This window comes from Pseudochrobactrum sp. Wa41.01b-1 (assembly GCF_019464455.1).
Lineage (GTDB): Bacteria > Pseudomonadota > Alphaproteobacteria > Rhizobiales > Rhizobiaceae > Pseudochrobactrum > Pseudochrobactrum saccharolyticum.
This window is the reverse complement of the sequence record NZ_CP080493.1, coordinates 2,177,322-2,292,664: the sequence shown is the minus strand read 5'-3', so window position 1 is coordinate 2,292,664 and position 115,343 is coordinate 2,177,322. Positions and strand designations below refer to the sequence as shown.

The window sequence follows — 115,343 nt, the reverse complement described above, 5'->3', positions numbered from 1 at the left end:
GCTCAGCCTCAGCCGCATCCATCATCCGGCCGGTCAGCACCATATCCATAGCTTTGGCTTTACCGACAAAACGCGCCAGACGCTGGGTGCCCCCCATTCCCGGAATGATTCCAAGCGTAATTTCCGGCTGGCCGAACTTGGCATTATCCGCAGCCATGATGAAATCACACATCATCGCCAGTTCGCAGCCGCCGCCCAGCGTATAGCCGCTGACCGCAGCAATTACCGGCTTACGAATGGCATTGATCCCTTCCCAGTCGCTGAGAAAATCCTGCCCGTAGGCATCGGCAAAACTGAGATTCTGCATTTCCTTAATATCGGCACCGGCAGCAAAAGCCTTCTCGGAACCGGTCAGGACAATCGCACCGATCGCATCATCCCGGTCGAATGCCTGCAACGCATCTGTCAGTTCGGTAATCAGCTGTGTGTTCAGTGCATTCAACGCCTGCGGACGGTTGAGCCGGATCAGACCGGTTTTGCCGCGTGTTTCTGCAAGAATCGTTTCATAGGCCATCAAGATACTCCCCCAAGGCAGTGATTATTTATGAACGGAAAAGAGATCAGGCGCTGCAGGCAGCGCAAAAGAAAGTTGAGCGTCCGTTCTGCACAATGCGCTGTATCGTTGCGCCACAACGCCGACATGGCTCATCCTCGCGGTCATAGACCGCAAAACTATGCTGGAAATAACCCAGAGTGCCATCAGCCTGACGATGATCACGCAGACTGGAGCCACCTGCCACAATGGCTTCGGCAATCACCTCGCGGACAGAAGTCGCCAGCGATTCTGCCAGTTGCGGATCCTGCGCGACATCTCCGGCAGCGCGCAGTGGTGAAAGACCGGAGCGCCACAAAGCTTCGCAGACATAAATATTGCCAAGACCGGCAATCAGCCGCTGATCCAGCAGAGCCGCCTTTAAAGTGATTTTCTTGTTGCGGAATAAATCTGAAAGTACCACGCCTGACAGGCTGTTACCTGTCGGCTCAATGCCAAGATCTTTCAGGGACGGATGCGTTTCCAGCTCTCCTGCACCGCATAACAGCAAAAACCCGAAACGACGCGGATCATTATAGATCACCTGACGCTGCCCGTAATTCTCTGTCTGCAAATGAAAAACCACATGATCATGGGCTGTATTCTTAGAACGCGGATAATGAAAATTATCAGCCAAGCGGTGTCCGGATGAAGAACGCAGATCAGGTTCAATCCTGTACGAGCCGGACATACCCAGATGGCTGATGAGACTGGCACCGCCTTCAAATTCGATCAGCAGATATTTGGCGCGCCGCCCCAGCGAGATGATTTTTTGCCCCTGCAGACGCTCACTCAGCTTTTCAGGAAAAGGAAAACGCAGGTCAGGACGGTTTAAAACCAGCCCTTCAACAGTTGCACCTTCCATAACCGGCTGCAAACCGCGACGGACCGTTTCCACCTCCGGTAATTCAGGCATCACTCTCTCCGCTGCGCTCTGACTGCCGATAGCCGGTATAAGCCGTAAGAAAATCTTCACCGGCAAGATCATTTTTCAACCCCAGATAGGCGGCTACAGATTTACCAATATCCGCAAAACTGTTGCGCATACCGATTGTGCCGCTCCCAGCACCAGCGATCAATACAGGCACACATTCACGGGTATGGTCACTCCCCTGCCAACCCGGATCACAACCATGATCTGCGGTCAGAATTAGCACATCACCCTCGCGCATTTTGCCGAGAATTTCCGGCAGGCGCTTATCAAACGCCTCCAGTGCGGCGGCATAACCGGCAATATCGCGCCTGTGACCGTAAAGCATATCGAAATCCACCAGATTGGTAAAAATCAGATCGCCATCACCGGCCTCATTCATTGCCTCCAGCGTGGCATCAACCAAGGCCTGATTGCCATGCGCTTTGCGCAATTGCGTCACGCCTGACCCGGCAAAAATATCACTGATTTTACCAACCGCATAAACATCATGTCCGGATGCTTCGACAATATTCAGCAATGTGGGCTCCGGTGGCGGTACGGCAAAATCGCGCCGGTTGCCGGTGCGTTCAAAGCTCTCCCGCGCATCCCCGGTAAATGGCCGCGCAATCACACGTCCGATATTCAGCGGATCCACCAGCAGGCGCAAAGCTGCACAAAGATCATAAAGCCGTTGCAAGCCGAAATGTGCTTCATGAGCAGCCACCTGCAACACGGAATCTGACGATGTATAGAAAATCGGTTTTCCGGTTCGGATATGTTCCTCACCATATTGCGCAATAATTTCAGTGCCCGAGGCATGGCAATTGCCCAATATTCCGTTCAAACCTTCCTGACGGATGATGGTATCCGTCAGGTCCTCTGGGAAAGCCGGAATGCTATACGGGAAATAACCCCAGTCAAAAGGTACCGGCAGACCTGCAATTTCCCAATGACCGGAAGGTGTATCCTTGCCTTTCGAGACTTCACTCGCCGCGCCCCACAGGCCATGAGGCAGCGAGGCTGCATTGATACCGGCAGGGAAAGCGCCGCTCGCACATTGCGCGGCACGCCCTAATCCCAGTTCCAGCATATGCGGAATATGTAATGGTGTCTGTTTATCCGCACAAAAGCAGGCAATTGTTCCGAGCGTATTGGCTCCCTGATCGCCAAAGGCGGACGCATCCGGTGCGCCGCCAATGCCGAAAGAATCAAGGACAATAAGGATAACCCGTCGCATGAGAATAATGCCTTCAGACCGCTTCACCGAGTATTTCATGAAAGGCATATCATGAAAACTACCTCAAGCGTCAAGCAAGGAAATCATCAGCACTGAGGGCAAGGAATAGTATCTGAATAGCGCGGACTGATAAAATAGGTCTCTTCCATGTCGATGTTCGGCAGAAGAAAAGAAAGCAACGGAGTGTAAGTATATTGCGTTTCAACACGAATATAATTCATCGGCTCCTGACGCAGTTTTTCTGGAAGATAAACGCGCCTTGCCTCCTGTTCTTTTACAGTCCCTTTCTCAATGAACTTGGATGTTGTCCGTGACCAGTCCAGCCGGACAATCAATGTATTACTATTGTTTACTTTTTCTACTCTGAGAAACGAAATCCTGATTTGCGGTGCGGTTAAAGACGGTACCATAATCGTCGAGCCGATAATAAAAACATCATCAAGTTGTGTCGGCAACACACTGATCTGCCGGCTCACCAGATCTCCGACAACACTGGAAACCCGGTTCACTTTGCGGTTTGCATCCACACCACGTGAAACATCGGCCACACCTGCATAGATCAAAATCAGAACCGGCAAAAGAAGCGCAAACTCCACGGCAGATACACCGCGTTCGTCTTTGCTAAACTTTCTTAAAAGTGCAAATTTATTCGCACCAAATTTTCGCAAGCTATCAGCTAAAGCCAACCGTGCTCCGTTTGTTTTAAAATGAAACCCGATCATGAAAACGGCTCGTTCTGCCAGGTCACTGTTGTAAAAAGAGGCAGCACCCTGTCTTCATTTTTTACTTTCGGATTTAAATAATAAAAAATATTGGTCAGCACCGGCCAGCGATATAATACATTAATCTGATTAATCGTTGATGGTCCGCCCAGATTAATCTGGGACTGAAGTCCAAGCTTCCCCTCACTTGTTACAAGATTTTTAACAGGAACTGCCGAAAAAGTACTGTAATTATCCAAATTGATATCAAGATTGTTGCAATTAACGACAGGCATAAATTGTATTTTCTGGCAAATACGATCTTTCACCGCTTTCGGTGTTGTATTTTCTTTCGTATCTTGTCCTGTATAAAATCGCCGGCTCACATCTTCTGTCGCATGAGCCAGCATTTGCTGCACTGTAAAACTCAGTCCCAGTTCGATAATCGCAAAAATTAAAAACAAAAACGGAAAAACGACCAGCGCAAACTCAACTGCCGTAACACCTCGTTCATCCCGCCGGAACGAGCGAAGGGACTTTACAAAGTGTCGAGCAGAGTTTTTCTCAGGTCGGTTATTCATGATCACTTAAATTTTCCTGCAGTAGGACAGAAAACTGAACGCCCGTAACACAATCAGGATCTTGGCGGAGTAGCAACTTTAGGCTCACAAATCGGCGTGCAGGATAAAATGCTCATTTTGGACCCCCGAAAGACACGGGTCGTTGCCAGATCATTTTGACCGACCATAACCTTCTCGTCCAGCAATGTATCGCCATTCTGATCCATCACAACCAGATTAGTAACGCCATTATTACGTCCGGTCAGAACAATGGTTTTGGCATCCTGCATAACGGCATCTGCAATCGCGTCATTACCAATTATGACGGATTTAACCGGCTTATCCAGACGCAAAATATGAGCCTGATCCGTCTGAACCTGTATTGCCTGAATTTCTGTTGCTGCGACCGGATAGGTTAAAACACCACCGCCCAGCATAACTGCCAATATCAGTTTTCTCAGATCTGTCATCTTCTTATCAGCCATAAAATAAGCCCCGTAGCTTACCGCACTATGCGCAACAGGGATGAAAGAACAATTAATAGCTATATTTCAATTTTCGGCGGCCTGTATGCTCTCAACAAAATGCCCGAATATCCGGCAGTATTAACCCGAAGGTAAAAGGCTTAAAGTATCTCTGGTATCAACAGAATGATAATCCAACAATTCCTTTGCAAAACTCAGGCTGCTTATGCTCGCTTTTCTCACTGCTCTGATTTTTTGCGGCACTATGATTTATGCTGCAATTTCGGATCTTCTGTTTATGAAGATACACAATATTGCCTGCCTGTTTTTAGCCGCAGCATTTCTTGTTCTGGCACCGCTTTACGGACTTCCTACAAAAGATATCTTTCTTCACATTGCAGCGGGCGCTATTGCCCTCGCCATCTGTTTTGCTTTGTTTTTCATCAATGCCATGGGTGGCGGAGATGCCAAACTAATCAGTGCCACAGCTCTCTGGACCGGATTTTCAGTCAGTCTTGCAGATTATTTACTGATAAGCGCAATTACAGGCGGTATTTTAACACTATGTATTCTCTTACTGCGCAAGCTTATCGAACGAAGTAAAATTGAACATATCGCTTTTCTTTACCGTCTGAGTGACCCCAAAAAAGGTATTCCCTATGGTATAGCTTTGGCCATTGCCGGTTTATGGATATATCCCGATCTTGCTTTGGTTAGGGCCTGAAAACAGGCGGAAAAAATCTTTTTCCTCCCAAAATCATCAATAACTGTTTTAATAAAATCAATAATAATAGTTCGTTAACCATAATTATACGATTCTTGCTGCATTTAGAGTATGTGCCAAAATCACACGCTCAATGCGGGGATAAAAAATGAACACTTCACGCCTGATCATTCTGGCTGTTGCCGTGCTTGCCGCCGGTGCCGCAGGCTATATTGCGCTGACCATGACAGATGCCCCGCCGCAGGTCATTGAAGTCAGCGCGCCTGCCCCGGCCCTGCCTGTGAAAGATGTTCTGACCGTTTCTTCCAACCTGCCTGTAGGCGCGTCATTATCCGGTCAGTTGCAATGGCAGTCCTGGCCGGAAAATTCTGTGACTGCAGATTATATCACCCGTGATTCACAGCCGGACGCACTGGATGTCATGCAAAAATCCAGCCTGCGTCTTCCCGTTCTCGCCGGAGAGCCTATCCGCAAAGTCAAACTGATCGGTGAAGGTGAACAATTCATGTCATCTTTGCTACCACAAGGTATGCGGGCTATTGCGACCAATATTGCCGCGGAAAGTTCAGCAGGCGGTTTCATTCTTCCCGGTGATCGTGTCGACGTGATTATTACCCGCGCGACCCGGAATGCAGCCAATGCGACCATTCCGTTTTTAACGGAAACCATATTGGAAAATGTACGCGTCTTGGCCATCGATCAGACAATCAAAGAAGATGATGAAGGCAAAAAAGATATTATCGGCCGTACCGCAACGCTGGAAGTCACCCATGAACAGGCTGAGATCATGGCTGTCGCCCAATCAGTGGCGGACCGGATCAGCCTGACATTACGTTCTGTTCGCGATGCAAAACCGGAACCGTCCAGCTCATCAGATTATCTTGTTGTGTCACCTTCTAAAAACGGGCCGGTCAAAATGATTAAATCTGGCAATCTTACTGAAGTCGGGATCAACTAATGACACGTCCATCTTTTTCCCAAATTCGCGGCAGTTCACAGTTGAAAACCCTGTTTCTCTCAGCAGCTCTGATTATGCCGGTTCTCTGCTCCTATTCTGCACAGGCACAGGACGTTCAGATTTCCAGTGCAGGTCGCTCACAACCGGTCAATCTCGGACTGGGAAAGTCAATCGTCGTTGATCTGCCGCAAGACGCCTATGATATTCTGGTTGCCAATCCGGCAACAGCTGATGCTGTCACCCGTACAGCGCGGCGCATTTACCTGTTCGGCAAATCCGTTGGACAAACCAATATTATTGTCTTCGGCAAAGACGGCGAACAGATAGCCAGTCTAGACCTGAAAATCGAGCGTGATGTCAGCAGCCTGTCTTCTTCATTGCGGAAATATATTCCGGGCTCTGATATTAAAATCGAACTCATCAATGACAATATTGTTCTAACCGGTTCTGTTCAAACACCACAAGATGCTGCACAGGCTGCAAAGCTTGCCGAATTACTTGTTTCAGGTGGTGAAGCAACAACAGGTCAGTATAACGACTCTTCCACCACATCCTCCGGTGACGGCAATAATATTACGATCACAAGTGGACTTGGTCAGGAGCGCCGCCGCTCCAGTAAAATCATCAATCTGATTACCATTGCCGGTGAAGATCAGGTAACACTTAAAGTAACTGTTGCTGAAGTCAGCCGCTCTGTGATGAAACAGCTCGGCGTTAATATGATGGGCAGCGCAAGCAGCAATGGTGTAACCTTTACCGGTGTGTCGGATCGTCTTTCCGGAGCAATCGGACAGACCCTCTCAAATACAGGTTTCGGGTTACAGACCAAAAATTTCCGCGGCTACCTGCAGGCTATGGAAACAGCGGGCGCAATGAAAACGCTGGCTGAACCAACACTCACAGCTATTTCCGGTGAAAAAGCTGCTTTCAGAGTTGGCGGTGAATATAATGTTCTCAACAGCGTCACCACCGATGATGACGGTAAACGCACAGCCGAACTTGCCAAGATTGAATATGGTATCGGTCTTGAATTTATGCCGACTGTTCTGGGACCGGGACGTATCTCGCTGAAAGTCCGTACATCCGTTTCCGAACCAACAACCGAAGGTTCAGGCTCGCAAAATTCTGACGGTGTCGGTGCGAGCATTCTCTCTCTGCGTAAACGCGTGGCCGATACGACGGTTGAGATGCCTTCCGGCGGCTCCATGATGATCGGCGGCTTGATCCGCGATGAAACCCGTCAGTCGATTAACGGCACGCCCGGCCTGTCCAAGATTCCGGTACTCGGAGCTTTGTTCCGCAGCCGTGATTTTCTGCGCAATGAATCCGAACTGGTCGTAATTGTTACCCCTTATCTGGTACGCCCGACAGCCAGAACAGAACTGGCACGTCCAGATGATAATCTGGCTCCGCCAAGTGATGCAGCCGGCTTTGTATTGGGCAAGGTCAATCGTGTTTACGGCTCTGCAAAAACCAACCTGCCAAACGGCCGCTATAACGGCGTTGTCGGCTTCATCTACAAATAAGAGGGCAGGCATTATGAGAAAAATTACCGTTCCCCACTCCCGTTCAGCCCTCATTGGCAGCAGCCTTTTTGTTACTCTGCTGCTGGCAGGATGTGCCAATACTCATCATGTGACAGTCGGCGCCACGCCGGATGATTATCGCACCAATCATCCGATCACGATTCAGGAGCGTGAGAAAACAGCTGATATTCCTGTTAGCCGGAATGATCGCAAACTCAGCATTACACAGCGCAGCATTGTGCAGAATGCCGTTGACGGGTATCGCCGCCAAGGTTCTGGCATGGTGTTCATACTTTTACCTGAGGGCAGCGCCAATCAATCCGCCGCATACCGGATCAGTATGGATATTGCCAAAGTCTTAAGGCAAGGCGGTGTTCTGGCCAGCAATATTGCAACCCAGAGCTATCAGGTGAATAATCCGCAAATCTCCGCACCTGTCCGTATCAGCTATTATGCGATGACAGCAGGGACAGGTCCTTGCGGAAGATGGCCTGCTGATATGTTGAGTACGGCTGAAAACAAGCATTATGCTAATTTTGGCTGTGCATCACAGGCGAATCTGGCCGCTCAGGTAGCAAATCCGGCTGATTTCCTCGGGCCTCGGGCCACATCGCCACTGAAAGGTACGCGTAATGATCGCATTATCAGCGGCGAAGAAGGATATGAGGCTATGTCACCGACCGCAACAGGAGTTTGGCAGGATCCTCGCAGTCTAACAGCACAGTATTAAAGACGCATAATTTCTGCCGCCGGATCCAAAAACATCATCCGGCGCGTATCATCGAAATTTTGCTTTAAACGAATAAAAAAGGTCGTGATCGTGGAAGACAGTGTCACATCAACAACTATGTTGCAGGATGCAGGTACGGATATAACCCATATCCGCCCGCTGCCGCGCCTGAATATTGATGCGTTCTGTGAAACAGAAGCCGGCCTGTCTGTTTTGCAGGCCTGCTCTCAAGACAGACGCCTGACGCGCACCCGCTGGCATATTCGCTCCGGTGGAGTCGATGTGGCACTGGAAGCCTATCAGAGCACTTCCACACCGCATCTTATTATTCTTGAAAGTGCTGCAGGACAGGATCAGCTGCTTGCAGATATTATGCAACTTGCCGAAGTCTGCGACAGCGGAACCCGCGTTCTGATTATCGGCCGCAGTAACGAAGTGCGCCTATATCGTGAATTGATCCGCAATGGCGTTTCCGATTACCTTGTTTCTCCTGCAAGCCTGACGGAAGTTATATCCGTACTGGATACATTATTCACGGATCCGGCAACTGCACCATCCGGCAGAAATGTTGCCGTTATTGGTGCAAAAGGTGGTGTTGGTTCATCAACACTGGCCCATAATATCAGCTGGAGTCTCGCCAACCAGTTCAAACATGAAGTTGTATTGGCGGATATGGATTTGCCATTCGGCACGGTCAATATTAATTTTGATCAGGATCCGACACTTGGTATCGCTGACGCAGTCTATGCACCGGAACGGGTGGATGAAGTCTATCTTGATCGCCTTCTGGCAGAGAGTTCGGAACATTTATCGCTGCTGGCGGCGCCGTCCACACTCGAAAAAACCTATGATTTTGACACGGAATCCTTTGTTTCCGTGATCGATGCTGCTCTGCGTACCACACAATTGCTGGTACTCGACATACCACATAGCTGGAACAGCTGGACACGTACAACCCTGATGCGGGCCGATGAGATTGTCATTGTTGCCACACCGGATTTAGCCAGTTTGCGTAACACTAAGAATTTGCTGGATACGCTGATCCTGCTGCGACCGAATGACAAGCCGGCATATCTCATTCTGAACCAGACCGGCGTACCGAAACGTCCTGAAATTTCTGCTGCGGATTTCTGCTCACCACTGAATATTAAACCTTTGGCTGTGATTGAATTTGATCCGCAGTTTTTCGGTACGGCGGCCAATAATGCTCATATGCTCGCAGAGGCCGATCCGAACCACAAGATTTCACAAAAAATCACTGAGATCGCACGCGAACTGCTTGGCAAACATGATGTACCTGAACAAGGCAAAAAAGCTAAACCGCTGGCCGGACTTCTCAGTAAGCTTAAACGCAAAAAATCTGCCTGACGGACAAGGATAAACAACAGCCATGTTTGGAAAAAGAGGTGCAGCCTCCCCAACCACCGGTACTGTAAAACCTGCTGCTGCGACAGCCGGTCAGACAGCGAATTTGACTCCGCCGTCACAGATCAACACGGCTGTATCTGCATCGGAAAAGCCTGCTGTGAAAGCACCAGCAGCACCGGTCGTCCGTGAAAAATCGCAGGCATATTACGATACAAAATCCCAGATATTTGCAGCGCTGATTGATACAATCGACCTGTCGCAATTATCAAGAATGGATGCAGACGCCGCCCGTGATGATATCCGCGAGATCGTCAATGATATTATCTCGATCAAGAATTTCGTTATGTCGATTGCCGAGCAGGAAGAACTGCTTGATGATATTTGCAACGATGTTCTGGGTTATGGTCCGTTAGAGCCACTGCTGGCGCGTGATGATATTGCCGATATCATGGTCAATAGTGCGCGCAAAACTTATATTGAAGTTAATGGCCGTGTGCAGGAAACCAATGTCCGGTTCCGCGATAATCAGCAATTGCTGAATATCTGCCAGCGTATTGTTTCTCAGGTCGGCCGCCGTGTTGATGAATCCAGCCCGATCTGTGACGCCCGTCTTCCGGACGGCTCCCGTGTGAACGTTATCACTTCTCCGCTCGCCATTGACGGCACAGCCCTGACCATCCGTAAATTTAAAAAAGACAAGCTTACACTGGATCAACTGGTTCGTTTCGGCAGTATTTCGCAAATGGGTTCGGAGCTGCTGCAAATTATCGGCCGCGTGCGCTGTAATATCATTATTTCAGGTGGCACAGGTTCCGGTAAAACCACGCTCCTTAACTGTCTGACACGCTATATTGATGAAACCGAGCGTATCATTACATGCGAAGACTCGGCGGAACTGCAATTGCAGCAGCCCCATGTCGTTCGTCTGGAAACCCGCCCGCCCAATCTTGAAGGCGAAGGCGAAATTACCATGCGCGATCTGGTTAAAAACTGTCTGCGTATGCGTCCTGAGAGAATTATCGTCGGTGAAGTCCGTGGTCCTGAAGTTTTCGACCTGCTTCAGGCCATGAATACCGGCCATGACGGCTCAATGGGCACAATCCACTCCAACAGCCCTCGCGAATGTCTGAACCGTATGGAAGCCATGATTGCCATGGGCGGCTACACATTGCCGCAACGTACCGTGCGTGAAATTATTGTCGGCTCCGTTGACGTGATTATTCAGGCGACACGTCTGCGCGATGGTACGCGCCGGATTACCCACATCACAGAAGTGGTGGGAATGGAAGGTGATATCATCATCACGCAGGATCTGATGAATTTTGAGTTCCTCGGTGAAGATATTAACGGCAATATTATCGGCCGGCATGTATCGAGCGGCATCGGCCGACCGGCCTTCTGGGAACGGGCGCGCTATTACAATGAAGATCAGCGACTGGCGACCATTCTGGACACGATGGAGGTCGCCGGCAGTCCTCAGATATAGAGCTGTCAGAGTGATTTTACTTTAAAACAAACTCAGTTTCTTTGTTGGATACGATACCGAACGAACCGAAGCAGGCACTGAAAGGGCACTTCAATGAACGGCACAACAATTATGCTTGTTGTCCTGGCTGCAATTGCGGTCGGTGCCCTGCTCTATGCAATTTTTTTCGACCGGATCACAGCTGAGAAAACCGGTCAAAAACGCCTTGATGCGATTAAAAGGACGACCACCAGCCGTGCTGTTATGCGCTCAGAGCGTGAAAAAGCCAGCGAAGCACAAAAGCGTCGCCGGACATTGCAGGATAATCTGGACGAGCTTGACCGTCGCAACAAAACACAAAACAAAACTCAAAAAAACCCGCCGCTACGTATATTATTGGCTCAGGCAGGTCTGAGCTGGAGTGTCCGGCAGTTTTATCTCATCAGCACGGCGAGCGCCTTTATCTGTTTTCTGCTCGGGCTGATGGCTGGCATTCCTTTGATTATGGCGCCGCTGATTGCCCTGATTGGTTTTTTCGGGGTGCCTCGCTGGATCGTCATGCATTTTCGCAAGAAGCGAATGAAAGCTTTCTTGAATGATTTTCCGAATGCGCTGGATGTCATCACCCGCTCCTTGCGCTCCGGCCTTCCTTTGAATGACAGTCTGCGCTTGCTGGCAAATGATGCGCCTTCTCCGGTCAAGGAGGAATTTCGCCGGATTGTTGAGGCGCAGCAAATGGGACTAACAATACCGGAAGCTGTCGCCAAAATGCCGGAAAACATGCCCTGCCCTGAAACAAACTTCTTTTCAATTGTGATACAAATTCAGTCGCAGGCCGGCGGCAATCTGTCTGAAGCATTGGGTAATTTGTCGCGTGTTTTGCGTGACCGTAAAAAAATGGCAGCCAAAGTCCAGGCCATGTCACAGGAAGCCAAAGCATCAGCTGCGATTATCGGCGCATTGCCATTTTTTGTTGCCGGAGCAATTTCTTTGATGAGTCCAGACTATATAACGCTATTGTTCACAACCTTCCCAGGAAATATACTATTAGTAATTGCTCTAATTATGTATTCACTCGGAATTTTTGTGATGAAAATCATGATTAATTTCAAAATGTAAGCGGGGCTGGTGATGCAGAATTTTTTTGAAACCACGCTCTTCCAGCGGCAAACGCTCATCAGCATTTTCATCATGTTTGCGATGTTCGCAACCATAATGACGCTTCTTCTGCCCTACTTTCAGCGTAACCCGCTGAAAAACCGTATGAAATCCGTAGCACTAGAGCGTGAGGCTCTTCGTGCCCGCGAAAGAGCGCGGATGGCTAATGATAAAGAACGCGGCATCAGTCTGCGCCATCAGCAAAAAGCCGGAATTCGTGACTTTGTTGAAAAACTAGATCTGCGCCGCGCTCTAGCAGATGAGAAGACCGTCGCATCATTGCGACAGGCAGGGTTTCGCGGACAAAATCCGCTCAATGTTTTTCTTTTCATGCGGTTTATTCTGCCCTTCGCATTTCTCGGTTTAGCAATATTCTGGATATTCGGTTTGGGTATGCTGGAACAGCAAAGTGCTTTTATGCGCTTTCTGATTTGCATTATTGCCGCTTATGCCGGTTTCTATGCACCCAATCTCTATGTCAGTAATATTGCAGCCAAGCGCCGTGAATCCATCACACTGGCCTGGCCTGATGCCCTCGACCTGATGCTGATTTGCGTCGAATCCGGCATGTCCACAGAAGCAGCCTTTCGCCGTGTTGCCGACGAAATCGGTATTCAGTCGGTGGATCTGGCTGAAGAGCTAATGCTGACCAATGCTGAACTGGCCTTTTTGCCGGAGCGCCGTCAGGCCTATGAGAACCTTGCCAACCGCACCGGTATGGAAGCCATTAAATCCATGACACAGGCGCTTATTCAGGCGGAACGTTATGGTACGCCGGTTGCAACCGCCATGCGTACACTCTCGCAGGAAAGTCGTGATATGCGCTTGCTGGCAGCTGAAAAGAAAGCCGCAGGGCTGCCGCCGAAACTCACGGTTCCGATGATCGTCTTTTTCCTGCCGGTCTTGTTCATGGTTATTCTCGGTCCCGCGATGATCCAGATTTTTGGTGCAGGTGGTATCGCCGGAAACTAAAACAAAAACGCCTGCCTGAATATTCTCTTCAAGCAGGCGTTTTGTTTATAAGCTTTACAGAGATTTACGCCTGTTTTTTAACGCCCTGCTTTGCCAGCATTGAGCGCAAATAATCGGTATTGGCTTTTGCCTGTTCCGGTGACAATTCGCGGGAGGCAATTGTTTCCGCCTCCTGAAAGCGCCCCTGAAGGCCGACGACCAGCGCCAGATTTTGACGGACACGGCTGTCACTGCCATTTGCGGTTGCTGCCTGACGCAGATATTTCTCAGCTGTTGGCAGATCGCCACTTAAGACATAAGACATTGCAAGATTGGAGAGGATTGAAGCCTCACCCGGTTTGATCTGCAGCGCTTTCTGATAGATTGCACGGGCATCTGCGGAATTGCCCTGCTGGTCGAGAATAGCCCCTTCAGCAGACAGCAAACGCCAGTCCGGATAATCCGGTGTCTGCGCACGGCGTACTGCATCCAGTGCCGCATCCAGCTCACCTGCGCCAGCCAGAGCTTTGCCATAGGCTGCGAGAACTTGCTTATCCTTCGGCAGTTGAATGGCGATTGCCCGCATCACAGCCAGCGACTGATCGCTGCGGCCTGCCATACTCAGCACAGTCGCATAATTCAGTGCAGCCACTTTGCTGGTCGGGTTCTTCTGATAATGCGCGCCATAGGTTTGAGCGGCCTGTGCGAGTTGCTGCGCATTCATCTGCTCAATGGAACGCTCAGCCTTGGTGCCGGTGCCTTTAGCAACCGAGCCGGTTGTGGTGCGATCCACGCTGTTGCAACCGGCGAGTGCCAGTCCAGTGATGAAAAGAGCAGTGGTGAGTGTCAGAAAACGGCTTTTCCCGTAACGCAGGCCACGGCATGATTTATCCGATTGTTCAAAAGCCAGCGCATTTTTCTGCATCAAACTGTCTCCATAAAATACGGTCGTTGAAAGCGCCTTAAATCAGTCCTCTGCATTAACCCGCGCTTCACCTGAATATGATAAAATCAATATTCCATTAACCCTAATAGAGAGTTAATTATTGAGCCGACATCGGCGACTCATGCCGCTCTCCTGAAAATAAATACCGGAAATCAATATGACCTCTCTGCCTCTTTCTGCGAACCGTGCTGCTCTTCTCGATCAACAGGCTGCGGACAGCCGCCCGATATGGCTGGTCACACCAGAGACACTGGCGAATGGTCAGTTCCCGCAAACTGTCCTCAACTGGGCGAAAGCCAATGCTTATAAAGGCAAAGCCGGACAATTACTGACACTGGCCAATGAACAAGGACAGATCAGCGGCGCTTTATTCGGCATTGAACCGGCGGACAAAGACAAGAGCGGCGAAGGCCGTCTGATCGGTGGCAAACTTGCCCGCCTCTTGCCTGCAGGTAACTGGCATATTGAAGGTAAAGCTGACCATGCGGAATTATTCGCGGTCAGCTTCCTGCTCGGCGGCTATCAGTTCAACCGCTATAAAAAAGACACTTCTGCAGAAGACCAGAACAGCGTTTCGCTTTATATTTCCGACCTGTCTGATCTGGATGAAACCCGCCGTCTGGCCGATGCCAGCGCAATGACCCGCGATCTGATCAACACACCGACCAGCGATATGGGACCGGATGCCCTTGAACAGGCAGCACGTAACCTCGCAGACACCTATGGTGCGAAATTCACTGCTGTTGTCGGCGATGATCTGCTGAAGCAAAACTTTCCGATGATCCATGCAGTCGGCCGCGCCAGCGACAAAGCTCCGCGCCTGATTGATTTCACTTGGGGCAAAGACAGCGACCCGAAAGTCACGTTGGTTGGCAAGGGCGTATGCTTTGATACCGGCGGTCTCGACATCAAGCCTGCCAGCGGCATGTTGCTGATGAAGAAAGATATGGGCGGCGCAGCCAATGTACTGGGTCTGGCGCGTATGATTATGGATGCCAAATTACCGGTGCGCCTGCGCGTATTGATCCCTGCTGTCGAAAACTCCATTTCCGGCAATGCGTTCCGCCCGAGCGATATTCTGACCTCCCGCGAGGGACAGACTGTTGAAATTGGCAATACTGATGCGGAAGGCCGTCTGGTTCTTGCCGATGCACTAACCTTAGCCGACGAAGAAAATCCGGATCTCATCATCGACATGGCAACCCTGACCGGCGCTGCCCGCGTGGCACTGGGACCTGACCTGCCGCCATTCTACAGCCATGATGAGGCTTTTGCCGTTGAAGTGACAGAACAGGCGGCAGCACAATCCGACCCGCTCTGGCGTATGCCGCTCTGGGCACCTTATGAGGCCAAACTCGCCTCGAAGGTTGCGGACATTAACAATGTGACTACCGACGGTTTTGCCGGTTCTGTCACAGCGGCACTGTTTCTCTCGCGCTTTGTCAAAAATGCCAAGGTTTGGGGGCACTTCGATATTTACGGCTGGACACCGGTTGAGAAATCCGCAGCCACTGTCGGCGGTGCTGCACAGGGTATACGAGCGCTTTATCAGGTTATCAAACAGCGCTATATTTAAGTCTCTTGCAGGCTCCGCTTAAAAGCGGTTCTATAAGCAAAACAGCCTGCCTGTTACTAACGGGCAGGCCTCTCTATCAGGTAAGCGGTATTCATGGCTGTCGAGTTAAAACCACTACAGGCGCTGACGCTGTTACAGACCGTTTCCCTGTCGCAGGTGCGTGACGAAACCCATGATCTGACATGGCGGCAAATGGCCATATTGCTGACAATCTATCTTGAAACACCGCCCCATACGGTACGCGCGCTGGCCGCGCGTCTTGGTGTGACTAAACCTGTTATTACCCGTGCGCTGGATACAATGGGCACGATGGGGCTGGTTAGCCGCCATCGCGATCCGCAGGATCTGCGTAATGTCCTGATCAAACGAACAGTCAGCGGCGCGCTCTATGTTGAAAGACTGGGCGACCGCGTTATTGCAAAATCCAGGGAATTGCCTTTATGACCCAGCCTGACCGTCGTCTCCATGCCTATCGTCCTGATCTGGCGGATAGTGCTTTACGCGGAAAAGTCGATGCCGCCGCCTTTGCAGAAGGCAAGCGCAAACGTGTACTCGTTCCCGTCAGCGATCTGCGCAGCAAGCCTGAACTGACCAGCGGCCCGCAGAGCCAGATTCTCTATGGCGATGAAGTCACCGTTTTCGAGCAGGCGAATGGCTGGAGCTGGGTGCAAGCTGTACGCGACGGCTATGTTGGCTATATGCCCGATAACGAACTGGGTGAAATTAGCAATAAACCAACCCATCGTATCTGCGTACCGCGCACTTTCATCTATTCCGGAGCTGATCTGCGCTTCCGTCATACCAGTGCTCTGTCTCTCTGCTCAGTCGTTGAGATCACCGAATTCGTTGAAAACCGTGGCAGCCGTTACGGCATGCTGCCGGATGGTACAGCGATTTTCGCCAAGCATCTGCGGGCGATCAACGAGACTGTTGCCGATTATGTCACCACAGCCGAAAGCCTGATTAACACGCCTTATCTGTGGGGCGGTACGTCCGGCTTCGGTATTGACTGTTCCGGTCTGGTGCAGCTTGCCATGCTGAATGCAGGGCGCGATGTGTTGCGCGATTCCGATATGCAGGGCGATCATCTGGGTAATGTGATTGATGCCGGTAAGGATTATGCCAATCTGCAGCGCGGCGATCTGGTGTTCTGGCCCGGTCATGTGGCGATTATGGCCAGTGCCGACATGATGATCCATGCCAATGGCCACACCATGACCGTGGCCTATGAGCCGCTGCGTGAAGCGATTGAGCGAATTGCGTATCTTTACGATTTACCTTCTCACTTCCGCCGCCCATAAAATAAAAAAGCCGCCGGAATTTCCGGCGGCTTTTCTGTAAACTCAATATTTCAAACCTTTGGCGGCAATACGCGGTCCGGTGTGCGATGACCGTCCCAGAAGGCGCGGATATTGACGATCACTTTATCGCCCATATCAATACGCCCTTCCAAAGTGGCAGAGCCCATATGCGGCAGCATAACTACTTTGCCCTCAGAGGCCAGTTTCAGCAGGCGCGGATCAACCGCCGGATGTTGTTCAAACACATCAAGACCGGCACCGGCGAGCTTGCCCTGCTCAATCTGATGGATCAGCGCATTTTCATCAACAATCTCACCGCGGGACGTATTCACCAGATAAGCATTGGGCTGCATCAATTCGATGCGGCGCGCTGAAAGCAGATGAAATGTTGCCGGTGTCGAAGGGCAATTGACAGAAATAATATCCATCCGCGCCAGCATCTGGTCGAGGCTGTCCCAATAAGTCGCTTCCAGCTCTTCCTCAACTGCCGCATGAACCCGCTTGCGATTGTGGTAATGGATAGCAAGGCCAAAGGCTTTGGCACGACGTGCAACAGCAGTGCCGATACGCCCCATGCCGACAATACCGAGGCGCTTGCCCCAGATACGCCGGCCAAGCATCCATGTCGGCGACCAGCCCGGCCATTCGCCGGAAGTGGAAAACACATTGGCTCCCTGCACAAGACGGCGCGGCACAGACAGAATCAGCCCCATCGCCATATCGGCGGTATCTTCTGTCAGAACATTCGGGGTATTGGTCACGGCGATGCCGCGCTTGGCAGCAGCGGTTACATCCACATTGTCCACGCCATTGCCGAAATTGGCGATCAGTTTCAGATTGGGGCCTGCCTGTTCAATCAGCTCCGCATCAATCACATCACGAATCGTCGGTACCAGCACATCGGCCTCGCGCATGGCTGCAGCCAGTTCCTCACGCGACATTTTATGATCATCAATATTCAGGCGCGCATCAAACAATTCGCGCATGCGCGTTTCAACAGGATCCGGTAATTTCCGGGTAATGACGACCAATGGTTTCTTTTTGCCCGACATTTCTACCCCTTTGATGTGTCGCGTTGAGACCTCCTTAACCAAGAAGGTGCAGAGTGCGGCATTGTCATGGTTCATACACTGTCTAGCAAGGCAGGCGAACAAAGACAAAGAAAAAGCGCCGGTTCTGGTCTCCTAACGTCATATTGATCTTACAGACCAATCTTGCAAACCGTCGGGATGACTATACCAGAATATAAGCCGGTCAGGACTGCGAATGAAACAGCATATGCATAAAACAGAAAAATCAAATTTTTGTCTGTTACTGGCTATAGGCCTGCTTTCCTGCCTGTTTCTGCTGTCCCCTTTATCCGGCTCGCATCATGCCTATGCACAGGACGCTTCCGAAGGTGCAGAACCATCTTCCGCGGAAGAAGGTCCATCCGGTGAAGATGCACCGAGCAAAGAAGCAGCCTCATCTGCCAATCTGGGGCCAAGCGGCCTGCCGATCCCGCGTTTTGTCAGCCTAAAGCCTGCCCGTGTGAATATCCGTGTGGGTCCGGGGCGCGATTATGCGGTGTCATGGCTTTATACCAAATCGGGACTGCCGGTTGAGATCATTCAGGAATATGACAACTGGCGCCGTATCCGTGATGCTGACGGCACGGAAGGCTGGGTCTATCAGTCACTTCTGGCCGGCAAGCGCACCGCTATCGTTGCTCCATGGGAGCGCGGCAAGGCGGATAATGTGATTGATCTTTACGCCAGCGCCAGCGACACATCCCGCGTTGTTGCCCGTGCTGAAGCAGGTGTCATCGCCAATATCCGTGAATGCACCGGCCAGTGGTGTCAGCTCGAAACACAGGGCACACGCGGCTGGATCCGTCAGGGAAAAATCTGGGGTGCCTATCCGGATGAGGTTTTTGACTAGAGCATAATTTTAAAATGTTAGAGCGACCTTTGTGTGCCAAGCTGGCACACGGCGCTCTAACCGGAGCATTGATCCGCTTTTAGAATATCTGGTCTTTCATGGTGTTTTGCGCGCATCTGTCCCCTTCTCAAGCTAAGGGAAAAGCGGTAAAAGCCGCGCCATGAAGGATCAAACAGCACCCAACCCGCATCATTCGGCCTCTGACACTCCGTTAACTGTCACTGCCTCCGATAATAATCTGGCCAATACCCGTAAGGTTTTTGTCAAAACCTATGGCTGCCAGATGAATGTCTATGACAGCCAGCGCATGGCCGACAGTCTGGCCGCAGAAGGTTATGTCACGACCGACAGTGCTGATGACGCGGATATGGTGCTGATTAATACCTGTCACATCCGTGAAAAGGCTTCCGAAAAACTTTATTCCGCGCTGGGTCGCCTGCGCAATATGAAGAATAAGCGTCAGGCTGACGGCAAAGATCTGATTATCGGCGTTGCCGGTTGTGTGGCACAGGCGGAAGGCGATGAAATTCTGCGCCGTTCCCCGACTGTTGACCTCGTGGTTGGCCCGCAGACCTATCACCGTTTACCGCAGGCGCTTGCTCAGGTGCGTGAAGGTCGTCAGGTCGTCGATACCGAATATGCAGTTGAAGATAAGTTTGAACATCTGCCGCTTGCCAGCCGCGAACAGGTACGCAAGCGTGGTGTTTCCGCATTTCTGACTGTGCAGGAAGGTTGTGATAAATTCTGCACCTTCTGCGTTGTGCCTTACACACGCGGTTCAGAGGTTTCGCGCTCCGTTGCCCAGATCATCAATGAAGCAACCAAGCTGGTTCAGGCCGGTGTGCGTGAGCTGACCCTGCTCGGCCAGAATGTCAACGGCTGGCACGGCCTTGGCGATGACGGTCGTGAATGGGGCTTGGGAGAACTGCTCTATCGTTTGGCGGAAATTCCGGGCATTGCCCGTTTGCGTTATACGACCAGCCATCCGCGCGACATGGATGATGCGCTGATCAATGCTCATCGCGATCTCGATATTCTGATGCCTTATCTGCATCTGCCGGTGCAAGCCGGTTCCGACCGCATTCTCAAAGCGATGAACCGCAAACATAAAGGCGAAGATTATATCCGCCTGATTGAGCGTATCCGTTCCGTGCGTCCTGATCTGGCACTGTCCGGTGACTTCATTGTCGGCTTCCCTGGTGAAACTGACGAGGATTTTGAAGACACAATGCGGCTGGTGCGCGAAGTGGGGTATGCGCAGGCCTATTCGTTCAAATATTCATCCCGTCCGGGTACACCCGGTGCCGATCTGCCCGATCATGTGGAAGAATCCGTGAAGGACGAACGTCTGCAGCGCTTGCAGGCGCTGCTCAGCGAACAGCAATATGCATTTCAGAATAGTCTTGTCGGCACGGAAATGGATGTGCTGCTTGAAAAGCCGGGACGCTTTGAAGGCCAGATGATCGGCCGCTCGCCATGGCTCATTCCGGTAATCATTGAAAATAATCCGGGTGAAGTCGGTGATATGATCCGCGTACGTGTCAATTCCACCGGCACCAACAGCCTTGTCGCCGAAAAATTAGCTTAAAGCATTTCCAGTAAAAGTGCGAAGCGCCTCTGTGGGGAAATCAGTTCGCCGGACTGATTTCTTTTCCCGCTTCGATGCGCAGGACAATGCGTAAAAATAAAAAATTTAGAGCGGTTTCAAACGTCAATTTTAACTGAACCCGCTCTAAATAACGTTCGCCTTGAACCGGCTCTGCTTTCCCGCGTGACAGTGTCATTAATCTGTACCATAATCGTGTCAGATATGATCCGTCACGGCGGATCAGCGCCGCTTAACAGCTAAACCGCAATCAAGGAGAGCCGGTTGAACGTCACCACGGGCAAACAGGTTAGCAAAGAACTGAAAAAACCCGCCACCACAATCCCTGCCCTGCAGGATGGCGCTTCTGATATGGCTCATATAGTCCTCGATTTTGACAGCAACCGGCTGGCGAGTGCGCTGTTTGGCCAATTCGACGAGAATCTCGCTTATATTGAGCAAAAACTTGGTGTTGATGTCCGCTCCAAAGGCAATCAGCTGATCCTCCGCGGTGAAGCAACTGCCACAGCACAGGCACGGATGGCACTGGATCACCTCTATTCGCTTTTGCAAAAAGGTCACGATCTCAGCAAATCCGATGTCGATGGTGCCTTGCGCATGGCTGCAACTGCAACGCCGGTGCGTGATGACCAGCTGAGCCTGCCGACGCTTGAAACCAAAACCCGCCTTTCTGCGGCACAAATCTCCACACGCAAAAAGACCATCTTTGCCCGCACGCCGACGCAGGATGCCTATATGCGCGCGATGGAGCGCTCGGAACTGGTTTTCGGCACCGGCCCTGCCGGTACCGGTAAAACCTATCTCGCTGTTGCCCATGCGGCCATGCTGCTGGAGCGCGGACTGGTTGAGCGGATTGTGTTATCCCGCCCTGCGGTTGAAGCCGGTGAACGGCTCGGCTTTTTGCCGGGCGACATGAAAGAGAAGGTCGATCCTTATCTGCGACCGCTCTATGATGCGCTTTATGACATGATCCCTGCGGATAAAGTCGAGCGGGCACTGGCCGCCGGTGTGATTGAAATTGCACCTCTGGCCTTCATGCGCGGTCGTACACTGGCACATGCGGCTGTTATTCTTGACGAGGCGCAAAACACCACATCCATGCAGATGAAAATGTTCCTGACCCGTCTGGGTGAAGGTTCGCGCATGATCGTCACCGGTGATCCGAGCCAGATCGATCTGCCCGCCGGTCAGAAATCCGGCCTTGTGGAAGCGCTGGAGATTTTGGGCGATGTTGAAAACATTGTCACCGTGCGCTTCAGCGACAAAGATGTGGTGCGCCACCCGATGGTTGCAGCTATTGTCCGCGCCTATGAAAAACGTGGGGCGGCCAAAACGCTGAAACATCATAAAGTTAGTGTGACTGAGGGTGAAAACACGCCTTCGGAAACCTAAATAGGTTTTTAGATTACAAACTGACTTTTATAACAGCCCGTCTCTTTGCAGGCGGGCTGTTGTCTTAACAATAAACCGGTTCACGAAACAAAAATGATTACAATCGACATTCTCATTGAAAGTTCTCTTTGGGAAACCCCGTCGTGGGACGACAATGAAACCTATGAAACACTTGCCCGATCCTGTGTCGATGCCGTCTGGGCGCGGCTTGCACTGCCGCAGCAAGAGACCGAGCTCAGCCTTGTTCTGACCGACGATGCCTCGATCCGCACCATTAATGCGCAATGGCGCAATAAAGACAAAGCCACCAATGTGCTATCTTTTCCGGCCTTTGACATCGCGCCGGGCGATGCTCCGGGGCCGATGCTCGGCGATATTATTATTGCGCGGGAAACTGTCGAACGTGAAGCTCTTGAAGAAAACAAAAGCTTTAATCAGCACCTGCATCACATGATCGTGCATGGCCTGCTGCATCTGCTGGGTTACGATCATGAAGATGATGAGGAAGCAGAAGAAATGGAGGGACTGGAGCGCGAAATTCTTCATGCTCTTGCCATACCTGATCCTTATATTGTACATTCAACCGATAATGAAAACGATTGACCATGGCTGATCAGACTAATCACAATTCTTCAACGGGCGCTGTTCACAGCGACGCCGTTTCTCCGAACGATCCGGAAGCGCAGAGTACGGGGCAAAATCCTGCACGAGCGGCAGGATCTGAAAAACGCTCACTCCTTTCCGGATTATTTCCGTTTCTCCGTTCGCGCCAGACCAGCTCGATCCGCGAAGATTTGACGGATGCGCTGTCCGATGATGCGAACAGCGACACAGCTTTTTCTGCCGAAGAAAAGGCAATGCTCAACAATATTCTGCGCCTGCGGGAACTTCGCGTCGATGACGTGATGATCAGCCGCGCTGATATTGAAGCTATCGAATATTCAACCCCGCTGGGTGAGCTGCTGGAACTGTTTGAGTCCTCCGGCCATTCCCGTATGCCGGTTTATGTTGAGACGCTCGATGATGCGCGCGGCATGATCCATATCCGCGATGTTCTCAACTACATCACCCGCATGAGCAGGCAACAGCCTGCCGGTTCGGAACAGCCCGCCGCTGCCAAGCGCTATGATCTGTCCAAAATTGATCTCACAACACCGATCAATGAACTGAATCTGATGCGCAAGGTACTGTTTGTGCCTTCCTCTATGCTGGCCAGCAGCCTGATGGCACGTATGCAGGCAAGCCATATTCAGATGGCGCTGGTGATCGACGAATATGGCGGCACAGACGGCCTCGTCTCGCTGGAAGACATTGTTGAAATGGTTGTCGGTGATATTGAAGACGAGCATGACGATGAAGAACTGTCCCTGATCCGCAATCCGGACGGCTCCTATACCGTCGATGCCCGTGCGGAACTGGAAGAGCTGGAACAGCTGATCGGCGCAGGCTTTACGCAGGGCGAAGACAGTGAAGATGTGGATACGCTCGGCGGTCTCATCATCTCGGCTCTGGATCATATTCCGGAAACCGGCGCAATCATTGATGTGTTGCCTGCTTACGAGCTGGAAGTGCTGGAAGCCGATTCACGACGCATCCATAAAGTGCGCATCACACCGCGAAACGGGGATTATTTCCAAGGTTAAAGCGCCGAGCGCCCCATTGGCGCACAAACTCGCTTTGACACTTTAAAATTATGCTCTAACAGCATCACAATCTATTAAAACACCGCCGCAACCGGCGGTGTTTTTTATCGTTGTATTCTCTTCTCAGTTTTTCTTAATCTTCGGCTCATAAACTAAGTGAATGCCTTATCCCCATTGAGAGACCGAATATAGTGAGCAGCCTTTATCTCCGCCTGACTGAAAACCTCACCGGCTGGCGTAAAGCGCTCATGACCATTCTCGCCGGTGCAAGTGTCACGCTGGCATTGCCGCCCTTTGATTTTTTGCCCGCAGGATTTATCGGTTTTCCGCTGCTGGTGCTGTTGATTGACAGTTCGGGAACAGCAACCGCAACCGGATGGAGGCGCCTGCTCCCCGCTTTTCGCACCGGCTGGTTGTTTGGTTTCGGTTATTTTCTCACCGGTCTCTGGTGGATCGGCATGGCATTGCTGGTGGATGCCGAAAATTTCGCCTGGGCATTACCATTAGCTATTCTCGGCCTGCCTGCCTTTCTGGCGTTTTTCTTCGCTTTTGCTGCGGCATTTGCACGGATATTCTGGGGCGCCGGTCTCATTCGTATTCTGGTGCTGGCCATCGCACTCGGCGTTACAGAATGGCTGCGCGCTTTCATTCTCACCGGTTTTCCTTGGAATGCGCTCGGCTATATGCTGATGCCGACACCACTGCTGATGCAGTCGGTCACTATTACCGGCCTCTATGGCATGAATATTCTTGCTGTGGTGATTTTCGCCATGCCCGCTCTATTGTTTGGCGACAAGCGACAGCGCTATAGCTGGCGCAGCGGATTAATTACAGCCTGTGCCCTGTTGATTGCCCATGCCGGTTATGGCGCATGGCGCTTACAGCAGGCTCCCGCCTTGTCAGAGCAAGGCGCTGATGCACCTGTTATCCGCTTGGTTCAGGCCTCCATTGCACAGGATGCCAAATGGGATAATCAGTTGCGCCGCGCGATTTTCGACAAGCATCTTGATCTCAGCACCCGCCCGCCTGCCAATGGCCAGCTGGTGCCTGATGTGATTATCTGGCCGGAAACCTCCGTCCCCTATGTGCTGCCACAAGTCGAAGAAGTCTTGAGCGCCATCGGCAAGGCACTTCAGCCGAATCAAATGCTGCTGGCCGGTGCCGTGCGCGGTGAGGGAGAGGATCTCTCCGCCTATTATAACAGTATTTTCGCGGTGAATGCCGCCGGTCATGTGACCGCAACTGCCGACAAAGTGCATCTTGTACCATTCGGTGAATATCTGCCGCTGGAAGGTCTGCTGCGCTCTGTCGGTATGCAGGAAGTGGTGGAATTACCCGGCGGCTTTACCGCAGCACCGGCGCGCCATGCCCTCAATGTCAGCCCGAGCCTGACCCTGCTGCCTTTAATCTGCTATGAGGCGATTTTCCCGTCCGAGCTTGGCTATCAGGGTAAAAGCGTTGATGCGATCATCAATATTACCAATGACGCATGGTACGGCAATACACCGGGGCCTTATCAGCATTTCCGACAGGCGCAATTGCGCGCCGTAGAACAGGGACTGCCTTTGCTGCGCGCAGCTAATAACGGTATTTCAGCAATTACCGATTCTTACGGTCGAATCACCAAACATCTCAACCTGAATGAAGTCGGATTTATTGATGGCCGTCTGCCACCAAAAGCGACAGGCTTCTGGCGCAAACCGGCAGGAGAAACACAGTTCTTCACACTTCTGTTCATCTTGCTCGTAATTTCATGTGGTTTACATGCCATCCGTACCGAGCGTTTCGGTTGACATCATATTTTTGATGTTATGATATACACATGAAACTGATGAAATTTCAGATGAACCCTATAATTCTCCGAAAAATATGCTGATTTAAGCAAACCATTTTTCATCAAGGAAAGCTCGCATAAGCGAGGAGCATTTGTGAATGACTGAGAATAAAAAGAAACCCAATCCCATTGATGTTCATGTGGGCAGCCGCATCCGGTTGCGCCGGAACATGCTTGGCCTCAGTCAGGAAAAACTCGGTGAAAATCTCGGTATTACCTTCCAGCAGATTCAAAAATATGAAAAAGGCACCAACCGCGTCGGTGCCAGCCGCCTGCAAGCCATTTCATCCATTTTGAGTGTACCGGTTGCCTTCTTTTTTGAAGATGCACCGGAGCAGGCAGGACAGCAGAACGGCGGTTTTGCGGAAGATAATGAAACAACCTATGTTGTTGATTTTCTTCAGACAAATGAAGGCGTGCAGCTGACACGTTATTTTACAAAAATCACTGATCCGAAAGTGCGTCGTAAAATCATTGATCTGGTAAAAACCCTTGCCAATGATGATGATTAATCTCTGAAGCGCCAGAGGCGCGAATTCGGTAAAAACAGAATCCCTGAAACTGCCCTATCCTATTGTTTTGTCGCATTATAGCAGGCGCTTAATGCGACAATTTGGCAGCTTCTTGCGTTAAATCTCGCACATAAACACATGCAGATAGTTGTATATCTTGTCATTTCGTGCTGATTATACGCGCAAATAACGTCTGATTTCTTTATAGAGCGATTGCTTCACTTTCATTCCGTAGCAGACAGGCTTTTCTGAAAGCGGCCTGAAACGGTTTGAAAACGGCGCGCAATGAATTATCAGCAGTTCGTGCGCAGAAATGCACAATGCTGAAAGCAACTGTTTCTCCGGAGAGTCCAATGCTCCGCAGATTTTCAAGAGGGGTTTCCCGTGTCACGCAGTTCATATCTTTTCACCAGTGAATCGGTATCCGAAGGTCATCCGGATAAGGTTTGCGATCGTATTTCCGATGAAATCGTAGACATGATCTACAAGGAAGCACGTAAAACCGGTGTTGATCCGTGGTCTGTACGTATTGCCTGTGAAACCCTTGCCACCACCAACCGCGTCGTGATTGCGGGTGAAGTGCGTGTGCCGGACACATTCCTGAAAAAAGACAAAGCCGGTGAAATTCTGCTTGATGCCAAAGGCCATAAGCAGATCAACCCTTCCCGCTTCCGTTCCGCTGCCCGCAAAGCCATCCGTGAAATCGGCTATGAACAGGAAGGCTTCAACTGGCGCAATGTGAAAATCGACGTGCTGCTGCATCCGCAATCCGCGGATATTGCGCAGGGTGTCGATAATGCTGCCGACCGTCAGGGTGAAGAAGGTGCGGGCGACCAGGGCATTATGTTCGGTTATGCCTGCCGCGAAACACCGGATCTGATGCCGGCACCAATCTATTATGCCCATAAAATTCTTGAGCTGCTTTCTGCTGCCCGCCACAAAGGCGAAGGCGACTATGGCAAGCTCGGCCCTGATGCCAAAAGTCAGGTCACAGTGCGCTATGCCGATGGCAAGCCTGCGGAAGTCACCCAGATTGTGTTGTCGACCCAGCATCTGGATGCTTCATGGGATTCCGCGAAAGTCCGTCAGGTCGTTGAGCCGGTGATCCGTGAAGCCCTCGGCGATCTGCCGATTGCTGCAAATTGCAACTGGTACATCAATCCGACCGGTAAATTCGTCATCGGCGGACCGGACGGTGATGCCGGTCTGACCGGACGTAAGATCATTGTTGATACTTACGGTGGTGCAGCTCCGCATGGCGGCGGCGCATTCTCCGGCAAGGACACGACCAAGGTTGACCGCTCCGCAGCCTATGCCGCGCGTTATCTGGCCAAGAATGTGATTGCTGCCGGTCTTGCCGACCGCTGCACCATTCAGCTGTCCTATGCGATCGGTGTTGCCCAGCCGCTCTCGGTCTATGTTGACCTGCACGGCACCGGCAAAGTTGCCGAGAGCGATGTGGAAACAGCCCTGCGTCAGGTCATGGATCTGTCGCCAACCGGTATCCGCAAACATCTCGACCTTAACAAACCGATCTATGCCAAGACCGCATCCTATGGCCATTTCGGCCGCAAAGCTGGTCGCGACGGCTCTTTCTCATGGGAAAAGACAGATCTGGTCAAAGCACTGAAAGCTGCGCTTAAGGTCTGATTTCATTCTCCATATTCCGGATTTCAGGGCACCATGTTTCTCTCATGGTGCCCTGTTTCTTTAACAGCCACACAAAAAATCAGTAGACTTTCCGTCGCTGATTATGTGTAAAGCGGCTTATTCCGATTATCTGAACCATAAAGAAACGTGCCGATGTCTGATACTGAACGCAACTGTGACCTCAAGGATGAAGCCATGAGCGCAGAGTCCTCTGAACAACAGCCACGCGGCTCACGTGCGACGGAAGCTTTTTATGGCCGCCGTAACGGCAAACCTTTGCGCCCGCATCAGCGTTTTCTGCGCGAAGATCTGCTGCCGCAGCTCAAACTCGATCTCCTTAGCCCTGCGCCGCAGGATCTGCGCACGCTGTTTATGGCCGATGTTTCCAAAGTGCGTATGGAAATCGGTTTCGGCGGTGGTGAACATCTGGTGCATGAAGCCACCCGCAAACCGGAAGCCGGTTTTATCGGCGTTGAGCCTTTCGTCAACGGTATGGCGAAAATGCTTGGCGCACAGGATGCCAATCCGCTGCCGAACCTGCGTCTTTATGATGACGATGCCACACTGGTGCTGGACTGGCTGCCGGATGCATCGCTCGACGGCATTGATCTGTTTTATCCTGATCCGTGGCCGAAAAAGAAACATTGGAAACGCCGTTTTGTCAGCCAGAAAAACCTCAGCCGTTTCGCCCGCGTGCTGAAACCCGGCGCTTTGTTCCGTTTTGCCTCCGACATTGATACTTATGTCAACTGGACACTGCAGCATTGCCACGACCATGGTGCGTTTGAATGGCAGGCACAAAGTGCTGCCGACTGGCACACACCTTATGAAGCATGGCCGGGCACACGCTATGAAGCCAAAGCTTTCCGTGAAGGCCGTCAGGCTGCTTACCTTACCTTTATCAGGCGATAATTCGTCCTCAAGGACAAGGCTTGTCACAGGCGGCTTTTTTCTGTATAGTTGCCTCAAATTCTTGGTCGGTAGAACAAGAGTGGGTCCCACCGGTCCCGCTCTTTTTTGTTTGGTACACACTGAAAACTGCGCAGACTGCCGCCGGAAATCCTATTGCACGTATTTTAAGGAATACAGGGTGAACGAACAAACACAACAGGACCAGATCATTACAGCGCTTGACGCGACACAGGATGAACCACGCATTATCCGTGAAACGGGTATTGATGCAAAAGTGGCATCGCTGATCGAACCTGCGATTAATGCTGCGGGTTTCCGTCTTGTGCGCGTGCGTCTTTCCGGCCTTAACGGCCTCACCCTGCAGATTATGGCTGAGCGTCCGGACGGCACCATGACCGTTGAAGATTGCGAAATTGTCAGCCGCACCGTTTCTCCGGTTCTTGATGTTGAAGATCCGATTGACGGCAAATATCACCTTGAAATTTCTTCACCGGGCATTGACCGTCCGATGGTGCGCAAATCTGACTTTTCCAACTGGCAGGGTCATATTGCTAAACTCGAAACCTCGATGCTGCATGATAACCGCAAGAAATTCCGCGGCCGCATCATCAAGGTTGAAGATGAAACTGTCACTCTCGAAGCCGATCAGGCCACTTACGGCGCGGAAGCTCAGACCACAATTCCTTTTGAGCTGATCGCTGATGCAAGACTGATCCTGACCGATGATCTGATCCGTGATGCGCTGCGCAAAGACAAAGCTCTGCGCGAAGGCCGTATTCCGGGCGACGAATTGAGTGATGAATTCAATCTGGACAGCGGCAATGCCGATGCTCCGGAGAACGATAAAGACAACTAAGCATTTCACAGGCGAATGACTTCATTTGCTTGTCATGATAATGCGACAAAACAAAAAAGCTTTCGCACCCAGAAGCAAAAAACGGGTGCTGCACCAAGGAGAGACCAATGGCAGTCAGTGCAAACAGGCTAGAGCTTCTTCAGATCGCTGATGCGGTTGCGCGCGAAAAATCCATTGACCGCGAGATCGTGATTGCAGCGATGGCCGATGCCATTCAGAAAGCTGCCCGCTCCCGTTATGGTCTGGAAACCAATATCCGCGCGGACATCAATTCCAAGAGCGGTGAAATCAAGCTGCAGCGTTTGCTTGAAGTGGTTGAAACTGTAGAAGATTACGCCACACAGATCGCTCTGGAATCCGCACGTGAACGTAATCCGGATGCACAAGTAGGCGACTTCCTTGCCGACCAGCTGCCACCAATGGATTTCGGCCGTATTGCTGCGCAGTCCGCCAAACAGGTTATCGTGCAGAAAGTGCGCGAAGCTGAGCGTGACCGCCAGTATGACGAATTCAAAGACCGTCTGGGTGAAATCATCAACGGTACTGTCAAGCGTGTTGAATATGGTAACGTAGTTGTTGATCTCGGCCGCGGTGAAGCCATTGTCCGCCGTGACGAACTGATCCCGCGTGAAGCATTCCGCTACGGCGACCGTATCCGCGCTTATGTCTATGATGTTCGTCGCGAACAGCGCGGCCCGCAGGTTTTCCTGTCGCGTACCCATCCGCAGTTCATGGCGAAACTCTTCACCATGGAAGTGCCGGAAATCTATGACGGCATTATCGAAATTAAATCGGTTGCCCGTGATCCGGGTTCACGCGCCAAAATGGCCGTTGTGTCCCGTGACAGCTCGATTGATCCTGTCGGCGCCTGCGTTGGTATGCGCGGTTCCCGCGTTCAGGCCGTTGTCGGCGAATTGCAGGGCGAAAAGATCGACATTATTCCTTGGTCGCCGGATGCAGCGACTTTCATCGTCAACGCCTTGCAGCCTGCGGAAGTGGCCAAGGTCGTTCTGGATGAAGATGCAGAACGTATCGAAGTTGTTGTGCCTGATGATCAGCTGTCGCTGGCCATCGGCCGCCGCGGTCAGAATGTGCGCCTTGCCTCGCAGCTGACCGGCTGGGACATCGATATTATGACGGAAAACGAAGAATCCGAACGCCGCCAGAAAGAATTCACAGAACGCTCTGCTTTGTTCATGGAAGCGCTGAATGTGGATGAAATGGTTGGTCAGGTTCTGGCTTCCGAAGGTTTCGGTTCGGTTGAAGAAATCGCCTATGTTGAAAGCGACGAAATCGCTTCGATCGATGGTTTCGATGCTGATACTGCTGCTGAAATTCAGGATCGTGCGAAAGAATATCTGGATCGCCTCGAAAGCGATCTGAATGACCGTCGCCTCGAACTGGGCGTCAGCGACGAACTGCGCGATGTACCGGGTCTGACCAGTGCAATGCTTGTTGCAGTCGGTGAAGACGGCGTGAAGACCATGGATGATTTTGCCGGTTATGCGGTAGATGATCTCGTGGGCTGGCGCGAGCGTAAAGACGGTGAAACTGTTACTCATGCCGGTGTTCTGACACCGTTTGAAGTTTCCCGCACAGACGCAGAGCAGATGGTTCTCGCAGCCCGCCTTAAAGCAGGCTGGATTACAGAAGATCAGCTGGAAGAAGCTGCCAATGAGCTGGCTTCGACAGGCGATGATGAAGAGCAGGCAGATGCTTAATCAGCATCTTGCAACTGCCGTTCGCGCGGGCGGATTTTGATGTCCGCGCATCGGCTCTCTACCGGAACGAACGCCTGTATCGGCATTTTTGATACAGGCCTGTATTCCGACAAACTGCATACAGCCGGAACCGCTCGGTTTACGGCTGTCTTGCGCACACATATTGCAGGGCTTCTTGCCCTTGCACTCATATTAAAGTAGAAAACAGTTCCTCTCCACCGGCGCTGTTTTCGAGCGAAGTGGAGTTCTGGTTGAAACCGGATAAAAACGACAGGACCTGTATTGTTACGCGCGAGAGCGGCCCGGCTGTAGATCTCATCCGGTTTGTGGCTGCACCCGACGGCAGTGTTGTACCGGATCTGAAGCGCAATTTACCCGGACGCGGATGCTGGATTAAAGCAGAACGGCATATTGTTGATGAGGCGGTTAAACGCAAACTGCTGCCCCGCGCACTGAAAACGCAAGTTTCGGTGCCGGCGGATTTGGGCTCTCTGGTCGACAGGCTATTGACAAAATCCGCGCTGGGCAGTCTAGCACTGGCCAGAAAGTCCGGTGCTGTGGTGACAGGATCGGCGAAAGTTGATTCTGCTGTGCGTACCGGCCGCGTTACAATGGTGCTTCATGCGACAACAGCGGCTCCCGACGGCATCCGAAAGCTGGATCAGGCGCGTCATGCGAGGAAGATGGCAACCGGAGCAGATATAAAAGCCTATTCCCTTTTTACAGGGGATGAAATGGATTTGGCATTTGGCGGCGGAAATGTAATACATGCCGCCGTGATTGAAGGAACGGCAGCAACCGGGTTCGTCACGCGGGCGCTTCAGCTGCATAAATATCGCGGCGAGAGCGCAGCGAACTTGGAAAATCTGGCAGCCACTGCTGCAAAGGAAACGGAATCGGAATGAGCGACAGTAATTCAAACGACGACAAGACGCTGAGCGTCGACACAAAAAAGACGCTGACCATCAAGCGGCCAGGAGTCGAACAGAGCACTGTACGGCAAAATTTCAGCCACGGACGCAGCAAGTCGGTTGTTGTTGAGACGAAAAAACGTAAGTTTACCCGTCCTGACGAAAAACCTGAAGCTGCAGCCGCTCCGGCTCCTGTTCAGCCAGTTGCACCGGCTCCGACACCGGCACAAGCTGCTCCTGCTCCGGTTGCTGAAAAGCCGGCCGTGATTGCAGATGCGCCTAAGCCTGCGCCTGTTACAGAAACTGCTGCGCCTGTTGCAAAAACAGAAAGCGCACCGGTTGCTCCGCAGGCTGCCAAGCCAGCTGAAGCCGCAGTTGCAAAACCTGTTGCACCTAAACCTGCAGCGCCTGCTGCTGCCCGTCCGGCAGCACCGGCTGCTACAACCCGTCCGGGTGCCCCTGCGGGCAATCGTCCGGCCGGTGGTGGCTATAACAAGCCGCAGGGTTCCCGTCCGGGTGGCCGCAATGAACAGCGCAACCGTTCCAATGACCGTCCGGGCATGGTGTTGAACACCCTGTCCTCTTCGGAAATGGATGCACGTCGCCGCGCCCTTCAGGATGCGGTAATCCGTGATGCGGAAGACCGCAAACGCGCTGAAGCAGAAGCGATCCGCCGCGCAGAAGAAGAAAAACGCCGTGAAATCGAGCGCCTTGAATCTGAGCGCCGTCAGGCTGAAGAAGATGCACGCCGCAAGGCAGAAGCTGAAGCCAAGGCTAAAGCTGAAGCTGAAGCACGCAAGCGCGAACCGGCTGCACCTGTGCGTCCTGCTGCTGCACGCCCTAGCGGCGATCGTCCTTCGGGTGATCGCTCTGGCGGCCAGAACCGTGGCCCTGCTGGTCAGAACCGTCCAAATCAGGGCGGCTACAACCGCACCGGCGGCGCACCTGCCCCGCGCGATATTAATGCTGAAGCACCGCTGGCCGACAAAAAGCCGACCCAGCAGGTTCTGAACCGCAAGCCGCAGAATGATGATGATGATGATCGTCGTGGTGGTGCAGGCGTACGTCGTAACGTACCTGCGAAGCCGGAAGTGCGCGCTACAAAGCCGACCAAGGCTGAAGAAGATCGCCGTCGCGGCAAACTGACCCTGAACAGCAATCTGGAAGACGAAGGCCGTTCGCGTTCGCTTTCGGCTATGCGTCGCCGTCAGGAAAAGTTCAAGCGTTCGCAGATGCAGGAAGTCCGTGAAAAGATCTCCCGTGAAGTGACTATTCCTGAAACCATTACCATTCAGGAACTGGCACAGCGCATGACGGAACGTGCCGTTGACATCATCAAATACCTGATGAAACAGGGTCAGATGATGAAGCCGGGCGATGTGATCGATTCCGATCTGGCACAGCTGATTGCGGAAGAATTCGGCCATACTGTTAAACGCGTTGCGGAATCCGACGTTGAAGAAGGTATCTTCAACGTGGAGGATAATCTCAGCGCAATGCTGCCGCGTCCGCCGGTTGTTACCATTATGGGTCACGTTGACCATGGTAAGACCTCGCTGCTCGATGCAATTCGTCAGGCAAATGTGGTTTCGGGTGAAGCCGGTGGTATTACCCAGCATATCGGTGCTTATCAGGTTGAACAGAACGGCCAGAAAATCACCTTTATTGATACGCCTGGTCACGCCGCCTTCACGCAGATGCGTGCCCGTGGTGCACAGGCAACCGATATCGCCATTCTGGTGGTTGCCGCTGATGACAGCGTGATGCCGCAGACGATTGAATCGATCAACCACGCCAAAGCGGCCGGTGTTCCGATCATCGTGGCGATCAATAAGATCGACAAGCCGACCGCTGATCCGCAAAAAGTACGCAATGCCCTGCTGCAGCACGATGTGTTTGTAGAAACCATGGGCGGTGAAGTGCTTGATGTGGAAGTTTCCGCCAAGAACAAAATCAACCTCGACAAGCTGCTTGAAGCCGTTCTGTTGCAGGCTGAAATTCTTGATCTTAAAGCCGATCCTGAGCGTACAGCTGAAGGTGTGGTTATTGAAGCTCAGCTTGACCGCGGTCGCGGTGCGGTTGCAACCGTTCTGGTTCAGAAAGGTACATTGCATCCGGGCGAGATCATCATCGCCGGCAGTGCATGGGGTCGCGTTCGCGCCCTCGTCAATGACCATGGCGACCATGTGAAAGAAGCATCCCCTGCAATGCCGGTGGAAATTCTCGGTCTGTCCGGCACTCCGCAGGCTGGTGACCGCTTTGCGGTTGTTGCCAACGAAGCAAAGGCGCGCGAAATTTCTGAATATCGTCAGCGTCTTGCCCGCGATAAGGCCGTTGCCCGTCAGGCAGGCTCGCGTGGTTCCCTTGAGCAGATGATGTCTAATCTGCAGTCGAGCGGTCTCAAAGAGTTCCCGCTGGTTATCAAGGGTGACGTGCAGGGTTCGGTTGAAGCGATTATCGCTTCTCTCGACAAGCTCGGCACTGATGAAGTCCGCGCACGTATCGTTCATTCGGGTGCCGGTGGTATCACAGAAAGCGATATCTCGCTGGCTGAAGCATCAAATGCTGCCATCATCGGCTTCAACGTCCGCGCCAATAAACAGGCTCGTGATGCAGCCGAACAGCAGGGCATCGAAATCCGCTACTACAACATCATCTATGATCTGATTGATGATGTGAAAGCAGCAATGTCCGGTCTTCTGCCGCCAGAACGTCGTGAAACCTTCATCGGTAACGCTGAAATTCTCGAAGTCTTCAACATCACCAAAGTCGGTAAAGTTGCCGGTTGCCGTGTTGTTGACGGTAAAGTCGAGCGTGGCGCCGGTGTACGCCTTATCCGCGACAACGTGGTTATCCACGAAGGCAAGCTCAAGACACTCAAGCGCTTCAAGGACGAAGTTGCCGAAGTGCCGATGGGTCAGGAATGCGGTATGGCATTTGAAAACTACGAAGATGTACGCGCAGGCGACATCATCGAAGCGTTCCGCGTTGAGATGATCACGCGTACGCTGTAATCAGCAAAGCAGCGGCAGTTATCAGAACTGCCGCTGCTTCATTTCTCGGGCGGTTTACACTCATCTTCAGACATAGTGCCGCTCTGAATTTTTAATTGGCCGCATTGTCATAATTGTCAGGCTGTATCAGTCTGGTTGTGAATAGGATGAAAGCCTCGCTGGCTTTTCCGCAATCATGCAATTTGTACAGTTGCCGACCGATATTTGGCTCAGATTTTGGAGTCCCCATGTCCCGTTTTTCTTCCACAGGACCATCACAGCGTCAGTTGCGCGTCGGCGAACAGGTTCGTCATGCCGTGGCTCAGGTGCTGTCACGCGGCGAAATCCGTGACGATGTTCTGAATAATACCGTTGTTTCCATCACCGAAGTGCGCATGTCGCCTGACTTGAAAATTGCGACCTGCTTTATTAGCATAGTCGGCAATACAGACGTGCAAACTGTTATTAAAGCACTGGCAAATCATGCGAAATTTCTGCGTGGCCGCGTTGCGCCGCAACTGCGCCAGATGAAATATATGCCGGAATTCCGTTTCCGTCCGGATACCAGTTTCGACAATTTTGCCAAGATCGATGCCTTGCTGCGCTCACCGGAAGTTGCGCGTGATCTGCAGCAGGATGACAGCGATGAATCCGATACAGAAACACATAAAGATAACGAGAATAACGGCTGATGGCACGCAGAGGTAAGAAAAAAGGCCGTCCGGTTTCCGGATGGGTGATTTTTGACAAGCCGAAAGGCATGGGCTCGACCGAGGCCGTTTCCAAAATCAAATGGCTTTTCAGTGCTGAAAAGGCCGGTCATGCCGGTACGCTCGATCCGCTTGCTTCCGGCATGTTGCCGATTGCTCTGGGCGAAGCCACCAAAACCGTACCTTACGTGATGGACGGCACGAAAATCTATTCCTTCACCGTGACCTGGGGCGAAGAACGCTCCACGGATGATCTGGAAGGCCCTGTCACCAAAACCTCTGATAAGCGTCCCACAGAAGACGATATTCTGGCGCTTCTGCCAAACTATATCGGTACTATTCAGCAGACCCCGCCGCAATTCTCCGCCATTAAAATTGACGGTGAACGTGCCTATGATCTGGCACGCGGTGGTGAAACAGTTGCTATTCCTTCCCGTGAAGTTGAAATTTTTCAGCTTGAGCTGGTTGAGATCAACGAAGCCGGACAGGCCGTGTTTGAAGTTGAATGCGGTAAAGGCACTTATGTGCGCTCGCTCGCCCGCGATATGGGACGCGATCTCGGCTGCCTCGGTCATATTGCGGAGCTGCGTCGTCTGGAAGTTGCGCCTTTCAACGAAGATGATTTCGTAACGCTTGCAGAGCTTGAAGCCGCATGGCCGCCGCTGCCGCCGAAATCTGATGATGAAGATGCGGAACCTGCACCTGTTGCACCGCGTGATTTCTCAGCCCTTGATGATTTTATCATTGATACCGGTGCAGCGCTGGAAGATCTGGTACAGGTTGCCTTGTCCGACGATCAGGCTCACCGTGTGCGCATGGGCAATCCGGTGATCTTGCGTGGCCGTGATGCACCGCTGGAAGCGGATGAGGTTTGCGCCAATCACAAAAACCGTTTGCTGGCTATCGGTTACATTGAACAAGGCATGTTCAAGCCGAAACGTGTTTTCACTTATTAATCGAGCGATTACAGTTCCGCGTATTTTATTAAAAAGCCTGCATTGCAGGCTTTTTTGAAATGTGTCTGGAAATAAGCCACAGTTTCGATTATATGATCGTCAGGTTCCGTATAAGGCATTAGTCAATGCTGACTGTACAGAACTGAAGTAAACGGCCCCGGCTGGACGACATCTTGGCCACGGGCGACATTTCTCCTCTTAAACAAAAAGGACATTCCGATGTCGATTACTGCTGAACGCAAACAGGCTCTTATCAAAGAATATGCAACCAAAGAAGGCGATACCGGTTCTCCTGAAGTACAGGTAGCCGTTCTTTCGGAACGCATTTCCAACCTGACCGGTCACTTCAAAGGCCACAAGAATGACAACCATTCCCGTCGTGGTCTTCTGAAAATGGTTTCTCAGCGCCGCAACCTGCTCGACTACCTCAAAGGTGTTGACGAAGCGCGCTATCAGAACCTGATCGGCCGTCTCGGCCTGCGCCGCTAAGCGCATCATCCGGCGAAAACCTGTAACGGTTTTCGCCGGAATTTTTACCGGAGCAGGACTTTTCATTAAATCTCTCCGGCAACAGAGCATAGAGGGCTCAACAGTCTGAAAACGCTCTGTATTATACAATAATGCATTCTCCGTGCGTGTAAGCGCCAAAACGGGAAAAATGCAGCAGGGCTTTAACAATACTGTCGTAAAAGCCCGATATGGAACTGTATTGAACAGGTTCCGCAGGCAGGATTGCAGGCAGCTCGTCCTTATCCGAGCTTCTTGTTGTCTTGCCCGCTCCCTGTTCCAAACCGGAATATTACATGCGCTGACATCAGCGCAGAACATAAATATTCCAAACCAAGGACAAGATATGTTCAACACTCATAAAGTTGAAATCGAATGGGGCGGCCGTCCGCTCATTCTCGAAACCGGCAAAGTCGCCCGTCAGGCAGACGGCGCGGTTATCGCCACTTACGGTGAAACAATGGTGCTGGCCACTGTCGTTTCGGCCAAGGAGCCAAAGCCGGGTCAGGACTTTTTCCCTCTGACTGTAAACTATCAGGAAAAAGCCTATGCAGCCGGTCGTATTCCTGGCGGCTACTTCAAACGTGAAGGCCGTCCGAGCGAAAACGAAACTCTGGTTTCCCGCCTGATCGACCGTCCGATCCGCCCGCTTTTTGCAGACGGCTACAAAAACGACACACAGGTTGTTATCACCGTTATTCAGCACGATCTGGAAAACAATCCGGACGTATTGTCGATGGTTGCCGCTTCCGCAGCGCTCACCCTTTCCGGCGTTCCTTTCATGGGCCCGATCGGTGGTTCGCGCGTTGGCTACATCAACGGCGAATATGTTCTGAACCCGCATCTCGACGAAATGGCTGAATCCAAACTGGATCTGGTTGTTGCCGGTACCAGCGATGCTGTTCTGATGGTTGAATCCGAAGCGCAGGAACTTTCTGAAGAAGTCATGCTCGGCGCTGTTGTTTTCGGTCAGAAAGGCTTCCAGCCTGTGATCGATGCAATCATCAGCCTTGCTGAAGTTGCTGCGAAAGAACCACGCGACTTCCAGCCGGAAGACCTGTCGGCTCCTGAAGCCGCAATGCTGGCAATCATCGAAGATGATCTGCGCGCAGCTTACAAAATCATCGACAAGCAGGCTCGTTATACCGCTGTTGATGCTGCCAAAGCTAAAGTTAAAGCGCACTTCCTCCCGGAAGATGCGGAAACAACCGAATATACTGCTGAGCAGATCGGTACTGTTTTCAAATCGCTGCAGGCTAAAATCGTTCGCTGGAACATTCTGGATACCGGTAGCCGCATTGACGGCCGCGATCTGGTAACCGTTCGTCAGATCGTATCCGAAGTTGGCGTTCTGCCACGCACACACGGTTCGGCTCTGTTCACCCGCGGTGAAACACAGGCAATCGTTGTTGCAACACTGGGTACCGGTGAAGATGAACAGTTCATCGACACGCTGGCCGGCCTGCAGAAAGAATCCTTCCTGCTGCACTACAACTTCCCGCCATATTCCGTTGGTGAAACCGGCCGTATGGGTTCCCCTGGCCGTCGTGAAATCGGTCACGGCAAACTGGCATGGCGCGCAATCCATCCGATGCTGCCTGCCAAAGAACAGTTCCCGTACACTCTGCGTGCGGTTTCTGAAATCACTGAATCCAACGGTTCGTCCTCCATGGCAACCGTATGCGGCACCTCGCTGGCACTGATGGATGCCGGTGTGCCTCTGACCCGTCCTGTAGCCGGTATTGCTATGGGTCTGATCAAAGAAGGCGACCGTTTTGCAGTTCTTTCCGATATCCTTGGTGACGAAGATCACCTCGGCGATATGGACTTCAAGGTAGCCGGTACTGAAAACGGCATCACTGCTCTGCAGATGGACATCAAGATCGACGGCATTACCGAAGAGATCATGAAAACCGCACTGGAACAGGCTAAAGGCGGCCGCGTTCATATTCTCGGTGAAATGGCGAAAGCACTGTCCGGCGCCCGCGCTGAACTCGGTGAATTTGCACCACGCATCGAAGTGATGAACATTCCGACCGACAAGATCCGTGATGTTATCGGTTCCGGCGGTAAAGTTATCCGCGAAATCGTTGAAAAGACCGGTGCAAAAATCAACATCGAAGATGACGGCACAGTCAAAATTGCTTCTTCTTCCGCCAAGGAAATTGAAGCAGCGAAGAAATGGATCCACTCCATTGTTGCTGAACCGGAAATCGGCGAAATCTACGAAGGTACAGTTGTTAAAACTGCTGACTTCGGCGCATTCGTAAACTTCTTCGGCCCGCGCGATGGTCTGGTACATATCTCGCAGCTGGCTGCAGACCGCGTTGCCAAGACCACCGATGTGGTTAAGGAAGGCCAGAAGGTCTGGGTTAAACTGATGGGCTTTGATGAGCGCGGTAAAGTGCGCCTGTCGATGAAAGTCGTCGATCAGGAAACCGGCAAGGAAATCGTTGCCGAGAAGAAAGAAGAAACCGCAGCTGAATAAGCTGATTTCGAGTTTCAAAAAGCCCCGCATAGAAATATGCGGGGCTTTTCATTTAAAGCATGCAGTAATTACAATCTCAGTTCAGGAGTGCGTTGTTTAAACCGGCTCAGCCTGAGTCTCAGCTTTTATGCCCTTTTGCAGCCAAGCCTCCTGATGGGCACAATCGGTAATTGCCTGTGCCTCACTGACAGCCATAGTCAGCAAATAGGCAAAGAAACTCTGTTTGCTTTTATGGGCCTGTGAAATCATCTCATTCAGTTGCAACAAGCGCGCCTGATGTTGCGGCAGACATGTTGCAAAACATTGCGGCTGACAACATTTGCGCGCCATAGTACTACTCCCCCGCGAGCAACACAGCATTACAGATAGTTTGAAACTTTAACCGATAATAAGTTCAATATAATATCTGCCAGAAACCACCTACTGTCATCCTTCTCAGGTAGAAAAGACCAAAGAAATTTTATGATTACCGGCGCCCAAAACACCCTCTTTCTGCCCTTTGAGAATGAAACACTTGATCTGCCGCAGGCGGGAGAAAAATATCTCTGCTTCGGCATCAGTGCCGACACGACACTCAGCACAGAGTGGAAACAGGCACTGCATTGTATTCAGCCATTGAGGCCGGAATGGCTGGCGCTCAATAAAGCCGGATTTCATGTCACGCCACGGATCAGCGAAAATCAGACCTATGACGGCGGCATGATTTTGCTCGGCAAACATCGCGGCCGCAATGAGGAATGGCTGGCGACATTGCTGACCCAAGTCAAAGCCGGCGGGTTGATTATTATCGCCGGTGACAAAAAGCTTGGCATTGACAGTTTCCGCAAGCGCAGTGACCAGATTTCAGCTTCCATCGACCGCCTGTCCAAGAACCACGCTGTAGCCTACTGGCTGGCGCGCCCTGAGGCGATTGATGCCGGGATCACACAAAGCCTCATTCCGGAGCAAAAGCGCGTAGACGGGCGTTTCTGGACGAAAGCAGGCATGTTCTCCCATGGCGAAGCCGACAAAGGTTCCGCTCTGCTGGTGCCGCATCTCAAAAACATCGCCTTCGGTCATGTAGCGGATTTGGGTGCTGGCTGGGGTTATCTGAGTGCCGCCTGTCTCGACAATCCGGACAAGCTCAGCCGTATTGATCTTTATGAAGCGGATTTTGAGGCACTGGAAATTGCCAAAAGCAATCTGGCTGAACTCAACAGTTCAGTACCGCTGCACTACTACTGGCATGACGTCGCTTCCGAGCCGATGACAGAGATTTATGACACGGTTATCAGCAATCCGCCATTTCACACCGGCCGTAACACCGATATTTCGCTCGGCCAAAGCTTTATTACGGCAGCAGCCAAACGCCTTAAATCCGGCGGACGTTTCCTGATGGTGGCAAATCGTCAGCTTCCTTATGAGGCTGTCTTGAAACAGCATTTCCGGCAGGTCATGCCGCTCACTGATAAAGACGGCTTCAAAGTCATCGAAGCACGAAAATAAAAACAAAAAAGCCGCGCAATGCGCGGCTTTTTTCATATCATATGTAACTGGCTTATTCAGTGCCGGTCGCATCCGAGCTTTTCAGCTCTTCCAGCGTCGGCATGGAGACGATGTTGTAACCTGAATCCACAAAGTGAACTTCACCGGTTACACCGCTCGACAGATCCGACAGCAGATAGACTGCGGATTTACCCACATCATCAATATCGACTGTGCGGCGCAGCGGCGAATTGCGGCGCTGATACGAGAAGATCGCGCGTGCATCACCGATACCGGCACCGGCCAGTGTACGCACAGGGCCAGCCGAAATAGCGTTGACGCGGATATTCTGCGGGCCGTAATCGGCAGCCAGATAACGTACCATGGCTTCCAGAGCGGCCTTGGCAACGCCCATCACATTGTAGTTCGGGATGGTGCGGGTTGAGCCGCCATAGGTCAGTGTGAGGATCGAACCGCCGTCTTTCATCAGTTTCTCAGCACGCTGAGCAACTTCTGTGAAGGAATAGGCAGAGATCACCATTGTCCGGCTGAAATTTTCGCGGGTGGTGACATCCGCATAACGGCCTTTCAGCTCTGTTTTGTCGGAGAAACCAATAGCGTGAACGATAAAGTCGAGTTTGCCCCATTTTTTCTCGATCTCGTCAAAGACCGCATCAACAGTTGCAATATCTTCCACATCGCAAGGCAGTACGAAATCCGATCCGACCTGCTCCGCCAGCGGTTTCACGCGCTTGCCAAGAGCATCGCCCTGATAGGTGAAAGCCAGCTCAGCGCCCTGATCGGCAAGATGTTTGGCAATACCCCAAGCAAGAGAATGGTTGTTTGCAACACCCATAATCAGCCCGCGTTTGCCCTTCATTAAATCCTGCATACTCTCTCTCCGTCAGCCCTGATAGCGCTGGAATACCAGCGTTGCATTCGTTCCACCAAAACCGAAGGAGTTGGACAGTACCGTGTTAATTTCTGCATTATCGATGCGCTTACGCACAATCGGCATATCCGCGAAATCCGGATCCAGCTCATCAATATGCGCGCTTTCGCAGATGAAATTATTCTGCATCATCAAAAGCGAATAGATCGCTTCCTGAACGCCGGTTGCACCCAGTGAGTGACCGGTCAGCGACTTGGTTGCCGCAATCGGCGGGCAAGCATCGCCTGAACCGAAGACTTTACGGATTGCTTCGATTTCCGGTGCATCGCCCGCAGGGGTCGATGTGGCATGCGGATTGATATAGTCAATCTTGCCGTTTACGGTTGACAGCGCCATGCGCATGCAGCGCTCTGCGCCTTCGCCCGATGGGGCAACCATGTCATAACCGTCTGATGTTGCGCCGTAGCCGACAACTTCACCGTAAATCTTGGCACCGCGCGCCAGCGCAGTTTCCAGATCTTCCAGCACCAATACACCGGCACCGCCTGCAATTACAAAACCGTCGCGGTTTTTGTCATAGGCGCGGGATGCACGTTCCGGTGTATCATTATATTTCGAAGACATCGCGCCCATGGCGTCAAACAGTACCGAGAGGGTCCAGTCGAGGTCTTCACAGCCACCGGCAAACATACGGTCCTGTTTGCCATACTGGATCATCTCAACCGCATTGCCGATACAATGGTTCGAGGTCGCGCAAGCCGAGGAGATCGAATAATTGATGCCCTTGATCTTGAAGAAAGTCGCCATCGTGGCCGATGCGGTGGAGCTCATGGCTTTCGGCACTGCGAAAGGACCAACGCGTTTCGGGCCTTTGTCGCGGGTAATATCAGCAGAATCCACGATTGTGCGGGTGGAAGGACCGCCGGAGCCCATAATGATACCGGTGCGATCGTTGGAAACCTGTTCTTCGGTCAGGCCTGCATCGGCAATCGCCTGATCCATGGCCACATGGTTCCATGCGGTACCGCGACCGTGAAAACGCATTGCGCGGCGGTCAACCAGCGCTTCAACATCAATCTGCGGTGCGCCCGAGACCTGACAGCGAAAACCGAGTTCCGCCTGATCTTCAGCCCGCCGGATACCCGATCTGGCCTCAAACAAAGAGGTCAGCACCTCTTCGGTATTATTGCCAATCGAGGATACAATCCCCATTCCGGTAACGACAACACGCCGCATTGCGTTCTCCTTTGCACCTGTTCCCTGAATGACACCCTGTTTTTGCGGATGCCGCTACGCGGTTACATAAGTGCGACTTTTACATATTTTGAGAGCGGCCACATAAAAGCTTTCAATTAGATGTGGTCGCGCCCGTGGATAATACTCTTTTTGAGGCTATGCCCGTCGCGGTCTTTACGACTTACGACTCACTGTCTTTCGACAGGCCTACGCGCAGGTCACTTGCCTTGTAAATTGTTTCACCGTCTGCCTTGAGCCAGCCGTCAGCTGTACCCAGAACCAGACGACCGCGCATAACGCGTTTGAAGTCGATACCATATTGCAGAAGTTTGGTATGCGGGCGCACCATGCCTTTGAATTTGACTTCGCCGGTCGACAGCGCCATACCGCGACCCGGCTCACCGAGCCAGCCGAGGAAAAAGCCTGTCAGCTGCCACATGCCGTCGAGGCCGAGACAGCCAGGCATGATCGGATTGCCCTGAAAATGGCAAGGGAAATACCAGTCATCCGGGCTCACATCATATTCAGCGCGGATATAGCCTTTGTCGAACTCGCCACCGGTTTCGGAGATTTCAGTGATACGGTGTACCATCAGCATCGGCGGCAGAGGCAGCTGGGCATTGCCCGGACCAAACATTTCACCGCGAGCGCAGCTGAGAAGCTCCTCATATCCGTAACTTGACTTCTGCTCTGCCATTACCGACTCCAATCATTTATCTGTCTGTTGTCTGGACAGCCCGAAACGAACACATTCGTCAGGCTCAGACAAAATCTTTGCACACCCCTAACACAGAGTGTTTCCTGCTGTAAAACACCTGCAAGAAACTATTTGCCTGTCAAGATATACAGGAATAGCTATTGCCAGTCATTCGTTCAGCGCATATATCAATCTTGTGACAGGATGGGCAACAGCCCTCAAGCATTAATTTTGAACCAATTTGTTTCAAGCTTCTGACAGGTCAGTGATGAATATTCATTCCTCCCATGCCAGCAACGCTTCGATTGAGGAGCGCCTTCGGATCGCCGGTCTCAGACCGACGCGTCAGCGGGTTGCGCTTGCCAGCCTGATTTACGCCCATGGCGACCGCCATCTTTCCGCAGAAGAACTGCATGAAGAAGCTGTTTTTGCTTCTGTGCCGGTTTCTCTTGCCACCGTATATAATACGCTGCACCAGTTTACTGAAGCCGGTATGCTGCGGATTATTTCGGTCGAAGGATCGAAAACCTATTTCGACACCAATATTTCCGACCACCATCACTTTTTTGTCGAAGGCGAAAATATTGTCTTCGATATTCCTGATGGGGAAACCGGCCAGCCTGTCGTCAGCAATCTGCCGAAAGCACCGGAAGGCATGGAAATCGTTAACGTCGATGTGATTGTGCGCTTACGTCGTAAAGACTGACACGCCTGCTTAAAGTAATCCGGAAATTTACTGATCTTCCGCTGACGGGGTGATTTCGCGCCCCATCAGTGAGCTTTGCAGCATTGTGGTCACGCGCTCTTCCATGATACGTGCCAGTTCCTTGCGGCTGGTATCCGCAGACACGCGCATCGGTTCACCAAAGCGGATCTCGACATCAATCGCGCCTTCTTTGAGAATACCTTTAAGATGCGGCATCAGCTGCACATCGCCCGGCCATGAGGCAATCGGACGGTGAAAACGCCCCATCGGCATTCCGTGAACCCCCGTATAGGCGATGGAAACCGGCTGCACGATCACCTGCTCCTCGCCTGCCTCACGGATGGCCGCATGGGCTGCGCCAAATAATGATGTTTTAAACGGCAGCACGCGGTTACCGTCCGATGTTGTCCCTTCCGGAAACAACACCATCGCATCTCCGCCAGCCAGACGCAGGGCAATATCCGAGGCCTGCTGCGCTGTCCGGCCTTTTTTCTCTCGCTCAACAAAGACAGTGCGCTGCAAAACCGCAAAAGTACCGAAAACCGGCCATTTGCGCACTTCGGATTTGGCGATGAAACAGACATTGGCAACGGAGGATAAAACGACAATATCGCTCCATGACACATGATTGGCGACCAGCAGTAACGGGCGATCCTGCACGATCTCACCCTTTACCTTCACGCGAAATCCCAGCAACCATGCAGCAATTCGATGGAAAAAACGCGGCAGCGATTGCTGCCAGCCCAGACGCGCTTTGACAAACAGATATTGAAACGGCACCAGAGAAATAACCAGACTGACAAACAAGCCGATTATGACCGCAATGCGGATGGCACCGATCATGATACGCTCATCGCTTCCGGAAATTGCCGGCGCAAAACCAGCGCATTGCTGCGTCCGTGACCGGTTTCATAATAAGCGGGCCGCTGCCCGACCTGAATAAATCCGAGGCGCCGGTAAAGCGCCTGCGCCGCCACATTGCTCTCATCCACTTCAAGGAACAGACTTTCCGCCCGCTCATGATGCAAATGGCGCAAGACAGCTTCCATCAGATCCCGTCCGATGCCACGACGCTGGAAAGCTGATGATACTGCAATCGTCAGAATTTCCGCCTCACCGGCTACCAGCCGCGCCAGCACAAAACCGGCAGCCTGTTTTGGCTTGCCCACAGGACGGGCAATAAAGCCGAAAATATTGCCTTGCGAGAGCATGCCCGCAAAATCTTCCTCGCTCCATGCGTGGTGGAAAGCCGGTGCATGGAGATCCGCAAGCTCAGCGCAATGTGCCTGCATCAGCGATTCATAGGCAAAACTCTGGCGCGAAAAAGGAAGACCGATCATCCGCGCTCCTGATCCGACTGGCGGCGGGGCAGCGCAAATCCGGTCTGCGGCTTCACATCCGGCCCGCGCATATAAAGCGGCTCAGGGGGTGTGCCTGCATCACGCTGTGCCGCAAGACGCGCAAAAGTACCGATGGATGCATGGGCGGATGCAGTGATGATCCGGCGCTTGCTGCCCTCTGCTGTCTGTAATTGCTCTGCGCCACTACCCGCCAGTGCATAATCATCACCAAGTTGCTGCAAAACCGGCAACAGCTCTGCCTCATTACCGGCCAAAGGTGTGGTTGAAGCTTGTCCCTGCGCATCAAAACCCTGCGCATAAATATCACCGCGATAAGCAGACAGGGCAATCAGGACAGATTGCGCCGGTGCCCCGGCCTGCATTTCATGGCACAGCGCTTCAAAACCGCTCACACCGATCACCGGACAGGATAATGCCAGCCCGAAGCCACGTGCTGCAGAAACACCGACACGCACGCCGGTGAATGAACCGGGGCCGATATTGACCGCGATACGGCTGACCTCATTGCGGGAGATTTTTGCAGCCTCAAAACACTGTGCAACATAGTCCAGCAGCAATTCCGCATGGCCTTTGCCGATATCATGGCTGACCTCAGCAAGAAGCTGCTGCGTCTGCGGGTCATAAAGGGCGGCAGCACATAAACTGCCTGCGGTGTCGAGAGCAAGTATAGTCATGGCTTACGACCTAAAACAGAATTCGGTTATCGGCAAGTACAGGCAGTCAGGTTGCGTAAGAATTCTGCCTTGTCAGCTCAATAGGGCAACACCGATATCTATACAAAATGATACACAAAAATCTGCTTAAACTCTTTAAATCACTGGGAACAATCCTATCTTTGATACGTTAGGTTTATAGCAGTATCTGCTGCTTCCGGTTTCTTGTGCTGCCACCTCCCGGCAGCCCCTCAGGCAAACGAAAATTTGTCCCTTCATAAAGGAAATCACTATGTCTGCATCCAAACTGAAAAATCATCCGACAAAAAACAATCTGCCGACCAATGCCAAAACCACAGTCATTGCCCTGCTGAACAAAAATCTGGCTGCGATCCTTGATCTTGCGCTGATAACCAAGCAGGCACACTGGAACCTTAAAGGCATTCAGTTCATTGCCGTGCATGAGATGCTGGACACATTCCGCACCGATCTGGATGAACATTCGGATGCAATTGCAGAACGCGCCGTTCAGCTTGGCGGCACTGCGCTTGGCACAAGTCAGACCGTTACTGAGGCGAGCATTCTCAAGCCATATCCGGAAGATATTTACGCCATCAAAGACCATCTTCATGCGCTGATCGATCATTATGGCGCAGTTGCCAATCTGGTGCGCCAGTCCATCAAAGATGCCGCGGAAGCAGGCGACGATGACAGTGCGGATATTTTCACCGCTGCATCCCGCAGCCTTGATAAATCCCTGTGGTTCCTTGAAGCGCATATTCAGGAATAATCAGAACAGATTTCCGAAACACCGCCTGTCCCGAGACAGGCGGTGTTTTAAATTGGTGACGATTTAAAGAGCGTCAGCAATGGCCTGAAAAACAATAATGCTCTCATCTTTCATTTTCTGACCATCCTTGTTGTAATCCGCATAGGCGGAAGTTTTGGCAATCACCACTTTGTGCTCAGGATTGACATAGATAAACTGCCCGTAAATACCGACAGCGACAAAATCCCCCTGCGGTTTCCCCGGTATCCACCACTGATAGCCATAGCCCAGCGGCTTGCCCTGCTCAGGATCATCCCTGCCCGGCATCAGATGCGGTGCATCCGGTGTGACAGAAGCATGTACCCATTCAGCCGGCACCAGTTGCTCGCCTTTGAAATTTCGCCCTTCATTCATATAAAGCAGGCCGAAACGCGCATAATCACGCAACACCGCATTCAGCCCGCCTGCCGAGACTGCATCACCCTTTGCATCAGCCAGCCAATAGGCATCAGCCTCTGTGCCCAGACGCGACCATAATTTTTCCCTGAAATAGTCAGTCATCGGTTTGCCGGTTGCGCCTTCCAGCACCATAGACAGCACCTGCGTATCGGCGGAAACATAAATATTGACTGTGCCCTGCTCCCGCACTTTCTGCAGATGAGCAGTGAAGTCCTTCACCGAGCCGGTCAAAATCTGGATAATGTAGCGCACAATATCGGATGAGAGATCGCCATAATCCTCGTTAAAGCCGATCCCTGATGACATTTGCAGTGCGTTCTTGACGGTCACCCCTTTGTAGCCGCCCTCCGCCAGCTGCGGTGCATAATGATCCACAGTCTGATTTATATCAATCAGACCGTCGCGCACAGCATTGCCAATCAGAAACGAGATCGTGGATTTCGACATCGACATAGCGATTGCCTGTGTTGCAGCCGTATTGCCCCGCTCATATCTCTCATAGGCAACAGAACCGTCTTTCAGAACGATGAAACCGGTTGTCTGCGTGCGTTCCAGCCAGTCCGTGATCCGTTTTGTCTCTCCCTGATAAAGATAGGTTTCAGGCAAAGGTCTTTCATTCTGCGGCAAGAGGCTGACTTCACCGCTATGTTCTACACGGATAGACGGGTAGATTTTATAAAGTGAGCGGAAATTTTCATCAATCACATCGGGCTTGAATGTATTGGCATATTGATAGACCGCATAATATTCATGAATTTGCTTACGGAAAACAAAGCCCACACCTGCCGCGATAATCAGCAACAGAGCCAGACTATATAAGCTCATGCGCAGCGGTCTCTTCATGATGCAGCCCCTTCCAACACAATTATCAGCCCGCTTACGATAAACCGGATTATCGCTCCGGCAAGCTGCAATTCCCGAAATAGTTTCAAAAACAACAATAGCCGCCGCTTGTTAAAAAAAGCGGCGGCTATTGTTATGAAAGTATCGGGAATTCAGATACTATCAGGCAACCCATTCGCCTTTGCGCATCACGGGCACAGATGTACCATCCTGTGCAATACCGTCCACGTCGATCTGATTGGAACCGATCATCCAGTCGATATGGATAAAGCTCTTATTGCCGCCCTGCGCCGCAATCTGTTCCGGCGTGAGATCAGCACCATTGACGAAACATTTGGAATAGCACTGACCAAGCGCAATATGGCTGGCAGCATTTTCATCAAACAGCGTGTTGTAGAACAGCAAGCCGCTCTGCGAAATCGGTGAGGAATGCGGCACCAGTGCCACTTCACCCAGACGACGCGCACCTTCATCCGTATCCAGTACCTTGTTCAGCACGGATTCGCCCTTGCTGGCTTTGGCCTCAACAATCCGGCCGCCTTCAAAACGCACACGGATATCATCAATGATCGTGCCCTGATGCGACAGCGGCTTGGTGCTGGAAACAGTCCCTTCCACGCGCAGAGCATGCGGCGTTGTGAAGACCTCTTCTGTCGGAATATTCGGATTGCAGGTAATGCCGTTTTTAGCGGTCGATGAACCACCATGCCATTCATGGCCATCAGCCAGACCAACAGTCAGATCCGTATCCGGTCCGGTGAAATGCAAAGCGCGGAAATTACGCTCATTGAGAATTTTGGTGCGTTTGCGCAATTGCGCATTATGGTCTGCCCATGCGGCTACAGGATCAGCATTATTCACACGCGATGCGGCGAAAATTGCTTCGGCCAGTTTATGAGTTGCCACATCCGGCGCATCATCCGGAAAGACCAGCTTTGCCCATGACGGGTTCGGATAGGAGACGATATTCCAGTTAATGTCGAAACCGGCAATTTTTTCCAGCGCAGGCTGATAGGCCATCGACAGCGCTTTATTGGCGCGGGCAACTTTTCCTGCATCCTGTGCGGAAAGCAGCATCGGATTATCGCCGGTGATTGCAAGGCGCGCTGCACCGCCTGCATAGGCTTTGGCCATTCCCTGATAGAGCCAGTCGCTGGCGTGGTCGAAACTCTCATCCGGCGCATATTGGAAACGCGACAGCGCCATATCTTCATCGGAGAAAAATGGGGTTACCAGTCCTGCACCGGCTTTATAGGCATGTTCCGCAATACGGCGCACCAGCGGCAATGCGATAACCGGCGCGGTGATGACCAGATCCTGCCCTTTACGCAATTGCAGTCCGACTTTAACCGCGACCTCTGCCAGCTTATCCAGTTTAACAGGATCGATGATTGCATCCGCGTGATTGTTTTGGCTGAAATCTGACATCACATACTCCGCTTATTTTCATTGATCATCACAGATACTCCTGCAAGAGCCAGCAAGCTAGAGCTTTAGCAGGATTTTATATTGTCGCTGTAGCCACCAAAGCGGAACAGCGTTAATATGCCATATGAAGTCATATTTATCGGAACAAATCCATGAACCGAAACTCCAATAAAGCGCGATCATTTCAGAAGCTGAGTCTTGTTGCAGGACTGTTGGCAATAGCACTGGCTGGCTGCACGACACTCACACCGGAGCAGCAGCGTGCTGAGGATGAAAAAACCTGTCTGAGCTATGGTTTTAAACCCAAGTCTGAAGCCATGGCCAATTGCCTGCTGCAAATTCATCTCGACCGCCGCGCCGATATCCGCGCATGGCAGAATGAACGGCCGCAATTCTCCACGCCGATGGTTATTTACCAGCCGGTGGTGGTGCCGCGCTGATCCTCATCTCCATAAACAAAAAGCCCGCTTCGCGCGGGCTTTTTCATTTCAGTCGATAACAAGATGGGGATCAGCTTGCCGGTTCAGGGCGATCCTGCGTCAGCAACAATGCGCCGATCGCATCAACTTTCTGCTTGTTCATATCTTCTGCACCTGCTGCAAAAGCATTCTGCGTTGCAGAGGCTGCAACCGGTTTGGTTTCAAACGGCAGCTGCGCCGGAACCGGCGTGTTTACGGCCGGTGCATGATAAGCAAGCTGCACCGGTGCTTCCGTTGCAGCCGGTTGTGTAGCCTGCACATCCTGTCCGGCAGATGCCACCATCACCGGAGCAACGACAGGCAGACGGTCGCCTTTGCCAGCCTTAGCTGTATCCGTTACATCATAGATGCTGTCCGGCATGGACTGGTTTCTTGGTTCATAGGCAGCCGCCAGATTATACGGGGTTTCAGGCAGCGGCGATTCCAGCGTACCGTCTCTGCGGCGCTTTTCGTAGAAAGAATTACCGCCGGCAACCAGTACATAATGCATATTTTTATACGGGAATTTCAGACCGGCCGTATGGAAGAACATTGCATTCTTCAGCTTCGGATGGCGTTCGCCTTTCAGCACGGAATCCGCCGCTTCTTTCACATCCGGCAAGGCTTTGGAATTCATGGCACGGGTCATAACGCCCGGTGCAAACTGGTTCTTCTGTCCGACAACGCCGCAAATGGTTTCCGGATATTTTTCCGAGACCAGACGGTTCATCACCACCGTGCCGACTGCAACAAGGCCATCACGGCTGGAGCGAGCAGATTCAAAGAACATTGCGCGCTCAAGGCACTCGCGGTCTCTGGAAGTGTATGTATAGGTCTTTTTGCCATTACGGACGGTCACACCGGATTCCTTGGCAGGCTGTGCAGCCTTGGCAGATTTGGAACCGGTCGAAGTCGTGGTGCAGCCAGCAAGGATAAACGGCGTGGCAACCAGAGCACCGATAAACAGTGTTTTCGCTAAATAAGAGCGTTTCAACGGTTCATCCTTATCAATAATTTCCCGTACACCCGGGTCACACAGAGATCCTGTGCGCGAGCCCCGGGAAATTCGGGGGCTATTAGGGCTAAATAAAGGCGCAAGGCCCGATTTATATTCGTGTTCCGGTTAGCGACAACCGGTTAAAATTTACCCCAAGAAAATGCGCCTCATTAGTTAACGCTTTGTTAACACATTCTTTTGAGCGATTACTAAAATACGCAAGATTACGTAAAGACTTCACTAACCTTGTGAAATGAAGCAGTTTGCCGGATCATGGCTTTGCAGCAATTCCGGTGCGATATTGCCTTATTTCACAATCTGATAGCGCCTCAGACACGGGCGCATCATGCAATTGACCGCCCCGTTGCGTTAGTCATAATTCATTACAGCGCGTTACAAATGGCTGATATTTTGTGAAAGCAATTTGCTTTTATAACGCTATAGCCTTTGCAGACACGGCTTTTCGCAGAATCAGAAATATAAAAACCGGCGTGAATTTTCTTCACACCGGCTCATTATTTTTCACAAATATCCGGCAGATTATCAGCCGAAAGCATAACCGGCACCGCGAACGGTGCGAATCGGATCCACTTCACGACCGGTATTGATCGCCTTGCGCAGACGGCCGATATGCACATCCACCGTGCGGTCATCGACGTAAATATCCCGTCCCCAGATACCATCCAGCAATTGCGTGCGCGAGAAAACGCGCCCCGGTGCCATCATGAAATATTCCAGCAAACGAAACTCTGTCGGCCCGAGTTTGATTTCGCGTTCCTTGCGGTAAACGCGGTGCTGCTGACGGTCGAGAACAATCTCACCGACTTTCAGCACATGGGAAAGCACACTCGGATTGGCGCGGCGCAGCATCGCCTTGATACGCGCCAGCAGTTCCGGTGTGGAGAACGGTTTGACAACATAATCATCCGCACCAACGGCCAGACCGCGCACGCGCTCGGATTCCTCACCGCGTGCCGTCAGCATGATAATCGGCAGACGTTCTGTCTCCGCGCGCTGACGCAGACGTCGGCAAAGTTCGATGCCGGAAACACCAGGCAGCATCCAGTCGAGAACCAGAAGATCAGGGACGTTTTCGCGTAAATAAATTTCGGCTTCATCGCCACGCAGGATCGTATCGACCTGATAGCCTTCAGCCTCAAGATTATAGCGCAGCAATTCGCTGATGGCTTCTTCGTCTTCAACAACCGCTATTCTTGGCGTGTGTGACATTGCGTATCCACTATTCGTTTAGACATAAGGGGGCATTTGCATTCCGGCACAGCCGGAATACATGACGTTTATTCTGACAAGCAGGGCTGAATGCCCTGCATATCCGCTGCCTGTTAGAACAGCTTAGTTTTTATGCAATTCGTCGAGAACGACGTCATGGCTCAGATCATCTTTCGGACGATCCGGCGGCATCTGATTACCGGTGACAATATAATAGACCGTCTCGGCAATATTGGTGGCATGATCGCCGATACGCTCAATATTCTTGGCGCAGAACAGAAGATGCGTACAGGCCGTAATATTGCGCGGATCTTCCATCATATAAGTCAGAAGTTCGCGGAACAGCGATGTGTACATCGCATCAATTTCATCATCGCGGTCGCGGACAATATTGATCTGGGTCACAGAACGCGTTGCATAGGCGTCCAGCACATCTTTAAGCTGGGTGCGGGCAAGCTCTGCCAGTGTTTCCAGACCGCGATAAAGCTTCACCGACTGGCGTGTTTCCGAAACGGCAACAACGCGCTTGGCAATGTTTTTGCCCATATCGCCGACGCGTTCCAGATCCGCTGAGATACGGATCGCGCCGATAATTTCGCGCAGATCCACAGCCATCGGCTGACGCTTGGCGATAATCATAATCGCCTTGTCATCAATTTCGCGTTCGCCTGCATCAAGGATCAGATCCTCGGAAATGACCCGCTGTGCCAGCGCATTATCGGCAGTAACAATCGCCTTGATGGACTGCTCCACCATACGCTCCGCATGACCGCCCATTTCGGCGATTTTACGGGCGAGAAACTTCAGTTCTTCATCATAGGACGTAACCGTATGCTGTGACGGCATGGAAATTTCCTTATCCTGTGGCACTGCCAAAGCAGTCTGTAAAACTCCAGAGCATTTCCGGCTTATATCGCCTCATAGAAAATGCTCTATCTTGTTTGTTTTTACGCGTAAGCTCGATCAGCCGAAACGACCGGTGATATAATCCTGCGTACGTTTTTCTTTCGGCGTGGTGAACATCATATCCGTGTCACCGACCTCTACCAGATTGCCCAGATGGAACATGGCAGTGGTCTGCGAAATACGCGCAGCCTGCTGCATTGAGTGGGTCACGATGACAATCGTATAGTCACGGCGCAACTCGTCAATCAGCTCTTCCACTTTCGCGGTTGCAATCGGGTCAAGCGCCGAGCAAGGCTCATCCATCAGAATAACTTCAGGGCTCACCGCAATTGCGCGGGCAATGCAAAGACGCTGCTGCTGACCGCCGGAAAGACCTGTGCCTGCATCATTGAGGCGATCTTTCACTTCTTCCCAGAGGCTGGCGCCACGCAGGCTCTTCTCAACGATGACATCCAGATCCGCACGGCTACGGGCCAGACCATGAATGCGCGGGCCGTAAGAAACATTCTCATAGATCGATTTCGGAAACGGATTTGGCTTCTGGAACACCATGCCGACACGGGCACGCAGTTCCACCACGTCGATTTTCGGATCGTAAATATCCTCGCCATCGAGCGTGATAAGTCCTTCAACGCGGCAACCCTCAATCGTGTCATTCATACGGTTGAGCGAGCGCAGGAAAGTCGACTTACCGCAACCGGACGGGCCGATCAGCGCGGTCACGCTGTTTTCTTCAATATCCAGATCAACGCCGTGCAAAGCCTGTTTTTCACCGTAGAAAACTTTGACTTTGTCCCCGCGCATTTTGATTTTTTTTGGCAAGGCGTTCATCTTTTCTCCGAGTGTTTTCTCTAAAGTATAATCATTCATCAGGTTCATGATCGCAACTCCGTCCCGATTACCATCTGCGCTCAAAACGGCGGCGCAGAATGATTGCGGCAATATTCATCACAGCGAGGAACAGGAGGAGCACAATAATCGCACCCGATGTCCGCTCTACAAAAGCACGTTCTGCTTCATTAGCCCACATGAAAATCTGTACCGGCAGCGCAGTCGCAGGATCCATAGGGGTAACAGGAGCATTGGCAACAAAGGCGACCATACCGATCAGCAGCAGCGGCGCTGTTTCACCCAATGCCTGAGCCAGACCGATAATCGTGCCGGTCAGAATGCCCGGCGCGGCCAGCGGCAGCACGTGGTGGAACACAACCTGCGTTTTAGAAGCACCAAGCCCCAGAGCCGCAGCACGGATTGATGGCGGCACCGCACGCAGAGCCGCGCGCGTTGCAATAATGATTGTCGGCAATGTCATCAGCGTCAGCACCAGACCACCAACCAGCGATGCCGAACGCGGCATACCAAAGAAGTTGATGAAAACCGCCAGACCCAGCAGACCGAACACGATGGACGGCACCGCAGCCAGATTATTGATGTTCACTTCAATAATATCGGTAAAGCGGTTTTTACGCGCATATTCTTCTAAGTATATCGAAGCAGCAACGCCAATCGGCAGAGCAAACACCAGCACGATCAGCATCATATAGAGTGAGCCGATCAGCGCCACACCCAGACCGGACGTTTCCGGACGGCTGGAAGCACCCATTGTAAACAGGCCGGTATTGAAGGACTGACGCATAACGCCTTCATCCTTCAGTGTCTTCATCCAGCCAACCTGAAGATCGGAAACTTTACGCTTGCTCTGGTCAACCGACAGGTCGATCTGACCTTTATTGGCCGAGTCAATATCCGCAGCCGCAAGGAATTTGATTGTCTGGGTTGTGCCGATCAGTTTCGGATCAGCCATTACCATTTCGCGCAATTGCAAACGAACGCCATCCGAATAGAAACGGGTCATATCGCGCATGGCAGGACGGTTGGTTTTCTCCACACCGAGCTTGTCAGCCAATGCATTGCGTACCAGCAGCGGATAATTCGCTGTAATCAGCACATTCGGATTGCTTGCACGTTCATTGGAAGGATCGATCACCTTCTCATCCAGCAGCACCGGAATTTCGATCGTTGTCTGCCAGAAGGCTGTGTAGCCTTTGGAAAACACCGAGAAAAACAGCGCACAGAGGAAGAAGATGCCGATTGCAATCGCAATCACACCATACATGCGGAAGCGGCGTTCGGCAGCATAGCGGCGCTTGATGCCAATATCACGGCGGGCAGGTGCGGTTGAAGTTGTCTTGGGAGTGAAAACAGCGTCGGTCATTCATATTGCTCCCGATATTTACGCACAATGTAGAGAGCGAAAATATTCATCAGCAGGGTCAGGAAGAAGAGCGTAATACCCAGTGCAAAAGCCACCAGTGTCTGCGGTGAGTTGAACTCAAGGTCACCGGTCAGCTGATTGACGATTTTAACAGTGATCGTCGTCATTGCTTCAAACGGGTTGAGCGTCAGATTGGCGGCCACACCGGCAGCGAGCACCACGATCATAGTCTCACCAATGGCGCGGGAAGCGGTCAGCAGCAACGCACCGACAATACCCGGCAGCGCAGCAGGCAAGATCACACGCTTGATGGTCTCAGAGCGGGTGGCACCCAATCCCAGAGAACCGTCACGCAGGGAGCGGGGCACCGCAGTGATAATATCGTCGGACAAAGAGGATACGAACGGGATCAGCATCACGCCCATCACTAAGCCGGCAGTGAGCACGCTCTGCGCCATGATGAAACCCTGACCACCGGTCAGCGCCGCACTCAGGTCACGCAGGAATGGCCCGACTGTGACCAGCGCGAAGAAACCGTAAACGATGGTCGGAATACCGGCCAGCACTTCCAGCAGCGGCTTGACGATTGCGCGGGTTTTGGCACCGGCATATTCCGACATATAAATCGCGGCGAACAGACCAACCGGCACCGCGAAGACCATGGCGACCAGCGCGATATAAAGCGTACCGGCAAGCAGCGGGATCAGACCAAACTGACCATGCGAATCTGTGGCACCGGCAGCAGCAAAACGCGGATCCCAAACCGTTCCGAAGAAAAATTCGTAGGCAGGAACATCGCTGAAGAAATTGATTGTCTGAAACAGCATCGAGAAGACGATGCCGACAGTGGTAAGAATGGCGATGGTTGATGCAGCGATCAGCCCCCACAGCACAATGCTTTCCACATTGTTGCGGGCGCGGACGCGCGGTGCAATTGTCATCCAGCCAAAGATAAATCCGGCAATAGCCAATGCGATGGTAAGAGCTGCGCGAATGTTCGAAGAAAAAGCTGCCGCTTTATTCCACTGCACAGCAACCGGCACCATTACATCCTGACCTTCCGTTGCCAGCGCGACGCCTTTTTCAGCCATCAAAGCGCGAACTTCAGAATAGGTCTGCGGCAGGTTTTCACGTTGCTGCGGATCAAGACGCTCAACCCCGTGTGCGAGGCTTTTCACTACGCCGAGCGACAGGCTTTCGCTGTAATTTTCAGTGTTGCCGAGAGCATCCTGCAACTGCGATTTGGCAGTCTGCTCCAGATAGACGGTGGCGCTCAGCGACCAGACGACAAATAAAATAATTGCCGGCATGACTGTCAGAGAGAAAACCCACCATCCGTGATAATGCGGACGGGAATGTGGTTTCTCTTTTTTATCTGCCACGTTTTTTACGGTATTCAATTGTGCAACCGCTTTGGCGCGGCCAAGGAAAAATCCTGCGACGCCCAGCACGAAGACAATTGTTAAGACCAGCATGATCGACATTTAAATTCCCTGATCACCGTCCACGACAAAAGACAATCCGGGCGCAGAGCTTGTCTGCACCCGGACCATATTCAAATTATTTAACCTGCATTACAGTACCGGCTGCAAATGCATCGCGCTGTTCTTTGCGCTCTGCTTCCGGTGCCGGAACCAGACCATAGTCTGCCAGCGGGCTTTCATCACCAATCATCTGATCGGAAAGGAAGAATTCCACATATTCTTTCAGACCAGGGATCACGCCCAGATGCGCTTTCTTCACGTAGAAGAACAGCGGACGGGAAACCGGATATTCGCCCTTGGCAATGGTTTCAACGCTTGGAACGATATCGTTCACAGTTGCAACCTTCAGCTTGTCAGCATTGTTTTCATAGAAGGACAGGCCGAATACGCCAACGCCGGTTTTATTAGCGCTGATGCGGGCGAGTGTTTCGCTGTAATCACCGTCAATATCAACTGCCTTGCCGTCTTTACGCACAGCGATACAGGTCTTGGCAGCTGCCTTGTCATCTGCACCACCGGCTTTGATGACTTCCAGCGCGCCGCTTTCTTTACAACCGTCAGCGAGCAGCTTTTCTTCGAAAACTTCACGGGTACCGTGTTTTTCGCCCGGAATGTAAGCAGCAATATCCCAATCAGGGAGAGCGGCGTTAACCTGATTCCACTTGGTGTTCGGATTATCTACCAGCTTACCGTCTACAACGATTTTAGCAGCAAGAGCCTTGTAAACATCAACCGGAGCCAGCTTCCAGTCCGGACCGTTAATGTCGGTTGCGAATACGATACCGTCATAACCGATGCGTACTTCCTGAACATCTTTTACACCTGCATCGATGCAGGACTGCAGTTCAGAAGACTTCATTGCGCGGGATGCATTGGCGATATCGATTGTGTTTTCGCCTACACCTTTACAGAAGTCTTTGATGCCTGCGCCCGAACCGCCGGATTCAATAACAGGGGTTTTGAAATCCGGATAGGTTTCGCCGAAAGTTTCAGCAACGATTTTGGCATATGGCAGAACGGTTGACGAACCGGCAACCTGAATCTGGTCGCGAGCCTGAGCGGCAGTAGCACCGGCTACAGCAGCAATTGCCAATGCAGCAGTCGTTGTAATCAGCTTGTTCATAGGAGCAGCTCCAGTTAGAAGAATGAGGTAACGTTTTGGACGTTACCAGCCATCTACGCGCTCTATATAACAGCTATATGACACTAATATTACAGGTTTGTATCAGTGCTCAATTCAGCATTTTATAATAAAAAAATGCAGTTTCCCGAACGACCAATACAGAGCCAGAAAATTCGGCCCCTGAAAGCAAAATGAAAACAATCGGTTAGGATGGCTTCGCTTTTTCCTCACCGGTTTCGTTCTCATCTTCTGTGGTCTGCGCCGACAAGAAATTGCCCACATGGCGCAATGTTTCAAAATGGTCACAGAAAACTTTTATGACAACCAGAAGCGGCACCGCTATCAGGGCGCCGATGAAGCCCCACAGCCATGACCAGAAGGCAACGGCTACAAAAACCGCAACCGTATTCAGTTCAAGACGCCGGCCGATAATGGTCGGTGTCACAATCTGCCCTTCGAGAATATTACAGGCCAGCACAAAAGCCGGAGCCAGCATGGCATAGGCGATCTGGTCAAAGGACACGATGGCAATGATCCCGACCACGACAATTGTCGTCAATGCGCCGATATAGGGCAGGAAATTGAGCAGCGCCGCCATCACACCGAAGACAAACGGTGTCGGCATCCCCAATGCCCACAGTCCCAGACTGATTGCCAGTCCCAAAAGCCCGTTAATGACCGTGATCGTCAGCAGATAGCTGGAAATAACCTGTTCCACATCATAGACGACACGCAAGGCACGCTTCTTTTCGCTCAGCTTGCCAAAAGACTGGATAATCTTTTCATAGAACATGGTTCCCGAGGCAAGAATGAACAGCGTCAGGATAAATGTCACAGCAATTGTCGTGCCGCCTGACAAAACATTGCCCGCAGCCTGTGAAAGAATTCCGGGCTGCGCCAGCGAAACTGTCTGCACTTTCGGATCCTGTCCCATTTGTGCGACCTGATCGACCTGTTTGCTTATATTGAGCAAATGTTCTGCGGGTGCGCGCAAACGGTGCAGTTTCTCTGTCAGCTCCCGCCCGATCTCCGGTGCTTCACTCACCATTTCCGTAACCGGCCCGCTTAAAAGATAACCGGTCACTCCGATGAAGGAGAAAGAAAAGACCACAAGCAGAGTGGCCGAAATAGCTTCGGAAATGCCGAGTCGTTTTTTGGAGAAACGGACAATCGGTGTCAGCATCAGCGCCAGCAAAATGGCCAGCGTGACCGGCATGAAAAAATCCCGCGCAAAATACAGCGCATAAACCAGCATCATCAGAAAAATACCGGTCAGCATTGCGCGGCCTGTACGCACATATTTCGTCAGATTTTGCAGATTTCCGCTTTCAGGCAAAGGATGCGCCGGATAAATCAGCTCATTTTCAGCATCGGATATCGACGTCTTATTATCATGCGGCATCTGCATCCGCCTCCCCCTCATTCCTATGCGGATTATTCCCGCTATGCCGGTAAATTAAGGGAGACAGCAATGCCGTCAATATAAAGCAATAAATATAGTTCGCCAGCCGGCATGATCCGGCTGGTTCAAAGCAAAAGCATATCTTAATTCAGCACCAGCCAGCCGGAAATCAGGATGACGACGGCACCGGCCAGCATGTGAATTTCCACCGGAGCGTTAAACAGTAATGCCCCATAGAACAGTCCCCAGATAATCTGGCTATATTGAACGGGCGCAACAATCGCGGCAGATCCCAGACGGAAAGCTTTAACAATCATCGTCTGCGCAAAAGCAATCAGCCCGCCGCCGAGAAGCGCCAGCCCCAGATCCTGCCAGTCAGGTGTAATCAGACCATTATACAATGCCAGCAATCCGGCAAAACAGGACTGGACAATCAGCAGAGCAACAACCAGCGCCTTATCGGACTCATCGCTTTTGGCACGGCGCAGCAAAACCTGCGCAATGGCGAAAAACAATGCCGAGCCCAAAGCGGCCAGATGCCCCGCAGACAGTGGTGCCGCGCCCGGCTGCAAAATCCAGATCACACCGGCAAAACCGAGAAGAACGCCGAACCAGCCCCGCAAGGAGAGGCGCTCTCCCACCATGATAAAAGCAACAATCGCGACAAAAATCGGAGACAGAAAGCCCAAAACATAGGCTTCAGCCAGCGGCAAAGCCGAAAACGCATAATAGATCAGCAGCGTATTCATCGACAACAACAACGCACGGCCAAAGGCCAGTTTTGGATAAACCGGCAGCAAACGCTTGGCCTGCCCGCTGAGACAGCCATGAACAACAATGAAAGACAGAGCAAAAACGGACAGCAAAAATGTTGTCTCATAAACACCGATGCGGGCGCTCAGTGTTTTGACAATTGTATCCGCCCCTGAAAATGCTGTGAAAGCAATAAAGGCGATCAAAGCTGCGCGGAGATTATGCGTTTGCGTATTCATATTGTCACTGCCGTAAAGGTGCTGGGCCATAAAAAATATGGGGCCATAAATGTGCGGGTTTTCGGAGAGTATTCCGGCAGACTGGCGCTCCCCACACTCAGCCCCCTTCACATTCAGCATGTGACGTCAGATCAATTATCGGCACCAAAGCATAGTCTGAAACATAAGGCTCTGTTGCGAGCGCGACGTTACTGTTTCTTTTGAAGAAAGCAAGAGAGCTGTTTCGATTTCAACAATGGCCCGTATCTATTCTTTTCAGCAGCTATGCAGATGCAATTTTATAACATTTTAAAACTCTCATACGCACGAAACTTTCAAGCATTTAAAGAATACAAGCCAATGCCTCATAAATTGCCCGCCAGCCAGTAGACAAAACCGATTTATCGGCATAGGCCGTTTACGTTAAAGTCAAAGAACCTCTCTGTTCAGGCATTTTTCAGGCTGCATCTCCCGATCAGTCAGGCTGTAGTTAAACACATGGTCTGGCTCTGTGCGCCGAAAAATATCTGCGGCAGCAGAGTGTTTTTCGTTTCCTTTTTAGAGAACGGCAACACCGGATAAAGTGTAACGCCTGAAACAGAACGGATAAACGTGTCTCCCAAGACGTTTCCGTTTTCAGTTTCTCAGGCCGATATTTCGCTTTGCAAAATCCGGTTTTGCTTTTTGGTGTAAGATTGGATTTGAAATGTCGCCTAAAGACAATGCTTCACCGGCTCATTCGCCGGCGCCGGAGCTCGACCGAAAAACCCGCATAAAATCTATTCTCGGCGGTTCTGCCGGTAATCTTGTTGAGTGGTATGACTGGTATGTCTATGCTGCTTTTACGCTTTATTTTGCGCCTAAATTCTTCCCGTCAGGCAACCAGACAGCCGAGCTGCTGAGTGCTGCGGCCGTGTTTGCAGTCGGCTTCCTGATGCGCCCGATCGGTGCATGGATCATGGGTATTTATGCCGACCGCAAAGGCCGCAAAGCCGGTCTGACCCTTTCTGTTACGCTGATGTGTATCGGCTCGCTGATTATTGCAGTGACACCGGCCTATGAAACAATCGGTGTTATGGCACCGGCATTGCTGGTTTTTGCCCGCCTGTTGCAGGGTCTGAGTGTGGGTGGTGAATATGGTGCCAGCGCCACTTATTTGAGCGAGATGGCTGGCAAAAGCCGTCGCGGTTTCTTCTCCAGCTTCCAATATGTGACCCTGATTGCCGGTCAGCTGACAGCCCTCGGCGTCTTGCTGATCCTTCAGCGTCTTCTCACACCGGAACAGCTCGGTGAATGGGGCTGGCGTATTCCGTTCTTCATCGGCGGTCTGCTGGCGATCTTCGTATTCTGGGTTCGCCGTGGTCTTGTGGAAACAAAATCATTCGATAATGCCAAAACCAGCGACAAGCCACGTTCCAGCGGTTTTGCCCTGTTCAAGCATTATCCGAAAGAAGCCTTCACAGTTCTGGCACTGACAGCCGGTGGTACGCTGGCATTCTATACATACACAACCTATCTGCAGAAATTCCTCGTCAACACTTCCGGTTTCAGCAAGGAATCCGCCAGTGAAATTACGGCGCTCGCGCTGCTGATCTTCATGCTGATCCAGCCGCTGGCCGGTGCGCTTTCAGACCGCGTTGGCCGCAAGCCGCTGATGATCGGTTTCGGCGTGATGGGTGTGTTGTTTACCTATCCGATCTTCTCCACCCTCTCAACAACAACCAATCCATATGTGGCTTTCGGTTTGTCGCTGGCAGGTCTGATTATCGTGACCGGTTACACCTCGATCAATGCGGTGGTGAAGGCAGAAATGTTCCCTGCACATATCCGTGCGCTTGGTGTTGCTCTGCCTTATGCACTGGCCAATACGATCTTTGGCGGTACCGCTGAATGGGTAGCGCTGAAATTCAAGTTGTCCGGCTATGAAACATGGTTCTTCTGGTATGTGACAATCATGATCGGTCTTTCATTGATTATCTATATCCGCATGAAAGAAACCCGTGATCACAGCCTGATCCACGAAGACTAAAATATCTAAATTGAAGAACCGGCCGGAAATTACTTTCCGGCCGGTTTTTCTTTAAACTGCTTTTTGTCAGTGAGCCGTTTTCACCGGCTGACCAGCCACATAGGCTTCCACAATCGCGCGGTCATCCCCGAGCGTCTGCAACAGGAATAATTCCTGCGCCAGATTGGAGCCTGCATCCATACGCAGCCGCATGGCAGATGTGGCACGACTGTCCAAAATCACGAAATCCGCTTCCGTACCCGCATCCAGCGTACCGATCCTGTCTTCCATCGACAGTGCACGGGCATTGCCCAAAGTCATCATATAGAATGAACTGAGCGGATTGAGCCGCTGGCCACGCAATTGCAGCACTTTATAGCCCTCATCCAGCGTGCGCAGCATCGACCAGCTGGTACCGCCGCCAATGTCAGTCGCAACGCCAATGCGCACACCGGCATCGCGCAGACCGTCACGGTTAAACAGCCCGCTGCCGAGAAACAGATTGGAAGTCGGGCAAAATACCGCCACAGACCGGCTATCAGCCAGCACCTTCACTTCCCGCTCCGACAAATGAATGGAATGCCCGAGCAATGTCTTTTCCCCGAGCAGGCCGTAATGCTCATAAATGCCGGTATAATCCGGCGCATCAGGATAGAGCGAACAGGTGAATTCAATCTCGGCATGGTTCTCAGACAGATGAGTCTGCACATAACATTCCGGATGCTCACGCACCAAAGCCTGCGCAGCCTCAAGCTGTTCCGGTGTTGAAGTAATCGCGAAACGTGGCGTAATCGCATAATCCAACCGCCCTTTACCACGCCAGCGGGCAATCAGAGCCTTGCTGTCATCATAGGAAGATTGCGCCGTATCGCACAAAGCGGCAGGCGCATTGCGATCCATCATCACCTTACCGGCAATGTTACGCATATTCAGCCGCTCACTGGCGCGAAAAAATGCATCCACACTTTGCGGGTGCACAGAACCATAGGCCACAACAGTCGTGGTGCCGTGACGCAATAATTCATCAATAAAGCGTTCGGCAATATGCTCACCGAATTGCTCATCGGCATATTTCTGCTCTTCAATGAAAGTGTAATCATTGAGCCAGTCCAGCAGTTCCGCCGCGTAAGACGCAACCACCTGACTTTGCGGAAAATGGATATGCGTATCAATAAAACCGGGCAAGATCAGATGCGGACGGTGATCGGTTTCCGGTGTGTCCGGTGATTTTTGTGCCGCAACAGCTGCATAATCGCCGACTGCTTTAATCATCCCGCCTTCAACAAGCAGTGCCCCGTCTTCATGATAGATATAAGACGCTGTATCGCTGATATCCTGCGGCTCACGGATAAAACTCAAAACACGCCCGCGGATAAGACGCTGATTATGCTTTTGTGTCATATTCACAGACATGAAAATACCCTCGCTGAAAAGCAGAAATAGTCAATATTACAACGTAGATTCGATCAGGGTTTAGAAGCTGACGCCGTCTCATACCAGCGCCGCAACAACAGACGCTCCTCCGCACTCATACCGGTGAGATTGGACGGCGGCATGGCATGGGAACGCGCTGCATGAAGATAGATTTCTTTGGCATGGGCAGCGATCGCAACATCACTGTCGAGGATGACACCTTTAGGTGGCACCAGAATGCCCTCCCATGACGGCTCTGCCGTATGACACATGGAACAGCGCCCCATAACCGTATCGCGCACCGTCTCAAATTCCGGCGTATTGATGTATTTTTGCTGGAGTGTCGAGGCTTGCGCCCCTCCAGCATTGTCCAGCTGTTTCGGTTCGGTGGACAGCCACATAATCACGATAAACAGCAAAACCGTTGCCAGCCATGTCCAGGTCGGGCTGCCCTTGCGCGCATGGCGGGTATTGAACCAATGGCGGATTGTTACCCCCATCAGAAACACCAGCGATGCAATAATCCAGTTATATTTCGTGCCGAATGCCAGCGGGTTATGGTTCGACAACATCAGGAAGATAACCGGCAGCGTCAGATAGTTATTATGGGTGGAACGCTGCTTGGCGATCACGCCATATTTGGGGTCAGGTGTGCGTCCGGCAATCAGATCCGCGACCACTTTCTTCTGGTTCGGAATGATAATCATGAACACATTGGCGGACATGATGGTGGCGGTGAAAGCGCCGAGATGCAGGAAGGCCGCGCGTCCGGTAAAGAGTTGCGTATAGCCCCATGCCATAAGAACCAGCACGAAATAGAGGATCACCATCAGCTGCGTGGTATTGCGTCCCAGCGGGGATTTGCACAGCAGATCATAGATGATCCAGCCACCGGCAATGGAAGCCAGTGAAATGATGATCGCCGTGGTGCGGGAAACATTCAGCACCTGCGGATCAATCAGATAGAGATCAGCACTGCCGTAATAGACGATGGCAAGAAGCGCAAAGCCTGACAGCCACGTGGCATAGGATTCCCATTTGAACCAGATCAGGTCTTCCGGCATTCGCGACGGTGCCACCAGATATTTCTGAATGTGATAGAAACCGCCACCGTGAACCTGCCATTCCTCGCCATAGGCGCCGGGCGGCAGATCGGGCGCTTTGCGCAAGCCCAGATCAAGAGCAATGAAATAGAAAGATGAGCCGATCCACGCAATTGCGGTGATAACGTGGAGCCAGCGGGCAGCAAAGCCAAGCCAGTCCCACGCGATTGCCAGTTCAAACATGCATTCCTCCCCGATATGCAGCAGACCGTCTGCCACTATAGGGGAAGAATCAGCTTAAGCGCCAGATGGTTATATGCGGCACAATGAACAGCAGTTAAAATCGCAGCGCAGCTACACGTTCCGGCAGTTTCGTAATGGTTTCAGCATCCACATTGGCAAATGCAAAGCGCAGGAAGTCCTGCTGTCCTTCACCAAAATAAGCGCCGGGAATGGTGATAATACCGCAGGTCTTTGCCAGTTTCTCTGACACCGCCGCAGATTCGATACCCTTAAACGGATGACGCACAAAGGCGAAATAGGCACCAACAGAAATGGCTTCCCAACCATCCATCTGCGCTATTGCACTGCGCAAAGCCTGCGCCCGATGTGTAATTTCACGGCGGTTTTCATTGCGCCATCCGGTCAGCGGTTCAATCGCCTGCGCAATTGCAGCCTGCGGCGGCAGCGGCGCACAAATCTGCAGATTGTCCATGATCTTGGCAATCTCGCCAATCACAGCTTCCGCCGCAATAATCGCACCAAGGCGGTGACCCGGAATACAGAAGGATTTGGAAAAGCTGTAAAGCTGGATCAGATAATCATTCCAGTCAGCCTCATCGAACAAATGATGCGGCACGGCATCGGCATCTTCGAGAAAGTCACGGTAAGTCTCATCGAGAATCAGCCATGTACCATTGGCACGGCAAATCTCATAAATCTGTTTCAGGACTTCCGGTGAATAGACAGCGCCGGTCGGATTATTCGGCGTGACCAGCGCCAGCACTTTAATACCTGCATGGAGAACCTGCTTCAGTTCCTGCGGGTCTGGTACAAAACCGTTCTGCGCACGACATGGCATCAGCTCCAGCTTGATACCGAGCATGGCCAGTGACGTTTCATGATTAAAATAGAGCGGATTGCTCAGCATCACCGTATCACCGGCACCGGCCAGCGCCATGACGGCTGCGATAAAAGCCTGATTGCAACCGGCTGTAATCTGCACCTGCGCTGCATCGAGTTTGGCTTTGTAAAGCTGGCTGACATGCGCAGCATAGGCTTCACGCAGCGCCGGCAGTCCTTCAATCGGCCCGTAATTGGCAAAAGCTTTAGAGGATGCCGCTTCACCGGAAAGGCGCAGCATTTCATCGTGCGGCGGATAGCCCGGCACAGCCTGTGACAAATCAATCAACAGCCCCAAAGCACCGTCATAGGCTTGCGCCCATGCTTTGACAGCGGGAATTGGCGGTAATGATAAAGCAGAAACTGCCGGATTAATCCGCGGCGCAGCATTGTCACTCATAATAGGCTCCCAGATAATTGAATCCGGCAACACCCTCAGCGCCGGATTTTACTCCTCTGGTCGGGATACCACATAGTAAGCACAAGCCAACATAAAAAGCGCAACGCCTGCGCCTAAATATAATCCGGGCTGGGCGCTCCAGAGAAAAATCGCATAGCCGATCATCATACCGCCGCAAGCGAATTTCTTGGCACGACGCGGAATAGCCCCGCGATCCCGCCATTTAATCACCAGCGGACCGAATTGCGGATGTGCCAGAATGCGCTTTTCAAGCTTGGGTGATGAGCGGGCAAAAAACCATGCCGCCAGAATAATGAAGATTGTCGTCGGCATCACCGGCAGAATTGCACCGATAATCCCCAATCCCAGCATCAGAAAACCGAGACACAGATAAAGAAAGCGTTGCGGGCCGGACAGAACAACCGCTTGTGCAGGCGTCTGCTCTTGCTGCACGCGCTCCGGTGTAGTGACCGGCTTGGGCTCCGGCTTACTCAAGGAATGATCCGATGGAGGAAGCGACATAAATACAATCCGATATAATCTACTGTTCCGGCTTTTGCCTGCCAACGTTTGCTTATCAACGTTTTCCGGCTGAGTTTGCACGTTTTTCAGCAGCAAAACCATCCTCCCCGATTCTGCCTGCCGGTCTTATTGTGCATCCAAAAACGCCTGTATTAAGCTCTAAACGCAAAAGGTGAGACAAGCAATCAGCTTTCAAAAACGTGATCACCAGCCAAAATCACAATTTCGCCATAATATTTACACCTTGGCGGAAAGCTTTTTAAACTTGTCCTGCAAACACAGATTGTACCGCTGCCTCCTTGGAGTCAGTCTTGAATTCGAAATTAAACATGTCCAGTTCTTGAAACGCGATCAGACGCAGAGTCATATTTTCATAAAAATAAATAATTCTATATAGATTTTTGATTCAAGAAAGATAAAATAGAAAATATTAAAGATTAAAATCAGAATATATACTCAATATAACGAAATTTTACAGATTGTTAACCTAAAATTCAATCCAAAATATATTCCATTTGTGACCATTTCAGCGCCACATTTACATTGCAGTTGAGCGCCTGAACTTCTGTTACTTCAGATTATTGATAACGACAGACCGGATGACTGACTGCAATCTATCCGCATTCTGCGTCCGCGCTCTGACACAACCGTCGCGCCCGATATTTTGTACAATGATTGTACAACCTCCGGCTGCTGACACCGGTACGACCTATGACGACGATCCGCACCAAGCGCCTGCCTGCCCTCTTTGCATTTTCCGCCGCTGTCTTTTTAGTTTCTGCTTTTTCCGGCAGTCAGGCTGAAGCTGCTGCTGCCAATTGCGGCCGCGCTTCCTGGTATGCACTGACATCAAAAACCGCATCAGGTGAACGCATGAATCCGGCAGGTATGACTGCCGCACACCGCACCCTGCCGCTCGGCAGCAAAGTACGTGTGACCAATCAGAACAACGGAAAATCGCTCGTGGTACGGATTAACGACCGCGGCCCGTTCATCAAAGGCCGTGTTCTGGATCTCTCCAAAGGCGCAGCTCAGAAACTCGGCTTTGTCGGCGCAGGCCATACCAAGGTTTGCTACAACAAGCTGTAATCAACGCCGGAGCATTTCCTGTTCATTCCGGAACACCGGAAATGCTCTGCCTGTTTGCTTTCACGCATTTCCGGACGCAAAACCGGTCTCCGCTTTTACGGGAATATCAAAGGGGCAAAACTGCCTCTTAATGCTTGTTAACCATTTCTTAATAAACTCGGGCGTAGCGCGTCCGGCACAATTGACTCTTACCTGTTACCGATATTAACATTTCGTTAATAAATGACTGTGGCTGAGGCGTTGTGTATGTTCAGTTTTGTAAATTTAAAAAATCTGACATTGTCAGTCGCAGGCTTGGCAGCAAGTTTGGTATTAGCGCTCGGCTCATCAACACTTGCGGCACAGACAGGCAGCCCGTTCATGGCAACCGGCGGTTTAACATCACAGCCAATCGGTCATTACGAATTCTGCAAACGGCTGCCAGCCGAGTGCAATGTTACTTCTGCGCAAACAGCTCCTGTCAAACTCGATCAGGCAACATGGGCGAAAATTGTTCAGGTCAATGTTGAAGTCAACGCGCTGATCCAGCCAATGACTGATATGGAAATCTACGGTGTGGAAGAATACTGGACCTATTCTACAACCGTTGGTGATTGTGAAGAATATGTACTGCTCAAGCGCCGTGAACTGGCCAAAGCCGGCATTCCGCTCAGCTCATTACTCATCACTGTGCTCCGCAAACCTGATGGTGAAGGTCATGCGGTTCTGACCGTGCGCACTGATCGTGGTGATTTCATTCTCGATAATCTGACCGATGCTGTGAAAAACTGGCAGGAAACCGATTATACCTATCTCAAGCGTCAGGCTGCCAACCATACCGGTCGTTGGGTTTCCATTGAAACTCCGGGCAATCTGGTTGTCGGCGCAGTTAAATAAGCCTGCAGCGTAATATAAACGGCCTGGTCAGGCACTGACCATTTCCGTCGATGTACGATAGGAAACAGCCTCAGCCACATGTTTGCGCTCAACATGCGCTGCCGCTTCAAGATCAGCCAACGTACGTGCTACTTTCAAAACACGATGATAGGCACGCGCTGACAGCCGCAATTTCTCACTCACATCATAGAGCAATCTACGCCCGTCATTACTGACCGCTGCGATCTCCTCCAGTATATTGGGCGGACAGGCGGCATTGGTCATAATATGCGCCATCCCTAATTGCTGATAACGTTCCTGCTGCCTGTGCCGCGCCTGCGCCACACGATGAGCCACCGCAGTACTACTTTCCGCCTGCCCTGTTAAAATCAGGTCAGAGGGCTTAAGAGCGGCTACATCTATCCGCAGATCAATACGATCTAGCAATGGCCCTGATACCCGCGCCTGATAATCGCTGCGGCAGCGCGGGCCCCGTGCACAGGTAAAACCCGGTTCTCCGGCCATTCCGCATTTGCACGGATTCATCGCCGCCACCAGCTGAAACCGTGCCGGATAGCTGATGCGATGATTGGCACGCGCGATCATACATTCACCTGTTTCCAAAGGCTGTCGCATCGAATCCAGCACCTGCGGTGAAAACTCCGGTAATTCATCAAGAAACAGCACGCCATGATGAGCCATGGATATCTCGCCGGGCTTTGCTTTATGCCCGCCGCCAACCATTGCCGCCATAGAAGCCGAATGATGCGGGCTGCGAAACGGCCGCCGGTCTGTGAGCTTACCGCCGGATAACATGCCGGAAACTGAGGCAATCATAGAGACATCGAGCATCTCCCGTGGAGACAAAGGCGGGAGAATACCGGGCAGACGCTGCGCCAGCATGGACTTACCCGATCCCGGAGGGCCGACAAACAACAAATTATGATTGCCCGCTGCAGCCACCTCCAGCGCGCGCTTTGCTGTTTCCTGCCCTTTGACATCCGCCAGATCAGGAAACGCCTCCGGCCCATCGGAAAAGCTCTTTATGGCCGGTTGCGGACGGGACAATACCTGTGAGCCACGAAAATGATTGGCCAATGCGATCAGACTGCGCGGATTGAGGATCGGCATATCCGCATCAGCCCATGCAGCCTCTGCCCCGCAAGCCTGCGGGCAGATCAATCCCAGATCATGCATATTAGCGGTTATCGCTGCGGGCAGCACACCGGCAACCGGTGCGATTGTGCCATCCAGTGCCAGTTCACCAAGCACCACAAAGGATTGCAGACAATCTTCCGGCAAAGCACCGACCGCCACCATCAGCCCCATGGCAATCGGCAGATCATAATGCGAGCCTTCTTTGGGCAAATCCGCCGGTGCCAGATTGATGGTCACTTTCTTCACCGGCATTGACAGACCGGAGGCATGGAGCGCCGCCTGCACCCGCTCACGGCTCTCAGCCACTGCTTTGTCCGGCAGGCCGACAATCGACATACTCATCTTGCCCGGTGCCGCCATCACCTGCACATCAACAAGCTTGGCTTCAATGCCCTGAAAAGCAACCGTACTGACCCGTGCAATCATTTCATGCCCCCACCCGATACATCATTTTAAGCAGGGGAAATGCACAACATCAACAAACAAAAACACCGGAACTGCAAATGAGTTTCCGGTATTTTATTAATTATATCAATTAGTTATAAAGATGAAATTTAAGTGCTCTTGGCTTCAACCACATCCCAGAACAATTGCGCAATATCCGCACCGCCGAAGCGTTTGATCTCGCGGATGCCGGTCGGTGATGTCACGTTAATCTCGGTCATATAATCCCCGATCACATCAATACCGACGAGAATAAAGCCGCGTTCTTTCAAAGAGGGGCCGATGCGCGCGCAGATTTCTTTTTCACGCGCCGTCAGTTCAGTCGCTTCAGCACGACCGCCGACATGCATGTTGGAGCGGGCATCGCTCTCCGCAGGCACGCGATTGATGGCACCAACCGGCTCGCCATCAATCAGAATAATGCGCTTATCGCCGGAGCGCACATCTTTCAAATAACGCTGGGCGATGAACGGTTCACGATACATCTGCTCGAACATTTCCAACAGTGATGTCAGATTGCGGTCATCTGTCGTCAAGTGGAACACGCCTGCGCCGCCATTGCCGTAAAGCGGCTTGATGATGATGTCACCAAATTCCCTGCGGAATTTGAGCACTTCCTGCAAGTCTTTGGTAATCAGTGTTTCCGGCATCAGATCCGGAAACTCTGTCACAAAGATTTTCTCAGGGCTGTTGCGTACCCATGCCGGATCATTCACCACCAATGTCTTCGGATGAATACGCTCCAGAAGATGGGTTGTGGTGATATAGTTCATGTCAAAAGGCGGATCCTGACGCAGCAGGATAACGTCCATTTCCGACAAATCCGTATGCACGGCTTCACCGAGTGTGAAATGATCGCCTTCAATATCACGCACCTGCAACGGCTCCAGAGCCGCGCTGACAACACCATCACGCATCGACAGGCGATCCGGCGTGTAATGATAAAGCTCATGGCCACGCTCTGCTGCCGCAAGGCACAAAGCAAAGCTGGTATCACCCGCGATACGAATGGAATTGATATGGTCCATCTGAACCGCAATTTTCAAAGCCATAGTGCCCTCTGTTTCATAATTTCAGTAACTGCTACGCATATTTAATACAAAATACCGGCCAGTAAAGGCCGGTATTTATAATGCTAACTACATTAATGTGATCAGGCTGCATTGCCTTCAACAATTATAACCTCACCATCGGCAACAGTCTGACGAATTACCACCGCTGCCTGATATTCCGGCGAATTATAACAATCCAGTGCATGCTGCATGCTCGGGAATTCAATGATGACATTACGCGCGCGTCCCTGCCCTTCTACCGCATGGGCAACGCCGCCACGGGCAATGAAATTGGCACCGAAGCGCTCAAAAGCGGGCTTGGCTGTGCTGATATAATCTTTGTAACGCTCAGCATCACGCACATCGACACGGGCAATCCAGTAAGCTTTCGTCATCATTTACTCCCATTCATAATTTTCACACAGCCGCGGCCATTTCTTCCAGAATGCTCTGTGCCGCCGCTTTACGGTCTGCAGCACCAACAATCGGACGCGCCACAACCAGATGGCTCGAACCGGCGCGAAGTGCATCTGCCGGTGTCATCACACGTTTCTGGTCTCCGGCTTCACTGCCCGCAGGACGGATACCCGGCGTGACAATCGCCATATCCGGCCCGACTATTTTACGGATAGCGGCCGACTCAGCGGCAGAGGCTACAATACCGCCCATCCCTGCATCACGTGCCTGCTGTGCGCGGCGCAGCACCAGTTCCTCCGGTGACATAGTGTAACCGGCCTCCAGCATATCCGCCTGATCCATCGAGGTCAGCACAGTCACACCAAGCAGGCAGAGGTCTGAGCCTTTGGCAGCTTGCACAGCTGCACGCATCGCCTTCGGATAGGCATGGAGCGTCATCATGGTCACACCGCGCTTGGCGATATTTTCCACGCCCTTAGCGATTGTATTATCGATATCGAGTAGTTTCACATCGAGAAAGACTTTTTTGCCCATCGAGAGCAGGTGTGAAGCAAAATCCAGACCGCCACCCTTTGCCGTTTGCGAAAACACCAGCTGGTAACCGATTTTATAGAACGAAACCGTATCGCCCAGTTCATCAACGATCTTTTCCGCCGCAATTACATCCGGCACATCGAGACCAACAATCAACCGGTCGCGCACGTTGTTTACATCCATCATCTGTCTCCGCACTTCATTCTGATCTGAAATTTATCCCTCATCGCACAACAAGCGCTGAGTGAAAAGATCAGATCTTGCTGATAAGGCTGCGACAGACACGGGCAAGGGTCTGCGCCGTGCGTTCATCGCGCAAAGCGCCGTCTTCATTGAATGCCTGATGGGCATGGGGAACAGAGCATTGTTCGGAAATAATCTGGGTATTGAGCATCATCATGACTGAGCGCAGATGATACAGACCGCGCATACCGCCAAATCCACCCGGTGAAGACGAACACAGTGCCACCGTCAGATGCGATGTTGGCTGAAACGGTTTACCACCATCCTCATGAATACGGCTGATCCAGTCTAGTGTATTTTTCAGCAGAGGCGGGATTGAGGAGTTATATTCAGGCGAAGCAATCAGCAGGCCTTTATGAGCCGCAAACAACCGTGCAAGCTTATAGGCATTTTCAGGAATTCCCTCTTCCACTTCCAGATCCTGATCCATGATCGGCAGCGGATAATCTTTGAGCGAAATATAGGTTACGTCTGCGCCTTGCCGTGTCAGTTCCTGCACAGCAGCTCCGGCAAGCTGACCGCTATAGGCATTTTTACGGGTGGATCCGGCAAAAACGAGAACTGAGGACATAGGGCTGATCCTTTCAATGACGGCAAAACAAATAGTCAGAACATCACTATTTAGCGCCGCATATAAAAAAGCAACGCCGCATCAACATTCTGATACGGCGTTCTGTGCTGCATTTTACGACTGGTCGTAATCTATACCAGAATCCGGCGGTAAACCCACAGGCGCGCAGGCGGCAGGTTGCGCAGAATAAAATCAAAACCTTCGACACTATAGGCACCGCGCCCGACCGGTAGCGGTGAAACCGGCCCGTAAGAAATCTGCATCACCGGACGGCCGGCAGGAATACGGGTCAGCAAATCGCCAAGAAATGCCAGTCGTTTTTCCATCGGGAAATTGAGCAGCGGCACGGCGGAAATCACACTGTCAAACTGCTGATCCCTTGCTTCACCAAGCACATTATCAAGATCAAAGGCATCACCCTGCAGGAAGTTCACCCCCGCATAAGTGCTCTGCAAATGGTGAAAAAACTCAGCCGAATATTCAACTGAATACAGGTTCTGCGGCTCAATTCCGCGCTCAAGAATGGCTTTGGTAATCACACCGGTGCCGGGTCCCAGCTCCAGAACCGGCAGCCCCGATGACGGGTTAACAATGCTGGCCATGCGGCGTGCTGTAACACCACTTGTCGGCAGGATGGCACCGACAGCTTTCGGCTTATCGATCCAGCCTTTGAAGAAGCGAATCTCTTCATCGAATTTTTGTGCAAGTTTCTTTGGTATCAGCCCAGCCATCAAATACTCCCATATGTCGCCAGCAGACAAAGAATTGCCGCGTTTCGCGGCGGAAGCAAGGCAAAAACGGAGAGAGATGATATTTTTCTTCGTGAGCCCCATAAAATAGGGCGCATAAAAAAGCGGCACTTGCATGAAATACAAATGCCGCTCCGGTTATTTTCTGTAATAAAAGCGCTTAGAGCATAATTTTAAAGCTCTAATCGCGAATACCTTCAAAGAATTCTTTCATCCGCGAGAAAAAGCCGGTCGATTGCGGGCTGTTTTCCTTTGACGAAATCTGCTCAAACTCTTCGAGCAATTCACGCTGACGCTTGCTCAAATTCTGCGGTGTTTCAATCGCAATCTGGATATAGAGATCACCCGTTGTCTGCTGGCGCAGCACCGGCATGCCCTTACCCTTGAGGCGGAACTGTTTGCCGTTCTGGGTGCCTTCCGGCACTTTCACACGGGTCTGCGTACCATCAAGCGTTGCCACTTCAAACTGACCGCCCAGAGCGGCTGTCGCCATCGAGATCGGCACTTTGCAATAAAGATCAGATCCGTCGCGCTGGAAGAATTCATGCGGCTTGATCGACAGGAAAATATAAAGATCGCCGCTCGGTCCGCCGCGTGTACCGGCTTCACCCTCACCGGTCAGGCGAATGCGTGTGCCGTCTTCAATCCCTGCCGGAATATTGACCGAGAGATTGCGTTCCTGACTGATACGTCCCGCACCGTCACATTTCGGGCACGGATCTTTAATCATCTGGCCACGGCCGTTACAGGTGTGACAGGTACGCTCCACAGAGAAAAAGCCCTGCGCCACGCGCACACGACCGGCGCCGCCGCAAGTTGTACAGGTAACCGGCTGTGTGCCTTTCTTGGCACCGGTACCCGTGCATTCCTCACAGGAAATAGAACCCGGAACACTGATCTGTGCCGTTTTACCGGCATAGGCTTCCTCGAGCGTTACTTCCATATTATAGCGCAGATCGGCACCGCGCTCGCGGCCGCCGGAGCGACGATTGCGACCGCCGCCCATAACATCGCCGAAAATATCCTCGAAAATATCAGCAAAGCCACCGGCACCAAAACCGCCGCCGCCAAAGCCACCAAATCCGCCGGCACCGCCGCCGCCATTTTCAAAGGCTGCATGACCGAAACGGTCATAGGCCGCACGTTTTTGCGGGTCTTTCAGCACGTCATAGGCTTCGCCCAGCTCAAGAAATTTGCGCTCTGCTTCCGCATCATTCGGATTGCGATCCGGATGATATTGCATTGCCAGTTTGCGATAGGCCGTTTTAATAACCTTATCATCCGCAGTTCTGACAACGCCGAGCGTTTCGTAGTAATCCACTTTCATAAACCATTCGTCCCGATGGCTGTTGTCTGATGATGCCGCCCCGATCAGAACATTTTCAGACAGTCATTGAAGGTTGTCGCAGCCCTAGAGCGTGTCGCGTTTAATCGTATCCACTGCTCTCGCTCTAACGGTTTGTTTTACGCATGTCTTAAACCCAAAACCGGTACCCACTTTTGGGAGACATGCTCTAGTTTTTAACAAACCAATATCCGGCGCTGACCTGTTCATCCCGTCCGGTTTATGTGGTGACACCGCAAACCGATGTCCAGAGACGGGTAAATTCATGTGCCCTGAATTTTGCATTTTGCCGTGAAAGACATGCAAAACCGCAGGCAACTGAATGGACAAAAGCCCGGCACTAAGCCGGGCTTTGCCTTTCAACCTGATAAATCAGGATTTCTTTTTGTCTTCGTCGATTTCTTCGAAATCGGCGTCAACAACATCGTCCTTATCAGCGCGGGCATCAGCAGCGTCTTCGCCACCTTCTTCAGCCTGTGCTGATTCATACATAGCCTGACCAAGCTTCATGGAAGCTTCAGCAAGGGTCTGTGTTTTCGCTTTGATGTCTTCCGCATCATCGCCTTCAACAGCGGTTTTCAGTGCAGCAAGAGCTGTTTCGATCGCAGCCTTATCATCACCGGAAACTTTATCGCCATAGTCTTTCAGCGACTTCTCGGTCGAGTGGATCAGAGCTTCAGCCTGGTTCTTGGCTTCCACAGCTTCACGGCGTGCCTTATCGGCATCCGCATTGGCTTCCGCATCTTTGATCATCTTCTCAATATCAGCATCTGACAGACCGCCGGATGCCTGAATACGGATCTGATGTTCTTTACCGGTGCCTTTATCTTTCGCGGTCACGTTAACAATACCGTTCGCGTCGATGTCAAAAGTCACTTCAATCTGCGGTACGCCGCGTGGTGCAGGCGGAATGCCAACCAGATCAAACTGGCCGAGCATCTTGTTGTCTGCAGCCATTTCACGCTCGCCCTGCGAAACGCGGATCGTCACAGCCGATTGATTGTCTTCAGCGGTCGAGAAGGTCTGCGATTTCTTGGTCGGAATGGTTGTGTTGCGGTCGATCAGACGGGTGAACACACCACCAAGTGTTTCAATACCGAGCGACAGCGGTGTTACGTCGAGGAGCAGAACGTCTTTAACGTCACCCTGCAGGACACCGGCCTGAATAGCAGCACCCATCGCAACCACTTCATCAGGGTTCACACCCTTATGCGGTTCCTTGCCGAAGAAAGCTTTAACAACTTCCTGAATTTTCGGCATACGGGTCATACCACCAACCAGCACAACTTCACTGATTTCACCGGCTTTGAGGCCAGCATCGCGCAGTGCAGCTTTACATGGTTCAATGGTGCGCTGAACCAGATCATCCACCAGGCTTTCAAACTTCGCACGGGACAGTTTGATGGCAAGGTGCTTAGGACCGGTTGCATCAGCGGTGATGAACGGCAGGTTGATTTCAGTCTGCTGAGCAGAAGACAGTTCGATCTTCGCTTTTTCTGCGGCTTCCTTGAGGCGCTGCAGAGCCAGTTTGTCGTTCTTCAGATCAATGCCCTGCTCTTTTTTGAATTCTGCTGCCAGATATTCAACCAGACGCATGTCAAAGTCTTCACCGCCGAGGAAAGTGTCACCATTGGTGGACTTCACTTCGAACACGCCATCGCCGATTTCGAGGATGGACACGTCGAATGTACCACCACCAAGGTCGTAAACAGCAATGGTTTTGGCTTCGCTCTTATCAAGACCATAGGCCAGAGCCGCAGCGGTTGGTTCGTTGATGATACGCAGAACTTCCAGACCGGCAATCTTACCGGCATCTTTGGTTGCCTGACGCTGAGCATCGTTGAAGTAAGCAGGAACTGTAATAACAGCCTGTGTTACATTTTCACCGAGATAGGATTCAGCGGTTTCCTTCATCTTCTGAAGGATCATCGCGGATACCTGCGAAGGCGAATATTTCTTGCCATGGGTTTCTACCCATGCATCGCCATTGTCGCCCTTAACGATGTTGTAAGGTACGAGATCTTTGTCTTTGGTGACCATCGGATCATCAAAGCGGCGGCCGATCAGGCGCTTAACAGCAAACAGCGTGCCTTCCGGATTGGTAACAGCCTGACGTTTCGCAGGCTGGCCAGCGAGACGTTCGTCACCATCGGTAAAAGCAATAATCGAAGGCGTTGTACGTGCACCTTCAGCATTCTCAATGACCTTCGCAGTCTTACCGTCCATAACGGCGACGCAGGAGTTGGTCGTTCCCAGATCGATACCAATTACTTTAGCCATATTTATTCTTCTCCATTCAGCGAACTGCCGGGACCTCTGCCGAGCATTCCATGTGGCAGCCCCTATCGGGTTTTTGACAAAACGAACCGGCTTTTAAACGCCTGATCGCCACGAGTCGAGGGGTATATAAGAAGGGGGGATTTTCACTGCAAGCCACAAGCCCGTGGTTGCGACAAAAATCCCGCATTTTGATGCGTTTTTTATCTGTTTTGATCGATTTTGACGGTTTTTTCAGAATTTAAAAAATTATTACAGCACGAAGCATGCCGCACATCTTATCCAAAAACCGGTTTCCGCTTTTTAGGATGCGCTTTATGTCACTGCTTTTCGGCTGCTGCATAAATCCTGTCAATAACATGTTGGTTGGCTTTTGAGTTTTCAAGACTGAAAAGCACTTCTTTCTCTCCGCGGGCAAAGCGCACAAAAGCATCAGCCTGCAGGCTATATTGGTTGATATTGGAAAAAGTCCATTCCTGTGAAGCAGTGTGTGAACCGTCATGCCATGTGACCCGTGCATGATCATATTTTCCGGCGTTAAACGGTGCATGAACCGTAATCATCCCCTGATCACCATGGAAAACCATCTGCTGACGCCCAGATAGCTGCGTCGCCACATAAAAACTCAGATCAAAATCCGCGAAACGCGCCAGCACAGTTGCATAACGGTCGGTGCCGAAATCCGGATCGCGCTCAATACGTGCAAAAATCTCCTGCGGCTCCTGCCCCGTGACCATCCGCGTCACCACAGTCGGATAGACCCCGATATCCGGCAAAGCACCGCCGCCAAGTGCAACCTGATTGCGCATATTCGCCGGATCATTATTAAAATATGTGAAGCAGCCCTGCACCATGTGCAAACGGCCGATCTGGCCGGAGGAGATCAGCTCACGTACCTTTGCCCATTGCGGATGATAATAGACCATGAAAGCTTCGGAGATCACCACCTGATGGCGATCACGCGCAGCGATCAGACGGTCAATCTCCTCCGCCTTCAAAGCGATTGGCTTTTCACAGAGCACATGTTTGCCCGCCTCTGCCGCTTTCAACGACCACTCAATATGCTGCGATGTCGGCAGCGGAATATAAACGCCGTCAATCTGATCGCTTGCCAGCAAGTCTTCATAGGAGCCGAAGCTCAAAGGTGCGTTGAACCGGTCGGCCACATCACGGGCGCGCGCTGCATCACGGCTGGCAATGCCCTGAATCACACCGGTTTCGGATGCCGCGATTGCAGGAAGTACCTGCGTGATACCAATATTGGCGGTCGATAAAATACCCCAGCGGAACATAAGGATACCTTTCCGTTATGAATTGAGTGCGGTCATTTCAGGCCACGGAACAACCGTCACTTCCGGCCAGTTCTTCTGTGCCCGCAGACCTTTGATATGATGTGTTTCACGATTATCAGCCACCGGATTGGGTGTCATCCGAAGCGAGAAAATATCATCCAGACCGAAAGGCGCATAGAGTTTCAAGCTGCCATCCGGTTCAAGTCTTATGCCGACCGCATGGGTTTTCGAAGCAAAGCGGTCAATGCTGTTTTCACTGGAGCGCAAAGGCGGACAAACCAGTCCGAAATGCTTTTCATACCACAAATGCACCCGCGCCTGATTGCGGATTTCCACCGGCAAAGGCACAGCGGAAAACACCCCGTCACCTGTCTTGATGATCCGGTCTTCTGCCTCGTAGGATATGTCGGAAGCATCATAATAAAACAGGTCAATATCTTTGATGCCATGGGTTTCCGGCCTGCCGGTCAGCACATTCCACACCAGATTATAGAGCGCGCCGGATACAATATACCAATCCGGCAGGTTCAGCTGCTGAGCGCGGCTCAGCATATCCTTCAGAAGCGGGCTGTTTCGGATAATATCCAGAAAAATATCTTGCTGCTCCTGTGCGGGCAGTCCGGAAAAACGCAAATGGGACATAGGATTTCCGACGGTTATAATTTGAAAAAATCAATAAAAGCACGAAGCGCCGGCCGCATGTTACGCCGGTTCGGATAATAAATATACATACCTGGAAATTGCTGTGTCCAGTCCGGCAAAACCTCTGTCAAAGCCCCATTCTGTATATATTCTGCCACATAGGGCTCCAGCAGCGAGACCAGCCCTGCACCATCCAGTGCCGCCTGCAACAACAGGTGATTATCATCCAGTATCAGCGGGCCGCTCAGCTTGACATCCAACCGGTGCCCCTGTTTTTCAAACTCCCAGTGATAAAGGCTGCCGGATGAAAACCGCTTGAGAATACAACGATGTGTCATCAGATCCTGCGGATGCAGTGGTGTGCCATGGCGCTCAAGATAGGCCGGAGAACCGACCACCGGACTTCGCAAGGCATGGCCGAGCGGTGCGGCAATCATATCTTTCTCAAGACTTTCTCCCAAGCGGATACCGGCATCAAAACCGGCAGCGACAATATCCACAAACTGATCTTCAATGTGGATATCCAGCACCACATCCGGAAAGGCCTCACCGAATGCCTGAAATTTCGGTGCCAGAAACAAATGGGCGGCAGAGCGCGGCGTGCTGATCCGTACCGTTCCGGCAGGTCTGGCACGCATATCCTGTACGGCCAGCAATGCGGCATTGATACCACCCAGCGCCGGTGAAAGCTCCGCCAGCAAGCGCTGTCCTGCTTCTGTCAGATGCACGGAACGGGTGGTGCGTGAAAGCAGCGTAATGCCCAGATCAGCCTCAAGCTGGGCAACAGCCTGACTGACGGCAGAGGGTGCAATAGCCAGTTCTTTTGCCGCCGCACGAAAACTGCCATGATCGGCAACTGTGGCGAAAACCGCCAATTGGGAGAGCTGAGAGCGTTTCATTGATCTGTTTTACAGAACAGGGCGTAAAAATAAAACCGGATTATCGAACAATCAAAACAGACATATGTTTTCGTCACCGGATGAAATAAGGAAAATCACCATGAAAATGCGCAAACTCGGCTCTGACCTGACAGTCTCGGCTCTTGGTCTCGGCTGCATGGGCATGAGCCATGCCTATGGCGGGCAGGATGAGGCAGAAGCTATCCGCACTCTGCATCATGCGGTGGACAGCGGCGTGACATTCTTTGACACGGCAGAAGTCTACGGCCCCTTTGAAAATGAAAAGCTGGTCGGCAAAGCGCTGAAACCACACCGCGATAAAGTGACCATTGCCACGAAATTCGGATTTAAAATTGAAGACGGCACATCAAATGGTGTGAACAGCCATCCCGATCATATCCGTGCTGTGGCGGAAGCCTCATTGCAACGCCTTGGTATCGAGGTGATTGACCTGTTCTACCAGCACCGCGTTGATCCGGCAGTGCCGATTGAAGATGTGATCGGTACATTGAAAGACCTGATTGCTGAAGGTAAAATCCGCACCATTGGTCTCTCTGAAGCGGGGCCTGAAACACTGCGCCGCGCCCATGCCGTACATCCTATAGCGGCGCTGCAAAGCGAATATTCGCTCTGGGTACGCGATCCGGAAACCACAGTGCTACCGGTCTGCCGTGAGTTGGGCATCGGCTTTGTGCCTTACAGCCCGCTTGGTCGTGGTATGCTGGCAGGCAGTGTCCGCACACAGGCTGATCTGGCAGAGAATGATTTTCGCAAAACCCTGCCACGCTTCCAGCCGGAAAATCTCGCTGCCAATAATGCGCAGATTGATCTGATCGAACAGATTGCAGCCGGTAAACAAATCACACCGGCGCAGCTCGCACTGGCATGGGTGCTCAATCAGGCAGAATTTATCGTGCCTATCCCCGGTACCCGCAAAATCAGCCGTCTCGATGAGAATATCAAAGCCGCAGAGATTGATCTCTCGGCTGAGGAGTTAAAACAGATCGGCGCCATCATCACGCCTGATCAGGTATCCGGAAAACGCTACACGGATGCTTCGCTGGCCATGACCGGCCTTTAAACAAAATGACGCTGTTTCATCCGTTGAAACAGCGTCACTCAATCACATCCCAATCACAGACGGCGCAATGAACGGGGTGCCAGTGTCAGCAATGCTGCCAGTGCCATGCCAAAACCAACCCAGAGCGGGGCATGCAGGCCGGAGCCGTTTTCCAGCGCCAAACCGCCCGCCCAGGGGCCAAAGCTCAGGCCGATATTAATCACCGAGGCATGCATGGCATTAACCAGTGCACCGGGATGGGCAATGCGCATGATACGGGCAACCAGCGGAGGATTAAGCGCAATCCCCGTCAGGCCGATCAGAACAACAGAAAGCAGTGCTGCCGGTTTTAACTCTGCAAAACACGCAAAAATCAGCATTGCAACAACCATCACTGCAATACCGCCAATCAGAAGCGGCATCGTATAGCGATCAGCAAAACGACCGTTCAGAAAGTTACCCGCAATATTGGCAATTCCATAGAGAGCAAGCAGAAACGGCATAAGATGAACCGGAAACTGTGCCAGATCGGTCATAATCGGAGAGAAATAGCTATAAAAAGCAAAAGACGAGCCGATTGCCAATGCGCTGGTGGCATAAGCTGCCCAGAGAGCAGGGTTGCGCATATCCTGAAGCTCAGTCTGCAAGGTTGCCGAGTGACCCGCAGGGCTTTTCTCAATTTTCAGCGCAACAGTCAAAGCGCAGAATAATATCACCAGCACGATCAGCCAGAAGCTGACCCGCCAGCCAAACAGGCTGTCTATCCATGTTGCCAGTGGCACCCCGAGCGCGGTCGCCAGCATCAGCCCCGCAAAGACCAGCGACACGGCACGCCCCCGCATATTGGCAGCAACCAGACGCGCAGTGATTGCCAGCATCAGGCCAAATCCTGCCGCAGCTGCAATACCGGTGAGCACACGGGCAATCATCATCACCTCAAAACTTGAGGTCGAGGCTGCAACGCTTTGAGCAATGGCATAGAAGATCAGGATACCAAGCAATCCGTTTTTATGTTCAACACGCAAAGCCAGAAACAGCAGCGTCACCACCGGCCCGCCAAAAACCATACCCAAGGCATAGAGGGAAATCAGATTGCCGATATCGGCAATAGACCGGCCAAAGGCCTGCTGCAGCGACGGCAACAGTCCGGAAATCATCAGTTCGGATGTTGTTAAAGCAAAAACACCCAGCGATAAGCAATAAACAACCAGCGGAATTGCTGGTTTATGCGTTTCGGAACGCGTAATCGTGTTAACAGCAATATTAGTCATTCGCTCCGCGGGCAGCGCGGAATCGCAAATATCAGTCATCGTGAATCTCATTATGTAGTGATGATTACATAATTCATAGCAACTTGAATGCTGCGGTCAAGTGAATTATATAAGACATACTAAAGAAAGGTATGAAATGGCTTTACGCGGCAGACCGCGCAGCTTTGATCGCGAAGATGCGCTGGACAGAGTTATGAAAGTTTTCTGGGAAAAAGGCTATGAATGCGCCCAGATTAACGACTTTACTGCGGCTATTGGCATTACCCCGCCGAGTTTTTACGCCGCTTTCGGCTCCAAGGAGCAGGCCTTCCGTGAGGCGGTGGATCATTACACCGCAACAATCGGCGGAGCGCCTCTGGTTGCGCTGGACAAAGCGGAGACGATTCAGCAGGGCATCCGCGCCATGCTGGAAACTCATGCAGATAAAACCTATGCTTGTTCTGCAGGCGGCTGCATGGTCAGCGTCAGCAGCATCCAGTGCAAACCGGAAAACAAACAGGTCAAAGAATTTCTTAAAACCATTCGCCAAACGGCTTTCGAGCGGATTTTCGCCCGCTGTGAACGCGCGCTGAAAGACGGCGACCTGCCGGAAGGCACAGACCTGACGCAGATGGCAGAATTCTACCATGCCATGTTGCAGAGCCTGTCCTATGAAGCCCGTGACGGCGGCAGCCGCGAGTCTGTGCAAAGCATTATTGAAATGGCTATGCGCGCCATGCCGGAGCGTGTAACAGTACCGGCCTGACAAACGGGACATCAGAAGAAATGATGAAAACCTATAGTGGCGGCTGTCTGTGTGGCTCCATCCGTTTTGAAGCGCAAAGTGATCCCTTAAAGCTCAAGCCCCATGGTTGCTGCTGCAAGAATTGCCAGCAACATACCGGTTCGCTCACAGCCGTGTGGGTGGAGTTTGCAGCTCAGGCCGTGCGCTGGACAGGAGAAGGCGGCGAGCCTGCCACATACCGCTCCTCCCATTATTCCAAGCGTGCTTTCTGCCCGTCCTGCGGCAGCTCTGTCGGTGCGATTGATGATGAGCCGGTTGTGGCGCTGCTGCTCGGCTGTTTCGACGATAATAATCAGCCGGAATTCGCACCGGAATATACGTCTTTTGAAGATAAAAAGCCCGACTGGTGGCATCCGGAACGCCGATAGAACCACAATGACCAGCCAGACAATCGCCTCCGTCCTCATCCATGTCAGTGATGTTGCTCAAGCCCTGCAATGGTATCAGCGGGCTTTTCCGCAAGCTGTAGCCTGCCGACTAGATGAGTTTGATTTCGACTATCTCAGGATCGGCACGATTGATCTTGAAATTGTGCCTGCCGATGAAAAAGTTGCCTCAGGCGCTGCCGGTTCTATCGTCTATTGGCAGGTTGAGGATTTCGATCAGGCTGTCGCGCATATGCTTTCAATCGGCGGAGTTCTCTATCGCGGCCCGTTAAATATTCAGGACGGATTGCGCATGTGCCAGATCCGCGATCCGTGGGGCAATTGCATAGGCCTTCGCGGCTAAATACAGAATTATAAAAAACCCGCCATTTCGGCGGGTTTTTTGTTTTCTATATTGGCAAAAATCAGCCGCGTAATGTGCCGCCGGTCTGCTTGGTAACAGCTTCGACGATCCGCTTGGCTACGCCTTCCAGATCTTCATCGGTCAGTGTGCGGTCAAGCGGCTGCAAGACGACTTCCACAGCCACAGACTTCTTGCCTTCACCCAGCGATGCGCCGGTGAAAATGTCAAACACCTGTGCACCGGCAATCAGCTTCTTCTCAGCAGAATTTACCGCACGGACAATCGCTGCTGCATCAACAGTGCTGTCGACAACAAAAGCAAAGTCACGCTTCACGCTCTGGAACTGCGACAGAGTCAGAGCAGGTTTGGTCGCACCGGATTTCTGCTTTGGCTCAGGGATCGCATCGATAAACACTTCAAAGCCGCACAGAGCGCCCGAAACATCGAGCAGTTCCAATGCATCCGGATGGAACTCACCGAAATAACCCAGTACTACTTTAGGGCCGAGTTTCAGCGTGCCGGAACGGCCCGGATGATACCATGACGGACCACCGGCTTCGATCTGAATACGGTCAACCGGCGCACCGCAGGCTTCCAGAACCGCCAGCGCATCCGCTTTCGCGTCAAACACGCCAACATTTTGCGCATTGCCAGACCAGAAGCGGCCTGCACCTTCAACACCGGCTGTACCGCGACGGATACCGCCAGCCACACGGCGCTGGTCTTCAGGCTTGTCACCTTCATAGGTACCCGACACTTCGAACAGCGCCAGATCAGCAAAACCGCGATCCGCATTACGCTGGGCTGCAGACAGCAGACCCGGCAGCAGCGAAGGGCGCATATCCGACATATCGGATGCAATCGGATTTGCCAGCTTCAATTCCGGTTTGCCGCCGCCGAAAGCTTTGGCCTGTGCTTCCGAAATGAAGGAATAGGTCACCGCTTCCATCATGCCGCGTGTTGCCAGAATACGTTTGGCAAGACGGGTACGGATCTGCAGAGTGGTCAGGATTTTTGTGTTTACACTGCCCATATTTGGCAGCGGCTGCGGTTCAATCTGATTGATGCCGTGAATACGCATCACTTCTTCAACCAGATCGGCCTTGCCTTCCACATCACCGCGCCATGACGGTACTTTGACCTGCAAAACAGCCTTCCCGTCACCTTCAACCGCGAAGCCGAGGCGTGCCAGAATATCCGCAGATTCCTGATAGGAAACTTCAATACCGGTCAGGCGTTTAACTTCCGATACCGGAAATTCAATCGCGCGCGGGCTGTATGGTATGTAGCCGACAGTCTCTGTTTCAGTCGGTTCACCGCCGCAGAAATCCAGCACCAGTTTCGTTGCCAGTTCAACACCGGATTCCATCATTTCCGGATCAACGCCGCGTTCAAAACGATAGCGTGCATCAGTGATGATACCCAGCTCACGACCGGTACGCGCAATCATACGCGCATCCCAGAGCGCGGATTCAATCAGCACATCCGTGGTGTTTTCATCGCAACCGGAATGTTCACCGCCCATGATGCCGGCAATGGATTCCACGCCTTTTTCATCGGCAATCACATAATGATTTGCAGACAACTTATATTCGCGCTGATCGAGTGCCAGTACGGTTTCACCTTCTTTGGCAGCGCGAACAGTCAAGTTGCCCTGCACTTTGGCAGCATCAAACACATGCAGCGGGCGGCCATAATCGAAGGTCACATAATTGGTAATATCCACCAGTGCATTGATCGGGCGCAGACCGATTGCTGTGAGGCGCTGCTGCAGCCATTTCGGGCTCGGGCCGTTTTTAACGCCCTTCACCAGACGCAGCGAGAAACCATTACAGAACGGCTTATCAGCATCCTGATCGAGAATAACTTTAACCGGTGTAGCGCCTGCACCTTTAACCGGTGCAATCACATCACCTTTCAGCTTGCCGAGACCGGCTGCTGCCAGATCGCGGGCAATACCATGCACACCAGTGCAATCCGCACGGTTTGGTGTGAGGCCGATTTCGATGACCGGATCATCAATGCCCATATAGGTCGCAAAGCTCATGCCTACAGGCGCATCTTCCGGCAGATCGATAATGCCGTTATGCTCATCAGACAGTTCCAGCTCGCGCTCGGAACACATCATGCCGAAGCTCTCAACACCGCGGATTTTGCCGACAGACAGCGTAACATCCAGACCCGGCACATAGTCACCAGGCTTGCCAAGGACACCCACCAGACCGGCGCGGGCATTCGGTGCACCGCACACGACCTGTACCGGCTGACCCTCACCGGTATCAACAGTGAGAACGCGCAGCTTATCTGCATCCGGGTGCTGAACAGCGGTCAGCACTTTGGCAATTTTAAATGTTTTGAAGGCCGCGCGGTCATCAACCCCGTCCACTTCCAGACCAATATCTGTCAGCTTTTCGAGAATTTCTTCCAGCGTGGCATCGGTTTCAAGGTGATCCTTGAGCCAGGAAAGCGTGAATTTCATCTGTTTATACCTTCCTGTATTTACGCGCTCAGACCGCCGAACAATGTCGGCAGATCAAGCGGGCGGAAACCATAGTGATTGAGCCAGCGCACATCCGCATCAAAGAAAGCGCGCAGATCAGGCATGCCATATTTCAGCATCGCGATACGGTCGATCCCCATGCCCCATGCAAAGCCCTGATAGACATCAGGATCATAGCCTGCATTGCGCAGCACATTCGGATGCACCATGCCGCAGCCGAGAATTTCCAGCCAGTCATTGCCTTCGCCGAATTTCACATTGCCACCAGAACGGTCGCACTGAATGTCAACTTCCATCGACGGCTCAGTGAAAGGGAAGAAGCTCGGACGCAGACGCATCTTGACCGAAGGCACTTCAAAGAACGCCTTGCAGAACTCTTCCAGCACCCATTTGATATTAGCAACATTCGAGGATTTATCGACAACCAGACCTTCCACCTGATGGAACATCGGTGAGTGGGTGGCATCGGAATCCATACGATAGGTCTTGCCCGGAATAACGATACGGATCGGCTCATCGCGACCTTGGCTTTCACGCAGTTTCGCAAAGCGCTCCATCGTATGTACCTGTACCGGCGAAGTATGGGTGCGCAGCAGCTTGCGCTCACCATTTTCATCCGGCTGGAAGAAGAATGTATCGTGCATTTCACGCGCCGGATGACCTTCAGGGAAGTTCAGTGCCGTGAAATTGTAATAATCGGTTTCAATGTCCGAACCTTCGGCAATAGAGAAACCCATATCGGCAAAAATTGCCGTAATCTCATCAATCACCTGAGAAATCGGGTGAATACGACCGCGCGATGCAGCGGAAGGGCGCACCGGCAAGGTCACATCGACCTTCTCGCGCTCCAGCTTCTCAGCAATTGCGATTTTACGCAGCTCGGCTTTACGGGAAGTCAACGCATCCGTGACGCGGTTTTTCAGACCATTAATGGCCGGTCCCTGTGTCTGGCGCTCTTCAGGGCTCATAGCGCCCAGCGATTTCAGCTTTTCAGAAACCGAACCTTTTTTGCCGAGAACGGCAACACGCACGGCCTCAATCGCCTGTTCATCACCGGCAGCGGCAATCTCTGCCAAAATGCCCTGTTCGAGTTGTTCAAGATCGCTCATTATTCAGATCCTTGATAATTGTGCCGTGCAACAACATCTGTTTTTCTCGCATGAAACAATGCGTAAGCCGCTTCTGCCCCATCCGGTATCGTTTTTATTTCAAACGAAAAACCCGCGCCAGTACCACCAGCGCGGGTTCTCCAAATACAATTTCAAAAGCTTTGGAAGAGCGGCTGGCTTAGTTGACAGCGGACTCAAAAGCGTTTGGAGTTGTGTCTTTCAGATATTCAAGCGCTTTCTTTGCGGATGCAACGAGCGCGCCGAATGCTGCTGGCTCATGAATAGCCAGATCCGACAGGACCTTACGGTCTACTTCGATGTTTGCTTTAGCAAGACCATCGATGAAACGGCCATAGGTCAGGCCATGCATGCGAACAGCAGCATTGATACGCTGAATCCACAGAGCGCGGAAAGTGCGCTTGCGGTTCTTGCGATCGCGGTATGCATACTGTTTCGAACGATCGACAGCAGCTTTAGCAGTGCGGATCGTATTTTTACGACGACCGCGGAAACCTTCAGCCTGCTTCAGGACTTTTTTGTGCTTTGCGTGAGCTGTCACGCCGCGTTTAACACGTGCCATAGTATGATATCCTTAAACTAATGCTTACAGGCCGTTCGGCAGGTAATTCTTGACAACAACTTTGGCATCGGCCTCGGAGAGAACCATGGTGCCGCGTGCATCGCGAAGGAACTTGTTTGAACGTTTGATCATACCGTGACGCTTGCCAGCTGCAGCAGCCATCACTTTACCAGTACCGGTGATTTTGAACCGTTTCTTGGCAGCAGATTTGGTCTTCATCTTGGGCATTTTGCTACTCCTTAATTATAGTCCCTGTCGTATCTGCGATACTCCACGCCTCTTGTTTTAATCCCCCTCGTGCCTCGGCACTCCGGCTCTTATTCTCAAGACGTTTTGTCTGCATAAGGCAGAGACTCGATTGTACTTTCAGGCCGACCAAAGCCTGAAAAGCATACAAAACCGCCACGGCATGCCCTGCCGGTCGGTTTGAACAGCGCTTCAATACGCACAAATACAGTAAAAAGCAACTCCAAAGAGTCTAAATAAAAAGCCGCCCGTAGGCGGCTATTTCATTTTACAAAACAGAAATTGCTCTGCTTATCCGCGTGGTGCGAGAACCATCATCATCTGACGGCCTTCAAGCTTTGGCTCTGCTTCAACCTTAGCGATTTCCGCAGTATCTTCCTTAACACGCTGCAACAGCTTCATGCCAAGTTCCTGATGCGCCATTTCACGGCCACGGAAACGCAAAGTAACTTTGACCTTATCTCCGTCTTCAAAGAAACGTCCTGCAGCCTTCAACTTCACTTCATAATCGTGATCGTCGATATTCGGACGCATTTTGAGTTCTTTGATCTCAACCGTCTTTTGCTTCTTACGCGCTTCGGCAGCTTTTTTCTGGTTTTGATATTTCAGCTTGCCAAGATCAACGATCTTACAGACCGGCGGCTCCGCATTAGGAACAATCTCAACAAGATCCAGACCCGCCTCTTCAGCGAGTGCAATGGCTTCCTGAATCGTCACTGTGCCATGGTTCTGGCCTTCGGCGTCAATAAGCTGAACCCGGGGTACCCGGATATCTCGGTTGGAGCGCGGTCCGTCTTTCTGGACCGGCGTCGCTCTGAACGGTCGGCGAATGGTCGTATTCTCCTCGAATTATTAAACATATACGGTGAATTCATGTCCGGATACGGGCTACGAATACCGCAGCTGCATCTTCAGCCTGTCTAAGGCACGCAGGGCAGCGCGAAAGTCAATAGCATCTTTTGAAATGCAAATCACCCCCCTCGGGGCAATATCAATGCAGTAAAATCACCCGAAAACCGGCTTAAAAGCTGCTTCTCATCACAGTTTCATTACTATGATGAGAAATCGGCATCTGTGTGGCTGCTTTTAAAATGAGCATTGCCTCGCAGAATTTCAAGTTTATAGCTTGTGACAGCAATGTTTCGCCACCAAACAAAATTTATACGCCTAAACTTATAAGCATAGTCAGGAGCACCCCATGACCGATCAGGCCCCGCAGTTTCTTGATGTCAAAGGCACATCAATCGCCTTGCGTCACAGAAAAGGTGACAAAGCCCCCGGTCTTGTCTGGCTCGGCGGTTATTGCTCTGACATGCTCGGCGGCAAAGCTCAGCATCTCGATCAATGGGCGGAAGCACATAATCATTCCATGCTGCGCTTTGACTATTCCGGCCATGGCGAATCCGGCGGTGAATTCAAAGATGGCACAATCTCGCTCTGGCTGGAACAAAGCCTTGCCACCTATCGCGCCTTCACAACCGGCCCGCAAATTCTGATCGGCTCCTCAATGGGGGGCTGGATTGCGCTGCGGATAGTGCAGGAACTTATCAAAGCCGGTGAGAAGCCTGCCGGTCTGATCCTGCTTGCCCCCGCTCCGGATTTTACACAGGCTCTGGTGGAACCAGCACTGACGGAAGATCAGAAAAACCAGCTTAAAACACAAGGCTATATGGAAGAGCCGTCAGAATACTCACCGCAACCTTATATCTACACCAAAAATCTGATTGAGGACGGGCGTGCCAATCAGGTGCTCAACGGCATTATTGAAACCGGTTGCCCCGTGCATATTCTGCAAGGCATGGAAGACCCTGATGTGCCTTATGCCCATGCGCTGCGCCTCGTTGAACATCTGCCGGTTGATAATGTGACACTGACGCTGATCCGCGACGGCGATCACCGCCTCTCGCGCCCACAGGATCTTGATTTGCTGACACGCACTGTGGAAGCCATGATCGCGCAAATATAACAATAAAAAGCCTGCAATAATCGGGAGGGGATCATGCGGTTTTCAGTGGTAGCATCGGCTGCGGTTGCAGCTTTTGTTGGTTTTGGCGGTACTTTGGCGCTGATTATTGCAGCAGCGACTGCACTTGGTGCAACGCAGGCCGAGACAGCAAGCTGGGTCACCGCCATATCACTGGCGCTCGCTGTCTCATCCGGCTATCTCAGCTGGCGTTACCGCATCCCCATCATTACCGCATGGTCAACACCGGGGCTGGCACTGATCGGTGCCAGTATCGGCTTCACCATGCAGGAAGCCGTCGGCGCATTTATTGTCACCGCACTTGCGATCATCATCACCGGCCTGATCAAACCGGTGGCAAAATTTGTCGAGCGGATTCCCGCATCCATTGCCTCCGGTATGCTGGCCGGTGTTTTATCGAGTTTTGTCATCAATGCCGCCAAAACTCTGTCGCTTGACCCGTTGCTGGTCTTGCCGCTGATCGGTTTGTTTCTGATTATCCGCCTTTATAATCCGGCTATGGCTGTCATCAGTGTGCTGATCGGCGGCGTGATTTTTGCGCTGCTGCTCGGTCGTGCCGATAATCTGCCGACACCGGAACTCTCCACTCTGACGATGATTGTGCCGGAATTCTCTCTGTCCGCCATGATCGGGCTGGCACTCCCGCTTTATCTGGTGACCATGGCATCCCAGAACCTGCCCGGTTTTGCTGTGCTACGTGCCGCCGGATATGAACCGCCAACCGCAGCCTGCTTGCAAGTAACCGGTCTTGTCTCGCTGATCTCCGCGCCTTTTGGTGCCCATACCAGCAATATGGCGGCAATTTCAGCAGCAATCTGTACCGGTCATGATGCCCATTCCGATCCGAAACAACGCTGGCTGACCGGACCGTTTTATGCGCTGTGCTATCTGATTTTTGCGATTTTCGGCGCATCACTGGTTGCCGTCTTTGCCGTACTGCCACCGGCGCTGATTATGCTGATTGCCGGTCTGGGGCTGATCGGCCCGTTCATCAATGCCTTGTCGCTCGCTTTGAAAAACGAGCATGAGCGCTTTGCCGCTATTGTTACTTTTGCCGTCACGGCTTCCGGCATTACAATCTTAGGCATCGGCTCGGCCTTCTGGGCGCTGATTGCCGGTTTAATCGTCGCGGGATTGGATTATTTTTCAAAATTTCGCTGAGAATTTAAAGCTTTGAAAAAGTTTAAAAATCAGTTCTGAAACACCGGTAAAACCGATCTGCCGACCCCGCAAAAACACCGATTTTGCGGGGTTTTTCTTGAATTCCGGCTCCGTACACACCACGTATTTTAGCGATTGATGATTACTTCGGATCATCAAGCTGATTTACGGAGCCATCTCATGAACACATCCGCATTGATCCGTCCAGCCTGGACACCGGCAACAATTGCACTGATGGTCTTAGGCTTTATCTTTTTCTGGCCGCTTGGTCTTGCCATGCTGGCTTATATCATCTGGGGCGACCGTCTGCCCGGTGTGAAACGCGACATCAATCAGGCGACTGATGAATTTGTCGGCAAATGCCGCCGCAAAGGTCAAGATTTCTCCCGCTTCACCGGCGGCATGCAATCGACCGGCAACAGCGCCTTTGATGACTGGCGTGATGAAGAGTTGAAGCGCCTTGATGAAGAACGCCGCAAGCTTGATGAAGCCCGTTCGGAATTTGAAGCGCATATTCGTGAACTGCGCCGCGCCCGCGACCGTGAGGAATTCGAACGCTTCATGGCTGAACGCCGCAAAAACACGTCAAAAGATGATGTGATTGAGCTGTAACCAGCGCGCATATTTACACACCACCTCAGAGGCGCATCGGCAGATGCGCCTCTCTTATAGTTCCGCTTATAACTCCATAGGCGAATCACCTATGATCCCCGCATGATCCTGTCATTGTTCCGCAAACCTCCGCTCAAAAAAGCAGCTAAAAAACAGCCTGCGCCGAAAGCACTGCGTGCCGAGCGGACTTATCCTGTTGCGGGACGCAGTCTGCCGCTGAGTGTCTGGGAAAATCCGCGCGCCAAAAGACTGACCCTGCGCATTGAAACCGGCGGCAAAGCTATCCGTGTTACCGTTCCGCCGCGTCTGCCGGAGCGTGAGCTTGATCTGTTTATCGCCCGCCATCACGGCTGGATTGAAGCACAAATCTCCAAAGTACCGGTCACTGAGCCTTTTATGGACGGCAGCACCATTCATATTCGCGGCATTGCTCACCGGATTGTGCATGAACCGGCAAAGCGCGGCACCACAAGGCAGGATCACGATGAAAACGGTCAGGCCATACTGATTGTGCATGGCGATGCCCAGCATATGGGACGACGCATTGCCGACTATCTGAAGAAACTGGCCAAGCTTGATATTAACGGGCTGGTGCTGGTGCATACGGGACGCATCGGTAAACCGGCAACTTCCGTGCGCTTTAAAGACACAACCAGTCGCTGGGGCTCCTGCACTTCGAAGGGAGATCTGGCATTTTCATGGCGTATTATGATGGCACCGGCAGAGGTGATCAATTATCTGGTCGCTCATGAGGTTGCCCATCTGATCGAAATGAATCACGGACCGGATTTCTGGGCGCTTTGCACCAGACTCTGCCCTGATACACCAACATCACGGGCATGGCTCAAACGGCATGGCAGTGCACTCCATGCGGTTTCCTTTGCCTCAGTGACGGATTAAGCTGTCCCTCCGGCTTTTTACGCGCTAAACTCCATACCTAATCAATAAACAGTCTGAAATTAAGCAAATGTCCTCCTCCGCTATTGAAGTTAAAATCTGCGGCCTGAAAACGCCGGAAGCCGTGGAAACCGTTCTGAAAAACGGTGCCAGCCATATCGGTTTCATCTTTTTCCCGAAAAGCCCGCGTCATCTCGAGCCTGCACAAGCAGCCAGGCTTGCCGCTGCAGCTCGTGGAAAAGCCAAAATCGTCGCTGTGACTGTGAATGCCGATGATGCGCAGCTTGATGAAATTGTCGCTGTGCTGAAACCGGATATTCTGCAATTGCATGGTAATGAAACGCCGGAACGGGTGGCTGAGGTGAAGCAGCGCTACGGCCTGCCGGTGATGAAAGCCTTTTCCATCCGCGAAAACAGCGATTTTGATGTGGTTGCACCCTATCAGGGCATTGCAGACCGTTTTCTGTTTGACGCGAAGGCGCCAAAGGGTTCAGAACTGCCGGGCGGCAATGGTGTCTCTTTTGACTGGAACCTTCTGAAAGAACGGCAGGATCTGGGCAATTACATGCTTTCAGGCGGTCTGAACGCAGAAAATATTAATGTGGCTCTTGCCAAAACAGGCAGCTTTGCTATCGACATTTCATCAGGTGTTGAAAGCGAGCCGGGCAAAAAAGACGTGCATCTGATTGATGCGTTTTTTGCAGCCGTGCGTGAAGCAAGCAATACGAAATAAGACTGCCTTATAGGCATCCATTTGAATCAAAGATCGGAAGCATATCTCATGTCGAGCGAGCTCAATTCTTTCAAAACCGGGCCGAATGAAGACGGCATGTTTGGCATTTACGGCGGGCGTTTCGTTGCTGAAACCCTGATGCCGCTGATCCTCGATCTGCAGGCTGCCTATGATGCAGCCAAAGAAGACCCGGAATTCAAAGCCGAATTGCAGGCGCTCTCCACCCATTATGCCGGTCGCCCTTCCAAGCTCTATTATGCTGAAGGCCTGACCCGCTATGTTCGTGAACAGGCGCAAGCCAAGGGCGGCAAAGGCGGCGCGAAGATTTATTTCAAACGCGAAGACCTGAACCATACCGGCAGCCATAAAATCAATAACTGCCTCGGCCAGATTCTGCTTGCCAAGCGTATGGGCAAAACCCGCATCATCGCGGAAACCGGTGCCGGTCAGCACGGCGTGGCATCGGCCACCGTTGCTGCACGCTTTGGCCTGCCATGTGTGGTCTATATGGGCGCAACAGACGTAGAGCGTCAGAAGCCGAATGTGTTCCGCATGAAGCTACTCGGCGCGAAGGTCAATGCCGTGACCGCCGGTAACGGCACGCTGAAAGATGCGATGAACGAAGCCCTGCGTGACTGGGTCACCAATGTGGAAGACACCTATTACCTGATCGGCACGGCTGCCGGCCCGCATCCTTATCCGGAAATGGTTCGCGATTTTCAGTCTGTAATCGGCACTGAAGCCCGTGAACAGATGCTGGAGCGCGAAGGTCGCCTGCCGGATGCGATTATTGCGGCTGTCGGCGGCGGTTCCAATGCGATTGGCCTTTTCCACCCGTTCCTAGACGACACATCGGTAAAAATCTACGGTGTTGAAGCCGGTGGCCTTGGTCTGGATGGTGACAAGCATTGCGCTTCCATGACCGCAGGCAATCCGGGTGTATTGCATGGCAACCGCACTTACTTGCTGCAGAATGAAGACGGCCAGATTCTTGAAGGTCACTCGGTTTCTGCCGGTCTCGACTATCCGGGTGTGGGTCCTGAACATTCATGGCTGAAAGATACCGGCCGCGTGAATTATGTGCCGATTATGGATGATGAAGCGCTCGAAGCTTTCCAGATCACCACCCGCACGGAAGGCATTATTCCGGCACTGGAATCCTCTCATGCAATTGCACAGGCGCTGAAGCTGGCACCGGAAATGGATCAGGATCAGATCATGATCGTCAATCTCTCCGGTCGCGGTGATAAAGACGTGCACACTGTCGGCGAAATTCTCGGAATGGAAATGTAATCATGACAAAACGTATGGATGAGAAATTCGCGGCACTTCGCGCTGAAGGTCGCCCTGCGCTGGTCACTTATTTCATGGGCGGTGATCCTGATTACGCAACATCGGTTGAAATCATGAAAGCGCTGCCGAAAGCCGGTGCCGATGTGATTGAAATCGGTATGGCGTTTTCCGATCCGATGGCTGACGGCCCTGCCATTCAGGCCGCAGCCCTGCGTGCACTGCATGCAGGCCAGACCTTGCCGAAAGCATTGCAGATGGTGCGTGATTTCCGCGTGAGCGATGACACAACACCGATCGTGCTGATGGGCTATTACAACCCGATCTATATTTACGGTGTTGAGCGCTTCATCAAAGATGCGCTGGAAGCCGGTATTGACGGCCTGATCGTTGTCGATCTGCCACCGGAAATGGACGAAGAATTGTGCATTCCGGCAATTAAAGCAGGTATCAATTTCATTCGTCTGGCTACCCCGACCACGGATGAAAAACGCCTGCCGAAAGTGCTCGAAAACACCTCCGGTTTTGTCTATTACGTGTCGATGAACGGGATTACCGGTTCGGCGCTGGCAGATACTGCACAGGTCAGTGAAGCTGTTGCACGGATCAAAAGCCACACAGACCTGCCGGTTTGCGTTGGTTTTGGCGTTCGTTCAGGCGAGCAGGCAAAAGCAATCGGTGCATCGGCTGACGGCGTGGTTGTCGGCTCCGCGATCGTGGCTGCTATTGCCGGTACATTGGATGCCAATGACAAGGTTCAGGGGAATCCTGTTGCTGCCGCAACGGCTGTTGTCAGCGAGCTTGCATCCGGTGTTCGCAGCGCCCGCCTTGCTCCTGCCCAATAAGCAGCGTAAAACAGATAATTAAGCTTGCCGGAGTAATCCGGCATTCTTTGTGTTCTGAATTTTGCGCTTTAAGCGCAATTTGGTATAAGAGCACAAAGACTTCAGGAATTAAGAACAACGGAAAGCCCATATGAACTGGATTACGAATTATGTCCGTCCGAAGCTCAACTCCATGCTGGGGCGTCGGGATATGCCGGAGAATCTCTGGATCAAGGACCCGTCAACCGGTGAAATGGTGTTTCACAAAGATCTGGAAAGCAATCAGTGGGTGATCCCTGCTTCCGGCCATCATATGCGCATTCCGGCTAAAGACCGCCTGCGTTTCTTCTTTGATGAAGGCAAATATGAGACTCTGGAAAACCCTAAGGTTGCAACAGATCCGCTGAAATTCCGCGATGAAAAGAAATATGTTGATCGTCTGAAGGACTATCGTAACCGCACGCAGCAGGATGATTGCATTATCAATGCGCTGGGTACGATTGAAGATCTGCCGATTGTTGCCACCGTTCAGGACTTTGCTTTCATGGGCGGCTCCCTCGGTATGGCTGCCGGTGACGCGATCATCAAAGCAGCAGAAACTGCCATTGCGAAGAAACGTCCACTGGTTCTGTTCACCGCTTCCGGCGGTGCACGTATGCAGGAAGGTATCCTGTCACTGATGCAGATGCCGCGCACAACTGTTGCCGTGGAAATGCTCAAAGAAGCAGGCCTGCCTTATATCGTGGTTCTGACCAACCCGACTTTTGGTGGCGTAACCGCTTCTTATGCTATGCTCGGCGATGTTCATATTGCCGAACCGGGCACAATGATCGGTTTTGCCGGTGCACGCGTGATTGAACAGACGATCCGTGAAAAGCTGCCGGAAGGCTTCCAGAGCGCGGAATATCTGCTGGATCACGGTATGATTGATATGGTGGTTTCCCGTCTCGAGATGAAAGAAACCGTTGCCCGCATCCTGAAAATCATGATGAAGCAGCCTGCAGCCGAAGTAAAACCTGCTATTGCTGAAGATGCTGCACGCGCTGCTTCTGCCTAATAGTTTTATCCTAACCAGCGAAGATTTTTTCCGGTTGAAGTACTTTTCGCGCCGCTAAACCAGCGGCGCGTTTTCTTTTATAAGTACCCTGTTGCAAATCAGGTCGCAAACTGGTCAGTTCATCTGCGATTATCAGAGCGTATCCCAAAAAGTGTGAAGCGCCTTCGCAGGGAAATCAGTTCACTGGACTGATTTCTTTTCCTGCTTCGATTGGAATAAGATACGCGTAAAAACAAAAAGATAGAGCATTTCCGGATCTGCCATGACAAAAAATCTCACCGCCGCACATCGTATTGAACGCCTTCTGGAAAAACACCCGAAGGGTTTTGACCTGTCTCTCGAGCGTATCAGCCGCCTGCTGGAAGCGCTGGGCAATCCGCAGGATAAGCTGCCGCCGATCATCCATATTGCCGGTACCAACGGCAAGGGTTCAGCCACTGCTTTCGCCCGCGCGCTGCTGGAAGCGGAAGGACTGGCAGTGCATGTGCACACCTCCCCGCATCTGGTGAACTGGCATGAGCGCTATCGTCTGGGGCGCAAAGGCGAAACTGGCCAGCTGGTGGATGATGCAACGCTTTCGGATGCAGTTGCACGGGTAACGGAAGCCAATGGTGAGCATATGATCACCGTATTCGAGCTTCTGACTGCCGTGACCTTTGTACTTTTCGCCGAGCATCCGGCAGATGCAGTTATTCTGGAGGTTGGTCTTGGCGGACGCTTTGACGCCACCAATGTCATCACCAAACCGGCCGTATCGCTGATTATGCCGGTCTCGCTCGATCACCAGTCCTATCTCGGCGATAAAGTCGAAATCATTGCCGCTGAAAAAGCCGGAATTATCAAACGCGGTTGTCCGGTGGTGATCGGCTTCCAGAGCAGCGATGATGCCCGTCAGGTGATGATTGATATTGCTGACCGTTTGCGCTGTCCGCTGAGCGTTTTCGGGCAGGATTTCCTCGCCTATCAGGAACATGGCCGCATGGTCTATCAGGATGAGAGCGGATTGATTGATCTGCCGCTGCCTCGTCTCCCAGGCCGTCACCAGATTGCCAATGCAGCAGCTGCCATCAAAGCCGTGCGCGAAGCCGGTTTTGCTCTAAGCGATCAGGCTGTTGAGATAGCCATGACATCTGTGACATGGCCAGCGCGCATGCAACGCCTGACACAGGGTGATCTGATGCGCTTTGCTCCTGAAAAGGCTGAAGTCTGGCTTGATGGCGGGCATAATCCGGGTGCTGGCGTGGTCATTGCCGAGGCGCTTGCCGAGCTGGAGGAGCGTGATCCGCGTCCGCTCTATCTGATTACCGGTATGATCAATACCAAAGATCCGGTCGGTTATTTTGAGGCTTTCAGCGGCATGGCGAGACAAGTCTATACGGTGGCGATCAGTTCCAGCGATTCCGGTATCGACCATGAAACACTGGCCGATGCAGCACGCAGAGCTGGTCTGGAAGCTATGCCGGTTGCAAATGTTGCTGAAGGGCTGAAAGCCATCAAGGAACAAGTCAAAGATGATGTGATTGCACCGCGCATTCTGATCGGCGGCTCGCTTTATCTGGCAGGCGATGTACTGGCAGCAAATAACACACCACCGCAATAAGCGATGATTTGTATAAACAAAAAACCCCGCATGAACACTCATGCGGGGCTTTTTGATAATGCTTTATCCGATTAAGCCGAAGCTTTAATCCAGTCAGCCAGACGGCTCTTTGGTGCTGCACCCACCATATTGGCAGCGATTTCGCCATTTTTGAACATCAGCAATGTCGGGATGGAACGTACGCCATATTGCGCTGCCAGTTCCGGATTTTCATCGATATTCACCTTGGCGATCTTCACCTGACCGGACATTTCTGCTGAAATTTCTTCCAGTGCCGGTGCAATCATTTTGCAAGGTCCGCACCATTCCGCCCAGAAATCCACCACAACCGGTTCAGAAGCTTTCAGCACATCGGATTCGAAATTGCTATTGTCAATTTTAACGGTCGCCATAGGCTTTCCTCTTTCGCTGTTACAGGCCAAAACCTGCTATGAAATTCATTATTAGCTGATATGTGGTGTCATTGTGATGAAAGGTCAATATAGTTTTCGAAGCGGCCTCTTCATACAGCCTTGCCCAGAGCAATCAGCGCCTGTTCCATCACATCCTCATCCAGCACAATCAGATGCGGCCCTTCAGTGAACAGCAATGCAGCCTCAACACGTTTATGCGGATAAAGCGGCTCAACCAGCGCGCGATACAGTGCAAGCTGAGTGATATAGGCCTGCGGCACTTCCTGCTGCGTGCGGGCTGGCGGACGGTTGCTTTTATAATCCACAATCAGCACACGGTCGTCTTCGACACAAATCCGGTCGATCTGGCCGGAAACAACCTGTTCCTTGCCGCGCAGCTGCAGCTTACCCATCAATGAGACTTCCGCTTTGGAAGCCGGTGAAAATACCGCCGCAAATTGCGGATCATTCAGAATAGTACTGACCGCTGCCAGTGCTTTTTCGCGCTGCGATTCATGCCAATCGCCGGCAGCAATATTCAGATAACGCTGTGCCGCCTGCTCGCGTTGTTCCGCAGGCAAATCCGGCAGGCGCTGCAACAATGTATGGATCACTGTACCGCGCTGCAAGCCGAAGCTGCGGCCACCGCCCTCGGTCTGTGCGCCCTGCTCCAGAACCGGCGAGCCGCTGCGCACAACCTGCTCTGCATCTGCCTCAATCAAAGCGGAGGCACCGGATGGTGTCAGCGGGCGTGGCAGTCCCTGCTCCGGCTCCAGCGGCCTGCGATAATGCTCAGGCAATGGCGGATAGGCGGTCTCAGTCGCATCCGCTTTGTCCTGTATCTCCAGTTCCGCAAGTTCTGTCTTGCGATAACGCCGTGCGCTCACACCTTCCACCGGATGATCATAGGCCACGGCCTCATCACCCAGCCCGTCAGAGGTCAGTTTCAACCATGTGTTTTCGCTCTCGCGCTCACCGCGATAACCGCACAGGATCAGCCGGTCTTCCGCACGGGTCATACCGACATAAAGCAGACGGCGATATTCTTCCTCAGAGCGGGTTTTAAGCTCTTCCAGCAGCTCCGCTGTAAAACCGGTGCCGTAATCGCTTTTCGGCAGCCAGAGAAAGCCTTTGCCCTCATAACCGTCCGGCTCAGCCATATCAAAGCTCAGCAGCTTTGGTGCACGCCCTGCCGACCATGCGGCATTGCCGGGATCAACCATGAAAACCACAGCCGCTTCCAGCCCCTTGGAGGCATGCACCGTCATGATACGCACTTCATCGCGGTTCTGATCCAGCTCGCGCTTGATTTCCGGTGAAGCTGCTTCCAGCGTTTCCAAAAAAGCCTGTAGCCCGGGCAGGCCACTGCGCTCAGTTGCCAATGCGTAATTCTGGAATTCGTCGATCACATCACCGGCTTCCGGCCCGAGCCGTGCCAGCAATTTACGCCGTCCGCCATCTTGCCCCAAAATACGGGCATAGAACTCAAAGACCGGCATTGTATCGGCCATATTGCGCCAGCGACGCAGTTTTGTGTACAGCACCTGCCAGCTCGCAGCATCCGGCACATCGCTTTCACCCAGCTTCTCCATCGCTGCATAAAGCGTCTGCTTGGTGCCGCGCGGCTGCGCAAGACGATAAAGCTGCTCCTCGGTCAAACCAAAGAGCGGGCTTTTCAGCACACTTGCCAGTGACAGATCATCCGCCGGTTGCAGCACAAAACGCCCGACAGCCATCAGGTCTTTAATCCCGATGTGACTGGTAAGGCGCAGGCGGTCAGCACCGGCCACCGGCACGCCGCGATTTTTCAAAGCGCGAGACAGCGCAGGCATAAACAGATCACGCTTGCGCACCAGCACCATAATATCGCGCGGCTCCATCCGCCGCCCTTTGCCATGGATCGGCTCACCTGTATCAAGCCAGTGACGAATAGTTGTGGCAATCTGCTCAGCCAGCTTGACGGCCGGTGCAGGTAACTGGTCGATTGGCGTGCGCCAGTCCTCAACCTCTTCAACCTTTTCCGGCGTCAGAATATCCCAGACCTCAACCTCACCGGCGTCATTGGAACGGATCGCCGCATGAACGGTCGGCTGCCGCTCAATACCAAGTCCGCGAAAAGCCTCTTCACGCGAAAATACCGTGTCCACCGCCGACAACACATCCGGTGTCGAGCGGAACGAGAAATTGAGACTGACTTTTTCAAAGCTCAATTCCGCACGCGCTGCCATACGTGAAACAGCTTTACCGGTCGCCGCAAAATCCTCAGGGCGTGCGCCCTGAAACGAATAGATCGACTGTTTCTCATCGCCCACTGCGAAAAGGGTACGGCGCACATCGCGCTGCCCCGAGCCGGAGAAGAACTCGGCGGAGAGCATATTGATAACCTGCCACTGTTCAGGGCTGGTATCCTGCGCCTCATCCACCAGAATATGATCAATACCGCGGTCGAGCTTATACTGCACCCACATGCCCGCACCGTTGCGCGACAGCAGTGAGACTGTGCGATTAATCAGATCGTCAAAGTCCAGCAAGCCGCGATTGCGCTTCATCTTTTCATAGCGCGACAGCAGATCATCAATCAGCGTGAAGGCTGCAAGATTGAGCCGGATCAGCTTCAGCAATTTAAGCCGGTCGAGCCCTTCATGAATATCGGCAGCAACACGATTAAAGTCGTCTTCGAAATCCGGTAGTTCCGCTTTGACCGCAGCAGTCGCCACCCATGAGCCGTTTTTCGGCTCGCCTGTGGATTTGAGAAATGCCTTGCGCAGAATATCCTGCATTTGTGCCGGTGTGGTCTGCGGTTTAATCATCCGCAATTGCAGCACCACATCCTGCGCACGGGCAGCAGGCTTGCGCAAATTCATCACCGCATCCAGCACATCTTCTGAAAATTCAGCCACCGGCCAGAGATCGGAGAGAATATCAGCTTCACTATCTTCCGGATCAAAGCCGAAATGACGGTAAAAAACATCCTGACGGGTTTCGGCAACGCCGGTCTGCCGGATAAAACCATGCAAGGCATGGCGCTTGGACACCGCTTCATCCAGCAGATTTTCCAGTCCCATTTCACCGGCGGCTTCCAGCACCGTAGCGAAAGCTTCAGCCAGACCCGCATGGGCAGAGGTGGAGGCCACTTCCAGCAATTGCCGCCGTGCTTCCCCTACCAGTGCCGTCTGCATCATATCATCGAGCATTTCAAAATGACCGGCAATATTCGCTTCGAGCGGAAACTGATGCAGGATGGATTCACAAAATGCGTGAATGGTCTGGATTTTCAAACCACCCGGTGTTTCCAAAGCACGGGCAAACAAGCGCCGTGCAATTTCAAGGCGGATTGCATCGGGTTCACGTTTTTCCAGATCTTTGAGTTTTTTGCTCAGTCCCTCATCATCCAGTACTGCCCATTCCGAGAGCCGCTGAAAAACGCGGTTTTGCATCACTGCCGCTGCGGCTTTGGTATAGGTCAGACAAAGGATTTTGGACGGGTCTGTGCCCTCCAGCAGCAGCCGGATCACCCGTTCTGTCAGCACATGGGTTTTGCCGGAACCGGCATTGGCCGATACCCAGACGGAATCGTAAGGGTTCGCAGCCTTGGCCTGTGCATCAATGGTTTCCTGCGGGATGATTTTAGGTTTCATTATGCATCTCCGCCTTCGTCAGCACCACCGGCAGACCATTCCAGAACACGCGCCAGATGATCATAATCACCCGTCAGATCACTTTCACGGAACGGCAAAGCACGGGAACGATAGCCCTGCTCCTCGCGATTATATTCCGTCAGTAATTCACCGAGACGCGCCCATGATTCCTCACCCAGCTCCACAGCGGTTTTCACGCTGGCACCGCGATCCGTACTGAGAATGGATTCCGGCTTGAGCCTTCCGCCGCCCTGCAAACGCACATAGAGCAAATCTTGCGCATCGCTCTGGCCGATTTCTTTAAACGCACCGCGCCGAAGCAAAGCCGCTTCCAGTGCCAGCTGCGGCGACAGCAGCACATGAGCCTGTCGCACTGATGGTGTGGAGCCGGTCTTATAGTCAATCACCACCGTCGTGCCATCACGCATCACATCAATACGGTCAGCACGGCCGGACAGTGTCACAGCCAGCGGTTCGACAACAGCTTTTGCCGATGAAATCTCCGCATGGCGCTCACGCACATAAGGCGCACGCTCACGCTCCCAGTGCAAGAACTCCGGTATCAGCGCGGTAAAACGCGGCCACCACACGGCTTCAATCTCCGGCGGCAGATCAGCATCAGTAAAGGCACCGCGCCCGATTTCCAGTAATCCTTCTTCTGCCTGCGGTGACATAGGATCAATATCGCGGCGGGTAAATTCGCCGAGAATATCATGAAACAGCGTTCCGCGCTCAGCCGCAGCCGGATCGCGGATCAGCGGTTCCAGAGCACGCAGACGCAAGACTTTCTTAGCGTAGATCGCATAAGGATCGCGGCGCAGTGTTTCAATTTCTGTGACTGAGAAATGTTTCGGTCGCGCATCCACCGGAGGCTTCGGTTCAGGACGCGAGACAAACGGCACATCAGGGCTGACATCGAGCAAACGCGCCCAGTGCAGATATTTGCCGCCGCGCTCGCGCATGGCGTCCGTTACCGCTTTACCCGTCACCGTTTCCAATCGCAGCAACCAGCGCGACGGCACAGTCGGCGCATTTTCAGAGCGCTGCGAGCGGGAGAAAATCACCTGCTCCATACCCGTTGCCATGGCAAAATCATGCGCGGCCAAACCGGTACGCACTTCCGGCGGATCAAGCGCTATCATGCCTTTCATCGGGCGTGACATAAACGGATCATTACGGGTTTTCGCCGGCCAGATGCCCTCATTCAACCCGCCGACAATCACCGTATCAACCGTCTGAAGACGCGCTTCCAATGCACCCCAGATAAATACGCGTGGATGGCCGCCCGGATGCGGCTTGACCGTTTCATTGGCCAGCAGCGCTTCAAACATATCCGGCCATTCTTCCGGCAGAAAATCCAGCCCTGTATCGGCGGCAATCAACTGGCGCAGAAATGCACTGAACTGCTCGCCCTGCTGCCCCTGATAGAGCAGATGCACCGTATCATCGATATCCCGCGCCAGATTTTCCAGTGCCTCGACACTCGCCCGCATGATCTGCGGTACTTCAATCCGCGCCTGAATGCGTATGAGATCAGTCAGCGGTGCCACGGCGGCAGTCATCGCCGCACAGAAAGTTCGTAATTGCTCCAACTCTGCAACCGGAACATGATCCGTCCAAACCGGATCGTAGAGTTTAGATGAGGATTCCATCATTTTCTGTTCAAGGAAGCCTGGCAAATCGGCAATATCCGCCCTGCCCGTACCACCACGTAACGCGACCAGCTCCAGCATTTCCGCGAGCCTACGCAGATCACCGCGCTTTTGCCCCAGCCGCACCAGCGGGTGCTTGGCCAATGCCAGCAGTGCCACCGGATCACCCGGTTCAAATACACAGGTAATCAACAGACGCAGCAGAATAACCGCCTCTGTATCGCGCAGGAGTTTACCGCCGGAATCATCCGCATCAATGCCGAAACGGGTGAGTTCCAATACCACACGCCGCGCCAGATTACGGTCAACCGTCACCAAAGCTGCGGTTTTATCCGGTGCTTCAATCGCATCCCGCAAGGCCAGTGCCACCGCCAGTGCTTCTTCACGCTCATTGGACGTTTCGATCAGCGCCACATTCTGCATTGCATCGCGCACAGCCTGCGCATCGAGCTTTAAATGCCCCCATAGGTCTGTGGTTTCTGCCGGACGCAGCGCCTCACTAACAATGCGCTCGCGCATACGCTTAGCCGGATTCGTAATTTCCAGATGCCGAACATCGTCACGACGGCATTGCATCTGATCCAAGAGCTTACGCAAACCATATTGCGGGTGACCATAGGTGGACGGATTATTCAGCCCGTCGGCAAGCAAGGTCCATGCCTTCTCGTCCAGATCACGATCCAGCCCCGGAAACACCACGGCGCCCTTTGGCAGGCGGGCAATCGTTGCCACCAGCTTTGCTGTTGCCGGAATAGAGCCGGTGGAACCGGCGACAATCACAGGGCCTTGCGGCGGATTTTTCTGCATCCGCTGCGTTTCAAATTCAATCAGCCAGTTGCGGTGCTGCGAAGCATTGGAGCGGTTGCGCTCAGCCAGAACATCCGGCCAGATTTTGGTGACGATTTCCAGAAATTGCAGTGTCACCCGCCACCAGTCGGCAAGTTCTTCCGGTGCGATCAGACCAAGTTCGCTCCAGCTCGCGCCTTCTGTCTCCACCTGATCCATCAGTCGCACCAAATCGCGCGCCAGCCAGATAGCATCAGCAGTCGTTGCCGGAATGGCAATATCCTCTGCCCCGAACAGTGCACGGATATGCGATGGCAGGCTTTCCCGCCACGGGCGGATCAGCTGCGCGAGCAATAATAGTCGTTCCGGCTCACTCATCGGCGGGGCAAGCTGGAGAAACTCTTCCGCAGCACTGTCAAACAGCGCTGCACTTTCCTCCACATCACCCAACGGGCGGATAGACGGCAAAAGAGCGGCATTAGCCGGATTCCGGTCAACCAGCAAAGCACGCAGAGCACGTGCCGCACGGCGTGTCGGCACATAGATCACCGCGTCTGCCAGAGCCAGCGGATTGCCTGCATCGGCGCCGAAGCCTTCGATCAGCTCGCCATTCAACAAAGCATCGGCAAAACGCGGCAGAAATGGTGTTCCCGATGCAATAGAATAAAGACGCGGACGCCGCTCGCTCATAGACCCGTCTCCCAGATACTGATTATCGTTTTAAGCCAGTGTCAAAAGGGCAGCTTCTGCCTCGCCGATTGCCTCCGGCGTACCGACCGTCAACCAATGCCCCTGCATGACCATACCGTAAAGCCGGCCTGCGGCAATGGCAGCGTTAAAATAGCTGTTGAGGGAAGAAACACTAATCTCTTTACCGGCAAAAAGCTGCGGATTAACCAGCGCCGCACCGGCATAAATATAATCGGAACGCTCATCCACAGGCACACGGCGCAATGTGCTGTCTTCATTGAGATGAAAATCGCCGCGCCCTTCATGGCCGGTGGAGTGATGCCGGTCTGCCAGCATCAGCAGAATATCCATTCTGCTTTCATCCCAGCTTTGCGCAAGACGCTTCAGATTGGAATTCTGGCTATCCACCCAAAATGTATCGGCATTGAGAATATAGAATGTCTTATCGCCGAGCTCCGGCAGTGCTTTGAGAATACCGCCTGCGGAATCGAGCAGCAGTTCGCGTTCATCGGAAATAGTGATCGCAATGTCATCACGGGTTTTCAGGTGCTCTTCCATCTGGTCGGCCAGATAATGCACATTGACCACGGCCTTTTTAACACCGGCTTCAACCAGCGCATCCAGCCCGCGATCAATCAATGTGCGGCCTGCAACCTCGATCAGCGGCTTTGGCGTGGTCAGGGTCAGCGGGCGCATCCGTGTGCCCAAGCCCCCTGCCAATACCATTGCTGTATCAGGGGCAAATGCTTCTGAGTTCTTCTTATCCGGCATGGGTATTAATCCTGCAAAAGACCATTGTCCTGATACCATTTGCGCACCGGTGCGAGCGACGGATGCTGCAAGGCACGGGCTGCATAAGCCTGAATACGCGGCAGATGCTGCAAATAAGCCGGCTTACCATCGCGTTTGAACAGACGCACAAAAATACCGAGAATTTTGGTGTTACGCTGCGCAGCCATAATGGCATAGGCGGAACGGAAGGCCTCTTCGTCAAAGGCCTTGGCCAGCTTGCAGCGTTCATCGCAATAGGCCGTAACAATCTGATCTTGTAACTCATCTGCAATTGTCACACGGGCATCCATTGCCAGAGATGCCAAGTCATAGGCAGATGGGCCGATCATCGCATCCTGAAAATCAATAATGCCTAGGCGGGCAATGCCTTCTGCCTTGTCCTGCCAGAGAATATTCGGCGAATGATAATCGCGCATCAGCAGATTATATTCTGCGTTTTCAAGGCTTTTGAATACACTGTCCCATGCCTGTTCAAAGCTTTGTGTCTGGTCTGCACTGGCAGGCTCACCTTGGCAGTACGGCAGATACCAGACCGGCAGCAATTCCGCTTCGATCAGCATCGCATCACGGTCAAACACATACAGATGATGGGTACGGTCTTCACTGATTGTAATATCCTGCGGCCAGTCATGCTGATGCAGATGCGCCAGCATTCGTGCTGCCGCTACATAGCGCTCTGCGATTGGTTTTCCTTCACTATCCAGCACACTTTCCGTACCCAGATGCTCCATCAGAAGAAAACCACGATCGAGATTAAGCGCCAGAATTTCCGGTGCGCGGAAACCTTTTTCACGCAGCAACCGGTTCATCGCAACGAAAGCATCCATATTCTCCGCCAGATGGGCAATCTGGCGATACGGACGTCCGTCTTTGACCGGCGGATCATAAGGCATGGCCGGTGCATTCATCAGGATTTCGGTACCGCTCTCACTGGTAATCAGCTCATAACCGCGCGGCGATGCGTCGCCCAGCAGATAACGGCGGAAAGCATGATGGCGGTCAGATTTTTCCAGAAAACTGCGGATACCGAGCGAGCGGGAAATACGCCGCGCAGCTTTGGCTGTCACTTCCATCGTCAGACGGCGGCCGTCACCTTCATGCTCAATACTGATCGCAATTGTCGGCACAGGTAAAACACCCTCACCCTGCTGCGGCCATTCCACCAGCACAGCACCGCTTTCCAGCGCCTCATCAAGCCCCAGCTCATCCAGTTCTTCCGGCGAGGACAGGCGATAGAGATCAGTGTGGGCTACAGGCAGCCGCAATTCAGGATAAGACTGTACCAGCGTAAAAGTCGGGCTTGGCACTTCGTAGAAATCGTCATTGGCTATGGTGCGGATGATCGCGCGTGCCAGAGTGGATTTGCCTGCGCCCAGATCACCTTTCAGCGTAACAAGGTCGCCTTTAGCGAGTGCCAGTGCGATATCTTCCGCAAAACGGATCATCGCGGCTTCATTTTCCAGCACCAGCTCTACCGTATAGAGAGTGCTGCTATCCTGTTCATCAGCCATATCAGCTTCCGTTATTATATGCTCTGCCCGTCATCTCCGGACATGATGAGAATAATGATATTCAGAGGAAAAAACAGTCTGATCCGGTTATTCGGCTGCTGCACGATACAGGCGCGCATCCAGCGGGAAACGCACAAGCACAGTTGTGCCTGAAGACGGTGCCGTACGGATATCAACCGTACCACCATGCAGCTCCACAAAGCTTTTCACCAGCGACAGACCAAGCCCTGCACCACGGCGACGGCCGCCATTGCTGTGCGACTGGAAGCGTTTGAATACCGTATCCAGAACTTCTTTAGGCATGCCCGGCCCGTTATCGTGGACACTGAAAAGAATATGATCACCGTCAAGACGCGCATCCAGACCGATAACCGAACCTTCCGGCGCATAATTGGCCGCATTACTCAGCAGATTGAACAGCACCTGATGCACACGATTAGCATCGCCGCGGAAACTGGTGACGGCATCTTCAATATTGATCTGCAGCGCAATATTATGTTCGCGCAGACGGTCTGTGACGCGTTCACCGGCAGCAGCAATCGCCTCACGCACCGGTACATCGCTGACATCCAGCTCCATGATACCGGCATCGACGGTCGCCAGATCAAGAATATCATTCACAATGGTAAGCAGTGTCAGTGAGGATGTGCTGATATGTTCAACATATTCGCGCTGGCGGTTGTTCAGCTCACCGAAGCCCGGTGTCTGCAACAGTTCGGTAAAGCCGATAATATTGGTGAGCGGCGAACGCAGCTCATAGGATACGTGCTGAACGAAATCATTCTTGATCTGATCGGCTAGTTCCAGCGCTTCGTTTTTGTCTTTCAGCGCACGTTCCACATGCACCGTATCTGACACATCAACAAAGGTCAGCATCATCTGACCTTTTGGCAGCGGTACCACGGCATAAGAAAGGATTGTGCCGGTGGATAGTTCTGCCTGTCCCTGCGTACCTTCGCGCTTGTCGGCAATACCGGTGACTGCCGAGACAAATTCATCCCAATAGCGGTCATCGGCCAGTTCTTTACATTGCTTGCGGATAACTGAAATATGCGTGCCTTCAACGGCAATTGTCGGCGGGATCGACCACAATTCGGCAAAGGCCGGATTGGACAGGCGGATACGCCCGTCAGCGCCGAACACGGCCACGCCTTCGGCCAGATGATCCAGCGTTTCACCCTGCACTTTCATCAAAGTATTATAACGGCTTTCAAGATCAAATTTCTCGGTCATATTCTCGAAGAACCATGTCACGCCGCCCTGTGGATGCGGATTGGCAACCACACGCAAGGTGCGGCTGTCCGGCAGATGCCACCAATGTTCCTGCGGATCAACGGCACGATAGGCCGATAACATGGATTCTTTCCAGCGACGCCATTCCGGCTGTTCCGGCAATTTACCGTCACTGCGCAAACCGTCAAACAACATGGCATTGCTCGGGTGGCTTTCCAGATAGGCAATATCCAGCGACCACAATTTGGCAAAAGCCTGATTGAAGAATTGCAGCTTCATTTCAGGATCAAAAATCGCCACAGCTGTTGAAAGCTGGTCGAGCGTTTCCGCATGGCTGCGGAGTGTGCGCTGCAATTCTGCCCGCACCTGCTCCAGATCGCTCATATTGGCTGCAAAACCGGCAGAACCGGCTGAGCAGGAAACCTCCGCCACATCCAGCATATGACGATCACCGGCAATTACAGTGGCCAGCCGGTCACGGAAAGTGGCAATGGATGTGCCCTGTTGTGCTGCCTGCATCATAACCGGTTGATGGCTCAGATTAGCCGCGGACGGATCGGCTGACAGAACACGCTCGCGCTCAATCTTCTGACGCGCCTGTTCGCCCAGCAATTCACGCCCTTCCTGCAACACCTGATCGAGATCATTTGCACCGACAGCCTGTACATAGGCATTATTCGCCCAGTTCAGCCGTCCTTCCACATCGCGTGTCCAGACAGTCTGATCCAGACGGTTCAGAAGTGCATGGAGCATTGTCAGCGTGTCGGACAGCTCATTGTTCTGTACCTGTAATTGCGCGGCTCTGGCCTGAACACCGTCTACATTAATGAAGCGGGTAATGGCATAGGCACCGGTTGTCTGCCCCTGCACTTCGAGCATGGTGCCGTTATTGGTCTCAACCAGAAAATCAAAGGAGCGGCCATATTCGCGCAGCGATAAAATCGCGCGCTCCAGTGCCACCACGGAATCGGTGCGCAACCAGCGCCCGAAACTTAAAAAAGCCGCCGGATCCTGCGGCACTCCGCTGGCCACCGGCAACTGACCAAGCACTTCTGTCTGCGTATTATGTTGTGGTGTCCCGCGTTTTGCCGGTTCCGCACCTGCCCAGACCACAATACGCTGATCTTTCAAATTAAGCAGGGTTTCGCTGCGCGTCACCGCATGGCTGAGATCAGCAACACGGGCACGCAAAGCACTGTTCTCGCGGTTAACACGGTTACGGCTGCGGATGATCCAGCTGACCGACAAAAGTGCGGCACCTGTTACCCCCACAACAATGGCAAATTGCACCACTTCATTCGGACCTAAAGTGCTTCCGCCCGGCATCGGAATTCGTCCGATATCATAGCTTTGCGCCAGTGCCTGACCGGATACCAAAACAGAAGAAAATGCGGCTGTCGCTGCCAGAGCTTTGCGAAAATGACGGCTTATAACAGAGCCAATATTTCGAAATGAACTGACACCTGACATGCCTTAAAATTCTCCGCCGCAGCATTTGCTGCTTCATAACTGTTTAAAAATCAGCGGCAGAATTTTCTGCCATTATCTTCGAATCATAGCACAATACAGCTACAGGGAATCTGTTTGAAGCGCTGCGGGCGCAAAAATAAAGGCCGGAAGAATGTCAATCCTTCCGGCCACAATATGTTGTATGTTAATTAAACTATAGTTAATACCTGTAGTGATCCGATTTAAATGGTCCCTGCGGTGTCACACCGATATATGCAGCCTGTTCCTCAGAAAGCACAGTCAGCTTCACGCCAAGCTTGGCCAGATGCAGCCGCGCAACCTTTTCATCGAGATGTTTCGGCAGCACATAGACTTCGTTTTTATAAGTCTCGCCACGGGTGAACAGCTCGATCTGACCCAACACCTGATTAGTGAAAGAGGCAGACATCACAAAGCTCGGATGGCCGGTCGCATTGCCGAGATTGAGCAGACGACCTTCAGACAGCAGGATCAGACGCTTATTATCCGGGAAGGTGATCATATCCACCTGCGGCTTAATATTCGTCCATTTCAGATTGCGCAGCGCACCGACCTGAATTTCATTATCAAAATGGCCGATATTGCCGACAATCACCATATCTTTCATCTTGCGCATATGCTCGATGGTGATGACGTCTTTATTGCCGGTTGTGGTGATGACGATATCCGCATCCGCTGCGGCATCGTCGAGCGTGACCACTTCAAAACCATCCATTGCCGCCTGCAAAGCGCAGATCGGATCAACTTCCGTGACCTTCACGCGGGCACCGGCACCGAGCAATGACTGGGCAGATCCTTTACCCACATCACCATAACCGCAGACAATAGCGACTTTGCCGGCCATCATCACATCAGTACCGCGACGGATGCCGTCCACCAGCGACTCTTTACAGCCGTATTTATTGTCGAATTTCGATTTGGTTACGCTGTCATTGACGTTAATCGCAGGGAAAGGCAGCTGACCCGCACGCTGCAACTGGTAAAGGCGGTTTACGCCGGTAGTCGTTTCTTCCGTCACACCTTTCAGCGCCGCACGCTGGCGGGTGAAAAAGCCCGGTGTTTCAGCCATACGTTTTTTGATCTGCGCGAAGAGGATTTCCTCTTCTTCACTGCCCGGTTTTGACAGCACATCTTCACCGGCCTCAGCGCGTGCACCGATCAGAATATACATGGTAGCGTCGCCGCCATCATCGAGGATCAGATTGGAAGGCTCACCATCCGGCCACTGGAAAATTTTATCCGTATAGGTCCAGTATTCTTCCAGTGTTTCGCCCTTGATTGCGAAAACCGGTGTGCCTTCAGCCGCAATCGCCGCCGCTGCATGATCCTGTGTCGAGAAGATATTGCAGGATGCCCAGCGCACTTCTGCACCCAGCGCCTGAAGTGTTTCAATCAGCACAGCTGTCTGGATTGTCATATGAAGGGAGCCAGAAATCCGTGCGCCTTTCAATATCTGTTTCGGCCCGAATTCCTCACGCGATGCCATCAGACCCGGCATTTCTGTTTCCGCAATGACAATTTCCTTGCGTCCCCAGTCAGCCAGACCGATATCCTTGATGATATATTCTCCCGATACAGACATCTGCACTCCGCTTTCAGCTGTTACAACTTCAATAAAAATATGTGTAGCAGATCAGAGAAAGCGGCTCAAACAAAAATATAAGGCAATCTTTATATCTTTATGTAGTCTGAGTCGGCCAATAAAAAAGCACCGGAGTGACCGGTGCTTTTAAAAACTGAATTAAGTCTCTTTAGCATTCTTCGCCGAATTTATCGCCGACAAGCTGTTCCAGCGCATCAAGTACGGCTGTTGCCTCAACGCCGCAGGCGCTGACATCAATGCAACATCCCGGTGATGCGGCAAGCATCATCAACCCCATAATCGATGTGCCGCCAACACTCATTCCGTCTTTTTCAACACGGACATGAGCGTCAAAACTATCCACCAATTGCACGAATTTTGCCGAAGCCCGCGCATGCAGACCCCGCTTATTCACGATCGTAAATTTGCGGGTCTCTGCCTTATCAGGCTCATAACATCCGCTGACAGCAACCTGAGCCATATTTATTTTTCCCGTCAGTACCTAATCTGATTACCCGTAGTGCCTGACTTTGTTATTTGCTCGTCAGTACCTGACTGGCAACATTAATATATTTACGGCCTGCATCCTGCGCTTCACGCAATGATGCTTCCATATCACCGGACTGACGCACACTGGTCAGTTTAATCAGCATCGGCAGATTAACACCGGCAATGACCTCAACCCTGCCCGCATCAAGCACTGAAATTGCCAGATTGGAAGGCGTTCCGCCGAACATATCGGTCAGAATGATGACACCCTGTCCCTGATCAGCCTTAGCAACCGCCGCGACAATATCCTCACGGCGTTTTTCCATATCATCATCGGCACCGATACTAACGGTTTCGAAATTTTCCTGAGGGCCGACAACATGCTCAACAGCATGGTGAAACTCTTCGGCCAGCCTTCCGTGCGTAACAAGCACGAGTCCGATCATTATTAAACTGCTCCTGCTGGTCGCTTTTCCATTGTCGCACTCACAATATAAAAGCTTGTAAGCTCAATCCGAACCAAAAGTTCAGACATTTACCCCTAAGATATAAATTGTGCGGCCGATATTATCTGAATTCAGGCTCAGATTTTCAATATTGGCCAGACCTTCTATGTTGGCACCGAGAATAATGAGTGCAAGCAAAAAATAAAGCCCCCCACGGCTTTCGTCGGTTATGCCGCACTGAAACACAGATTTTATTCTAAACCAGCCGTTAAAAAACAAGGGCTTTCAGGCAGTTTCACGGCTGCCCCAGCGTTTCATAAATAAAGTCGCTTCTATGGCTCTGGCACATTGCAGCGAATCGCAATCCCCTGCCAATTCCGGCAAGACCAGCACAGGAACCATAATTCCTGCCAGTTCGCGCTTTTCATCTGCCGGATAACGGGGCGCTTTATCCGCACTCACCAGCTCGACCAGCAGATTTATTTCTGCCTGTGGCTGATACGGCACCTCAAATAAACCTGCCCCGCGAATTTCAACAGCACCGGCAATCGCTGAAGGTGTGGAAGCGATCAGCTTCCCCTCTTCTGTACTGATCGTCGTCTGGTCATCAGAAATCAATGTACCAACACGGCCTGTCTGCTGCGCGCGTTCGATCAGGGTGAGCGCCAGCGATGATTTTCCTGAACCGGAAGCACCGCATATTAAAATGCCAAAGGAACCAAGAACCAGAGATGTGGCGTGAAACACAAAACTTTCAGAATTGCTCATGCGTTTCTCCGCTTTATTATCAGTTTTCCGTATTCTGTGCCGCCTGTGCACGCTGACGTCTGGTGTTTTCCGGTAATTCCGCCGGCAGATCAATCAGGAACCGTGCACCCAGCCAATGTTCAGCATCTTCAGGATCAGGAATATTAGAAGCTGTTAGTGTACCACCATGAGCTTCGATAATCTGCCGGCTGATTGAAAGTCCCAGACCCGAATTCTGACCAAAAGCCTCAGAAGACGGACGATCCGTATAGAAACGCTCGAAAATACGTTCAATATTTTCAGCGCCGATACCCGAACCATTATCCTCAACGACAACCTGAATTTTCGAACCTTTATGGTTCAGATAAAT

General features: G+C 52.2%; 105 protein-coding genes and 3 pseudogenes (2 of these 108 cut by a window edge). 49 read left to right on the top strand and 59 right to left on the bottom strand.

From position 1 onward, the window contains the following. The 6 genes from K1X45_RS10745 to K1X45_RS10720 form a co-directional block, all read right to left on the bottom strand. Positions 1 to 514: the 5' portion of an enoyl-CoA hydratase gene (locus tag K1X45_RS10745; RefSeq protein ID WP_220158800.1), read on the bottom strand. The gene continues 260 nt to the left of window position 1, outside the view; 514 of the gene's 774 nt are visible here — the first part of the coding sequence; it begins with the start codon at positions 512 to 514; the stop codon falls past the left edge of the window. A gap of 46 nt (positions 515 to 560) precedes the next feature. Next, positions 561 to 1,448: a bifunctional DNA-formamidopyrimidine glycosylase/DNA-(apurinic or apyrimidinic site) lyase gene (mutM, locus tag K1X45_RS10740; RefSeq protein WP_220158799.1), complete on the bottom strand. Its 888-nt coding sequence runs from the start codon at positions 1,446 to 1,448 to the stop codon at positions 561 to 563. Beyond that, on the bottom strand, positions 1,441 to 2,682 hold the full coding sequence (locus K1X45_RS10735) for a phosphopentomutase (RefSeq protein WP_220160468.1): 1,242 nt from the start codon (positions 2,680 to 2,682) through the stop codon (positions 1,441 to 1,443). Before K1X45_RS10735 ends, mutM begins: the two co-directional genes overlap by 8 nt. An 86-nt stretch (positions 2,683 to 2,768) precedes the next feature. Next, positions 2,769 to 3,368, bottom strand: a complete 600-nt coding sequence (locus K1X45_RS10730; RefSeq protein WP_220158798.1) for a TadE/TadG family type IV pilus assembly protein — start codon at positions 3,366 to 3,368, stop codon at positions 2,769 to 2,771. 32 nt (positions 3,369 to 3,400) lie between these two features. After that, positions 3,401 to 3,964 carry a TadE/TadG family type IV pilus assembly protein gene (locus K1X45_RS10725; protein WP_255560965.1) on the bottom strand — a complete coding sequence of 188 codons (564 nt, stop codon included), beginning with the start codon at positions 3,962 to 3,964 and terminating at the stop codon, positions 3,401 to 3,403. 53 nt (positions 3,965 to 4,017) lie between these two features. Beyond that, the gene (locus K1X45_RS10720) at positions 4,018 to 4,428 is read right to left on the bottom strand and encodes a pilus assembly protein N-terminal domain-containing protein (protein WP_220158796.1); all 411 of its coding nucleotides are present in this window, start codon (positions 4,426 to 4,428) and stop codon (positions 4,018 to 4,020) included. A 205-nt stretch (positions 4,429 to 4,633) separates the two neighbouring features. Between K1X45_RS10720 and K1X45_RS10715 the strand changes: the two genes are divergently transcribed. The 8 genes from K1X45_RS10715 (at position 4,634) to K1X45_RS10680 (ending at position 13,308) form a co-directional block, all read left to right on the top strand. Then, positions 4,634 to 5,131, top strand: a complete 498-nt coding sequence (locus tag K1X45_RS10715) for a prepilin peptidase (RefSeq protein WP_220158795.1) — start codon at positions 4,634 to 4,636, stop codon at positions 5,129 to 5,131. 148 nt (positions 5,132 to 5,279) lie between these two features. Continuing rightward, positions 5,280 to 6,089, top strand: coding sequence for a Flp pilus assembly protein CpaB (gene cpaB, locus K1X45_RS10710; protein ID WP_213630865.1), 810 nt, complete (start codon positions 5,280 to 5,282; stop codon positions 6,087 to 6,089). Beyond that, positions 6,089 to 7,615: a type II and III secretion system protein family protein gene (locus K1X45_RS10705; RefSeq protein WP_213630864.1), complete on the top strand. Its 1,527-nt coding sequence runs from the start codon at positions 6,089 to 6,091 to the stop codon at positions 7,613 to 7,615. The genes cpaB and K1X45_RS10705 overlap by 1 nt, the downstream gene beginning before the upstream one ends. Positions 7,616 to 7,628: 13 nt before the next feature. Further along, positions 7,629 to 8,345 carry a CpaD family pilus assembly protein gene (locus K1X45_RS10700; protein ID WP_213599720.1) on the top strand — a complete coding sequence of 239 codons (717 nt, stop codon included), beginning with the start codon at positions 7,629 to 7,631 and terminating at the stop codon, positions 8,343 to 8,345. A 90-nt stretch (positions 8,346 to 8,435) separates the two neighbouring features. Continuing rightward, on the top strand, positions 8,436 to 9,713 hold the full coding sequence (locus K1X45_RS10695) for an AAA family ATPase (RefSeq protein ID WP_220158794.1): 1,278 nt from the start codon (positions 8,436 to 8,438) through the stop codon (positions 9,711 to 9,713). Positions 9,714 to 9,735: 22 nt separating this feature from the next. After that, a complete protein-coding gene (locus tag K1X45_RS10690; protein ID WP_220158793.1) occupies positions 9,736 to 11,199 on the top strand; it encodes a CpaF family protein in 1,464 nt (487 codons plus the stop codon). Between the two features lie 93 nt (positions 11,200 to 11,292). Then, positions 11,293 to 12,297, top strand: a complete 1,005-nt coding sequence (locus K1X45_RS10685; protein WP_022709205.1) for a type II secretion system F family protein — start codon at positions 11,293 to 11,295, stop codon at positions 12,295 to 12,297. 12 nt (positions 12,298 to 12,309) lie between these two features. Next, on the top strand, positions 12,310 to 13,308 hold the full coding sequence (locus K1X45_RS10680; RefSeq protein WP_220158792.1) for a type II secretion system F family protein: 999 nt from the start codon (positions 12,310 to 12,312) through the stop codon (positions 13,306 to 13,308). Positions 13,309 to 13,372: 64 nt separating this feature from the next. Here the strand turns inward: K1X45_RS10680 and K1X45_RS10675 are convergent, their stop codons facing one another. Next, the gene (locus tag K1X45_RS10675; RefSeq protein ID WP_220158791.1) at positions 13,373 to 14,212 is read right to left on the bottom strand and encodes a tetratricopeptide repeat protein; all 840 of its coding nucleotides are present in this window, start codon (positions 14,210 to 14,212) and stop codon (positions 13,373 to 13,375) included. A gap of 178 nt (positions 14,213 to 14,390) precedes the next feature. Between K1X45_RS10675 and K1X45_RS10670 the strand changes: the two genes are divergently transcribed. From K1X45_RS10670 to K1X45_RS10660, 3 genes are all read left to right on the top strand, one after another. Further along, positions 14,391 to 15,809, top strand: coding sequence for a M17 family metallopeptidase (locus tag K1X45_RS10670; protein WP_220158790.1), 1,419 nt, complete (start codon positions 14,391 to 14,393; stop codon positions 15,807 to 15,809). A gap of 93 nt (positions 15,810 to 15,902) precedes the next feature. Next, positions 15,903 to 16,253: a MarR family transcriptional regulator gene (locus tag K1X45_RS10665; RefSeq protein WP_075653991.1), complete on the top strand. Its 351-nt coding sequence runs from the start codon at positions 15,903 to 15,905 to the stop codon at positions 16,251 to 16,253. After that, a complete protein-coding gene (locus tag K1X45_RS10660; RefSeq protein WP_220158789.1) occupies positions 16,250 to 17,110 on the top strand; it encodes an NlpC/P60 family protein in 861 nt (286 codons plus the stop codon). Before K1X45_RS10665 ends, K1X45_RS10660 begins: the two co-directional genes overlap by 4 nt. 50 nt (positions 17,111 to 17,160) lie before the next feature. On the opposite strand, the gene K1X45_RS10655 is transcribed toward K1X45_RS10660, so the two are convergent. Next, a complete protein-coding gene (locus tag K1X45_RS10655) occupies positions 17,161 to 18,162 on the bottom strand; it encodes a D-glycerate dehydrogenase (protein WP_116088692.1) in 1,002 nt (333 codons plus the stop codon). Positions 18,163 to 18,376: 214 nt separating this feature from the next. Between K1X45_RS10655 and K1X45_RS10650 the strand changes: the two genes are divergently transcribed. Together K1X45_RS10650 and miaB are read left to right on the top strand one after the other, a co-directional pair. Further along, positions 18,377 to 19,030: an SH3 domain-containing protein gene (locus tag K1X45_RS10650; protein WP_255560393.1), complete on the top strand. Its 654-nt coding sequence runs from the start codon at positions 18,377 to 18,379 to the stop codon at positions 19,028 to 19,030. Positions 19,031 to 19,190: 160 nt separating this feature from the next. Continuing rightward, positions 19,191 to 20,618, top strand: coding sequence for a tRNA (N6-isopentenyl adenosine(37)-C2)-methylthiotransferase MiaB (miaB, locus tag K1X45_RS10645; RefSeq protein WP_220158788.1), 1,428 nt, complete (start codon positions 19,191 to 19,193; stop codon positions 20,616 to 20,618). Positions 20,619 to 20,658: 40 nt separating this feature from the next. On the opposite strand, the gene K1X45_RS10640 is transcribed toward miaB, so the two are convergent. Continuing rightward, positions 20,659 to 20,814, bottom strand: a complete 156-nt coding sequence (locus K1X45_RS10640) for a hypothetical protein (RefSeq protein ID WP_220158787.1) — start codon at positions 20,812 to 20,814, stop codon at positions 20,659 to 20,661. 173 nt (positions 20,815 to 20,987) lie between these two features. Between K1X45_RS10640 and K1X45_RS10635 the strand changes: the two genes are divergently transcribed. The 16 genes and pseudogenes from K1X45_RS10635 to pnp all read left to right on the top strand — a co-directional run bounded on the left by K1X45_RS10635 (position 20,988) and on the right by pnp (position 39,721). Next, on the top strand, positions 20,988 to 22,028 hold the full coding sequence (locus K1X45_RS10635; protein WP_033315941.1) for a PhoH family protein: 1,041 nt from the start codon (positions 20,988 to 20,990) through the stop codon (positions 22,026 to 22,028). A 93-nt stretch (positions 22,029 to 22,121) separates the two neighbouring features. Beyond that, positions 22,122 to 22,631, top strand: a complete 510-nt coding sequence (ybeY, locus tag K1X45_RS10630; protein WP_220158786.1) for an rRNA maturation RNase YbeY — start codon at positions 22,122 to 22,124, stop codon at positions 22,629 to 22,631. A 2-nt stretch (positions 22,632 to 22,633) separates the two neighbouring features. Then, the gene (locus K1X45_RS10625; RefSeq protein WP_213599697.1) at positions 22,634 to 23,671 is read left to right on the top strand and encodes a hemolysin family protein; all 1,038 of its coding nucleotides are present in this window, start codon (positions 22,634 to 22,636) and stop codon (positions 23,669 to 23,671) included. A gap of 248 nt (positions 23,672 to 23,919) precedes the next feature. Further along, positions 23,920 to 25,464, top strand: a complete 1,545-nt coding sequence (gene lnt / locus K1X45_RS10620) for an apolipoprotein N-acyltransferase (RefSeq protein WP_255560958.1) — start codon at positions 23,920 to 23,922, stop codon at positions 25,462 to 25,464. Positions 25,465 to 25,603: 139 nt separating this feature from the next. Beyond that, on the top strand, positions 25,604 to 26,017 hold the full coding sequence (locus K1X45_RS10615; RefSeq protein WP_022711333.1) for a helix-turn-helix domain-containing protein: 414 nt from the start codon (positions 25,604 to 25,606) through the stop codon (positions 26,015 to 26,017). Positions 26,018 to 26,401: 384 nt separating this feature from the next. Next, positions 26,402 to 27,667: a methionine adenosyltransferase gene (gene metK, locus K1X45_RS10610; protein WP_022711334.1), complete on the top strand. Its 1,266-nt coding sequence runs from the start codon at positions 26,402 to 26,404 to the stop codon at positions 27,665 to 27,667. A gap of 195 nt (positions 27,668 to 27,862) precedes the next feature. Next, positions 27,863 to 28,579, top strand: coding sequence for a tRNA (guanosine(46)-N(7))-methyltransferase TrmB (locus K1X45_RS10605; RefSeq protein WP_028233731.1), 717 nt, complete (start codon positions 27,863 to 27,865; stop codon positions 28,577 to 28,579). A gap of 178 nt (positions 28,580 to 28,757) precedes the next feature. Then, positions 28,758 to 29,435: a ribosome maturation factor RimP gene (gene rimP / locus K1X45_RS10600; RefSeq protein WP_116088689.1), complete on the top strand. Its 678-nt coding sequence runs from the start codon at positions 28,758 to 28,760 to the stop codon at positions 29,433 to 29,435. Between the two features lie 107 nt (positions 29,436 to 29,542). Beyond that, on the top strand, positions 29,543 to 31,156 hold the full coding sequence (nusA, locus tag K1X45_RS10595; protein ID WP_075653983.1) for a transcription termination factor NusA: 1,614 nt from the start codon (positions 29,543 to 29,545) through the stop codon (positions 31,154 to 31,156). Positions 31,157 to 31,407: 251 nt separating this feature from the next. Further along, positions 31,408 to 32,061: an RNA-binding protein gene (locus K1X45_RS10590; RefSeq protein WP_084664797.1), complete on the top strand. Its 654-nt coding sequence runs from the start codon at positions 31,408 to 31,410 to the stop codon at positions 32,059 to 32,061. Next, positions 32,058 to 32,363 (top strand): annotated as a pseudogene (locus K1X45_RS16080) (translation initiation factor IF-2 associated domain-containing protein); the annotation flags it as partial. The gene K1X45_RS10590 and the pseudogene K1X45_RS16080, both read left to right, overlap by 4 nt. A 105-nt stretch (positions 32,364 to 32,468) precedes the next feature. Further along, positions 32,469 to 35,081: pseudogene (infB, locus tag K1X45_RS10585) on the top strand (translation initiation factor IF-2); the annotation flags it as partial. 227 nt (positions 35,082 to 35,308) lie between these two features. Then, positions 35,309 to 35,752, top strand: a complete 444-nt coding sequence (gene rbfA / locus K1X45_RS10580) for a 30S ribosome-binding factor RbfA (protein WP_220158784.1) — start codon at positions 35,309 to 35,311, stop codon at positions 35,750 to 35,752. Then, positions 35,752 to 36,726: a tRNA pseudouridine(55) synthase TruB gene (gene truB / locus K1X45_RS10575; RefSeq protein WP_022711342.1), complete on the top strand. Its 975-nt coding sequence runs from the start codon at positions 35,752 to 35,754 to the stop codon at positions 36,724 to 36,726. The genes rbfA and truB overlap by 1 nt, the downstream gene beginning before the upstream one ends. 219 nt (positions 36,727 to 36,945) lie before the next feature. Further along, entirely contained in the window at positions 36,946 to 37,215 is a 270-nt protein-coding gene (gene rpsO, locus K1X45_RS10570; RefSeq protein ID WP_022711344.1) for a 30S ribosomal protein S15, read from the top strand. Between the two features lie 364 nt (positions 37,216 to 37,579). Next, positions 37,580 to 39,721: a polyribonucleotide nucleotidyltransferase gene (gene pnp, locus K1X45_RS10565; protein ID WP_022711345.1), complete on the top strand. Its 2,142-nt coding sequence runs from the start codon at positions 37,580 to 37,582 to the stop codon at positions 39,719 to 39,721. A gap of 96 nt (positions 39,722 to 39,817) precedes the next feature. Here the strand turns inward: pnp and K1X45_RS10560 are convergent, their stop codons facing one another. After that, positions 39,818 to 40,051: a hypothetical protein gene (locus tag K1X45_RS10560; protein ID WP_213599687.1), complete on the bottom strand. Its 234-nt coding sequence runs from the start codon at positions 40,049 to 40,051 to the stop codon at positions 39,818 to 39,820. A gap of 132 nt (positions 40,052 to 40,183) precedes the next feature. Here K1X45_RS10560 and K1X45_RS10555 point away from each other — a divergent pair, with 132 nt between their 5' ends. Next, complete coding sequence (locus tag K1X45_RS10555; RefSeq protein WP_220158782.1) at positions 40,184 to 41,206, top strand: class I SAM-dependent methyltransferase; 1,023 nt, start codon at positions 40,184 to 40,186, stop codon at positions 41,204 to 41,206. Between the two features lie 52 nt (positions 41,207 to 41,258). Here K1X45_RS10555 and fabI read toward each other — a convergent pair whose 3' ends face one another. The 3 genes from fabI to fabA form a co-directional block, all read right to left on the bottom strand. Then, complete coding sequence (fabI, locus tag K1X45_RS10550; RefSeq protein ID WP_075653974.1) at positions 41,259 to 42,077, bottom strand: enoyl-ACP reductase FabI; 819 nt, start codon at positions 42,075 to 42,077, stop codon at positions 41,259 to 41,261. 12 nt (positions 42,078 to 42,089) lie between these two features. Then, positions 42,090 to 43,313, bottom strand: coding sequence for a beta-ketoacyl-ACP synthase I (fabB, locus tag K1X45_RS10545; RefSeq protein WP_121992097.1), 1,224 nt, complete (start codon positions 43,311 to 43,313; stop codon positions 42,090 to 42,092). 181 nt (positions 43,314 to 43,494) lie between these two features. Then, positions 43,495 to 44,010, bottom strand: a complete 516-nt coding sequence (gene fabA / locus K1X45_RS10540) for a 3-hydroxyacyl-[acyl-carrier-protein] dehydratase FabA (protein WP_028233733.1) — start codon at positions 44,008 to 44,010, stop codon at positions 43,495 to 43,497. 268 nt (positions 44,011 to 44,278) lie between these two features. On the opposite strand from fabA, the gene irrA reads away from it, so the two are divergent. Beyond that, on the top strand, positions 44,279 to 44,716 hold the full coding sequence (gene irrA, locus K1X45_RS10535) for an iron response transcriptional regulator IrrA (RefSeq protein WP_022711350.1): 438 nt from the start codon (positions 44,279 to 44,281) through the stop codon (positions 44,714 to 44,716). A 27-nt stretch (positions 44,717 to 44,743) separates the two neighbouring features. On the opposite strand, the gene K1X45_RS10530 is transcribed toward irrA, so the two are convergent. Genes K1X45_RS10530 through tsaB form a run of 3 tightly spaced genes read right to left on the bottom strand, consistent with a single transcriptional unit; the run spans position 44,744 to position 46,751 of the window. Continuing rightward, the gene (locus tag K1X45_RS10530) at positions 44,744 to 45,559 is read right to left on the bottom strand and encodes a 1-acyl-sn-glycerol-3-phosphate acyltransferase (protein WP_022711351.1); all 816 of its coding nucleotides are present in this window, start codon (positions 45,557 to 45,559) and stop codon (positions 44,744 to 44,746) included. Next, the gene (rimI, locus tag K1X45_RS10525; RefSeq protein WP_116088684.1) at positions 45,556 to 46,056 is read right to left on the bottom strand and encodes a ribosomal protein S18-alanine N-acetyltransferase; all 501 of its coding nucleotides are present in this window, start codon (positions 46,054 to 46,056) and stop codon (positions 45,556 to 45,558) included. Before rimI ends, K1X45_RS10530 begins: the two co-directional genes overlap by 4 nt. Next, complete coding sequence (gene tsaB / locus K1X45_RS10520; RefSeq protein WP_116088683.1) at positions 46,053 to 46,751, bottom strand: tRNA (adenosine(37)-N6)-threonylcarbamoyltransferase complex dimerization subunit type 1 TsaB; 699 nt, start codon at positions 46,749 to 46,751, stop codon at positions 46,053 to 46,055. The genes rimI and tsaB overlap by 4 nt, the downstream gene beginning before the upstream one ends. 271 nt (positions 46,752 to 47,022) lie before the next feature. Here tsaB and dps point away from each other — a divergent pair, with 271 nt between their 5' ends. Next, on the top strand, positions 47,023 to 47,520 hold the full coding sequence (gene dps / locus K1X45_RS10515) for a DNA starvation/stationary phase protection protein Dps (RefSeq protein ID WP_116088682.1): 498 nt from the start codon (positions 47,023 to 47,025) through the stop codon (positions 47,518 to 47,520). Between the two features lie 63 nt (positions 47,521 to 47,583). On the opposite strand, the gene K1X45_RS10510 is transcribed toward dps, so the two are convergent. Together K1X45_RS10510 and K1X45_RS10505 are read right to left on the bottom strand one after the other, a co-directional pair. Further along, entirely contained in the window at positions 47,584 to 48,801 is a 1,218-nt protein-coding gene (locus K1X45_RS10510; protein ID WP_220158781.1) for a serine hydrolase, read from the bottom strand. Positions 48,802 to 48,963: 162 nt separating this feature from the next. Beyond that, entirely contained in the window at positions 48,964 to 50,229 is a 1,266-nt protein-coding gene (locus K1X45_RS10505; protein ID WP_220158780.1) for an aminopeptidase, read from the bottom strand. A 152-nt stretch (positions 50,230 to 50,381) separates the two neighbouring features. On the opposite strand from K1X45_RS10505, the gene K1X45_RS10500 reads away from it, so the two are divergent. Beyond that, entirely contained in the window at positions 50,382 to 50,669 is a 288-nt protein-coding gene (locus K1X45_RS10500) for a hypothetical protein (protein ID WP_220158779.1), read from the top strand. A 70-nt stretch (positions 50,670 to 50,739) separates the two neighbouring features. Here K1X45_RS10500 and K1X45_RS10495 read toward each other — a convergent pair whose 3' ends face one another. From K1X45_RS10495 to K1X45_RS10455, 9 genes are all read right to left on the bottom strand, one after another. Continuing rightward, positions 50,740 to 51,681, bottom strand: coding sequence for a cell wall hydrolase (locus K1X45_RS10495; RefSeq protein ID WP_255560392.1), 942 nt, complete (start codon positions 51,679 to 51,681; stop codon positions 50,740 to 50,742). Between the two features lie 546 nt (positions 51,682 to 52,227). Next, positions 52,228 to 52,914: a phosphate regulon transcriptional regulator PhoB gene (phoB, locus tag K1X45_RS10490; protein ID WP_022709193.1), complete on the bottom strand. Its 687-nt coding sequence runs from the start codon at positions 52,912 to 52,914 to the stop codon at positions 52,228 to 52,230. Between the two features lie 123 nt (positions 52,915 to 53,037). Then, positions 53,038 to 53,760 (bottom strand): phosphate signaling complex protein PhoU, encoded by a 723-nt coding sequence (gene phoU / locus K1X45_RS10485; protein ID WP_022709192.1) that lies wholly within the window; start codon positions 53,758 to 53,760, stop codon positions 53,038 to 53,040. 117 nt (positions 53,761 to 53,877) lie between these two features. After that, the gene (gene pstB / locus K1X45_RS10480) at positions 53,878 to 54,651 is read right to left on the bottom strand and encodes a phosphate ABC transporter ATP-binding protein PstB (RefSeq protein ID WP_028233202.1); all 774 of its coding nucleotides are present in this window, start codon (positions 54,649 to 54,651) and stop codon (positions 53,878 to 53,880) included. 67 nt (positions 54,652 to 54,718) lie between these two features. Next, positions 54,719 to 56,035 (bottom strand): phosphate ABC transporter permease PstA, encoded by a 1,317-nt coding sequence (gene pstA, locus K1X45_RS10475; RefSeq protein WP_220158778.1) that lies wholly within the window; start codon positions 56,033 to 56,035, stop codon positions 54,719 to 54,721. Beyond that, positions 56,032 to 57,519: a phosphate ABC transporter permease subunit PstC gene (gene pstC / locus K1X45_RS10470; RefSeq protein WP_220158777.1), complete on the bottom strand. Its 1,488-nt coding sequence runs from the start codon at positions 57,517 to 57,519 to the stop codon at positions 56,032 to 56,034. The genes pstA and pstC overlap by 4 nt, the downstream gene beginning before the upstream one ends. Before the next feature lie 76 nt (positions 57,520 to 57,595). Then, positions 57,596 to 58,642 (bottom strand): PstS family phosphate ABC transporter substrate-binding protein, encoded by a 1,047-nt coding sequence (locus K1X45_RS10465; RefSeq protein ID WP_022709188.1) that lies wholly within the window; start codon positions 58,640 to 58,642, stop codon positions 57,596 to 57,598. A 205-nt stretch (positions 58,643 to 58,847) separates the two neighbouring features. Continuing rightward, a complete protein-coding gene (locus tag K1X45_RS10460) occupies positions 58,848 to 59,921 on the bottom strand; it encodes an AI-2E family transporter (RefSeq protein ID WP_075654715.1) in 1,074 nt (357 codons plus the stop codon). Positions 59,922 to 60,187: 266 nt separating this feature from the next. After that, positions 60,188 to 61,036, bottom strand: a complete 849-nt coding sequence (locus K1X45_RS10455) for a DMT family transporter (RefSeq protein ID WP_255560391.1) — start codon at positions 61,034 to 61,036, stop codon at positions 60,188 to 60,190. Between the two features lie 685 nt (positions 61,037 to 61,721). On the opposite strand from K1X45_RS10455, the gene K1X45_RS10450 reads away from it, so the two are divergent. Continuing rightward, positions 61,722 to 63,044 carry an MFS transporter gene (locus tag K1X45_RS10450; protein WP_075653963.1) on the top strand — a complete coding sequence of 441 codons (1,323 nt, stop codon included), beginning with the start codon at positions 61,722 to 61,724 and terminating at the stop codon, positions 63,042 to 63,044. Positions 63,045 to 63,110: 66 nt separating this feature from the next. Here K1X45_RS10450 and guaD read toward each other — a convergent pair whose 3' ends face one another. The 4 genes from guaD to K1X45_RS10430 all read right to left on the bottom strand — a co-directional run bounded on the left by guaD (position 63,111) and on the right by K1X45_RS10430 (position 67,454). Continuing rightward, positions 63,111 to 64,436: a guanine deaminase gene (gene guaD / locus K1X45_RS10445; protein WP_255560390.1), complete on the bottom strand. Its 1,326-nt coding sequence runs from the start codon at positions 64,434 to 64,436 to the stop codon at positions 63,111 to 63,113. A 53-nt stretch (positions 64,437 to 64,489) separates the two neighbouring features. Further along, positions 64,490 to 65,722, bottom strand: coding sequence for a urate hydroxylase PuuD (locus K1X45_RS10440; protein WP_220158775.1), 1,233 nt, complete (start codon positions 65,720 to 65,722; stop codon positions 64,490 to 64,492). Between the two features lie 94 nt (positions 65,723 to 65,816). Then, the gene (locus tag K1X45_RS10435; protein WP_220158774.1) at positions 65,817 to 67,001 is read right to left on the bottom strand and encodes an aminotransferase; all 1,185 of its coding nucleotides are present in this window, start codon (positions 66,999 to 67,001) and stop codon (positions 65,817 to 65,819) included. Between the two features lie 48 nt (positions 67,002 to 67,049). Continuing rightward, on the bottom strand, positions 67,050 to 67,454 hold the full coding sequence (locus K1X45_RS10430; protein WP_255560956.1) for a YbaN family protein: 405 nt from the start codon (positions 67,452 to 67,454) through the stop codon (positions 67,050 to 67,052). Positions 67,455 to 68,324: 870 nt separating this feature from the next. Between K1X45_RS10430 and K1X45_RS10425 the strand changes: the two are divergent. Further along, positions 68,325 to 68,612: pseudogene (locus K1X45_RS10425) on the top strand (septal ring lytic transglycosylase RlpA family protein); the annotation flags it as partial. Between the two features lie 246 nt (positions 68,613 to 68,858). Then, positions 68,859 to 69,488, top strand: a complete 630-nt coding sequence (locus K1X45_RS10420; RefSeq protein ID WP_220158773.1) for a transglutaminase-like cysteine peptidase — start codon at positions 68,859 to 68,861, stop codon at positions 69,486 to 69,488. Positions 69,489 to 69,515: 27 nt separating this feature from the next. Here the strand turns inward: K1X45_RS10420 and K1X45_RS10415 are convergent, their stop codons facing one another. From K1X45_RS10415 to K1X45_RS10365, 11 genes are all read right to left on the bottom strand, one after another. Next, positions 69,516 to 71,051: a YifB family Mg chelatase-like AAA ATPase gene (locus K1X45_RS10415; RefSeq protein ID WP_220158772.1), complete on the bottom strand. Its 1,536-nt coding sequence runs from the start codon at positions 71,049 to 71,051 to the stop codon at positions 69,516 to 69,518. A 128-nt stretch (positions 71,052 to 71,179) separates the two neighbouring features. Further along, positions 71,180 to 72,121 carry a glutathione synthase gene (gene gshB, locus K1X45_RS10410; protein WP_220158771.1) on the bottom strand — a complete coding sequence of 314 codons (942 nt, stop codon included), beginning with the start codon at positions 72,119 to 72,121 and terminating at the stop codon, positions 71,180 to 71,182. Between the two features lie 101 nt (positions 72,122 to 72,222). Next, a complete protein-coding gene (locus tag K1X45_RS10405) occupies positions 72,223 to 72,516 on the bottom strand; it encodes a DUF1330 domain-containing protein (RefSeq protein ID WP_220160463.1) in 294 nt (97 codons plus the stop codon). A 22-nt stretch (positions 72,517 to 72,538) separates the two neighbouring features. Beyond that, positions 72,539 to 73,258 carry an orotidine-5'-phosphate decarboxylase gene (gene pyrF, locus K1X45_RS10400; RefSeq protein WP_370627028.1) on the bottom strand — a complete coding sequence of 240 codons (720 nt, stop codon included), beginning with the start codon at positions 73,256 to 73,258 and terminating at the stop codon, positions 72,539 to 72,541. 67 nt (positions 73,259 to 73,325) lie between these two features. Then, on the bottom strand, positions 73,326 to 73,886 hold the full coding sequence (locus K1X45_RS10395) for an NADPH-dependent FMN reductase (protein ID WP_220158770.1): 561 nt from the start codon (positions 73,884 to 73,886) through the stop codon (positions 73,326 to 73,328). A 131-nt stretch (positions 73,887 to 74,017) separates the two neighbouring features. Next, complete coding sequence (gene pmtA, locus K1X45_RS10390) at positions 74,018 to 74,617, bottom strand: phospholipid N-methyltransferase PmtA (protein WP_028233481.1); 600 nt, start codon at positions 74,615 to 74,617, stop codon at positions 74,018 to 74,020. 199 nt (positions 74,618 to 74,816) lie between these two features. Then, the gene (gene dnaJ / locus K1X45_RS10385; RefSeq protein WP_022709399.1) at positions 74,817 to 75,962 is read right to left on the bottom strand and encodes a molecular chaperone DnaJ; all 1,146 of its coding nucleotides are present in this window, start codon (positions 75,960 to 75,962) and stop codon (positions 74,817 to 74,819) included. A gap of 390 nt (positions 75,963 to 76,352) precedes the next feature. Beyond that, positions 76,353 to 78,260 carry a molecular chaperone DnaK gene (gene dnaK, locus K1X45_RS10380; RefSeq protein ID WP_213599661.1) on the bottom strand — a complete coding sequence of 636 codons (1,908 nt, stop codon included), beginning with the start codon at positions 78,258 to 78,260 and terminating at the stop codon, positions 76,353 to 76,355. Between the two features lie 317 nt (positions 78,261 to 78,577). Continuing rightward, the gene (locus K1X45_RS10375; RefSeq protein ID WP_220158769.1) at positions 78,578 to 79,549 is read right to left on the bottom strand and encodes a Gfo/Idh/MocA family protein; all 972 of its coding nucleotides are present in this window, start codon (positions 79,547 to 79,549) and stop codon (positions 78,578 to 78,580) included. Between the two features lie 15 nt (positions 79,550 to 79,564). Further along, the gene (locus K1X45_RS10370; protein WP_220158768.1) at positions 79,565 to 80,191 is read right to left on the bottom strand and encodes a nucleotidyltransferase family protein; all 627 of its coding nucleotides are present in this window, start codon (positions 80,189 to 80,191) and stop codon (positions 79,565 to 79,567) included. Between the two features lie 14 nt (positions 80,192 to 80,205). After that, the gene (locus tag K1X45_RS10365) at positions 80,206 to 81,090 is read right to left on the bottom strand and encodes a LysR family transcriptional regulator (RefSeq protein ID WP_220158767.1); all 885 of its coding nucleotides are present in this window, start codon (positions 81,088 to 81,090) and stop codon (positions 80,206 to 80,208) included. A 100-nt stretch (positions 81,091 to 81,190) separates the two neighbouring features. Here K1X45_RS10365 and K1X45_RS10360 point away from each other — a divergent pair, with 100 nt between their 5' ends. Then, complete coding sequence (locus K1X45_RS10360; protein ID WP_220158766.1) at positions 81,191 to 82,171, top strand: aldo/keto reductase; 981 nt, start codon at positions 81,191 to 81,193, stop codon at positions 82,169 to 82,171. 53 nt (positions 82,172 to 82,224) lie between these two features. Here K1X45_RS10360 and K1X45_RS10355 read toward each other — a convergent pair whose 3' ends face one another. After that, on the bottom strand, positions 82,225 to 83,421 hold the full coding sequence (locus K1X45_RS10355; RefSeq protein WP_255560389.1) for an MFS transporter: 1,197 nt from the start codon (positions 83,419 to 83,421) through the stop codon (positions 82,225 to 82,227). A gap of 136 nt (positions 83,422 to 83,557) precedes the next feature. On the opposite strand from K1X45_RS10355, the gene K1X45_RS10350 reads away from it, so the two are divergent. Genes K1X45_RS10350 through K1X45_RS10340 form a run of 3 tightly spaced genes read left to right on the top strand, consistent with a single transcriptional unit; the run spans position 83,558 to position 84,934 of the window. Next, positions 83,558 to 84,166 (top strand): TetR/AcrR family transcriptional regulator, encoded by a 609-nt coding sequence (locus tag K1X45_RS10350; RefSeq protein ID WP_116088665.1) that lies wholly within the window; start codon positions 83,558 to 83,560, stop codon positions 84,164 to 84,166. 20 nt (positions 84,167 to 84,186) lie between these two features. Continuing rightward, positions 84,187 to 84,573: a GFA family protein gene (locus K1X45_RS10345; protein ID WP_220158764.1), complete on the top strand. Its 387-nt coding sequence runs from the start codon at positions 84,187 to 84,189 to the stop codon at positions 84,571 to 84,573. Between the two features lie 7 nt (positions 84,574 to 84,580). Continuing rightward, positions 84,581 to 84,934, top strand: a complete 354-nt coding sequence (locus tag K1X45_RS10340) for a VOC family protein (protein ID WP_220158763.1) — start codon at positions 84,581 to 84,583, stop codon at positions 84,932 to 84,934. Positions 84,935 to 84,995: 61 nt separating this feature from the next. Here K1X45_RS10340 and pheT read toward each other — a convergent pair whose 3' ends face one another. The 5 genes from pheT to infC all read right to left on the bottom strand — a co-directional run bounded on the left by pheT (position 84,996) and on the right by infC (position 90,200). Beyond that, positions 84,996 to 87,413: a phenylalanine--tRNA ligase subunit beta gene (pheT, locus tag K1X45_RS10335; RefSeq protein ID WP_220158762.1), complete on the bottom strand. Its 2,418-nt coding sequence runs from the start codon at positions 87,411 to 87,413 to the stop codon at positions 84,996 to 84,998. A 20-nt stretch (positions 87,414 to 87,433) separates the two neighbouring features. Further along, positions 87,434 to 88,543 carry a phenylalanine--tRNA ligase subunit alpha gene (pheS, locus tag K1X45_RS10330; protein ID WP_075653947.1) on the bottom strand — a complete coding sequence of 370 codons (1,110 nt, stop codon included), beginning with the start codon at positions 88,541 to 88,543 and terminating at the stop codon, positions 87,434 to 87,436. 178 nt (positions 88,544 to 88,721) lie between these two features. Next, positions 88,722 to 89,123 carry a 50S ribosomal protein L20 gene (gene rplT / locus K1X45_RS10325; RefSeq protein WP_022709387.1) on the bottom strand — a complete coding sequence of 134 codons (402 nt, stop codon included), beginning with the start codon at positions 89,121 to 89,123 and terminating at the stop codon, positions 88,722 to 88,724. Between the two features lie 24 nt (positions 89,124 to 89,147). Next, positions 89,148 to 89,351 carry a 50S ribosomal protein L35 gene (gene rpmI / locus K1X45_RS10320; RefSeq protein ID WP_113943738.1) on the bottom strand — a complete coding sequence of 68 codons (204 nt, stop codon included), beginning with the start codon at positions 89,349 to 89,351 and terminating at the stop codon, positions 89,148 to 89,150. Positions 89,352 to 89,660: 309 nt separating this feature from the next. Continuing rightward, the gene (infC, locus tag K1X45_RS10315) at positions 89,661 to 90,200 is read right to left on the bottom strand and encodes a translation initiation factor IF-3 (RefSeq protein ID WP_075653946.1); all 540 of its coding nucleotides are present in this window, start codon (positions 90,198 to 90,200) and stop codon (positions 89,661 to 89,663) included. Between the two features lie 367 nt (positions 90,201 to 90,567). On the opposite strand from infC, the gene K1X45_RS10310 reads away from it, so the two are divergent. The 9 genes from K1X45_RS10310 (at position 90,568) to K1X45_RS10270 (ending at position 99,527) form a co-directional block, all read left to right on the top strand. Further along, entirely contained in the window at positions 90,568 to 91,335 is a 768-nt protein-coding gene (locus tag K1X45_RS10310) for a carboxylesterase (protein ID WP_220158761.1), read from the top strand. Between the two features lie 33 nt (positions 91,336 to 91,368). Then, positions 91,369 to 92,514, top strand: a complete 1,146-nt coding sequence (locus K1X45_RS10305; RefSeq protein ID WP_220158760.1) for a benzoate/H(+) symporter BenE family transporter — start codon at positions 91,369 to 91,371, stop codon at positions 92,512 to 92,514. A gap of 180 nt (positions 92,515 to 92,694) precedes the next feature. Beyond that, positions 92,695 to 93,126, top strand: coding sequence for a DUF2852 domain-containing protein (locus tag K1X45_RS10300; protein ID WP_022709384.1), 432 nt, complete (start codon positions 92,695 to 92,697; stop codon positions 93,124 to 93,126). 102 nt (positions 93,127 to 93,228) lie between these two features. Further along, on the top strand, positions 93,229 to 94,026 hold the full coding sequence (locus K1X45_RS10295) for a M48 family metallopeptidase (protein WP_220158759.1): 798 nt from the start codon (positions 93,229 to 93,231) through the stop codon (positions 94,024 to 94,026). A gap of 67 nt (positions 94,027 to 94,093) precedes the next feature. Next, a complete protein-coding gene (locus tag K1X45_RS10290) occupies positions 94,094 to 94,756 on the top strand; it encodes a phosphoribosylanthranilate isomerase (protein ID WP_220158758.1) in 663 nt (220 codons plus the stop codon). A 48-nt stretch (positions 94,757 to 94,804) separates the two neighbouring features. Beyond that, positions 94,805 to 96,049 carry a tryptophan synthase subunit beta gene (gene trpB / locus K1X45_RS10285; protein WP_220158756.1) on the top strand — a complete coding sequence of 415 codons (1,245 nt, stop codon included), beginning with the start codon at positions 94,805 to 94,807 and terminating at the stop codon, positions 96,047 to 96,049. A 2-nt stretch (positions 96,050 to 96,051) separates the two neighbouring features. Beyond that, entirely contained in the window at positions 96,052 to 96,891 is an 840-nt protein-coding gene (gene trpA / locus K1X45_RS10280; RefSeq protein WP_220158755.1) for a tryptophan synthase subunit alpha, read from the top strand. 130 nt (positions 96,892 to 97,021) lie between these two features. Beyond that, positions 97,022 to 97,927, top strand: coding sequence for an acetyl-CoA carboxylase, carboxyltransferase subunit beta (accD, locus tag K1X45_RS10275; protein WP_220158754.1), 906 nt, complete (start codon positions 97,022 to 97,024; stop codon positions 97,925 to 97,927). Positions 97,928 to 98,189: 262 nt separating this feature from the next. After that, entirely contained in the window at positions 98,190 to 99,527 is a 1,338-nt protein-coding gene (locus K1X45_RS10270; protein ID WP_220158753.1) for a folylpolyglutamate synthase/dihydrofolate synthase family protein, read from the top strand. 71 nt (positions 99,528 to 99,598) lie between these two features. On the opposite strand, the gene trxA is transcribed toward K1X45_RS10270, so the two are convergent. The 11 genes from trxA to K1X45_RS10215 form a co-directional block, all read right to left on the bottom strand. Beyond that, the gene (gene trxA, locus K1X45_RS10265; protein ID WP_151158825.1) at positions 99,599 to 99,919 is read right to left on the bottom strand and encodes a thioredoxin; all 321 of its coding nucleotides are present in this window, start codon (positions 99,917 to 99,919) and stop codon (positions 99,599 to 99,601) included. A 110-nt stretch (positions 99,920 to 100,029) separates the two neighbouring features. Continuing rightward, the gene (gene addA / locus K1X45_RS10260) at positions 100,030 to 103,560 is read right to left on the bottom strand and encodes a double-strand break repair helicase AddA (protein ID WP_370627117.1); all 3,531 of its coding nucleotides are present in this window, start codon (positions 103,558 to 103,560) and stop codon (positions 100,030 to 100,032) included. Continuing rightward, entirely contained in the window at positions 103,557 to 106,685 is a 3,129-nt protein-coding gene (gene addB, locus K1X45_RS10255; RefSeq protein WP_220158751.1) for a double-strand break repair protein AddB, read from the bottom strand. Before addB ends, addA begins: the two co-directional genes overlap by 4 nt. A gap of 30 nt (positions 106,686 to 106,715) precedes the next feature. Beyond that, positions 106,716 to 107,456, bottom strand: a complete 741-nt coding sequence (locus K1X45_RS10250; RefSeq protein ID WP_220158750.1) for a nucleotidyltransferase family protein — start codon at positions 107,454 to 107,456, stop codon at positions 106,716 to 106,718. 5 nt (positions 107,457 to 107,461) lie between these two features. Next, on the bottom strand, positions 107,462 to 108,988 hold the full coding sequence (gene tsaE, locus K1X45_RS10245) for a tRNA (adenosine(37)-N6)-threonylcarbamoyltransferase complex ATPase subunit type 1 TsaE (RefSeq protein WP_220158749.1): 1,527 nt from the start codon (positions 108,986 to 108,988) through the stop codon (positions 107,462 to 107,464). A gap of 87 nt (positions 108,989 to 109,075) precedes the next feature. Beyond that, a complete protein-coding gene (locus tag K1X45_RS10240; RefSeq protein WP_220158748.1) occupies positions 109,076 to 111,691 on the bottom strand; it encodes a PAS domain-containing sensor histidine kinase in 2,616 nt (871 codons plus the stop codon). A gap of 199 nt (positions 111,692 to 111,890) precedes the next feature. After that, positions 111,891 to 113,291 (bottom strand): adenosylhomocysteinase, encoded by a 1,401-nt coding sequence (gene ahcY / locus K1X45_RS10235; RefSeq protein ID WP_220158747.1) that lies wholly within the window; start codon positions 113,289 to 113,291, stop codon positions 111,891 to 111,893. 169 nt (positions 113,292 to 113,460) lie between these two features. Next, entirely contained in the window at positions 113,461 to 113,772 is a 312-nt protein-coding gene (locus K1X45_RS10230) for an HPr family phosphocarrier protein (protein WP_022709257.1), read from the bottom strand. Between the two features lie 52 nt (positions 113,773 to 113,824). Continuing rightward, entirely contained in the window at positions 113,825 to 114,226 is a 402-nt protein-coding gene (locus K1X45_RS10225; protein ID WP_022709258.1) for a PTS sugar transporter subunit IIA, read from the bottom strand. A gap of 285 nt (positions 114,227 to 114,511) precedes the next feature. Beyond that, complete coding sequence (locus K1X45_RS10220) at positions 114,512 to 114,994, bottom strand: HPr kinase/phosphorylase (protein WP_075653930.1); 483 nt, start codon at positions 114,992 to 114,994, stop codon at positions 114,512 to 114,514. A 19-nt stretch (positions 114,995 to 115,013) separates the two neighbouring features. Further along, positions 115,014 to 115,343: the end of a sensor histidine kinase gene (locus K1X45_RS10215; RefSeq protein ID WP_220158746.1), read on the bottom strand. It continues 1,512 nt past the right edge of the window; the window shows 330 of its 1,842 coding nt (coding positions 1,513-1,842); its start codon lies off the right edge, out of view — the gene reads right to left on this strand; its stop codon occupies positions 115,014 to 115,016.

Bases quoted from the DNA above. Each gene is read 5' to 3' on its own strand.
- mutM (WP_220158799.1), bottom strand. From the start codon at position 1,448: ATGCCTGAATTACCGGAGGTGGAAACGGTCCGTCGCGGTTTGCAGCCG.
- K1X45_RS10735 (WP_220160468.1), bottom strand. From the start codon at position 2,682: ATGCGACGGGTTATCCTTATTGTCCTTGATTCTTTCGGCATTGGCGGC.
- K1X45_RS10725 (WP_255560965.1), bottom strand. From the start codon at position 3,964: ATGAATAACCGACCTGAGAAAAACTCTGCTCGACACTTTGTAAAGTCC.
- K1X45_RS10720 (WP_220158796.1), bottom strand. From the start codon at position 4,428: ATGGCTGATAAGAAGATGACAGATCTGAGAAAACTGATATTGGCAGTT.
- K1X45_RS10715 (WP_220158795.1), top strand. From the start codon at position 4,634: ATGCTCGCTTTTCTCACTGCTCTGATTTTTTGCGGCACTATGATTTAT.
- cpaB (WP_213630865.1), top strand. From the start codon at position 5,280: ATGAACACTTCACGCCTGATCATTCTGGCTGTTGCCGTGCTTGCCGCC.
- K1X45_RS10705 (WP_213630864.1), top strand. From the start codon at position 6,089: ATGACACGTCCATCTTTTTCCCAAATTCGCGGCAGTTCACAGTTGAAA.
- K1X45_RS10700 (WP_213599720.1), top strand. From the start codon at position 7,629: ATGAGAAAAATTACCGTTCCCCACTCCCGTTCAGCCCTCATTGGCAGC.
- K1X45_RS10690 (WP_220158793.1), top strand. From the start codon at position 9,736: ATGTTTGGAAAAAGAGGTGCAGCCTCCCCAACCACCGGTACTGTAAAA.
- K1X45_RS10685 (WP_022709205.1), top strand. From the start codon at position 11,293: ATGAACGGCACAACAATTATGCTTGTTGTCCTGGCTGCAATTGCGGTC.
- K1X45_RS10680 (WP_220158792.1), top strand. From the start codon at position 12,310: ATGCAGAATTTTTTTGAAACCACGCTCTTCCAGCGGCAAACGCTCATC.
- K1X45_RS10675 (WP_220158791.1), bottom strand. From the start codon at position 14,212: ATGCAGAAAAATGCGCTGGCTTTTGAACAATCGGATAAATCATGCCGT.
- K1X45_RS10670 (WP_220158790.1), top strand. From the start codon at position 14,391: ATGACCTCTCTGCCTCTTTCTGCGAACCGTGCTGCTCTTCTCGATCAA.
- K1X45_RS10665 (WP_075653991.1), top strand. From the start codon at position 15,903: ATGGCTGTCGAGTTAAAACCACTACAGGCGCTGACGCTGTTACAGACC.
- K1X45_RS10660 (WP_220158789.1), top strand. From the start codon at position 16,250: ATGACCCAGCCTGACCGTCGTCTCCATGCCTATCGTCCTGATCTGGCG.
- K1X45_RS10655 (WP_116088692.1), bottom strand. From the start codon at position 18,162: ATGTCGGGCAAAAAGAAACCATTGGTCGTCATTACCCGGAAATTACCG.
- K1X45_RS10650 (WP_255560393.1), top strand. From the start codon at position 18,377: ATGAAACAGCATATGCATAAAACAGAAAAATCAAATTTTTGTCTGTTA.
- miaB (WP_220158788.1), top strand. From the start codon at position 19,191: ATGAAGGATCAAACAGCACCCAACCCGCATCATTCGGCCTCTGACACT.
- K1X45_RS10640 (WP_220158787.1), bottom strand. From the start codon at position 20,814: ATGACACTGTCACGCGGGAAAGCAGAGCCGGTTCAAGGCGAACGTTAT.
- K1X45_RS10635 (WP_033315941.1), top strand. From the start codon at position 20,988: ATGGCTCATATAGTCCTCGATTTTGACAGCAACCGGCTGGCGAGTGCG.
- ybeY (WP_220158786.1), top strand. From the start codon at position 22,122: ATGATTACAATCGACATTCTCATTGAAAGTTCTCTTTGGGAAACCCCG.
- K1X45_RS10625 (WP_213599697.1), top strand. From the start codon at position 22,634: ATGGCTGATCAGACTAATCACAATTCTTCAACGGGCGCTGTTCACAGC.
- lnt (WP_255560958.1), top strand. From the start codon at position 23,920: ATGACCATTCTCGCCGGTGCAAGTGTCACGCTGGCATTGCCGCCCTTT.
- K1X45_RS10615 (WP_022711333.1), top strand. From the start codon at position 25,604: ATGACTGAGAATAAAAAGAAACCCAATCCCATTGATGTTCATGTGGGC.
- K1X45_RS10605 (WP_028233731.1), top strand. From the start codon at position 27,863: ATGAGCGCAGAGTCCTCTGAACAACAGCCACGCGGCTCACGTGCGACG.
- nusA (WP_075653983.1), top strand. From the start codon at position 29,543: ATGGCAGTCAGTGCAAACAGGCTAGAGCTTCTTCAGATCGCTGATGCG.
- rbfA (WP_220158784.1), top strand. From the start codon at position 35,309: ATGTCCCGTTTTTCTTCCACAGGACCATCACAGCGTCAGTTGCGCGTC.
- truB (WP_022711342.1), top strand. From the start codon at position 35,752: ATGGCACGCAGAGGTAAGAAAAAAGGCCGTCCGGTTTCCGGATGGGTG.
- rpsO (WP_022711344.1), top strand. From the start codon at position 36,946: ATGTCGATTACTGCTGAACGCAAACAGGCTCTTATCAAAGAATATGCA.
- pnp (WP_022711345.1), top strand. From the start codon at position 37,580: ATGTTCAACACTCATAAAGTTGAAATCGAATGGGGCGGCCGTCCGCTC.
- K1X45_RS10560 (WP_213599687.1), bottom strand. From the start codon at position 40,051: ATGGCGCGCAAATGTTGTCAGCCGCAATGTTTTGCAACATGTCTGCCG.
- K1X45_RS10555 (WP_220158782.1), top strand. From the start codon at position 40,184: ATGATTACCGGCGCCCAAAACACCCTCTTTCTGCCCTTTGAGAATGAA.
- fabI (WP_075653974.1), bottom strand. From the start codon at position 42,077: ATGCAGGATTTAATGAAGGGCAAACGCGGGCTGATTATGGGTGTTGCA.
- fabB (WP_121992097.1), bottom strand. From the start codon at position 43,313: ATGCGGCGTGTTGTCGTTACCGGAATGGGGATTGTATCCTCGATTGGC.
- fabA (WP_028233733.1), bottom strand. From the start codon at position 44,010: ATGGCAGAGCAGAAGTCAAGTTACGGATATGAGGAGCTTCTCAGCTGC.
- irrA (WP_022711350.1), top strand. From the start codon at position 44,279: ATGAATATTCATTCCTCCCATGCCAGCAACGCTTCGATTGAGGAGCGC.
- K1X45_RS10530 (WP_022711351.1), bottom strand. From the start codon at position 45,559: ATGATCGGTGCCATCCGCATTGCGGTCATAATCGGCTTGTTTGTCAGT.
- rimI (WP_116088684.1), bottom strand. From the start codon at position 46,056: ATGATCGGTCTTCCTTTTTCGCGCCAGAGTTTTGCCTATGAATCGCTG.
- tsaB (WP_116088683.1), bottom strand. From the start codon at position 46,751: ATGACTATACTTGCTCTCGACACCGCAGGCAGTTTATGTGCTGCCGCC.
- dps (WP_116088682.1), top strand. From the start codon at position 47,023: ATGTCTGCATCCAAACTGAAAAATCATCCGACAAAAAACAATCTGCCG.
- K1X45_RS10510 (WP_220158781.1), bottom strand. From the start codon at position 48,801: ATGAAGAGACCGCTGCGCATGAGCTTATATAGTCTGGCTCTGTTGCTG.
- K1X45_RS10505 (WP_220158780.1), bottom strand. From the start codon at position 50,229: ATGTCAGATTTCAGCCAAAACAATCACGCGGATGCAATCATCGATCCT.
- K1X45_RS10500 (WP_220158779.1), top strand. From the start codon at position 50,382: ATGAACCGAAACTCCAATAAAGCGCGATCATTTCAGAAGCTGAGTCTT.
- phoB (WP_022709193.1), bottom strand. From the start codon at position 52,914: ATGTCACACACGCCAAGAATAGCGGTTGTTGAAGACGAAGAAGCCATC.
- phoU (WP_022709192.1), bottom strand. From the start codon at position 53,760: ATGCCGTCACAGCATACGGTTACGTCCTATGATGAAGAACTGAAGTTT.
- pstB (WP_028233202.1), bottom strand. From the start codon at position 54,651: ATGAACGCCTTGCCAAAAAAAATCAAAATGCGCGGGGACAAAGTCAAA.
- pstA (WP_220158778.1), bottom strand. From the start codon at position 56,035: ATGACCGACGCTGTTTTCACTCCCAAGACAACTTCAACCGCACCTGCC.
- pstC (WP_220158777.1), bottom strand. From the start codon at position 57,519: ATGTCGATCATGCTGGTCTTAACAATTGTCTTCGTGCTGGGCGTCGCA.
- K1X45_RS10465 (WP_022709188.1), bottom strand. From the start codon at position 58,642: ATGAACAAGCTGATTACAACGACTGCTGCATTGGCAATTGCTGCTGTA.
- K1X45_RS10460 (WP_075654715.1), bottom strand. From the start codon at position 59,921: ATGCTGACCGGTATTTTTCTGATGATGCTGGTTTATGCGCTGTATTTT.
- K1X45_RS10455 (WP_255560391.1), bottom strand. From the start codon at position 61,036: ATGAATACGCAAACGCATAATCTCCGCGCAGCTTTGATCGCCTTTATT.
- K1X45_RS10450 (WP_075653963.1), top strand. From the start codon at position 61,722: ATGTCGCCTAAAGACAATGCTTCACCGGCTCATTCGCCGGCGCCGGAG.
- guaD (WP_255560390.1), bottom strand. From the start codon at position 64,436: ATGTCTGTGAATATGACACAAAAGCATAATCAGCGTCTTATCCGCGGG.
- K1X45_RS10440 (WP_220158775.1), bottom strand. From the start codon at position 65,722: ATGTTTGAACTGGCAATCGCGTGGGACTGGCTTGGCTTTGCTGCCCGC.
- K1X45_RS10435 (WP_220158774.1), bottom strand. From the start codon at position 67,001: ATGAGTGACAATGCTGCGCCGCGGATTAATCCGGCAGTTTCTGCTTTA.
- K1X45_RS10420 (WP_220158773.1), top strand. From the start codon at position 68,859: ATGTTCAGTTTTGTAAATTTAAAAAATCTGACATTGTCAGTCGCAGGC.
- K1X45_RS10415 (WP_220158772.1), bottom strand. From the start codon at position 71,051: ATGATTGCACGGGTCAGTACGGTTGCTTTTCAGGGCATTGAAGCCAAG.
- gshB (WP_220158771.1), bottom strand. From the start codon at position 72,121: ATGGCTTTGAAAATTGCGGTTCAGATGGACCATATCAATTCCATTCGT.
- K1X45_RS10405 (WP_220160463.1), bottom strand. From the start codon at position 72,516: ATGACGAAAGCTTACTGGATTGCCCGTGTCGATGTGCGTGATGCTGAG.
- pyrF (WP_370627028.1), bottom strand. From the start codon at position 73,258: ATGATGGATGTAAACAACGTGCGCGACCGGTTGATTGTTGGTCTCGAT.
- K1X45_RS10395 (WP_220158770.1), bottom strand. From the start codon at position 73,886: ATGTCCTCAGTTCTCGTTTTTGCCGGATCCACCCGTAAAAATGCCTAT.
- pmtA (WP_028233481.1), bottom strand. From the start codon at position 74,617: ATGGCTGGGCTGATACCAAAGAAACTTGCACAAAAATTCGATGAAGAG.
- dnaJ (WP_022709399.1), bottom strand. From the start codon at position 75,962: ATGAAAGTGGATTACTACGAAACGCTCGGCGTTGTCAGAACTGCGGAT.
- dnaK (WP_213599661.1), bottom strand. From the start codon at position 78,260: ATGGCTAAAGTAATTGGTATCGATCTGGGAACGACCAACTCCTGCGTC.
- K1X45_RS10375 (WP_220158769.1), bottom strand. From the start codon at position 79,549: ATGTTCCGCTGGGGTATTTTATCGACCGCCAATATTGGTATCACGCAG.
- K1X45_RS10370 (WP_220158768.1), bottom strand. From the start codon at position 80,191: ATGTCCCATTTGCGTTTTTCCGGACTGCCCGCACAGGAGCAGCAAGAT.
- K1X45_RS10365 (WP_220158767.1), bottom strand. From the start codon at position 81,090: ATGAAACGCTCTCAGCTCTCCCAATTGGCGGTTTTCGCCACAGTTGCC.
- K1X45_RS10360 (WP_220158766.1), top strand. From the start codon at position 81,191: ATGAAAATGCGCAAACTCGGCTCTGACCTGACAGTCTCGGCTCTTGGT.
- K1X45_RS10355 (WP_255560389.1), bottom strand. From the start codon at position 83,421: ATGACTAATATTGCTGTTAACACGATTACGCGTTCCGAAACGCATAAA.
- K1X45_RS10350 (WP_116088665.1), top strand. From the start codon at position 83,558: ATGGCTTTACGCGGCAGACCGCGCAGCTTTGATCGCGAAGATGCGCTG.
- K1X45_RS10345 (WP_220158764.1), top strand. From the start codon at position 84,187: ATGATGAAAACCTATAGTGGCGGCTGTCTGTGTGGCTCCATCCGTTTT.
- K1X45_RS10340 (WP_220158763.1), top strand. From the start codon at position 84,581: ATGACCAGCCAGACAATCGCCTCCGTCCTCATCCATGTCAGTGATGTT.
- pheT (WP_220158762.1), bottom strand. From the start codon at position 87,413: ATGAAATTCACGCTTTCCTGGCTCAAGGATCACCTTGAAACCGATGCC.
- pheS (WP_075653947.1), bottom strand. From the start codon at position 88,543: ATGAGCGATCTTGAACAACTCGAACAGGGCATTTTGGCAGAGATTGCC.
- rplT (WP_022709387.1), bottom strand. From the start codon at position 89,123: ATGGCACGTGTTAAACGCGGCGTGACAGCTCACGCAAAGCACAAAAAA.
- rpmI (WP_113943738.1), bottom strand. From the start codon at position 89,351: ATGCCCAAGATGAAGACCAAATCTGCTGCCAAGAAACGGTTCAAAATC.
- K1X45_RS10310 (WP_220158761.1), top strand. From the start codon at position 90,568: ATGACCGATCAGGCCCCGCAGTTTCTTGATGTCAAAGGCACATCAATC.
- K1X45_RS10305 (WP_220158760.1), top strand. From the start codon at position 91,369: ATGCGGTTTTCAGTGGTAGCATCGGCTGCGGTTGCAGCTTTTGTTGGT.
- K1X45_RS10300 (WP_022709384.1), top strand. From the start codon at position 92,695: ATGAACACATCCGCATTGATCCGTCCAGCCTGGACACCGGCAACAATT.
- K1X45_RS10295 (WP_220158759.1), top strand. From the start codon at position 93,229: ATGATCCTGTCATTGTTCCGCAAACCTCCGCTCAAAAAAGCAGCTAAA.
- K1X45_RS10290 (WP_220158758.1), top strand. From the start codon at position 94,094: ATGTCCTCCTCCGCTATTGAAGTTAAAATCTGCGGCCTGAAAACGCCG.
- trpB (WP_220158756.1), top strand. From the start codon at position 94,805: ATGTCGAGCGAGCTCAATTCTTTCAAAACCGGGCCGAATGAAGACGGC.
- trpA (WP_220158755.1), top strand. From the start codon at position 96,052: ATGACAAAACGTATGGATGAGAAATTCGCGGCACTTCGCGCTGAAGGT.
- accD (WP_220158754.1), top strand. From the start codon at position 97,022: ATGAACTGGATTACGAATTATGTCCGTCCGAAGCTCAACTCCATGCTG.
- K1X45_RS10270 (WP_220158753.1), top strand. From the start codon at position 98,190: ATGACAAAAAATCTCACCGCCGCACATCGTATTGAACGCCTTCTGGAA.
- trxA (WP_151158825.1), bottom strand. From the start codon at position 99,919: ATGGCGACCGTTAAAATTGACAATAGCAATTTCGAATCCGATGTGCTG.
- addB (WP_220158751.1), bottom strand. From the start codon at position 106,685: ATGAGCGAGCGGCGTCCGCGTCTTTATTCTATTGCATCGGGAACACCA.
- K1X45_RS10250 (WP_220158750.1), bottom strand. From the start codon at position 107,456: ATGCCGGATAAGAAGAACTCAGAAGCATTTGCCCCTGATACAGCAATG.
- tsaE (WP_220158749.1), bottom strand. From the start codon at position 108,988: ATGGCTGATGAACAGGATAGCAGCACTCTCTATACGGTAGAGCTGGTG.
- K1X45_RS10240 (WP_220158748.1), bottom strand. From the start codon at position 111,691: ATGTCAGGTGTCAGTTCATTTCGAAATATTGGCTCTGTTATAAGCCGT.
- ahcY (WP_220158747.1), bottom strand. From the start codon at position 113,291: ATGTCTGTATCGGGAGAATATATCATCAAGGATATCGGTCTGGCTGAC.
- K1X45_RS10230 (WP_022709257.1), bottom strand. From the start codon at position 113,772: ATGGCTCAGGTTGCTGTCAGCGGATGTTATGAGCCTGATAAGGCAGAG.
- K1X45_RS10225 (WP_022709258.1), bottom strand. From the start codon at position 114,226: ATGATCGGACTCGTGCTTGTTACGCACGGAAGGCTGGCCGAAGAGTTT.
- K1X45_RS10220 (WP_075653930.1), bottom strand. From the start codon at position 114,994: ATGAGCAATTCTGAAAGTTTTGTGTTTCACGCCACATCTCTGGTTCTT.